At 62.8% G+C, this 111396-nt stretch carries 113 protein-coding genes, 2 tRNA genes and 2 pseudogenes (1 of these 117 running past the window's edge); 69 read left to right on the top strand and 48 right to left on the bottom strand.

What is annotated here, in order from left to right; translation table 11 throughout:
- Positions 1-27: 27 nt before the first annotated feature.
- The 10 genes from LB557_RS03850 to LB557_RS03805 all read right to left on the bottom strand — a co-directional run bounded on the left by LB557_RS03850 (position 28) and on the right by LB557_RS03805 (position 10939).
- Positions 28-687: a CvpA family protein gene (locus LB557_RS03850; RefSeq protein WP_140717951.1), complete on the bottom strand. Its 660-nt coding sequence runs from the start codon at positions 685-687 to the stop codon at positions 28-30.
- 47 nt (positions 688-734) lie between these two features.
- Positions 735-2138, bottom strand: a complete 1404-nt coding sequence (gene radA, locus LB557_RS03845; protein WP_224643527.1) for a DNA repair protein RadA — start codon at positions 2136-2138, stop codon at positions 735-737.
- A gap of 139 nt (positions 2139-2277) precedes the next feature.
- A complete protein-coding gene (locus LB557_RS03840) occupies positions 2278-3768 on the bottom strand; it encodes a replicative DNA helicase (protein ID WP_015318513.1) in 1491 nt (496 codons plus the stop codon).
- 245 nt (positions 3769-4013) lie between these two features.
- Positions 4014-4979, bottom strand: a complete 966-nt coding sequence (locus LB557_RS03835; RefSeq protein ID WP_224643526.1) for a small ribosomal subunit Rsm22 family protein — start codon at positions 4977-4979, stop codon at positions 4014-4016.
- Between the two features lie 3 nt (positions 4980-4982).
- Positions 4983-5306, bottom strand: a complete 324-nt coding sequence (locus tag LB557_RS03830; protein ID WP_015318511.1) for a YnfA family protein — start codon at positions 5304-5306, stop codon at positions 4983-4985.
- Positions 5307-5395: 89 nt separating this feature from the next.
- Positions 5396-6688, bottom strand: a complete 1293-nt coding sequence (locus LB557_RS03825; protein WP_224643525.1) for an SAM-dependent methyltransferase — start codon at positions 6686-6688, stop codon at positions 5396-5398.
- Positions 6689-6865: 177 nt separating this feature from the next.
- Positions 6866-7450, bottom strand: coding sequence for a 50S ribosomal protein L9 (rplI, locus tag LB557_RS03820; RefSeq protein WP_015318509.1), 585 nt, complete (start codon positions 7448-7450; stop codon positions 6866-6868).
- A gap of 212 nt (positions 7451-7662) precedes the next feature.
- Positions 7663-7911: a 30S ribosomal protein S18 gene (rpsR, locus tag LB557_RS03815; protein ID WP_006203718.1), complete on the bottom strand. Its 249-nt coding sequence runs from the start codon at positions 7909-7911 to the stop codon at positions 7663-7665.
- Positions 7911-8399 carry a 30S ribosomal protein S6 gene (rpsF, locus tag LB557_RS03810; RefSeq protein ID WP_015318508.1) on the bottom strand — a complete coding sequence of 163 codons (489 nt, stop codon included), beginning with the start codon at positions 8397-8399 and terminating at the stop codon, positions 7911-7913. Before rpsF ends, rpsR begins: the two co-directional genes overlap by 1 nt.
- Before the next feature lie 578 nt (positions 8400-8977).
- Positions 8978-10939 (bottom strand): LTA synthase family protein, encoded by a 1962-nt coding sequence (locus tag LB557_RS03805; protein ID WP_224525639.1) that lies wholly within the window; start codon positions 10937-10939, stop codon positions 8978-8980.
- Positions 10940-11182: 243 nt separating this feature from the next.
- Between LB557_RS03805 and fabD the strand changes: the two genes are divergently transcribed.
- The 8 genes and pseudogenes from fabD to gmk all read left to right on the top strand — a co-directional run bounded on the left by fabD (position 11183) and on the right by gmk (position 17906).
- The gene (gene fabD, locus LB557_RS03800; RefSeq protein WP_224643524.1) at positions 11183-12133 is read left to right on the top strand and encodes an ACP S-malonyltransferase; all 951 of its coding nucleotides are present in this window, start codon (positions 11183-11185) and stop codon (positions 12131-12133) included.
- 22 nt (positions 12134-12155) lie between these two features.
- A pseudogene (locus LB557_RS03795) lies at positions 12156-12278 on the top strand (type II toxin-antitoxin system RelE family toxin); the annotation flags it as partial.
- 31 nt (positions 12279-12309) lie between these two features.
- Positions 12310-13047 carry a 3-oxoacyl-[acyl-carrier-protein] reductase gene (fabG, locus tag LB557_RS03790; RefSeq protein ID WP_224643523.1) on the top strand — a complete coding sequence of 246 codons (738 nt, stop codon included), beginning with the start codon at positions 12310-12312 and terminating at the stop codon, positions 13045-13047.
- A gap of 212 nt (positions 13048-13259) precedes the next feature.
- A complete protein-coding gene (locus LB557_RS03785) occupies positions 13260-13496 on the top strand; it encodes an acyl carrier protein (RefSeq protein WP_006203723.1) in 237 nt (78 codons plus the stop codon).
- 34 nt (positions 13497-13530) lie between these two features.
- Positions 13531-14793, top strand: a complete 1263-nt coding sequence (gene fabF, locus LB557_RS03780; RefSeq protein WP_224643522.1) for a beta-ketoacyl-ACP synthase II — start codon at positions 13531-13533, stop codon at positions 14791-14793.
- Positions 14794-14895: 102 nt separating this feature from the next.
- Positions 14896-16182: an endolytic transglycosylase MltG gene (gene mltG / locus LB557_RS03775; RefSeq protein ID WP_224643521.1), complete on the top strand. Its 1287-nt coding sequence runs from the start codon at positions 14896-14898 to the stop codon at positions 16180-16182.
- Positions 16183-16337: 155 nt separating this feature from the next.
- Positions 16338-17228, top strand: a complete 891-nt coding sequence (locus LB557_RS03770; RefSeq protein ID WP_140664639.1) for a YicC/YloC family endoribonuclease — start codon at positions 16338-16340, stop codon at positions 17226-17228.
- Positions 17229-17249: 21 nt separating this feature from the next.
- Positions 17250-17906: a guanylate kinase gene (gene gmk / locus LB557_RS03765; protein WP_023773399.1), complete on the top strand. Its 657-nt coding sequence runs from the start codon at positions 17250-17252 to the stop codon at positions 17904-17906.
- 49 nt (positions 17907-17955) lie between these two features.
- On the opposite strand, the gene rsmA is transcribed toward gmk, so the two are convergent.
- From rsmA to lptF, 6 genes are all read right to left on the bottom strand, one after another.
- A complete protein-coding gene (rsmA, locus tag LB557_RS03760) occupies positions 17956-18792 on the bottom strand; it encodes a 16S rRNA (adenine(1518)-N(6)/adenine(1519)-N(6))-dimethyltransferase RsmA (RefSeq protein ID WP_224643520.1) in 837 nt (278 codons plus the stop codon).
- Positions 18789-19805 carry a 4-hydroxythreonine-4-phosphate dehydrogenase PdxA gene (gene pdxA, locus LB557_RS03755; protein ID WP_224643519.1) on the bottom strand — a complete coding sequence of 339 codons (1017 nt, stop codon included), beginning with the start codon at positions 19803-19805 and terminating at the stop codon, positions 18789-18791. The genes rsmA and pdxA overlap by 4 nt, the downstream gene beginning before the upstream one ends.
- Before the next feature lie 13 nt (positions 19806-19818).
- A complete protein-coding gene (locus LB557_RS03750) occupies positions 19819-20751 on the bottom strand; it encodes a peptidylprolyl isomerase (RefSeq protein WP_224643518.1) in 933 nt (310 codons plus the stop codon).
- A gap of 88 nt (positions 20752-20839) precedes the next feature.
- The gene (locus tag LB557_RS03745; protein ID WP_181174644.1) at positions 20840-23278 is read right to left on the bottom strand and encodes an LPS-assembly protein LptD; all 2439 of its coding nucleotides are present in this window, start codon (positions 23276-23278) and stop codon (positions 20840-20842) included.
- Entirely contained in the window at positions 23278-24363 is a 1086-nt protein-coding gene (gene lptG, locus LB557_RS03740) for an LPS export ABC transporter permease LptG (RefSeq protein ID WP_023795292.1), read from the bottom strand. Before lptG ends, LB557_RS03745 begins: the two co-directional genes overlap by 1 nt.
- Positions 24360-25562 carry an LPS export ABC transporter permease LptF gene (gene lptF, locus LB557_RS03735; RefSeq protein WP_015318495.1) on the bottom strand — a complete coding sequence of 401 codons (1203 nt, stop codon included), beginning with the start codon at positions 25560-25562 and terminating at the stop codon, positions 24360-24362. Before lptF ends, lptG begins: the two co-directional genes overlap by 4 nt.
- A gap of 363 nt (positions 25563-25925) precedes the next feature.
- Here lptF and LB557_RS03730 point away from each other — a divergent pair, with 363 nt between their 5' ends.
- A complete protein-coding gene (locus LB557_RS03730) occupies positions 25926-27473 on the top strand; it encodes a leucyl aminopeptidase (RefSeq protein WP_224713007.1) in 1548 nt (515 codons plus the stop codon).
- 9 nt (positions 27474-27482) lie between these two features.
- Positions 27483-27932, top strand: a complete 450-nt coding sequence (locus tag LB557_RS03725; protein ID WP_140791933.1) for a DNA polymerase III subunit chi — start codon at positions 27483-27485, stop codon at positions 27930-27932.
- Positions 27933-28075: 143 nt separating this feature from the next.
- On the opposite strand, the gene LB557_RS03720 is transcribed toward LB557_RS03725, so the two are convergent.
- Both LB557_RS03720 and LB557_RS03715 read right to left on the bottom strand, forming a co-directional pair.
- Complete coding sequence (locus LB557_RS03720) at positions 28076-28594, bottom strand: DUF995 domain-containing protein (protein WP_224644066.1); 519 nt, start codon at positions 28592-28594, stop codon at positions 28076-28078.
- A 132-nt stretch (positions 28595-28726) separates the two neighbouring features.
- Positions 28727-29650, bottom strand: a complete 924-nt coding sequence (locus tag LB557_RS03715; RefSeq protein ID WP_140617212.1) for a glycoside hydrolase family 26 protein — start codon at positions 29648-29650, stop codon at positions 28727-28729.
- A gap of 613 nt (positions 29651-30263) precedes the next feature.
- On the opposite strand from LB557_RS03715, the gene LB557_RS03710 reads away from it, so the two are divergent.
- Positions 30264-32144 carry a glycosyltransferase family 2 protein gene (locus tag LB557_RS03710; protein WP_224644065.1) on the top strand — a complete coding sequence of 627 codons (1881 nt, stop codon included), beginning with the start codon at positions 30264-30266 and terminating at the stop codon, positions 32142-32144.
- 325 nt (positions 32145-32469) lie between these two features.
- The gene (locus LB557_RS03705) at positions 32470-32886 is read left to right on the top strand and encodes a hypothetical protein (protein ID WP_140664658.1); all 417 of its coding nucleotides are present in this window, start codon (positions 32470-32472) and stop codon (positions 32884-32886) included.
- A gap of 319 nt (positions 32887-33205) precedes the next feature.
- On the opposite strand, the gene LB557_RS03700 is transcribed toward LB557_RS03705, so the two are convergent.
- The 3 genes from LB557_RS03700 to LB557_RS03690 all read right to left on the bottom strand — a co-directional run bounded on the left by LB557_RS03700 (position 33206) and on the right by LB557_RS03690 (position 36985).
- Positions 33206-34207, bottom strand: coding sequence for a glycosyltransferase family 2 protein (locus LB557_RS03700; protein WP_224644067.1), 1002 nt, complete (start codon positions 34205-34207; stop codon positions 33206-33208).
- 44 nt (positions 34208-34251) lie between these two features.
- Complete coding sequence (locus LB557_RS03695) at positions 34252-35178, bottom strand: lysylphosphatidylglycerol synthase domain-containing protein (RefSeq protein ID WP_041163480.1); 927 nt, start codon at positions 35176-35178, stop codon at positions 34252-34254.
- Between the two features lie 181 nt (positions 35179-35359).
- Entirely contained in the window at positions 35360-36985 is a 1626-nt protein-coding gene (locus LB557_RS03690; protein ID WP_041163479.1) for an ArnT family glycosyltransferase, read from the bottom strand.
- 192 nt (positions 36986-37177) lie between these two features.
- Between LB557_RS03690 and LB557_RS03685 the strand changes: the two genes are divergently transcribed.
- Positions 37178-37804 carry a DUF995 domain-containing protein gene (locus tag LB557_RS03685; RefSeq protein ID WP_167331129.1) on the top strand — a complete coding sequence of 209 codons (627 nt, stop codon included), beginning with the start codon at positions 37178-37180 and terminating at the stop codon, positions 37802-37804.
- 870 nt (positions 37805-38674) lie between these two features.
- Here LB557_RS03685 and galE read toward each other — a convergent pair.
- The 3 genes from galE to LB557_RS03670 all read right to left on the bottom strand — a co-directional run bounded on the left by galE (position 38675) and on the right by LB557_RS03670 (position 42394).
- On the bottom strand, positions 38675-39706 hold the full coding sequence (galE, locus tag LB557_RS03680; protein WP_224594602.1) for a UDP-glucose 4-epimerase GalE: 1032 nt from the start codon (positions 39704-39706) through the stop codon (positions 38675-38677).
- The gene (locus LB557_RS03675; RefSeq protein WP_015318482.1) at positions 39703-40749 is read right to left on the bottom strand and encodes a UDP-glucuronic acid decarboxylase family protein; all 1047 of its coding nucleotides are present in this window, start codon (positions 40747-40749) and stop codon (positions 39703-39705) included. Before LB557_RS03675 ends, galE begins: the two co-directional genes overlap by 4 nt.
- A gap of 1174 nt (positions 40750-41923) precedes the next feature.
- Complete coding sequence (locus LB557_RS03670) at positions 41924-42394, bottom strand: carboxymuconolactone decarboxylase family protein (RefSeq protein ID WP_140878599.1); 471 nt, start codon at positions 42392-42394, stop codon at positions 41924-41926.
- 85 nt (positions 42395-42479) lie between these two features.
- On the opposite strand from LB557_RS03670, the gene LB557_RS03665 reads away from it, so the two are divergent.
- The 4 genes from LB557_RS03665 (at position 42480) to LB557_RS03650 (ending at position 45264) form a co-directional block, all read left to right on the top strand.
- The gene (locus LB557_RS03665) at positions 42480-43157 is read left to right on the top strand and encodes a TetR/AcrR family transcriptional regulator (RefSeq protein ID WP_140878597.1); all 678 of its coding nucleotides are present in this window, start codon (positions 42480-42482) and stop codon (positions 43155-43157) included.
- 19 nt (positions 43158-43176) lie between these two features.
- Positions 43177-43788: a hypothetical protein gene (locus LB557_RS03660; RefSeq protein WP_140878595.1), complete on the top strand. Its 612-nt coding sequence runs from the start codon at positions 43177-43179 to the stop codon at positions 43786-43788.
- Positions 43785-44651 (top strand): 23S rRNA (adenine(2030)-N(6))-methyltransferase RlmJ, encoded by an 867-nt coding sequence (locus tag LB557_RS03655; RefSeq protein ID WP_140790600.1) that lies wholly within the window; start codon positions 43785-43787, stop codon positions 44649-44651. The genes LB557_RS03660 and LB557_RS03655 overlap by 4 nt, the downstream gene beginning before the upstream one ends.
- Before the next feature lie 160 nt (positions 44652-44811).
- Positions 44812-45264: a hypothetical protein gene (locus LB557_RS03650; RefSeq protein WP_015318477.1), complete on the top strand. Its 453-nt coding sequence runs from the start codon at positions 44812-44814 to the stop codon at positions 45262-45264.
- 241 nt (positions 45265-45505) lie between these two features.
- Here the strand turns inward: LB557_RS03650 and LB557_RS03645 are convergent, their stop codons facing one another.
- Entirely contained in the window at positions 45506-45817 is a 312-nt protein-coding gene (locus LB557_RS03645) for a transcriptional regulator (RefSeq protein WP_140726323.1), read from the bottom strand.
- A gap of 634 nt (positions 45818-46451) precedes the next feature.
- Here LB557_RS03645 and LB557_RS03640 point away from each other — a divergent pair.
- A complete protein-coding gene (locus LB557_RS03640; RefSeq protein WP_181166385.1) occupies positions 46452-46841 on the top strand; it encodes a hypothetical protein in 390 nt (129 codons plus the stop codon).
- Positions 46842-47275: 434 nt separating this feature from the next.
- A complete protein-coding gene (locus LB557_RS03635; protein ID WP_140823718.1) occupies positions 47276-47872 on the top strand; it encodes a glutathione S-transferase family protein in 597 nt (198 codons plus the stop codon).
- 61 nt (positions 47873-47933) lie between these two features.
- Here LB557_RS03635 and LB557_RS03630 read toward each other — a convergent pair whose 3' ends face one another.
- The gene (locus LB557_RS03630; RefSeq protein WP_140717897.1) at positions 47934-48590 is read right to left on the bottom strand and encodes an outer membrane protein; all 657 of its coding nucleotides are present in this window, start codon (positions 48588-48590) and stop codon (positions 47934-47936) included.
- Positions 48591-49002: 412 nt separating this feature from the next.
- Here LB557_RS03630 and LB557_RS03625 point away from each other — a divergent pair, with 412 nt between their 5' ends.
- The 6 genes from LB557_RS03625 to LB557_RS03600 all read left to right on the top strand — a co-directional run bounded on the left by LB557_RS03625 (position 49003) and on the right by LB557_RS03600 (position 53480).
- Entirely contained in the window at positions 49003-49767 is a 765-nt protein-coding gene (locus LB557_RS03625) for an SDR family oxidoreductase (RefSeq protein ID WP_224644352.1), read from the top strand.
- Complete coding sequence (gene uvrC / locus LB557_RS03620; protein ID WP_224713006.1) at positions 49764-51848, top strand: excinuclease ABC subunit UvrC; 2085 nt, start codon at positions 49764-49766, stop codon at positions 51846-51848. Before LB557_RS03625 ends, uvrC begins: the two co-directional genes overlap by 4 nt.
- A gap of 98 nt (positions 51849-51946) precedes the next feature.
- A complete protein-coding gene (pgsA, locus tag LB557_RS03615) occupies positions 51947-52543 on the top strand; it encodes a CDP-diacylglycerol--glycerol-3-phosphate 3-phosphatidyltransferase (RefSeq protein ID WP_015318470.1) in 597 nt (198 codons plus the stop codon).
- A 1-nt stretch (position 52544) separates the two neighbouring features.
- Positions 52545-52802: a molybdopterin converting factor subunit 1 gene (gene moaD, locus LB557_RS03610; RefSeq protein ID WP_224644319.1), complete on the top strand. Its 258-nt coding sequence runs from the start codon at positions 52545-52547 to the stop codon at positions 52800-52802.
- A 5-nt stretch (positions 52803-52807) separates the two neighbouring features.
- Positions 52808-53290, top strand: a complete 483-nt coding sequence (locus LB557_RS03605; protein WP_224644318.1) for a molybdenum cofactor biosynthesis protein MoaE — start codon at positions 52808-52810, stop codon at positions 53288-53290.
- A 4-nt stretch (positions 53291-53294) separates the two neighbouring features.
- Positions 53295-53480 (top strand): alpha/beta fold hydrolase, encoded by a 186-nt coding sequence (locus LB557_RS03600; RefSeq protein ID WP_140790588.1) that lies wholly within the window; start codon positions 53295-53297, stop codon positions 53478-53480.
- A 63-nt stretch (positions 53481-53543) separates the two neighbouring features.
- On the opposite strand, the gene ndk is transcribed toward LB557_RS03600, so the two are convergent.
- Positions 53544-53966 (bottom strand): nucleoside-diphosphate kinase, encoded by a 423-nt coding sequence (gene ndk / locus LB557_RS03595; RefSeq protein WP_015318467.1) that lies wholly within the window; start codon positions 53964-53966, stop codon positions 53544-53546.
- A 259-nt stretch (positions 53967-54225) separates the two neighbouring features.
- Here ndk and LB557_RS03590 point away from each other — a divergent pair, with 259 nt between their 5' ends.
- Complete coding sequence (locus tag LB557_RS03590) at positions 54226-54498, top strand: DUF2934 domain-containing protein (protein ID WP_224644317.1); 273 nt, start codon at positions 54226-54228, stop codon at positions 54496-54498.
- A 90-nt stretch (positions 54499-54588) separates the two neighbouring features.
- On the opposite strand, the gene LB557_RS03585 is transcribed toward LB557_RS03590, so the two are convergent.
- The gene (locus tag LB557_RS03585; protein WP_224644316.1) at positions 54589-55281 is read right to left on the bottom strand and encodes a glutathione S-transferase family protein; all 693 of its coding nucleotides are present in this window, start codon (positions 55279-55281) and stop codon (positions 54589-54591) included.
- A 64-nt stretch (positions 55282-55345) separates the two neighbouring features.
- Here LB557_RS03585 and LB557_RS03580 point away from each other — a divergent pair, with 64 nt between their 5' ends.
- Positions 55346-55858 (top strand): DinB family protein, encoded by a 513-nt coding sequence (locus tag LB557_RS03580; RefSeq protein WP_140617195.1) that lies wholly within the window; start codon positions 55346-55348, stop codon positions 55856-55858.
- Positions 55859-55918: 60 nt separating this feature from the next.
- Here LB557_RS03580 and LB557_RS03575 read toward each other — a convergent pair whose 3' ends face one another.
- On the bottom strand, positions 55919-56878 hold the full coding sequence (locus LB557_RS03575) for a LysR substrate-binding domain-containing protein (RefSeq protein ID WP_015318463.1): 960 nt from the start codon (positions 56876-56878) through the stop codon (positions 55919-55921).
- Positions 56879-56988: 110 nt separating this feature from the next.
- Between LB557_RS03575 and LB557_RS03570 the strand changes: the two genes are divergently transcribed.
- The 7 genes from LB557_RS03570 to speB all read left to right on the top strand — a co-directional run bounded on the left by LB557_RS03570 (position 56989) and on the right by speB (position 64814).
- Positions 56989-57822: a hypothetical protein gene (locus tag LB557_RS03570; RefSeq protein ID WP_181174108.1), complete on the top strand. Its 834-nt coding sequence runs from the start codon at positions 56989-56991 to the stop codon at positions 57820-57822.
- 45 nt (positions 57823-57867) lie between these two features.
- Positions 57868-58794 (top strand): DMT family transporter, encoded by a 927-nt coding sequence (locus LB557_RS03565; protein WP_140878577.1) that lies wholly within the window; start codon positions 57868-57870, stop codon positions 58792-58794.
- On the top strand, positions 58787-58990 hold the full coding sequence (locus LB557_RS03560; RefSeq protein ID WP_015318460.1) for a hypothetical protein: 204 nt from the start codon (positions 58787-58789) through the stop codon (positions 58988-58990). Before LB557_RS03565 ends, LB557_RS03560 begins: the two co-directional genes overlap by 8 nt.
- A gap of 161 nt (positions 58991-59151) precedes the next feature.
- Complete coding sequence (locus tag LB557_RS03555) at positions 59152-59604, top strand: MucR family transcriptional regulator (protein ID WP_140664810.1); 453 nt, start codon at positions 59152-59154, stop codon at positions 59602-59604.
- A 133-nt stretch (positions 59605-59737) separates the two neighbouring features.
- Positions 59738-61615, top strand: a complete 1878-nt coding sequence (locus LB557_RS03550) for an ABC-F family ATP-binding cassette domain-containing protein (protein WP_140617193.1) — start codon at positions 59738-59740, stop codon at positions 61613-61615.
- 209 nt (positions 61616-61824) lie between these two features.
- A complete protein-coding gene (locus LB557_RS03545; RefSeq protein ID WP_140823710.1) occupies positions 61825-63945 on the top strand; it encodes a molybdopterin-dependent oxidoreductase in 2121 nt (706 codons plus the stop codon).
- A gap of 59 nt (positions 63946-64004) precedes the next feature.
- On the top strand, positions 64005-64814 hold the full coding sequence (gene speB / locus LB557_RS03540; RefSeq protein ID WP_140717882.1) for an agmatinase: 810 nt from the start codon (positions 64005-64007) through the stop codon (positions 64812-64814).
- 14 nt (positions 64815-64828) lie between these two features.
- Here the strand turns inward: speB and LB557_RS03535 are convergent, their stop codons facing one another.
- Positions 64829-65971 (bottom strand): flavin-containing monooxygenase, encoded by a 1143-nt coding sequence (locus tag LB557_RS03535; protein ID WP_224644174.1) that lies wholly within the window; start codon positions 65969-65971, stop codon positions 64829-64831.
- 61 nt (positions 65972-66032) lie between these two features.
- On the bottom strand, positions 66033-66512 hold the full coding sequence (locus tag LB557_RS03530) for an Lrp/AsnC family transcriptional regulator (protein ID WP_015318455.1): 480 nt from the start codon (positions 66510-66512) through the stop codon (positions 66033-66035).
- A gap of 104 nt (positions 66513-66616) precedes the next feature.
- On the opposite strand from LB557_RS03530, the gene LB557_RS03525 reads away from it, so the two are divergent.
- The 4 genes and pseudogenes from LB557_RS03525 (at position 66617) to LB557_RS03510 (ending at position 70718) form a co-directional block, all read left to right on the top strand.
- The gene (locus LB557_RS03525; protein WP_224644173.1) at positions 66617-67825 is read left to right on the top strand and encodes a diaminopropionate ammonia-lyase; all 1209 of its coding nucleotides are present in this window, start codon (positions 66617-66619) and stop codon (positions 67823-67825) included.
- A gap of 14 nt (positions 67826-67839) precedes the next feature.
- A complete protein-coding gene (locus tag LB557_RS03520; protein ID WP_224644175.1) occupies positions 67840-69087 on the top strand; it encodes a Zn-dependent hydrolase in 1248 nt (415 codons plus the stop codon).
- Positions 69080-70238: pseudogene (locus LB557_RS03515) on the top strand (M20 aminoacylase family protein). The gene LB557_RS03520 and the pseudogene LB557_RS03515 overlap by 8 nt, the downstream one beginning before the upstream one ends.
- 309 nt (positions 70239-70547) lie before the next feature.
- A complete protein-coding gene (locus LB557_RS03510) occupies positions 70548-70718 on the top strand; it encodes a hypothetical protein (protein WP_224525574.1) in 171 nt (56 codons plus the stop codon).
- Between the two features lie 33 nt (positions 70719-70751).
- On the opposite strand, the gene LB557_RS03505 is transcribed toward LB557_RS03510, so the two are convergent.
- A complete protein-coding gene (locus tag LB557_RS03505; RefSeq protein WP_015318450.1) occupies positions 70752-70892 on the bottom strand; it encodes a hypothetical protein in 141 nt (46 codons plus the stop codon).
- 109 nt (positions 70893-71001) lie between these two features.
- Between LB557_RS03505 and LB557_RS03500 the strand changes: the two genes are divergently transcribed.
- From LB557_RS03500 to LB557_RS03475, 6 genes are all read left to right on the top strand, one after another.
- The gene (locus LB557_RS03500) at positions 71002-71175 is read left to right on the top strand and encodes a hypothetical protein (RefSeq protein WP_015318449.1); all 174 of its coding nucleotides are present in this window, start codon (positions 71002-71004) and stop codon (positions 71173-71175) included.
- A 68-nt stretch (positions 71176-71243) separates the two neighbouring features.
- Positions 71244-73337 (top strand): ATP-dependent helicase, encoded by a 2094-nt coding sequence (locus tag LB557_RS03495; protein ID WP_224643778.1) that lies wholly within the window; start codon positions 71244-71246, stop codon positions 73335-73337.
- A gap of 10 nt (positions 73338-73347) precedes the next feature.
- Positions 73348-74127, top strand: coding sequence for a 4-hydroxy-tetrahydrodipicolinate reductase (dapB, locus tag LB557_RS03490; RefSeq protein ID WP_140717872.1), 780 nt, complete (start codon positions 73348-73350; stop codon positions 74125-74127).
- Positions 74128-74302: 175 nt separating this feature from the next.
- Entirely contained in the window at positions 74303-75316 is a 1014-nt protein-coding gene (locus LB557_RS03485) for an ABC transporter substrate-binding protein (RefSeq protein ID WP_140617183.1), read from the top strand.
- A 160-nt stretch (positions 75317-75476) separates the two neighbouring features.
- Entirely contained in the window at positions 75477-76331 is an 855-nt protein-coding gene (locus LB557_RS03480; RefSeq protein ID WP_224643779.1) for an ABC transporter ATP-binding protein, read from the top strand.
- A gap of 14 nt (positions 76332-76345) precedes the next feature.
- Positions 76346-77224 (top strand): ABC transporter permease, encoded by an 879-nt coding sequence (locus LB557_RS03475; RefSeq protein ID WP_015318444.1) that lies wholly within the window; start codon positions 76346-76348, stop codon positions 77222-77224.
- Positions 77225-77269: 45 nt separating this feature from the next.
- Here LB557_RS03475 and LB557_RS03470 read toward each other — a convergent pair whose 3' ends face one another.
- Positions 77270-78622 (bottom strand): sensor histidine kinase, encoded by a 1353-nt coding sequence (locus LB557_RS03470; protein ID WP_140664749.1) that lies wholly within the window; start codon positions 78620-78622, stop codon positions 77270-77272.
- Positions 78623-78634: 12 nt separating this feature from the next.
- Entirely contained in the window at positions 78635-79312 is a 678-nt protein-coding gene (locus tag LB557_RS03465) for a response regulator (protein WP_140617181.1), read from the bottom strand.
- A 481-nt stretch (positions 79313-79793) separates the two neighbouring features.
- Here LB557_RS03465 and LB557_RS03460 point away from each other — a divergent pair, with 481 nt between their 5' ends.
- The 4 genes from LB557_RS03460 to LB557_RS03445 all read left to right on the top strand — a co-directional run bounded on the left by LB557_RS03460 (position 79794) and on the right by LB557_RS03445 (position 81381).
- On the top strand, positions 79794-79994 hold the full coding sequence (locus LB557_RS03460) for a DUF680 domain-containing protein (RefSeq protein ID WP_015318441.1): 201 nt from the start codon (positions 79794-79796) through the stop codon (positions 79992-79994).
- Between the two features lie 32 nt (positions 79995-80026).
- Positions 80027-80254 (top strand): DUF680 domain-containing protein, encoded by a 228-nt coding sequence (locus tag LB557_RS03455; protein WP_015318440.1) that lies wholly within the window; start codon positions 80027-80029, stop codon positions 80252-80254.
- A 443-nt stretch (positions 80255-80697) separates the two neighbouring features.
- Positions 80698-80931, top strand: a complete 234-nt coding sequence (locus LB557_RS03450) for a DUF680 domain-containing protein (RefSeq protein ID WP_015318439.1) — start codon at positions 80698-80700, stop codon at positions 80929-80931.
- A gap of 210 nt (positions 80932-81141) precedes the next feature.
- Complete coding sequence (locus LB557_RS03445; protein ID WP_015318438.1) at positions 81142-81381, top strand: DUF680 domain-containing protein; 240 nt, start codon at positions 81142-81144, stop codon at positions 81379-81381.
- 50 nt (positions 81382-81431) lie between these two features.
- Here the strand turns inward: LB557_RS03445 and LB557_RS03440 are convergent, their stop codons facing one another.
- Genes LB557_RS03440 through purM form a run of 3 tightly spaced genes read right to left on the bottom strand, consistent with a single transcriptional unit; the run spans position 81432 to position 83772 of the window.
- Positions 81432-81938 (bottom strand): SixA phosphatase family protein, encoded by a 507-nt coding sequence (locus LB557_RS03440; protein ID WP_224643780.1) that lies wholly within the window; start codon positions 81936-81938, stop codon positions 81432-81434.
- A gap of 14 nt (positions 81939-81952) precedes the next feature.
- Positions 81953-82666, bottom strand: coding sequence for a phosphoribosylglycinamide formyltransferase (gene purN, locus LB557_RS03435; protein ID WP_015318436.1), 714 nt, complete (start codon positions 82664-82666; stop codon positions 81953-81955).
- Complete coding sequence (gene purM, locus LB557_RS03430; protein WP_140617178.1) at positions 82663-83772, bottom strand: phosphoribosylformylglycinamidine cyclo-ligase; 1110 nt, start codon at positions 83770-83772, stop codon at positions 82663-82665. The genes purN and purM overlap by 4 nt, the downstream gene beginning before the upstream one ends.
- 209 nt (positions 83773-83981) lie before the next feature.
- Between purM and LB557_RS03425 the strand changes: the two genes are divergently transcribed.
- The 5 genes from LB557_RS03425 (at position 83982) to LB557_RS03405 (ending at position 87470) form a co-directional block, all read left to right on the top strand.
- The gene (locus LB557_RS03425; protein WP_015318434.1) at positions 83982-84536 is read left to right on the top strand and encodes a CDP-alcohol phosphatidyltransferase family protein; all 555 of its coding nucleotides are present in this window, start codon (positions 83982-83984) and stop codon (positions 84534-84536) included.
- Positions 84511-85791 carry an AI-2E family transporter gene (locus LB557_RS03420; RefSeq protein WP_411970513.1) on the top strand — a complete coding sequence of 427 codons (1281 nt, stop codon included), beginning with the start codon at positions 84511-84513 and terminating at the stop codon, positions 85789-85791. Before LB557_RS03425 ends, LB557_RS03420 begins: the two co-directional genes overlap by 26 nt.
- A gap of 1 nt (position 85792) precedes the next feature.
- Positions 85793-86497, top strand: a complete 705-nt coding sequence (gene hdaA / locus LB557_RS03415; protein WP_140790610.1) for a DnaA regulatory inactivator HdaA — start codon at positions 85793-85795, stop codon at positions 86495-86497.
- A 329-nt stretch (positions 86498-86826) separates the two neighbouring features.
- Positions 86827-87084 carry a type II toxin-antitoxin system Phd/YefM family antitoxin gene (locus LB557_RS03410; protein ID WP_015318431.1) on the top strand — a complete coding sequence of 86 codons (258 nt, stop codon included), beginning with the start codon at positions 86827-86829 and terminating at the stop codon, positions 87082-87084.
- Complete coding sequence (locus LB557_RS03405; RefSeq protein ID WP_140726273.1) at positions 87081-87470, top strand: type II toxin-antitoxin system VapC family toxin; 390 nt, start codon at positions 87081-87083, stop codon at positions 87468-87470. The genes LB557_RS03410 and LB557_RS03405 overlap by 4 nt, the downstream gene beginning before the upstream one ends.
- Before the next feature lie 28 nt (positions 87471-87498).
- Here the strand turns inward: LB557_RS03405 and LB557_RS03400 are convergent, their stop codons facing one another.
- Together LB557_RS03400 and LB557_RS03395 are read right to left on the bottom strand one after the other, a co-directional pair.
- Positions 87499-87879: a hypothetical protein gene (locus tag LB557_RS03400; protein WP_224525536.1), complete on the bottom strand. Its 381-nt coding sequence runs from the start codon at positions 87877-87879 to the stop codon at positions 87499-87501.
- A gap of 24 nt (positions 87880-87903) precedes the next feature.
- Positions 87904-87980 (bottom strand) — tRNA-Pro (locus LB557_RS03395).
- 124 nt (positions 87981-88104) lie between these two features.
- Here LB557_RS03395 and LB557_RS03390 point away from each other — a divergent pair.
- The 6 genes from LB557_RS03390 to LB557_RS03365 all read left to right on the top strand — a co-directional run bounded on the left by LB557_RS03390 (position 88105) and on the right by LB557_RS03365 (position 92557).
- On the top strand, positions 88105-88410 hold the full coding sequence (locus LB557_RS03390; protein WP_015318428.1) for an ETC complex I subunit: 306 nt from the start codon (positions 88105-88107) through the stop codon (positions 88408-88410).
- A 44-nt stretch (positions 88411-88454) separates the two neighbouring features.
- Positions 88455-88531: transfer RNA gene (locus LB557_RS03385), tRNA-Arg, on the top strand.
- Between the two features lie 268 nt (positions 88532-88799).
- Complete coding sequence (locus tag LB557_RS03380) at positions 88800-89021, top strand: hypothetical protein (protein ID WP_015318427.1); 222 nt, start codon at positions 88800-88802, stop codon at positions 89019-89021.
- Positions 89022-89221: 200 nt separating this feature from the next.
- The gene (locus LB557_RS03375) at positions 89222-90010 is read left to right on the top strand and encodes a GGDEF domain-containing protein (protein WP_140824678.1); all 789 of its coding nucleotides are present in this window, start codon (positions 89222-89224) and stop codon (positions 90008-90010) included.
- A 168-nt stretch (positions 90011-90178) separates the two neighbouring features.
- Complete coding sequence (locus LB557_RS03370) at positions 90179-91177, top strand: glycosyltransferase family 4 protein (RefSeq protein ID WP_224525529.1); 999 nt, start codon at positions 90179-90181, stop codon at positions 91175-91177.
- Positions 91178-91330: 153 nt separating this feature from the next.
- Positions 91331-92557, top strand: coding sequence for an anion transporter (locus LB557_RS03365; RefSeq protein ID WP_224643781.1), 1227 nt, complete (start codon positions 91331-91333; stop codon positions 92555-92557).
- Positions 92558-92559: 2 nt separating this feature from the next.
- Here LB557_RS03365 and LB557_RS03360 read toward each other — a convergent pair whose 3' ends face one another.
- A complete protein-coding gene (locus LB557_RS03360) occupies positions 92560-93147 on the bottom strand; it encodes a TetR/AcrR family transcriptional regulator (protein WP_015318423.1) in 588 nt (195 codons plus the stop codon).
- Between the two features lie 84 nt (positions 93148-93231).
- Here LB557_RS03360 and LB557_RS03355 point away from each other — a divergent pair, with 84 nt between their 5' ends.
- Positions 93232-94128 carry a crotonase/enoyl-CoA hydratase family protein gene (locus LB557_RS03355; RefSeq protein WP_015318422.1) on the top strand — a complete coding sequence of 299 codons (897 nt, stop codon included), beginning with the start codon at positions 93232-93234 and terminating at the stop codon, positions 94126-94128.
- Here the strand turns inward: LB557_RS03355 and LB557_RS03350 are convergent.
- The 5 genes from LB557_RS03350 to LB557_RS03330 all read right to left on the bottom strand — a co-directional run bounded on the left by LB557_RS03350 (position 94074) and on the right by LB557_RS03330 (position 98272).
- Entirely contained in the window at positions 94074-94394 is a 321-nt protein-coding gene (locus tag LB557_RS03350; RefSeq protein WP_015318421.1) for a cupredoxin family copper-binding protein, read from the bottom strand. The two genes, LB557_RS03355 and LB557_RS03350, sit on opposite strands and share 55 nt — an antisense overlap.
- Positions 94391-94915: a DUF4142 domain-containing protein gene (locus LB557_RS03345; protein WP_015318420.1), complete on the bottom strand. Its 525-nt coding sequence runs from the start codon at positions 94913-94915 to the stop codon at positions 94391-94393. Before LB557_RS03345 ends, LB557_RS03350 begins: the two co-directional genes overlap by 4 nt.
- A gap of 106 nt (positions 94916-95021) precedes the next feature.
- Positions 95022-95708 (bottom strand): RNA polymerase sigma factor, encoded by a 687-nt coding sequence (locus LB557_RS03340; protein WP_015318419.1) that lies wholly within the window; start codon positions 95706-95708, stop codon positions 95022-95024.
- A gap of 89 nt (positions 95709-95797) precedes the next feature.
- Positions 95798-96877 (bottom strand): HPP family protein, encoded by a 1080-nt coding sequence (locus tag LB557_RS03335; RefSeq protein ID WP_224643782.1) that lies wholly within the window; start codon positions 96875-96877, stop codon positions 95798-95800.
- 207 nt (positions 96878-97084) lie between these two features.
- Entirely contained in the window at positions 97085-98272 is a 1188-nt protein-coding gene (locus tag LB557_RS03330) for a cystathionine beta-lyase (protein ID WP_224643783.1), read from the bottom strand.
- 342 nt (positions 98273-98614) lie between these two features.
- Here LB557_RS03330 and LB557_RS03325 point away from each other — a divergent pair, with 342 nt between their 5' ends.
- From LB557_RS03325 to LB557_RS03295, 7 genes are all read left to right on the top strand, one after another.
- The gene (locus tag LB557_RS03325) at positions 98615-99250 is read left to right on the top strand and encodes a DUF1326 domain-containing protein (RefSeq protein WP_023773469.1); all 636 of its coding nucleotides are present in this window, start codon (positions 98615-98617) and stop codon (positions 99248-99250) included.
- A 9-nt stretch (positions 99251-99259) separates the two neighbouring features.
- Complete coding sequence (locus LB557_RS03320) at positions 99260-100111, top strand: DUF2182 domain-containing protein (RefSeq protein WP_224643784.1); 852 nt, start codon at positions 99260-99262, stop codon at positions 100109-100111.
- Between the two features lie 435 nt (positions 100112-100546).
- Complete coding sequence (locus LB557_RS03315; protein WP_015318414.1) at positions 100547-101575, top strand: amino acid ABC transporter substrate-binding protein; 1029 nt, start codon at positions 100547-100549, stop codon at positions 101573-101575.
- Positions 101576-101637: 62 nt separating this feature from the next.
- Positions 101638-102825, top strand: a complete 1188-nt coding sequence (locus LB557_RS03310) for an amino acid ABC transporter permease (RefSeq protein WP_224644195.1) — start codon at positions 101638-101640, stop codon at positions 102823-102825.
- A gap of 4 nt (positions 102826-102829) precedes the next feature.
- Entirely contained in the window at positions 102830-103987 is a 1158-nt protein-coding gene (locus LB557_RS03305) for an amino acid ABC transporter permease (RefSeq protein WP_140790534.1), read from the top strand.
- A 78-nt stretch (positions 103988-104065) separates the two neighbouring features.
- A complete protein-coding gene (locus LB557_RS03300) occupies positions 104066-104815 on the top strand; it encodes an amino acid ABC transporter ATP-binding protein (RefSeq protein ID WP_031240865.1) in 750 nt (249 codons plus the stop codon).
- A gap of 118 nt (positions 104816-104933) precedes the next feature.
- Positions 104934-105599, top strand: coding sequence for a TIGR02117 family protein (locus tag LB557_RS03295; protein WP_224644196.1), 666 nt, complete (start codon positions 104934-104936; stop codon positions 105597-105599).
- 18 nt (positions 105600-105617) lie between these two features.
- Here the strand turns inward: LB557_RS03295 and LB557_RS03290 are convergent, their stop codons facing one another.
- Together LB557_RS03290 and LB557_RS03285 are read right to left on the bottom strand one after the other, a co-directional pair.
- On the bottom strand, positions 105618-106856 hold the full coding sequence (locus LB557_RS03290; RefSeq protein WP_224644198.1) for an FAD-dependent monooxygenase: 1239 nt from the start codon (positions 106854-106856) through the stop codon (positions 105618-105620).
- Positions 106857-106866: 10 nt separating this feature from the next.
- Positions 106867-107112, bottom strand: coding sequence for a zinc-finger domain-containing protein (locus LB557_RS03285; RefSeq protein ID WP_015318409.1), 246 nt, complete (start codon positions 107110-107112; stop codon positions 106867-106869).
- A 167-nt stretch (positions 107113-107279) separates the two neighbouring features.
- Between LB557_RS03285 and LB557_RS03280 the strand changes: the two genes are divergently transcribed.
- Positions 107280-109472 carry an RNA degradosome polyphosphate kinase gene (locus tag LB557_RS03280; protein WP_015318408.1) on the top strand — a complete coding sequence of 731 codons (2193 nt, stop codon included), beginning with the start codon at positions 107280-107282 and terminating at the stop codon, positions 109470-109472.
- Positions 109472-111007 carry an exopolyphosphatase gene (gene ppx, locus LB557_RS03275; protein ID WP_224644200.1) on the top strand — a complete coding sequence of 512 codons (1536 nt, stop codon included), beginning with the start codon at positions 109472-109474 and terminating at the stop codon, positions 111005-111007. Before LB557_RS03280 ends, ppx begins: the two co-directional genes overlap by 1 nt.
- On the opposite strand, the gene LB557_RS03270 is transcribed toward ppx, so the two are convergent.
- Positions 111008-111396, bottom strand: the 3' portion of a protein-coding gene (locus LB557_RS03270) for a DoxX family protein (protein WP_140617165.1). Its footprint extends 34 nt past the window's final position; only the last 389 of its 423 coding nucleotides appear in the window; its start codon lies beyond the right edge, outside the window; it ends in the stop codon at positions 111008-111010.

Here is a 111396-nt window from a genome sequence, read left to right as displayed (position 1 = left end):
TCGATCGCCAGACGCCCCGTTCGGACCTCAGTTCGCCGGCGCTGGCGCCGGCTTGGCGGTGTTGTCGGCAGGACCGGCGTCGTTGTCGTCAGGCGCCGGCGCATTGGCGTCGTCGCCACCGGCTGGTGCATCCGCCGCCGGTGCGTCGGGCGCGACGGGCGTCTCGGTGGCCGGCTGATTCGGATTGAGCTTCTTGAGGATGGCGTTTTCCGGGTCCTCTGGAAGCAGGCTCTCGAGCTTGGCGCCGATCTGTTCAAGCAGCGGCCGCGACTTGGCTTCCGTGACCCAGGCCGGGGCCTTGGCGCCGGCCAGCCAGTTGAAGAACAGCAGCGCGACAGCGACGACCAGGACGCCGCGCGCGGCGCCGTAAAGGAAGCCGAGCGTGCGGTCGAGGGCGCCGATGCGCGAATCGATGATCCAGTCGGCAAGCTTCATGGTGATGACCGAGACGACGATCAGCGCGATGATGAAGACCACGCCTGCGGCCGCCGCCATGGCGATCTTCTCATTGTCGATATAGGGCTTCAGGTAGGGCAGGACCGGTTTGTAGAAGAAGAAGGCCGCCGCCGCCGCCGCCGCCCAGGAGACGACCGAAAGCACCTCGCGCGAAAAGCCGCGAACCATGGCGAGCATCGCCGAGACCAGGGTGAAGCCGACGAGAATTCCGTCAAGCAGCGTAATCGGCATGTCTTTGGCCCCACTCCGATCTCTTGTTCACGACTCGACGAGCCGCGTCATTCTTCATCGTCGGCACGGCTGCGCCGTGAGCCGGCTATGCGCGCCACGAGGTCGGCAAGCTCGGTGGGCTGGAAAGCGCCGGCCCCAATCCCCCCAGCAAGTTCCTCGCTGCCCAAGGGCAGAACCGCGCTACCAAAACCCAGTTTTTCGGCTTCCTTGAGACGCTGCTGCGCATGCGCAACCGGCCTCACCGCGCCCGAAAGGCTGATTTCGCCGAAATAGACGCAATCGGCGGGGAGGGCAAGACCAGTGAGCGAGGAAACCAGTGCGGCTGCGACCGCGAGATCGGCCGCCGGCTCGCTGATGCGGTAGCCGCCGGCGACGTTGAGGTAGACGTCATGCTGCCCGAAACGCACACCGCAATGCGCCTCCAGCACTGCCAAGATCATCGACAGCCGCGCGCCGTCCCAGCCGACCACCGCCCGGCGCGGCGTGCCGAGCGAGGAGGCCGCGACCAGCGCCTGGATTTCGACCAGAACCGGCCTGGTGCCTTCCATGCCGGCGAAAACCGCTGCTCCCGGTGATTTCGCGTGCCGTTCGCCAAGGAAAAGCTCGGATGGATTGGAGACCTCGCGCAGACCTTTGTCCGACATTTCGAAGACCCCGATCTCGTCGGTCGGTCCGAAGCGGTTCTTCACCGTGCGCAGGATACGGAAGTGGTGGCCGCCTTCGCCCTCGAAATAGAGCACGCCGTCGACCATGTGCTCGACCACGCGCGGACCGGCGATCTGGCCTTCCTTGGTGACATGGCCGACCAGCACGATCGCGGCACCCGTGGATTTCGCGTAGCGGATCATCGCCTGCGCCGCGCCGCGCACTTGTGTGACGGTGCCTGGCGCCGAATCGGCCAAGTCGGTCCACAGTGTCTGGATCGAATCGAGGATGACCAGATCGGGCCGCTTGCCGTCGGCGATCGTGGCGAGGATATCCTCGACATTGGTCTCGGCCGCGAGTTCCACCGGCGCCGATGCGACGCCGAGCCTCTGCGCACGCAGCCTGATCTGGGCAACTGCCTCTTCGCCCGAGACATAGACGATGCGATGGCCCTTGGAGGCAAGTGCGGCCGCGGCCTGGGTGAGCAGCGTCGATTTGCCGATACCGGGATCGCCGCCGACCAGAAGTGCAGAGCCCCGAACAAAACCGCCACCGGTGGCGCGGTCGAGTTCGCCGATACCTGAGATGATGCGCGGCGCGTCCTCGATATCGCCTGAAAGTGTGGTCAGCACCACCGCGCGGCCCTTGCGGGCGTTGCGCGTGTTGGCAGGACCCGAGCCGATGCCGCCAGATGTGCCTTCCTCGACCAGCGTGTTCCACTCGCCGCAGGCATCGCATTTGCCAGCCCAGCGCTGATGCACCGAACCGCAATTCTGGCAGATGAACTGGACGCGGGATTTGACCACGCTTTACCTTCCCGCCCGCTGGCGGGCGCCACGCGCGACAGCCAATCTCCCCCCGTGCGGGGGAGATGTCCGGCAGGACAGAGGGGGGCGCCGTAGGGCGCCGAGACCCGTTGCTATTGGTGAGATCGCTGGCAAGAGGCTACTCAAACCTTTCCGCGATGTGGTGCTCTTCCGCGAGATCGGAGAAGCGGGTGAATTCGCCGTGGAAGGCAAGCGTGACAGAGCCCGTCGGCCCATGGCGCTGCTTGGCCACGATCACCTCGGCCTTGCCGCGCATCTCGTTCATCTCGTTTTCCCACTTGACGTATTCCTCGGTGCCGAGCTTCGGCTCGCGGTTCTTGAGGTAATATTCCTCGCGATAGACGAAGATGACGACGTCGGCGTCCTGCTCGATCGAACCGGATTCGCGCAGGTCGGAGAGCTGCGGACGCTTGTCGTCGCGGCTTTCGACCTGACGCGACAGCTGCGACAGCGCGATGATCGGCACGGCCAGCTCCTTGGCCAGCGCCTTCAGGCCCGTGGTGATCTCGGTGATTTCCTGCACGCGGTTCTGCGAAGACTTGGCGGATGAGCCCTGCATCAGCTGAATATAGTCGATGACGATCAGGTCCAGGCCGCGCTGGCGCTTCAGACGACGCGCGCGGGCAGACAACTGGGCAATGGAAATACCGCCGGTCTGGTCGATGAACAGCGGGATCTTCTGCATGGTCTGCGAACAGGCGACCAGCTTTTCGAAGTCCATTTCGCTGATTTCGCCGCGGCGGATCTTGGAGGACGAAATTTCCGTCTGTTCGGAAATGATGCGGGTTGCGAGCTGTTCGGACGACATTTCGAGCGAGAAAAAACCGACCACGCCGCCATTGGCCGCCTTGAATGAGCCATCGGCCTGCTGCGCCGGCTCATACATCTCGGCAATGTTGAAGGCGATGTTGGTGGCGAGTGATGTCTTGCCCATGCCTGGACGGCCGGCGATGATGATCAGATCGGACGACTGCAGGCCGCCCATACGGCGGTCGAGATCGCGCATGCCGGTGGCGAGGCCCGACAGACCGCCGTCACGCATATAGGCGGCGTTGGCCATGTCGACCGCGGTCTTGACCGCGTCGGTGAAGCTCTCGAAGCCGCCGTCATAGCGCCCGGTCTCGGCCAGCTCGAACAGGCGGCGCTCCGCGTCCTCGATCTGTTCGGAAGGCGACATGTCGACAGGGGCGTCATAAGCGATGTTGACCATGTCCTCGCCGACGGTGATCAACGCCCGGCGCGTCGCCAGATCATAAATGGCGCGGCCGTAGTCGGTGGCGTTTACGACGGTGACGGCTTCCACCGCCAGCCGCACCACATACTGCGCCACCGTCATGTCGCCGACCTTTTCGTCGGCGGGCAGGAAGGTCTTCAGCGTGATCGGCGTCGCCGCCTTACCCATGCGGATCAGCTCGGCCGCGACATCGAAGATCTTGCGGTGCAGGGGTTCGTAGAAATGGCCGGACTTCAGGAAGTCGGACACCCGGTAGAAGGCATCGTTGTTGACAAGTATAGCGCCAAGCAGCGCCTGCTCGGCCTCGATGTTGTTGGGCGATTCCCGATAGAGCGGTTGCTCTGCCACGCCGAATTTTCGTGCTGCCTCTGCCATGATGTCCCCGATTTCGATCCCCGTCTGTCGATATCAGAACTGGACAAGTCAGTGCTGACTTATCTGCAACAGCCCGTGAAGAAGCGGCTTTGGTACTCGCGATTCACAGCCAAAATTTTTCCGTGGAAAGAATCGCAATTGACTCGAATCGAGAGTTGGCAACTTAGCGTTTTTCGCAGGAGAACAAAACAGGAAAGTGAGCGCTGGCGACACCGGATTGCGAGGCTGTCGTGTCTCTTTCATCCTCATGCCAGTGCATCGCCCCAATCCGCCCGCCGCGCCACCTTGAACGCGTCACCGTCGCGCTTGGTGAAGAGCCTTTCGCCGGCGCTGCCATTTGCCTCGCAAAGCTTGAGCACGACCTTGCCGGAACCGGATTTCGGCGGCGCGACGACCCGCGCGGCGCGGAAGGCAGCCGGCTGGCGCGAAGCGGCTACATAGATGAATTTCTCATCTTCCCACGGTACTTCCGCCTCTTTGGCCAGGCGGTGCAGGCGCGAGCGGGCGACGCGGCGGGAAAAGTGGCACCAGTCCGGCGGGTTGAGCGGGCAGGGCGCCTCGTGCGGACAGGGCGCCAGCACATGCGCGCCGGCCGCGATCAATTGTGCGCGTACAGCTAGAATGCGCAGCCAGCCCGCCGGCGTGCCCGGCTCGACGATCAACAGCGTGCCCTTGGTGAGTTGCCATAGCCGGTCGACCATTTTGGGCAGGGACGTCGGCGCGATCTCGTCCAGCACATAGGCACATGTGACGAGGTCGGCGGACTGGAGGTCGGCAATGTCGGTCGTGACATCGCCGGCCCGCCAGACGGTCTGGGCCGTGATCGCATCGGCGGCAAGCGTCTCACCGACCTTGCGCACCGCGGCACTCGCCTCAAGCAGCGTGGCCAGTTCCAGTTCAGGCCAGAGATCGCTGGTGGCCCAAAGCACGGTGCCGGGACCGGCGCCGACGTCGAGCAACGTCGCGGGTGCGAAATCCGGCCGGGCTTCGGCGAGCGCATCGAGGCTGGCGCGGACCGCGGCGTAGGTCGCCGGCATGCGCGTCGTCAGATAGGCCTTGACCGCCATGTCCTGCGCCATATGCAGGCGACCGTCGCGCAATTCGGCGCGGTAGCGGTCGGACAGGGTTTTCGCCGCCTGCTTCAGGTCCGGCAGCGGCACCTTTTCCAAAAGGCGATCGACAGCCTGTCGAAGAGCGGCCGGCAGCTCCACGGCCTATGCCCCCCTGGGTGCAAGCAGGATAATCGAGGCGCCGGCCATGCAGAGCGCCGCGCCGGCAAGGTCCCAGCGATCGGGCCGCACGCCATCGGCCAGCCACAACCAGGCGAGCGAGGCAGCGATGTAGATACCGCCATAAGCGGCATAGGCGCGGCCGGCTGCATTGGTGTCGACCAACGCCAGAAGCCAGGCGAACACAATCAGAGAGGCAAAGCCAGGCAGCAGCCAGAGCGGCGACTTCTCCAGCCGCCACCACGCCCACACCGAAAAGCAGCCGGCGATCTCGGCAAGCGCCGCGGCTGTGTAGAGGAGATAGGTCATAAAAAAGGCCTCGCGACGATCACGAGGCCTTTTTCGGGGCAGGAGCCTATAATGGCAAGCGCCAATAATGCGTCCTGTCAGCGCTGTTCCTATTCCGCCACCTTGCGTCGGCGGGCGGGCTTGGCGGACTTCTCGACAGGAGCCGCCTCGCGGCGGCCCATGTCGCGCAACTCCAGCGCCTTCTCGCATTTGGCCATATAGTCGCGCGTCATCGGCAGCGTGTCGTTCTTCTTGGTGATCTGGAACTGGAAAATCACCAAGTCCTGCCAACGGAAGGCAGCTTCCGAGGCAGCCAGATAGAACTCCCACATGCGGCAGAAGCGTTCGTCATAGATCGCCTTTGCCTTGTCGCGGTTGGCGGCGAAGCGCTGGCCCCAATGCTTCAGCGTGTCGGCATAATGGAGCCGCAGGATTTCGACGTCGGTGACCACGAGGCCGGACTTCTCGATCGCCGGCAGCACCTCGGACATTGCCGGGATGTAGCCGCCCGGGAAAATATACTTGCGGATGAAGGCGCTGGTCGCCCACGGCACGCCGGAGCGGCCGATCGTGTGCAAAAGCATGACGCCATCAGGCTTCAGCAATGTTGCCGCCTTGTCGAAGAAGGTGCGGTAATGGTTGACCCCGACATGCTCGAACATGCCGACCGAGACAATGCGGTCGAAGCGTTCGTTGAGCTCGCGATAGTCCTTCAGTTCGAAATGGACGTGGTTTTCCAGCCCTTGCGCATGAGCCCGGTCGGTGGCGACGCCATGCTGTTCCGTCGACAGCGTCACGCCTTGCACGTCGACATCGAAGGCCTTGGCCAGATAGAGGCCGAGCCCGCCCCAGCCGGAGCCGATGTCGAGCACTGTCTGGCCGGCCTTCAGCCTGAGCTTGGCGGCGATGTGACGTTTCTTGGCGGCCTGCGCCTCGTCGAGCGTCATGTCCGGCTGCTCGAAATAGGCACAGGAATACTGCATGTCCTCATCGAGGAAGAGCCGGTAAAGCTCGCCCGACAGATCGTAGTGGCGCTGCACGTTGCGGCGCGAGCGCGAGGTGGTGTTGATCTGCTGCAGGCGGCGGAAGGCGTGGCGCAGGCCCTCTATGGCTTTCGACCATGTCGCGTCGATGCCGCCGCTGCCCATGTTCTGGAAGGCAATGCGCATCAGTCCGAGCACGCCGCCTTCGAGAATGTCCAGCTCGCCGTCCATGTAGGATTCAGGCACCGCCAGCATCGGATCGAAGGTGATGGCGCGCTCGGCATGCCTGGTCTTGATGTGCATGTGCACCGGCTCGCCGCTGCCGTCGCCGAAGATGAACGTCGTGCCTTTCGGCCCGGTTACCTTGAGGCTGCCCGTGCGCACCAGGCGGTCGAGAACGCGCTTCAACAGAATATTCATGGTCCGGTGTCCCCTCACGGTCAGACAGGCTGTCCTACTCTGCATCAATATATAGGGTTTCGAAAAGTTCCTTTTGGCACAAAAATGCCCGGGCGAGAGGCCCGGGCATTGGTCCAGAAATGACTGGAAATCGACAGCACGATCGGAGCGCCGGTCCGGCGCTCGGATCGTATGTGATCAGGCGTTTTCTTCGCCGCCTTCGAACTCGGCATTCGGATCGAAGAAGTTTTCCGGCCGCGCATTGTCGTTGATGTCGTCGCCATAAATGGCTTCGGCGGTGGTCAGCGTCTCGCCCTTGGCCTGGCGCTCGGCTTCGTCAGCCGTGCGGGCGATGTTGAGCGTGATGGTGACTTCGACTTCCGGATGCAGCGCGATTGCCACATTGGTGACGCCGATGGTCTTGATTGGCTGGTTGAGCTGGATCTGGTTGCGGTTGACCGTGAAGCCTTCCGCGGTCAGCAGGTCGGCGATATCGCGCGTCGACACCGAACCGTAGAGCTGACCGGTCTCACCGGCCGAGCGAACGGCGATGAAGCTCTTGCCGTCCAGCTTTTCGGCAACCTCTGCGGCTTCCGACTTGCGCTCGAGGTTGCGGGCTTCGAGCTGGGCGCGCTGGCCTTCGAACTTCTTCTTATTGGCTTCGTTGGCGCGCAACGCCTTGCCCTGCGGCAGCAGGAAGTTGCGGGCAAAACCGTCCTTGACCTTGACGGTATCGCCCATCTGGCCGAGGCGGGAGACGCGTTCGAGAAGGATGACGTCCATGATTATGTTCCTTTTGGTTGGGCGTCCGTCCACAAGGCCGACGCCGAATTCTTTGGAACAGTCAGGAAGCAAAAGGGCGTTGCCGCCGGTGTCGCTGTCCTGCCTGTCGCGGCAGTTAGAGGTTTTGACCTCAACTCGGGATTTGACGCTAACCGGTCATGCCCGTCATGGCCGGTGACAGGAACGGGCGGCGAACCGCCCGTTCGGAAGAATTAGCGAACCACGTAGGGCAGCAGGCCGAGGAAACGGGCGCGCTTGATCGCCTTGGCGAGCTCGCGCTGCTTCTTCTGGCTGACGGCGGTGATGCGCGACGGCACGATCTTGCCGCGCTCGGAAATGTAGCGCTGCAAGAGACGCACGTCCTTGTAGTCGATCTTCGGGGCGTTGGCGCCGGAGAACGGGCAGGTCTTGCGGCGGCGATGGAAAGGGCGCCGGGTCGGGATCTGGTTGATGTCGACCATTATTCTGCACCCCCTTCAAAACCTTCGCGCGGACGGCGCGGACCACGGTCGCCGCCTTCGCGATCGCCGAACGAACGCGGGCCACGATCGCCGCGGTCGCCGAAGCTGCGGGCCGGCCGATCGCCACGGTCGCGATCGCCAAAGCCACCGCGCTCGGAGCGCTCTTCGCGCTTCTGCATCATGGCCGAAGGGCCTTCCTCATGCGCCTCGACCTTGATGGTCAGGAAGCGCAGCACGTCCTCGGACAGACCCATCTGGCGCTCCATCTCGTTGAGCGCTGCCGGCGGGCAGGTGAGGTCCATCAGCGTGTAGTATGCCTTCCGGTTCTTGTTGACCCGGTAGGTGAGGGACTTCAGTCCCCAGTTCTCGACCCGGCCGACAGACCCGCCATTCGCTGAGATGACGCCCTTGTACTGTTCGACAAGCGCATCGACCTGCTGCTGCGAGAGGTCCTGCCGGGCAAGAAACACATGTTCGTAAAGAGCCATTATGTCTTGGTGCCTTTCTTCGTTTCTCTCCCGGTTCCCGGCGGCAAAAGCCTCTGCAACTTCTCTGACCCGCATGTGCCTCGAAAGGCGCGGGGAAGAAAGGAGCATGACGAGACGGTCGAGAGCGGAGACACGGGAGGCGGAAACGCTTCTGGCTTCACACGAAGGTTCTCGAAAAAACCTCCGGCCCTCCGTTCAGCCCCCAGCTGGGACCGGCAGATTGGCGGCGTCTATAAAGCAATCCGCTGATAAAGCAAGGCCAAGCGGCATCCCTGATGTCGCAGGCCGCAGGAACCCACGTGGCAGCGCCCGGCAAGGCCGGCGATTTTCCCGGCAACCGGCCCTTAACCGCAATGTCAGGTCGCACAGGGTTGAGCCATGCCGTCAACGGTCGCCAACCGCACCCATTACAGCGCCTCCGCCTCGAATCCCAGCGAACTATTATGCCATCGGTGATCCGGCCAAGCTGCCGAACGTGTTTCTGCAGATCGCCAACAAATTTTCGAAGCTGCAATTGACGAACTGAGCGGCTGCTCCGAAGGCGGGCGGCAGGGGAAATTAAGCGCCCGCCGATCGGCTCAACTCGTATGGGCGACGATCTTGTCGACCGTTTCGGGGAAGAAGTCGGGCGCGGCATGGCGCTTGCCGAACATCATGTCGTACTGGATCAGCCGGAAGTCGCGGATCGCCGGGTCAATCTCTTTCTGACGCGACCAGTCTGGCGTGGCCGCCCCGGCCGGCGTGAGCAGCAGGTTGCGGTCGACGACGCGATAGCGCTCCCGCATCTCGCCCAGGAAACCGGTGTAGTAAGGGTGGGTGATGCCGGCGGCGGTGAGGATATGATAGGGCAGGAACGCGGGGCTGACCGTGCCCAGATTCTCGACCGGGCCGGAGCGGTTCGACCAGATGATCAGCGGTGTCGCGTGATGTTCGAGGGCGGCTTCCGGCGTCGGTTCCTTGCGCGGCGCGACGTTGTCCTTCAGGAAGCCGGTCTCGACATAGACCGGTCCGAGCGGCGGCAGGTGGTCACCGAAAAAGGCGACAATCGTGGGCCGCTCGCGCCTCTTGGCCCATTCGATCAGCCGTTCAAGGCCGCGGTCCGCGTCGGCTGAACCTTCGGCGTAGGAGAGCAGCGAGTCGCGCGCCCACTGGCTGATCGGCGCTTGCACCGAATGGGTCGGATTCGAATAACGGTTCGGTTCATAGGGGCCGTGGTTCTGCAGACTGACGGCGAAGAAGAACACCGGGTCCTCGCTGGCGTCCGCTTCGCGAATAATCTCGTCGGTCATCGCCGCGTCGGATGCCAGCGGTCCGCGCTTTTCCATGGGCGGCAGCGTCTCTTCCGATTTGAAGTCGTTGAAACCGAAATCGGCATAGACCGCGCCGCGGTTCCAGAACCAGTTCGTTCCTGGATGGATGGCGCGTGCCCTATAGCCTTCGCTCTTCAGGAAGGTCGCCATCGACGGCGTCGGGGTGCGGACATATTGCTGGTAGGGGATGCTGCCGGCCGGCAGGAAAGCATTGGAAAAGCCGGTCAGCGCTTCGAATTCGATGTTGGCCGTCATGCCGCCGAATTCGGGCGAGAACATCGAGCCCGAGCGGAGCGCCCGCACATTGGGCATCGGATCGGGGGTGATGGTGACTCCGGGCAGCTTGGTTGGATCCCAGAAGGATTCGCTCATGACGATGATGATGTCCGGCTTCTGGGCCGGCACCGAGGCGGTCACCTCGGGCCGCTCGATCGCCGCGATCGCCTTGTCGGAATAGCCCGGCGGTGCCGAGACATGCGCCATCGGCACGTTGAGCGCGAAGGCGAGCGCGAAGCCGTTGGAGGCGTAGTTTTCCTTCTGGTCCCACATGATCGGGATGATCTGCAGCCGGTCCCTGGTCCACGAGAAGGTGGCGTAATCCATGATCGAGACGAAGAAGGCGAGCAGCGGCACCGCCAGCGTCAGCCGGGCAAGGCGGCCTTTGCGGCTGAGGGCCGGAACCTTGCGGCGCCATAGCCGCCAGCCGTAGACGAGCAGGGACAGGCCGGCGACGATGCCCGCGACCATGGCCAGCGCTGTCATTGGCCGCTCGCGCACCAAGAGCGGCAGCAGGGCGAAGATCTGGCGGGCGTAGAGGAAATCCGTCGGGTAGAGCGGATCGCCGAGATAATGCGACTTCTGGTGGCCGACAAAGGCCAGCGACAAGGTCAGCGGCGCGACGATCATCAGGCTCTGATGGCTGCGGCCGAGCACCGCGTCGAGACCGATCAGGACCAGCGCGAAGACGACGATGGTTGTCCAGCCCGGCTTGAACGGCTGCAGGAAGAAGGAAACGGTGCCGGCGACATCACCGCGCACGATCAGTTCGATGGCGAACACCAGGACGGCCGAGATCGCCAGGCTGATCAGCCCGTAGCGGACAACAGGCCATCTACGGCCCGGCAGATAGCCGGTGGACGGATCGTCTTCCAGGAACTGCGGCGCCGCGTTGCCGGCACGTTTGAAACTCTTTGCCACTTCAACTTCCCGCCCAAAGACAACCCACGTCATTCGATTGTCATATAATTGTCACGCAAAGCTAGCGCCTGTGGCGGAAATAAGAAGAGCCAGCGAACGATTCGTGAGCGGTTTTCATCAGGTGTGATCGCCAAAAAGCCTTTCGGAACAGGCACTCGGGCGGGGATGGGCCCATTGGCATGGGCTGAAGTGGCTTGACTTGGCGGCCTGCCTTGCGTCACAGGCAGGGAAAATTCGTAGTATCAGGCAAGCAAAACCAGTCAGGGGAGCCCTCGCATGGCCGTTGCATTCACCTTTCCGGGACAGGGTAGCCAGGCTGTCGGCATGGGCAAGGATCTTGCCGATGCCTTTCCCGAGGCACGCAGGATTTTCCAGGAAGTCGATGACGCGCTCGGCGAAAACCTGTCGAAGCTGATCTGGGAAGGTCCCGAAGAGACGCTGACGCTGACGGCCAACGCGCAGCCGGCGCTGATGGCGGTGTCGCTTGCCGCCATCAGGGCGCTGGAATCGCGCGGCTTCTCGCTGAAGGACAAGGTCGCTTATGTCGCCGGCCATTCGCTGGGCGAATATTCGGCACTCGCCGCCGCCGGCTTCGTTTCCGTTGCCGATGCCGCCCGCCTGCTGCGCATCCGCGGCAACGCCATGCAGGCAGCGGTGCCGGCCGGCGAGGGCGCCATGGCGGCGATCATCGGGTTGGAGCAGGCCGATGTCGAAGCCGCCTGTGCTGAGGCCGCCCTTGGGGCCGGCAAGGGGGCCGTCTGCCAGGTGGCGAACGACAATGGCGGCGGCCAACTGGTCATATCAGGGGCGAAGGCGGCGGTTGAACTGGCAGCGAAACTGTGCACCGAAAAAGGCGCCAAACGGGCGCTGATGCTGCAGGTTTCGGCGCCCTTCCATTCCGCGCTGATGACGCCGGCCGCCAATGTCATGCGCGAGGCACTTGCCGGCGTGACAAAGACCGCGCCAATCGTTCCCGTGGTGTCCAACGTATCGGTGCAGCCGTCGACCGATCCCGACGGGATCGCCGGGCGGCTGGTCGAGCAGGTGACCGGTCGCGTCCGCTGGCGCGAAACGGTGGAGTGGTTCGGCGCCAACGGCGTCACCACGCTTTACGAGATCGGTGCCGGCAAGGTGCTTTCAGGACTGGCTCGTCGCATCAACCGCGACATCGCCACCGCCTCCGTGGGTTCCGCAGCCGAGGTCGAGGCGGCTGTGGCTGCGCTGTGACTTGAATTCTTCGCCGCCGACATCTTCTTTGACGAGTTTTTGGAGATATCGGATTGGGGATTACCGCGTAATCTGCGATGTAAAGGACAAGCGTCTGGCCATTCTGGTGGTAACGATTGGCCATCGGGGTGATGTTTATCGGTAACCGTCCGTACGATTTGAGAAGAGGACAAGAGATGTTCGAACTGACCGGCCGCAAGGCGCTTGTCACCGGCGCATCGGGGGGCATCGGCGAGGCGATCGCCAGGGTGTTGCATGCGCAAGGCGCGACCGTCGGCCTGCACGGCACGCGCGTCGAGAAACTGGAGACGCTGGCCTCCGAATTGGGCGACCGGGTCAAGCTGTTTCCGGCCAACCTGTCGAACCGTGACGAGGTCAAGGCACTCGGCCAGAAGGCGGAGGCCGATCTCGAGGGCGTCGACATCCTGGTCAACAATGCCGGCATCACCAAGGACGGCCTGTTCGTGCGCATGTCGGACGCCGACTGGGATACGGTGATGGAGGTCAATCTCACCGCCGTTTTCCGGCTGACCCGTGAACTCACTCACCCGATGATGCGCCGCCGCCATGGCCGCATCATCAACATCACTTCGGTGGTCGGGGTGATCGGCAATCCCGGCCAGGCGAATTACTGCGCCTCCAAGGCCGGCATGATCGGCTTGTCCAAATCGCTGGCGCAGGAGATCGCCACCCGCAACATCACCGTCAACTGCGTCGCGCCGGGCTTCATCGAATCGGCGATGACCGACAAGCTCAATGACAAGCAGAAAGAGGCGATCATGGCGGCGATCCCCACCAAGCGCATGGGCACCAGTGCCGAAGTGGCGTCCGCCGTTGCTTATCTGGCTTCGAACGAGGCCGCCTACGTAACCGGGCAGACCATACATGTGAATGGCGGTATGGCGATGATCTGAGCGAGGCCCGACAGCAACGCCGACGGGCTGTGAAAACCCACCATTTCGGCTTGGACCTCGGCTATTTTTCGTGTAATGCGGCCCGCAACCCGGCGGTTCGGGCAAAAACCGGTCCGTGGCCGTTGCGTTTCCGGCAGGACCATCTTTCAGCTTGATTAGCGGCATTCCGCCCGCTAACGAAGACAGACAAACAATAGACGAGGATGCCCCAAATGAGTGACACCGCAGAGCGCGTCAAGAAGATCGTCATCGAGCACCTTGGCGTCGATGCCGACAAAGTGACGGAGCAGGCGAGCTTCATCGATGATCTGGGCGCTGACAGCCTCGACACGGTTGAACTCGTCATGGCGTTTGAAGAAGAATTCGGCGTCGAGATCCCCGATGACGCGGCCGAGACCATCCTGACGGTCGGCGATGCGGTGAAGTACATCGACAAGGCTTCGGCCTGACGCTTTTCGCAGTCGTCACCGGGGAGGACCTGCGATGAGGCGTGTCGTCGTCACGGGCCTTGGCCTGGTTTCGCCGTTCGGTATGGGCTTCGAGCACGGCTGGAAGGAACTGCTGACCGGCCGCAGCGCTGCCAAGCGCGTCACCGAGTTCGACGTGGACGATCTTGCCTGCAAGATCGCCCACGTCATTCCGCGCGGCGACGGCTCCAACGGCACGCTCAATCCCGAAGCCATTCTTGAGCCGAAGGAACTCCGCAAGATCGGCGACTTCATCCTGTACGGGATCGCGGCCGCCGATGAAGCGCTGAAGGATTCCGGCTGGCAGCCTTCAACCGAGGAGGAGCGTTGCGCCACCGGTGTGCTGATCGGCTCCGGTATCGGCGGTCTTGAGGGCATCGCCGAGAACGCGATCATCCTCAAGGAACGCGGCCCGCGTCGCATCAGCCCGTTCTTCATTCCCGGAAACATCATCAATCTCGTGTCGGGCCAGGTTTCGATCCGGCACGGGTTGAAAGGCCCCAACCACGCTGTCGTCACCGCTTGCTCGACCGGCGCGCACGCCATTGGCGACGCCGCCCGGCTGATCATCTTCGGCGATGCCGACATCATGCTGGCTGGCGGCGCCGAATCGCCGGTGACCCGGCTGTCGCTCGCCGGCTTCGCCGCATGCCGGGCGCTGTCGACCGAGCGCAACGATACCCCGCAAACGGCCTCGCGGCCCTATGACCGCGACCGTGACGGCTTTGTCATGGGCGAGGGCGCCGGCGTCCTCGTGCTGGAGGAGCTTGAGCATGCCAAGGCGCGCGGCGCCAAGATCTATGCCGAGGTGACCGGCTACGGCCTGACCGGCGACGCCTATCACATCACCGCACCGGCTGAAGATGGCGATGGCGCTTTCCGTTGCATGACGGCGGCGTTGAACCGGGCAAAGCTTACGCCGGCCGATGTCGACTACATCAATGCGCACGGCACCTCGACCATGGCCGATACGATCGAACTCGGCGCCGTCGAGCGGCTGGTCGGCGATGCGGCGTCGAAGATTTCGATGTCGTCGACCAAGTCGTCGATCGGCCATTTGCTGGGAGCGGCAGGCGCGGCCGAAGCGATCTTTTCGATCCTCGCCATCCGCGACAATATCGCACCGGCGACCATCAACCTCGACAATCCAGAACGCGAAACCGCTATCGACCTGGTGCCGAACAAGCCACGCGCCCGCCAGATCGACGTGGCACTGTCCAATTCCTTCGGCTTCGGTGGCACCAATGCCTCGCTCGTCTTCCAGCGGTATAATGGCTGACGGTCCGGTTACCGGGCAATGCTTTGGCGTGTCGTCAATTTTGCCATATTCGCCCCTACTCTGCCGCAGGGGATTCGTTGAGAGATCGAACGGTAGGGCGACATGAACACTAATCCGTCGGGCAACGGAGAATTCGGGCAAAGGCCGGCGAACACCGGGCCGATCGTGCCGAAGACGGCCAGCGAAGCCTTGCGGCCGGAAGCCGGAACACCGCCGCCGAAACGCTCGCGTGCTTCGCGCAGCCAGGTCGTCGTGTTCATGAACTTCGTCATCTCGGCGGTGATGCTGATCGTTCTGGCGGCGGGCGTCGCCCTCTATTTCGGCAAGCAGGAGTTTACCGAACCCGGCCCATCCGCCAATGGCGACACTTTCCTCGTCAAGCCCAGCACCGGCGTCCAGGACATTGCCGACCAGCTCGAGCGCCGCGGATTGATCAGCGACGCCCGCGTATTCCGCCTCGGGGTGCGTGCCTTCGGCAACGATTCCGCGCTCAAGGCCGGTGAGTACGAGATCAAGCCCAGGGCATCCATGCGCGACATCATGGAACTGCTGAAGAGCGGCAAGTCGGTGATGTATTCGCTGACTATTCCCGAGGGGCTGACGGTCGAGCAGGCCTTGCAGCGCATCGCCGACGAACCGGCTTTGAGCGGCGATATGCCGGCGAAGACACCCCCTGAAGGCAGCCTTGCCACCGACACGCTGCGCTTCACGCGTGGCGCAACGCGTCAGCAGATGGTCGACAAGCTGCTCGCGGATCAGAAGAAACTGGTCGATGAGGTGTGGCAGCGGCGCGCGCCGGATCTGCCCCTGGCCAGCGTCGAGGACTTTGTCACCCTGGCCTCGATCGTCGAGAAGGAAACCGGCAAGGGCGACGAACGCTCCCGCGTGGCCGCCGTCTTCCTGAACCGGTTGGCCAAGGGCATGCGCCTGCAGTCCGATCCGACCATCATCTACGGTCTGTTTGGCGGCAAGGGCAAGCCGGCGGATCGCCCGATCTATCAGTCCGACATCCAGAAGCAGACGCCTTACAACACCTATGTGATCAGCGGCTTGCCGCCGACGCCCATCGCCAATCCAGGCCGCGCGGCCCTCGAGGCCGTGGCCAACCCGTCGAAGACCGACGATCTCTATTTCGTCGCCGACGGCACGGGCGGTCACGTCTTTGCCTCGACGCTGAACGAGCATAATGAAAACGTCGCCCGCTATCGCGCGCTGCAGAAGAAGCAGGCCGATGAGGCAGCCAAGGCCGCTGCTGCCGCCGGTGCCAGCGGCAGTGCCGACAAGCCTGCTGACGACAAGCCAGCTGACGAGAAGCCAGCTGACGAGAAGCCTGCCATTGACAGCGGCATCGATGGCGATGCTGGCGGTGATGCGGGCGCGGCCCAGTAAGGCGAAGAAAAGCGTTGCCTGGAAGGCGGCGGCCTGACATTTGAAGGAACGCCAGGCGTCCAATTTCGACGTATTCGCGGAATGGTCATTTTAAGCCGCACTCGTCCCTCCGGAAAACCGGTTTCGGGGTGAGGCGCCAGGGATGTGCAGGCGACATGAATTTGCAGAGCATGACCGGTTTTGCGCGCGCCGTCGCCGAGCATGACGGCACCTCCATTGCCTGGGAAGTCAAATCCGTCAACGGCAAGAGCGTCGAGGTGCGGTTGCGGCTGCCTCAGGGGTTCGAGCGGTTGGAGCCTGTGCTTCGGCAAACGCTGCAGAAGCGTTTCGCGCGCGGCAACTTCCAGGCGACGCTGACCATCGGCCGTGCCGCCGGCGCGCAGGCGCAACCTGTGGTCAACGAGGTGTTTTTGAAAGATCTCGCCGGCCTGGCCAAGCGATTGCAGGAACAGTTCGGCGTTGCGCCCGCAACGGCTGACGGTTTGCTGTCGCTGCGTGGTGTGCTCGACGTTCCCGAAACCATCGAAACCGACGAGGCGCGGGCCGCGCTCGACACCGCCATCATGGCCGCGCTCGACGTGGCGCTGAACGGCCTGGAACAGGCCCGGCAGGGCGAAGGTGCCGCATTGGCCCTGCTTTTGTCCGGTCATATCGACGTCATCGAGACACTGACCCTGCGCGCGGAAGCGGATCCGTCGCGCGATACGGCGGCGATCCGCGAACACATCGCCGAGCAGGTCAGGCTGTTGATGGATGCATCCGCCAATCTGGATGCAAGCCGATTGCACATGGAGGCGGCGTTTCTTGCCACCAAGGCCGATATTCGCGAGGAGATCGACCGGCTGAAAACGCATGTCGCGTCTGGCCGGGCCTTACTCGAGGGCGGCGGCGCCGTTGGCCGCAAGCTCGATTTTCTGGCACAGGAATTTAACCGCGAATCGAATACGCTGTGTTCGAAGTCGAATGCCGCCGCCGTCACCGCGATCGGACTGGAACTGAAGGCGGTCGTCGACCAGTTTCGCGAACAGGTCCAGAATCTGGAGTAGCCGATGGTTGCCAAGGAACCGATGGTTGCCAGGGATTTGGGGTCCCGCATCCGCCGCCGGGGGTTGATGCTCGTCCTGTCGTCACCATCGGGTGCCGGCAAGTCGACGATCGCTCGCAACCTTCTGGAGAGCGATTCCAGCCTCGAACTGTCAGTCTCGGTCACCACAAGGCCTCGCCGCGGCTCGGAAATCGAGGGGGTTCACTACCATTTCCGCACGATGCGCGAATTCGAGCGGCTGCGTGATTCCGACGCGCTGCTCGAATGGGCCGAGGTGCATGGCAATTGCTATGCGACGCCGCGCGAACCTGCCGAATTGGCGCTGGCGCAGGGACGCGACATGCTGTTCGACATCGACTGGCAGGGCGCCCAGCAGCTCAAGGAGAAGATGCGCGCCGACATCGTCTCGATCTTCATTCTGCCTCCGTCGATGAAGGAATTGAAGGCGCGGCTGAAGCGCCGCGCTGAGGATCAGGAAGCGGTGATCGAGACGCGGCTGAAGAACGCCCGCAACGAGATCGAGCACTGGAAGGAATATGACTTCGTCATCGTCAACGACGATCTAGACCGTGCTTTCGCCGAAGTGCGCGGCATCGTCGTGGCAGAGCGGCTGCGCCGCGACCGCCGGCCAGGTCTTTTCGATTTCGTGTCGGGCTTGCTGGACGAGAAGACGGATTGACCGCTTTTTCCTTCTCCCGGATAGCCCTGCGTGAGCGGCGAGAAGAGAGCTACACCGCATTGGTCAGCCGCAAGAACTCCTCGACGCTAAGCGTTTCGGCGCGTCGTGTCGGGTCGATCCCCACTCGTTCGAGCAAGGCCTCGCCGCCGAGGCTTTTCACGCTCTGCCGTAGCATTTTTCGGCGTTGGCCGAAGGCGGCTTCCGTGACCCGAGCGAGTTTCTTCACATCGGCGGGCAGGGGTGTCGCGCGGGGCTCGAGATGCACCACCGAAGAGGTGACCTTGGGCGGTGGCGTGAAGGCCTGAGGCGGCACGTCGAAGGCGATCCTGGCCTGCGTGCGCCAGCCAGCGAGCACACCCAGCCTGCCATAGGCGTCGCTGCCGGGCGCTGCGACGATACGCTGGGCGACCTCGCGCTGGAACATCAATGTCATCGAGGCGTAAAAGGGCGGCCAGTCCGTGACCGTCAGCCATCGGACCAGCAGTTCCGTGCCGATGTTGTAGGGCAGATTGGCCACGATCCGCACCTGCCTACTATCTCCAGCCGCCGCGGCGAGGGCGGCGAAGTCGGTCTTCAGCGCGTCGCCCGAAATCACCTCCAGCCGGCCGGGGTAATGAGCCGAGACTTCGGCAAGCGCTGCCAGGCAGCGTTCGTCGCGCTCTATGGCGACGACCCGGCGGGCGCCGTTGGAAAGCAGCGCTCGCGTCAGCCCTCCGGGCCCGGGCCCGACCTCGATCACCGTGGCATTTGTCAGGTCGCCGGCGCTGCGCGCGATCTTGCCTGTCAAATTGAGGTCGAGCAGGAAGTTCTGCCCAAGCGCCTTTTTCGCCTGCAGTCCATGACGCTCGATGACGTCGCGCAGCGGCGGCAGCCCATCGATGCTCATGCGGCCGCCGCCCTTGCGTCGGTGTCGGCGAGTTTTCTGGCGAGCTTCAGCGCCGCGATCAGGCTGTCGGGCCGCGCAATGCCCTTGCCGGCGATGTCGAAGGCGGTGCCATGGTCGGGCGAGGTGCGGATGAAGGGCAGGCCCAGCGTGACGTTGACCGCCTCGTCGAAGGCCAGCGCCTTGGCCGGGATCAAGGCCTGATCGTGATACATGCAAAGCGCCACGTCGTAGCCCGCCCGCGCCCGGGCATGGAACAGCGTGTCGGCGGGCAGGGGGCCGAAAGCATCGATGCCTTCGGCGCGCAGGATGTCGACCGCCGGGCGCACGATGTGCTCGTCTTCCGTGCCCATGGAGCCGCCTTCGCCGGCATGCGGATTGAGGCCGGCAATGGCGAGCCGCGGCCTGGCGATGCCGAAGCGGCTGGCAAGGTCGGCCGCGGTGATGCGCGCGGTCGCGACGATCAATTCGGTGCTCAGGACTTTCGGCACCTCGGCCAGGGCGATGTGGATGGTGATGGGAACCGTGCGCAGGTCGGGGCCTGCCAGCATCATTACCGGCATCGCCTCGACGCCGCTGTGCCGAGCCGCGAGATGCGCCAAATATTCGGTGTGGCCGGGAAAAAGGAAGCCCGCATCATAGAGCGGCTTCTTGGCAATCGGGCAGGTCACGACCGCGGCGGCTTCACCAGCAAGGCAGGCGGCGACCGCACGGTCGATCGCTTCGACGGTGCCGGCCGCATTGGCCGGGTCCGGCCGGCCGGGGCTGTCGATGAAGCGCGCCGTCAACGGAACGATCGGCAAGGCGTGGCCAAAGACCTCGATCGCCTGCACCGGCGTCACCTCCTGGACGGGCAGCAAAACGCCAAGGCGGCGCGCCCGCGCGGCGACCACAGCCGGGTCGGCCAGCAGATAGAACGCAGGCAAGCCGACAGCGTCACGCGCAAGGAAGGCGGCGATGGCTATTTCAAGGCCGATGCCGGATGGGTCGCCGACACTCAACGCCAGCGCGGTCATCGCGCTACCCACGTCAGCGCTTGACGATGCGGGCTTTGGCCTTCAGCTCGTCGACATATTTCTTGCTGAGATCGTCGGCGGCCTTGTCGTTGGAGCCTTCGCTCTGGAACACCATCTGGGCGGTCTTGTCGTCGGACACTTCGCGCGACGAACAGATGCCGATGAATTCGACGCCGCGCTCGGTCTCGCGCGTAACGGTGGCGCCGCCGACCTTGGTCGCTTTGATCTGCTCGGCCCAGTCTGGCGGCAGTTGCGGCGCCAGAACCCGGCCGAGATCACGAACCGTGACGTCAATCAGGCCCTTGGCGAACTCGCGCGTCGTGTTGCAGCCGTTGAAGCGAGCGCGCATGGCGTCGGCCTCGCGCTTGCGCTTGGCCAGCGTCGCGCTGCGTTCGGCCGCCGGCACGACGAAGATGACCTGCTGCAGCATGTATTCCATGGCGCTCGGCTTAGCGCCGCCCTTGTCGAGCATGCGTCGCACCGCGTCCTGTTCGGTCACGCTGCCGCCTTCGCCGGAACGGTAGCGCGCGCTCAAGGCCTGGTTCCAGGCCATCTGGGCGCGGATGAACTCCTTGAAATGGTCCTTGCCGACGCCGGATTTTTCCATGACGCCGTCGAGCTGGCCGCGCTGCATCTTATTGTTGGCGGCAAAGCGCTGATAGGCGGCCTCGACCTGTGCATCGCTGATGCGGATACCAAGCCGCCTGGCCTCGGCGAGCCGCAGCGTCTGGTCGATCATTTCCTGGCCAGCATCCCCCTTTTTGCGCTGCAGCTTCAAGAAGGCGGCACGATGGGCGATATCACCGGTGGTGATCGGCATGTCGTTGACGACGTATTTGATCTCGCTGGCGAAAGCCGGCGGCGTCATGACGGTCATTGATACGGACGTCGCCGCCACAAGCAACGCGAACCCTGCTGAAAAGAGGTATTTCCTCATCCTTGGCATCCCAATTCTATTCCCGGCTCCGCCAGTTCCGTCCCCTTCCGGATGCGCGAATCCGTGCCAGCCCTATGCGGCGAAACGATGTCGCCGCCTATTGGATGGTGTCGACTCCGTTGCTCGACGAGCCGAAGTCGCCGAGGGTGCGGAACGAGAGGTTGAATCCGATGCTTTGCGTCACTTCCCTGGTGTTCAGGTCACGCGACTGTGCGTACGTCATCAGATAGGTGAAGCAGGAATCGTTGTAGGCGAAGCCCACCCCGTCCTTGACCAGCAGGCCCTCCTGCAAATCGTAGGTTCCTGTCCCGAACACGCGCCAGTTCTCGGCAAGATGCGTGGATGCGCCGAGCGTGACCTCGTGACGGTCGGTGGTGAAACCGTAGAGCGGCTGCGCCTGGATGAAGGCATACTTGGCGCTCAACGATACCGGCAGGCCGGAGTAGGCAGCTTTCAGCTCGGCGCGGCGGATCTCGAAGCTCTGTTCGTCGAACCGGCCGCTGACCGAAGCCGCGAATCCATTGGGGCTGGTTATGCCAAACAGGCCGACATAGTCGGACTTGGTGGTCTCAAGGCCTGAATTTGCGCCGACATTGACCAGATCGGGTGCCGCGAAGGAGTTCTCGCCGCCAATTTGATAGGATTGGCCGAAGATGGCATTGGTGCCCCAGCCATTGATGTAGGAGCCGGAATAGCGCAGCCCGACATTGGCACGCGAGCCGCCCTCGATACGGTCATAACCGGAGAACTTGTCGCGCTCGAACAGCGTGGTCGCATCGAAAACCATGCTCTGCGCGTCTTCGTTCGGAATGGAGAGGCCGCCGACATACTGTTCGTTCGGACGCAGGAACACCTGTGCCATCGGCTCGACAACGTGGCTCGAGCCGCTGGCCAGCGAGAACAACAGCGGCCAGCTCATCTCGAGCCCGGCAGTCGCCATGTAGCGGGCAAAGGACGAGCGCATGTCGTCCTGCTGGCCCAAATTCGTCGCCATCTGGTTGATCGCGGTGAGCGAGGCCGACGACGCTCTGACATAGTCGACGTCGCCTTGCAGCGCCAGCAACGGTGTCAGCACCAGCCCGTCGTCGGTGACAAAGCTCCGTTTCCACTCGGCCTCGGCGGTGAGGCGGCTGGACTCGCCTTCGATGCCGCGCACGCGTTGCGTACCCGAGCCGGGCACGTACGGGGTAAAGTAGGTCTCGTCGAGATCTTCGCGGCGGATGACGCGCGTGTTGACGTTGAGCGACAACTGGCCGCCGGCGACCGATGTGTCGGGGATATAGGCATAGTCGAGCGAGGGCAGCACCCAGGGCTGCTGGCCACTTCTCGCGGCGGCATTGTCGTTGGGCGTATCTTCCTGGACCTCGAAATGCATGGCGCGCACGTCGAAATAATTACGGTCGTTGAGACCAGTCAGGTAGACCGAGGACTGATGGACATACGAATTGTACTTGGCGATGTTGTAGGTGTTCGAGAAATTCTTGTCGGTCTGCAGCAACACGTCCCAGCCGAAATTCCAGCGTTCGTTGATGGCGAACTGCCCTTGCGTGCCCATCATGCCGCGGAACTTGTTCGGATCGCCCACCGCGCCGGAATCGATATTGTGGCCAGCGGTCGAGGGGAACGCGGCGCTGTCGAGGAAGTCGTCCGGATTCTGCTGCTGGATCCCGGCAACCTTGAATGTGTATTCGCCATTGTTGAAGCGCTGGCGCCATTCGGCTTCGCCGAGGAAGCCCTGCTTGGTGTAACCGCTTCCGGTCACCGTCAGATCATATGTCGGCGAAAGGGCGAAATAATAGGGAACCTTGACGCTATACCCCAGATGGCTGTTGTAGCCGATGCTGGGGATCAGGAATCCGCTCTTGCGCTTCACCGTGGGATCGGCGATCTCGAACGCCGGCAGGTAGGCCAGCGGAAAGCCGAAGAACTCGAAATTCGCGTTCTCGAAGCGAACCGTCTTCTTCTCACCGTTCCAGATGATCTTCCTGGCTTTGACGCGCCATGTCGGCGCCTTGTCGGGCTTGTCCTCGCACGGTTCGCAGGCGGTGTAGACGCCATTGTGGAAGGTGGTCAGAACGCCGCCCATGCGTTCGGCGCTTTCGGCGGCGAAATAGGCCTTGTCGACCGTTTCAACGCGCAGCGCGTTGACGAAACCGTCGGCGAAATCGTCGGTGATGTCGATGTGCTGCGAATTGATCTTGGTGCCGTCGCTGTTGACGATCTCGACATTGCCGCTGGCAACCATCCGCTTGGTGTTGCGGTTGTAGACGACCTTCTGGGCGACGAGGCGGTTGCCGCCGTAGTCGATCTGCACGCCGCCGACGGCGGTCACGGTCTGGTTGTCGTTGTTGTATTCCAGCGTGTCGGCGGCCAGCAGCATCTGCGAACCGGATGGAACGGAGGTTGCCAAGTTGCCGACCTCCTGCGCGAAAGCCGGCAGCGGGACGCCGCAGGCAAGCAGGCACGCCAAGGCGCTCGCCGCATAAAGGCGCGCCAAATGGGCCTGCCTGTCGCTGGGCAAAAACGCCTCCCTCACTAGCCGTCTTCCTTGTATAGCAGGAAAGTCACCCCGAAGAACATAGCTACCACGACCGGCACCCAGGCGGCTATGGCAGTCGGCACGAACCCCGCCACGCCGAACGCCTTCACCAGCACCGAAACGACATAAAGCAGAAACCCGGCAACGACGCCACCCAGAATCATCGTTGCCGATTGTCCCATCCTCGCAAATCGCATTGAAACTGTTGCAGCAATCAGCGTCATGGCGACGAGCAGGAACGGCAACGCCACCAGCGAATCAAACTGCATGGCAAAGGCATTTGCCTTGAGGCCGAAGGAACGGGCAACCTCGATTTTTCCGGGCAGGTCATAGAAGGGAATTGTCTCCGGGCGCGCCAGCCGCTCCTGCACGAATTCCGGCTTCAGATTGGTCGGCACACGATCGCTCGCGACGGGCTGGATGGTGCCGTTCCTGAAGGTCTTCACATCCTGCAATTCCCAATAGCCGTCGCGCAGGTAGGCCCGTGCCGCGTCCTTGCGCTCGACGATGTTGCCTTGCTGGTCGAGGATGAAAAACACGGCGTCGGCCATCTCCAGGCCCTGGTCGAGGATAGCCCGCGCGCCGATGATCGTGTCGCCGGAACTGGTTTTCTGGCGAATCCAGGGCGCGGCATCTGCTGAAACGGTATTGGACTTGCCGGAGCGCAGCTCGGTCTCGATCTGTTCGGACAAGGAGAAAGCGTGGGCGGCAAGCGGGTTGATGATCCCGACCGACACGACGCCGAACAGCAATGCGCCGATGCAGCACGGCAAAAGGAACTGCCAGGCGGAGACACCCGCGGACCGCGCGATGACGAGTTCGTAACGCCGGTTGAGCGAAACCAGCGTCGCCATCGCCGAGAACAAGCCGACAAACGGCACCGTCTGCAGCATGATCATGGGCATTCGAAGGCCTGAAATGGCCATCGCCGTCCCATAGGTGAAGCCCGGCAGGCCAGTGGTGCGGCCCGACAATTCCGTGAAATCGATCAGGAACACCAGCGCCAGAAGGCCGATGAAGAACCAGATCGTGATCGCCACGTAACGGAAGAAGAAGTAACGGCCCAGCGTCCAGCCCATCAGCCGACTCCCTGGCCCGAGGTGTCGCGCCTGGACAAACGAGACTTGAGGGCATTCCACCCGTCACCGATGCGGCTGGCCAGGTTTGTCATCCAGTCCGCCCAGGCAACCGGCAGTTCCATGGTCCGGTTCGACACGATGAACCAGATCGCCACCGCGGAAGCCGCGATCGGTATGCCATACACCACATAGGAATATTGCGGGACCTCGTCGGCCTTGCTTGCGGCGAAGAACCCCAGCCAGCGTACGAACAGCGATATCGCGATGGCGGTGATCAGCGGATTGACGCGCGCCTCGCGATGCGAACGCGCGTCTCCCGCGACCGCGAGCGCGATCAGTGCGAAAACCATGGAGTATGTCCATTCCGAAAACCGCTGGTCGATCTCCGCCCGGTACTCCTGCGGACTTTGCTGGTAGTTCTTGTCGTTGGGGCTTGGATTGAGCAGGTACTGGGTGGTCTGGTCTTTTGGCAGGAGCGTCACCTGGTTGGCCGCCGACATGAAGGCCGACATGTCGAAGGCATAGGACGTGAACCGGATAACACTGAGGTCGCCTGTCAGCGTCTTGCGATGGATGACGCCGTCATTCATCATCAGCACCTTTTCGCCGCCCCGCTCGATGATGCTGCCGGTCTTGGCATAATAGACGAGATTGACGCCTTCCTCACGGGAATCGGCGACGAAGATGCCACCCAGCCGGTTGTCGGGAAGCCGCTCGCCAATCTGCAGGAACAGTCCTTCCTCGATCTTGCGGAAGGTGCCTTCCTGAATGATCAGCGACAAAAGGTCGGCGCGCGACTCCGCCACCAGGGCGCGGTTCTTCTGTCGTGCATAGGGGTCGATGCCGTTGTCCACGGCGAATGAAAAGACGCTGGCGGCCAGCGCCAGCAGCATGATCGGCCGCACGATGGTCCAGCGCGAGGCACCCGATGCATTGACCACCGCGAGTTCCGAATCCGAATTCATCACGCTGAGTGTCTGCGCGACCGCCACCACGAGCGCGAAAGGCACGACGATCGGAACGATGGAAGGGAGAATGAGAGACGCGACCTCGAAGAAGGTCAAGGCCGACTGGCCGCTGTCCGTGACCAGATTGATCTTGGCCAGCACCTGCGTCGTCCACACGATGGCCAGCGTCCAGACCAGCGCTGCGATGAAGACAACGAAAGTGCGCCGCATGATGTAGCGTTCAATGACCTTCATGAAGGCTTTACTCGATTTTCTCGAACGGCATCATGCCACCACGCTAAGGGTAGCTGTCCGGCGACGCCCGCACAACTGGCTCCGTTGGGCTGCATCAGGCAGGCGATCCGGTTCCCGTCCCACGTCGCGTGCCGCAGCGGGTCGGAGTGTCGGCGGCAATGGATAAGAAAGGACGAACATCGATGGTTAACAACAGGTTGCGGCATGAAGCGGGGCCGTGCCGCGACGAATCGCCTTCGATTCCACGTCTCATATGGGTAGCCATTTTGGCAAAGTCTTGCCAAATGCCGGAAAACGACCAAATGTCGCGGATCACTTCAACCGCTTCGCGCAAAGTCGCCCAATCCCCGAAAGCAGGACATGATGAACCCGAGACCGTCGATCGCCTTTGCGAAATTCGCCGCGCCCCAGGCGGCGGCGAGCAGGAAGGGCACGGTCTTCGTGCTGTCGGCGGATAGTGGCGGCCTGAGCGATGCGGCCAGGGCTTACGATCCGGGCAAGACGCTGGATCGGGCTTTCCCGATCGCCGAGTTTACCGGCAAGCTCGCCGGCATCGTCGAAATCCTGGCGCCGGAAACGACGTCACTCGACAGGTTGGTCGCGATCGGCGCCGGCAAGGTCGCGGGGCTCGACGAATATGCCTGGCTGAAGCTCGGCGGCACCATTGCGGCATCGCTGCGCAAGGCAACCGACGTGGCCGTGGTGCTCGACCTGGCCGGCGCTTCGCCCGATGGCAAGGACGCCGCGAACCTCGCGGCGGGCATTCTTTTGCGCAGCTATTCCTTCGACAAGTACAAGACCAGGAAGGATAAGGACGACGGCCAAGGGGGCGGCCAGGGGGGCGGCCAAGGGAACGGTAAGCCCGATCCGAAAAAGCCGGTCAAGGTGACCATCCATACCGCCGACCCCGCAGGCGCCAAGAAAGCATTCAGCGATGCCGAGGCGGTGATCGACGGTGTGCTTCTGGCACGCGATCTCGTCAACGAACCGGCAAACGTGCTGGGACCTGTCGAGTTCGCCGCCCGCGCCAAGGAACTCGAGGCACTCGGCGTCAACGTCGAGATCCTGACCGAGAAGGAGATGAAGAAGCTCGGCATGGGCTCGCTGCTCGGCGTCGCGCAAGGCTCGCCCCGGGGCGCCCGCATGGCGGTCATGCAGTGGAACGGCGGCAAGCCGAAGGACAGGCCCGTCGCCTTCGTCGGCAAGGGTGTCACATTCGACACCGGCGGCAATTCGATCAAGCCGGCCTCGGGCATGGAGGACATGAAGGGCGACATGGGCGGGGCCGCCGCCGTGACCGGGTTGATGCATGCGCTTGCCGCGCGCAAAGCCAAGGCCAATGTCGTCGGCATCATCGGTCTTGTCGAAAACGCGGTCGACGGTCATGCCCAGCGCCCCGGCGACATCGTCACCTCCATGTCCGGACAGACCATCGAGGTGCTCAACACCGACGCGGAGGGGCGCCTCGTTCTGGCCGACGCGCTGTGGTACTGCAACGACCGCTTCCAGCCGAAATTCATGGTCAACCTGGCAACGCTGACCGGCGCCATCATGGTTGCGCTCGGCCTGCATTATGCCGGCCTGTTCTCCAACGACGACGAACTGGCGCAAAGGCTTACCGCGGCCGGACAGTCAACGCAGGAACGGCTGTGGCGCATGCCGCTCGGCGCCGAATACGACAAGCTGATCGATTCCAAGAACGCCGACATGAAGAACATCGGCGGCCGCTACGGCGGCGCGATCATTGCCGCGCAGTTCCTGCAGCGCTTCGTCAAGGACACGCCCTGGGCGCATCTCGATATTGCCGGGACCGCGATGGGCTCGCCGTTGAACGAGATCAACCAGTCCTGGGGTTCGGGTTTCGGCGTTCGGCTGCTGGACCGGCTGGTGCGTGATCACTACGAGAGCTGACGTTCGTCCATGGCCGATGTGCTGTTCTACCATCTGACCGAATCGACGCTGGAGGATGCGCTGCCGGGCCTGCTCGAGCGCAGCGTCGATCGCGGCTGGCGCGCCGTGGTGCAGACCGGCACCGAGGAGCGGCGCGACGCGCTCGACCAGCATCTGTGGACTTTCCGTGACGATTCTTTCCTGGCGCACGCGACCGATCGCGAAGCTTATCCCGGTGAACAGCCAATCCTGTTGACCACCGGCGAGGGCAATCCCAACCAAGCCAAGATCAGGTTCCTCGTAGACGGCGCGGCTCCACCCGACCTTGCCGGCTATGAGCGTGCGGTGTTCCTGTTCGACGGCCATGACGCGGCCCAGGTCGAGATGGCCCGGGCGCATTGGAAGACGATGAAGGACGCCGGCCACGCCGTGACCTACTGGCAGCAAGCCGCGGACCGCCGCTGGGAGCGCAAGGCGTAGAGCAATTCCACGGAAAGTGTGGACCTATCCCGGGAAAAGCGCGCAGCGCCTTGCCTGGCGAATTGCGCTAGAACGAAGAGCAGTTCGACGTTCGCCTGGAACGATGAACAACTCCAGCCCGGCGGCTTTCGCGGATGACGGTTCTAAAGCCTTGCCTTGATCCGTGTCTGTTTCCTGGTGACGTAGTCGCCGTATTTCAATTTCGCGGACTCGTCCGACCGGTTCCGATGCGAACTCCTGAAAACGTACCACTCGCCATCAGGCGACTTGCGCTTGTAGATCGCCTTGCCGGTCTGGCGATGCTCGAAGCAGGTCATTGAGCCCTTCACGCCCCAGGAGCCGTGCCATTGCGCGCGGTAGCACAACTTGCCGCCGCCGGGGATGAACCATATCCCGTCGCCATAGCCCGGCTGGCCCTTTTCCGTCGACCAGGCGTTAAATTGCCGCTGCCTGACGGCAAAGAACGCGGCCCCGTGATTGCCCCACATCCACGAACGGTTATGATAGATCTGGTAGACGCCTTCGTCGGGCACCACGGCGCCCTTTTGCGCCTGCTCGGCGATTTTGGCCGCTGTCTTGGCTGTCGCGGGGACCTGTAAGGCAAGAACAAGAACGGAGCAGGCGAATGCCGCTCCAAGACAATTACCCAGCACTCGTTTCACGGAACTACTCCACGGACTGATTCACGCCACGCCTCATCCATCATGCCGAAACGCTGGTTCGGCATGGATGGCAAACAAACAGAAAGATGGAGATCCATCCCGATCGTGTCGGGACGCATCGGGACGACGCGTCTACGGCAGGACGTGCTGGGTCACCCTCCAGTCGGGCAGACCATAGCCCCCCAGCCACGGCCACACTTCCTTCTGGTTGAAGTAGACAACTGAAGTCAGCGCCGGGAACTCCGCATAGGACTTGCGGGAATCGGCCTGCCACTTCGAAACATAGTCCTGCTTGCCGACATAGCCGAGTTCCGCCACCACGATCGGCTTGTTGAACCCCGCAACGCGATCATAGCCTGGCTTCAGCAACTCGGCGAACGTACGGTCGTGACCGGCCTCGTCATTGTCCTTTTTCTGCAGGCCGAACACCGACAGGCCGATCACGTCGACATAGTCGTCACCAGGGTAGTATTTTTCCAAGCCTTCATCGCCTTTGGGCGACCACATATATTTGGCCGTGGGGGCGGCCTTGCGGCAGACATCGACTTCGCGCTTGTAAGCGGAAATCCAGTCCTTCGGTGCCCAGTTGGCCCAAGTGAAGCGGCCGTTCTTGTCTTCCATTTCCTGCGCCCAGCGAATGGTCACCGGGCTTTTCATCTGTCCCACCAGGCCGCAGATCGCCTGCATATTGGCATCATATCTGCCGCCCAATATGCCGTCTCGCAGCTCGGGCGGGGTGATGCGCCAGTCCTTCGACCAGGTCCACGGCTCGATCGTGATCAACAGCGAGCGCCCGCGCTGCTGGGCATAAGCATCGGCCAGAGGCAGCGTCGATAAATCAACGTCTTCCCAAGGCAGGAACAGTTCCTCGATGCTGGCGGTCTTGTCATTGGTGAAATCGCCATACGGATCGTACGAGCCGAATGCCGACGCGGCGCTGCTCGTCTGAACGGGGTCCGTCACGGGGACGGAGCCGGCGCCTCCCGCCGTGGGGAACGCGGCGCTTCCGCCCAAAACCAGCGTGACTACAAGCGCATTTGCTGCGGAGCGTTTCATTGTTTGCCTCCCAAGGCCCGACTTCCTACGGAAGCCAAGGCTTCGCCCGGCGCGTCGATGCCTGATCGACACGCCTATCCAACACCCATCGGCTCTATTGGCGTAATCTGCGGGATTTCGGAGCGACCATTGGCGAGTGTGCGAACTTGGCACGGACCCACCCAAAATTATCCCTCAAGGCTCCGATACTGAAGAGCTTCAGAGAGAAAGTTCGCCGCGATACTCACAAATTCGCGTCAACATCCCGATATATCATCCCTAGCTAATTTAAGAGCCGGTCGGGGCCAAGAGTCAAGCACAATTAACGGTTGCTTAACCTTGGCGCTCGCAACGTGGTTAACGCTGCTTGTCCTCATCCAGACATGGGGACCAGCCCCTCTCGGTGAATTCCTCAACGCAAAACGTCCGGCTTGCCCGTCCAGCGCTGGTCGGGGGCGCGCGACCGCCGGATCGGCCCGGCGATTCAAAGGCGTTAGGTTAACCAGTTCCCAAGAAGTATAGTTAAGAAGCTCTTAATTTAGTTGACTCTAATAAATTTGCGATGGATTCTGGCGCCGGGGTTGAAGGTTGTCGGCCGTCTTCGGCTGACGCTTAGAGTGGCGGCGGTACGTGTATGAGTGTTTCCGCGGACGTAGCGACCATCAGCGGTAAGAACAGGCCGAAACGCCGGTCTCGGGCGGCTCTGGCCAAGGCGGCGCAGAAGGGCCCTTTTCTGGTTCCCGTCCTGTCTGCCACTCAGCAATGGATCCTGAGGCTGGCGCTGGCATTCTGGTTCGTCACGCTCGGTTTTTTCTGGATCTGGTGGCTAAGGCCCGAGCATGTCGAGTACATCGGGCCATACGCCTTCGCGACGACGGTGCTGGCCTGGCTGACGCTGATGCCGATGTATTTCCTGTTATTCGTGCTTGTGTCGAAAAGGCCGTCCAAATTTTACACGGTCGCTGCGAGTTCGAGTGTGGCGATGGTGGTGACGAAAGCGCCATCCGAACCGTTTTTCGTGGTTGCGCGCACGCTCGAGGCGATGCTTGCGCAGGATTATCCTCACGACACCTGGCTTGCCGACGAGGACCCTTCCGAGGAGACGATCGCATGGTGCGAGGCGCGAAACATCCAGATTTCGACGCGGCGAGGCCGGGAAGACTATCATCGCAAGACCTGGCCGCGCCGAACCCGTTGCAAGGAAGGCAATCTCGCCTTCTTCTATGATCACTACGGCTATGAACGCTACGACTTCGTCGCGCAGATGGACGCCGATCACGTGCCGACGCAGACCTATCTGCGCGAGATGCTGGCGGCCTTCGCCGACCCCGCTGTCGGCTATGTCTCGGCGCCGAGCATTTGCGACAACAATGCCGCCGAGAGTTGGTCGGCCCGCGGCCGACTGTTCGTGGAGGGAATGCTGCACGGCCTGCTGCAGTCCGGCTACACGAGCGTCGGAGCGCCACTGTGCATAGGCTCGCACTATGCAGTGCGCACCGCCGCATTGAAGCAGGCGGGCGGGCTTGGCCCAGAACTGGCCGAAGACCACTCGACCTCCATGCTGATCAACGCGGGGGGCTGGCGCGGCGTGCATGCAATCGACGCCATTGCGCACGGTGATGGCCCGCAGACTTTCGCCGACCTCGTCACTCAGGAATTCCAGTGGTCGAGGAGCCTGACCACCATCCTGCTCGAATACTCGCCCATGTATCTCTCCAAGCTGAGGTTGCGATTGAGGTTGCAGTTCGTTTTCTGCCAGCTTTGGTACCCGCTGTTCGCACTGCTCGCGCTCTCCACGTATCTCATGCCGATCTACGCGCTGTTTTCTGGCCGGAACTTCGCCAATGTGACGTATCTGGATTTCATTCTCCACTATGCGCCGAGTTCGGTTACGCCGATCGTCTTGGTGATGATGTTGAAGGCGTTCGCGCTCTCACGACCGGTAACGGCCAAGGCACTCAGCTGGGAAGGTATGCTGTTTCATTTCTTCGCGCGCTGGCCGTGGGTGCTGGCGGGCACGCTGTCGGCCGTCCGCGACTATCTGACCAAATCGTTTGTCGATTTTCGCGTCACACCGAAGGGCCGCGGCCCGAAGGATCTCCTGCCGGTTCGTGTCGTCATCCCCTATGTGGCGCTTGCCGTCGGTGCGTCGTTGCCCGTGCTCCTTGTACAAAATCCGCAGAGCGCCACGGGTTTTTACTGGTTCGCCGCGTTCAATGCAGCTTTATATAGCCTGCTGACCATCGTGATCATTGCCAAGCACGTCACCGAGAACAAGATTTCCCTGCGGCCGAGTATCGGCAAATTTGTCTTGCAGGCTTCGCTCGCCGGCGTGGCTTTAACGGCTCCGCTCGCGGGTTTTTACGGCCGCGGCCTGGAGGGCATTTACGGACTGCAGCAGGGTGCCGGCGCCGTTCATCTCGTCAAGATGGCTTTCCCAGTTTCGGGCGCCGGCATGGGCGAAATCGGCGCCCGCAATTTCTACTTCGATCCAGGTTGGGAAACGCAGCGCTGAGCGTCCCCTAACACCTGCAACAGCCCTTCGACTCTGCCAGCCTGAGCGCCGATCGCCGTCGTTGCCACCAGTGCGGAGGCTTCGTTTGCCGAAGCACCCCACGCGCCCTGCTAGGCTCCGATCCAATCAATCGAATTTTCATCATATTCGAACGAACACCGAAAGACTGTGTTCATTATGCTGTTTGCACGAATTTTAATAAGTTCGTTCTAATATACGTATGCAGATTGAGTGGCGATGATCACTTGAAAGTGCGGAAAGAAGCCGACTATAAAGTATATCACCCGCACATAACCGAATTATGTTTAAGGGTAGGGAGCCGTAGATGAACAGGGTTATGGAAAGTTTGGCCAACAACGGCAGAAAATATACCTGTGCTGTTGCTGCTTTTGTGCTCGTCTCGATGGTGTCCGGCTGCCAGACCATGGATACAACCAAGACCGGCTCGATCAACGGGCGAACCATCGACTACGGGTTCGGCAAAATGGCCCATCACGCCGGGAAGGTCCATCACGTCAAGACAAAGCTTCTCTACCGCAAACCGCTTACACAGATGAGTGTCGTGACGCGTACCAGGGAGGAGGCCTACGCGGCCTTCGTGCGGCCGCAACGGATTGCCAGGCCGGCACCGGTGAAGGTTTCCTACAGCCCGGGCAATGGCGGTCAGTTCCTCGGTCATTCGCCCTGGATTTGCGGCCCGAGCGGTTTCGGCCAGCGCGCCAGCTGCCGTTCGCGTTACTAGAGCATTGGACCTAAATGCACGTCGCCCGGAAGTGTCCTCGGTTCCGGGGCAACGACATGCATAAAATCAGAATGCATGTCGCCCGGAAGTGTGCTCGGTTCCGGGACAACGACATGCAGATCAGAAGCTTAAAGCAGGTCGGGCGAATCCTATTCGCCGCGACATGTGTAAGTGGCGGTGCCTGACCGAGGGCTGCCGCCGAGGTTTTCGCTGGGGGCGCGAGTCGAGGGCGAGAGGTGGGCGCAGGGTTGCGCCTTATCTCTTGCCCTTCGACCGCCACGGGCTCGTGGCCATGAATATCCCTGGCGTTCCGATCTCCTCATGAAGGCCGGCTCGGGCGGAGCCAGCCGTCATCGTCGCCGGGCGCCGGCGGTGGCCGCGCGACATAGGCCGATGATCCGTTTGCCTCGTGATAGACGCGGGCCAGCATTTCCGCCAGCACGCCCGACGTCACCATCTGCACTCCGGCGATCAGCAGAAAGAAGCCAGTGAATAGCATCGGCCGTGTTCCGATGTCTTGCGCGAAAAACAGCTTCAGGCAAAGCAGATAGGCAAGTATCAGCGAACCCAGCGCGCCAAGCGCGATGCCGATGCCACCGAAGAAATGTCCGGGCCGTGTGCGATAGCGCATGAAGAAATACATGAACACCAGATCGAGCACGACCCTGAAGGTGCGCGAAATGCCGTATTTGGACTGGCCGTGGATGCGGGCATGATGCGTCACAACCTCCTGCGCGATGCGTCTGGGGGTCGTCACGGTAGCCAGCCATGCCGGGATGAAGCGGTGCATCTCACCATAGAGCTTGACGCTGCGGATGACGCTGCCGCGATAGACCTTGAGGCTGCAGCCATAGTCCTTGAGGCGCACGCCGGTGACGCGTGCAATCAGCGCATTGGCGATACGCGAAGGGAGCCTGCGCATCAAAAGCCCCTCCTGACGGTCCTTGCGCCAGCCGACCACCAAGTCGAGATCCTCGCTCAGCAGGCGGTAGACCATGCGCGGGATGTCGAAGGGATCATTTTGCAGGTCGCCGTCGATCGTGGCGATGACATCGCCGCGCGCCGCGTCGATGCCGGCCTGCATCGCGGCGGTCTGCTTGTAATTGCGCACGAGTTCGACCGCATGCACATGCGGGCCATAATGCGCAGCCAGGCGCCTGATCTCGCTCACCGTCGCGTCGGTGCTGCCGTCATCGACCAGCACGACCTCCCACGGCTGCTCGTAGCGCTCCATCGCCTGGTGAATCCGCGTCAGCAGCGGCTCGACGTTTTCGGCTTCGTTGTACATGGGCACGACGATGGACAGCGTATGGTCCGGCATCACCGCGCCATCAGGCAGCCCCGAAGCAGGGATGGGCAATATGTTCATTGGGATGGCTTCCTTGCAGGTCCGACGGCCGGAGTCCCTGGCAGCGTCGATTTCGAGGGAAACAGCCAGGCTATCGCGCCGGTGGCGATAGCCGAGCAGAAGATGAACAGGTGCAGCGCCAGTGCCGCCTGCAGACCGCTCTTCATCGCAATTCCGGATGTGAGCAGCGCCGCCGCCGCTCCCGCTTCATAAGTGCCGAAGCCGGCGACGCCTTGCACCGGCAATATTGCGGCGCCTTCGGCCCCGACGACGCCTGGAAAGGCCGTCGTGAAGGATGTTCCCAGTATCAGGGCCAGCAGCCATCCCTGCACGGCGAGCTTCAGCGACCAGTTGGCGATCGTCCACCACCAGCCGTAACGCGAGCGCCCGGTCGCCTCGGTGAAGGTGTCGCGCAGCAGGCCGAGCTTCGCCACGATCCTGCCGCGCCCGGCCCAGTCATGCGGCGCGCGCGCCCAGCGCGGCAGGTACCAGGCGGCAGCGATCAAGGCGGCGATCCCAGCGATCCTTATCGCCGCATGCAGGCCCGGCCACACCGCCAGCGCCAGCACGCCGACGACGAAAGCGTCCTGCAGCCTGAACCACAGCAGCGAGGCGCTGGCGCGCATGATCGGCACGCCGAAGACCTGGCGCAGGAGCAAGGGAAAGGCCGTCTCGCCGCCCCGGAAGGGTACGACGTTGATCATCGCATTGTGGATCAGAATGACGCGCAGGCAGGCTCCGAAACGGCCATTCACCTCGTCGCGGAACTCGTCGCAGACGCGTAGCGCACGCAAGACATAGGTGACGAAAAAGGCGATCGTCGCCACCGCGAACGTAGCTGGCGTGATGCGGTCGAAGGCATCGCCGACCATCCGCCAGCGCGAGTCGCTTGCCAGCCAAGCCAGCAGGGCCAGCGTCACCATTATCGAGATTGCTCTTTTCAACCAATTCTCCGCCGGTTTTCACCGCCGAGTTCCAGCGGCGGCATCGTGGCGACTGAACGTCCAAGGCGTCATCCTGGGGCGGTTCGCCTGGCCCACCGCCTTGCCGGCCTTCCGCGGGGCGGATGCGTGGCCGCTGAGCCGTCGGGCCATATCCTGTCAAGGCCCACAGCTGTCGCAGCTCTCATGGACGGGTGATCCTATAGACCAGCAAAGCATCCGAATCCACAAGCTTGGTTGCGGTCTTGTCCAGATAGTCGACGACCCCCCCATGATGCTCGATGAACAACTGGTCCTGATTGTCGGCAGCGTTCTTGGCCGTGCCGAACAGATCCGCGCCTTGACCGCGCAACTCCTCGAGCTGAGCGATCGCGGTGGCGTCGTCCGCGACGAATTTCGACCATTCGACATCGCCTCCGCCAGGCGGGAACACCCAGCCGCGTGCCCTGCTGTAGTAGACGGCGACGGGATCGCCGACCTCCGGCGCGATGGCCACGACGAGGTCGCCCGGTTGCGCCAACCGCGCCAACTCCTCGCCGAGCAGCTTGCCGTTCATCGCGACCGGCGCCTTCATTGTCCTCACGAGAGGAAAGGTCGACCACACGAGGGTCACGACAACGATACAGATCGAACGCAGCACGACCGGCGACAGAACGGTTCCCGATGCAAACGTTGCCAGAAGAAGCGCGCCGCGGCCGCAGAACATCGCGAACGGCACATGGAAAATGTGGTAATTCCAGGGGTTGCTGGTGATTTCGCGCGCCGCCGCCAGGTAGACGATCATGGCCGCACCCAGCCAAATATAGGGAATGGCCGAAAGGGTGCGCTGCGTCGGGTCTTCGGCGGGTCCGGGCGGTATCCAGAAACCGACCGCGATCAGCGCCATGAACGGATAGCCGTAGAACCACCAGACAGAGGTGTTCCACACGGATTTGAAGTAGAAGCCATCATTGACGAACGTCCACAATCCGGAGTTCCAGATGTAGCCGCTGCCCGCGACGTGATAGGGTGGATAGCTGCGGCCGAGATAGATGGCCCAGCTGAAATAGGCGCCGATGATGGCCAGGCTCAAAAATCCCCACAGGAAGACCTCGGTCGCCTGCCGTCGTTTCTTCTGCAGAATCCAGCGCACCATCAGGTAGAAGATGACGGCGCCCGCCGCCACGCCCGGCGGCTTTGCCAGCGCACCGAGCGTGAAGCTGACGGCGGCGAGCGGCAAAAGCCATCGGCTGCCGCCAGCCCAGTATTTGGCGAACAGCCAAACGCCTGTTGTCACCAGTGCCAGCATCGACGGATCGGGCAGGAACGAGCTGTCGATCATGATCGCCGCCGGCATCAGCGCGTAGGCGAGCGCCGCCGCATGGGCATGCGTTTGGCCCCAGCATAGCGCCGTCAACCTGTGCAGCGAAAACACCGTCACCAGACCGAAGAAGGCCGCAACCACGCGGCCAAACCAGTCGTGCCAGCCGAAGAGTTGGTAGAGCAGGGCGGTCAGATAGCTGACGATCTGGAACTCGCGGCCCTGATAACTCGGGCCGGGTCCGGTCCAACTCACCTCCGGGAAGAAGATGTTCCAGCTGCGCTGTTGAAAATTGTCGGCCATCATTGCCGTGCTTGTCTCGCGCCAGCTGAAAGCGTCGACCAGCGGCAAGGTTATGTTGTGGAACCTGAACACGACCGCGATGAACAGGATCCCCAGCAAGATCGCCGTGTCGAGGTTCAGGTAATTGCGAGCAGCCGGGTCCCGAGCGATCGGCTGCTGCAGGTATTGCTGAACCTCGGCCTGATTCAATTCCGGATCGTCGCCCATTTGGAACCGCGTCCTCTCTGACGTCTGCGGATGTTGCTTTTGCGCGCGATTGTCAAAGGCGAGGGAGTATACGACGCAATCCTTAATTTTGGCGACAGCGGGCGCCGCGAAAGTTGACATCGCAGCTCCCGCGGCTGTTAAATAATTCGCAAAGGCTGTCGCGCCGATAGCGCTGCCCTGGGCCGCACAGACATGCCAACGCTGATTGTACCGATAGCTCCGACCAGGTCGCCGCCGCATGGCGTAGATCGTCTGCGGCGCAGGGAACGTCGTCGGTCCGCACGTTTCACGCTGCTCCTGTTTGTCCTGGCCCTCTGCGGCCAGGTGGCCCTCCCGGGAACGTCCCACGCGGCTGCCGCCAAGGACAGCGCACCTGCAAAAGCGGATAGCGCTATTGCTCCAATTGCCGCCACTGTTCCAACTGCCTATGAGCTGCAGCTTCTGTATGCCGATCGCACATGGATATGGGAAAATGGAGCGGCCTATTTCGCGAAGGGCAATCGGCGCCTTGAGGCCTGGACGTCGGGGCAGGATTCAGCGTCTGTCGCAGAGGGCAGGTGGCTGGTGACCAAAGACGGCAAGATGTGCATGGATGTCGCTTGGCGGTCCAACAGCTACAAGGGCAAACAGCGCCGCACCTGCTACAGCCACCGAATCAAGGATGGAACGATCGAGCAACGCAAGGATCCGGACGGAGAATGGTACAGTTTCAAACGAACTCCCGAAGGTCCTTCCGACGAATACCGAAAATTCGAATCTGGTGATACCAAGGCCGCGCGGTTCGAAGAGGCCCGCAAGTTGATCGACTCCAAGAACTGATGCATATCGCTCGGAAGTGTCCTCGGTTCCGGGACAACGACATGCACGAAATCAGAAGCTTACAGCAGGTCGGGCGAATCCTATTCGCCGCGGCAGGCGCCGTTCCTGGCTCCGTTGGCCCCTCCCGATACCACATCGGTGACGGCGTGTCCGGAGGGGCGGATTCAGGCAGGCCGCTTTTGCCAGGCCTGTGAAGAAGCTTGCGAATCGCTTATAAAACGCTGAGCAGTCCGGCTGGAATTGTCGGCGCACCGACCGCCGATTGGTGCAATCACTTGTCTCTGACAGAACGACGAGACGATGGATCCAACACCATATGGTTTTCATGAAATTTAATAATTAGTGATATCTAATATTTATGTGTGATGTGCGAGTGGTCACTGAAACGGCGTGAAGCGGCGCAGGTGTCGCAACGCGCCCCAGCTTATACTCAAGGCAAGGGACACATGGGGAACAATTCCGCAATGGGCGCTTCTCGCCTAAGCAAGAAAGCTCTCTCTATTGTTGTGGTGGCGATGACCTCTCTGGTTGCAGGATGTCAGGGGATGGATACGACCAGAACCGGTTCCGTCCTCATTGCACCGGTCGCGCATCCGCTCCGGAGCCAGCCTTCAGTCCGACCGGTCCAGGCTGGATACATCGTGCGTTCGCTCAGGATCGAGCCTGAGGTGCTGATGACAAGGACTATCCGCACCACTGAAAGAACTTACGCTTTTGCTCCGCCACCGCCGATCGCGATCCGCACAACGGGACCCGTGAAGGTCGCTTTCAGTCCTGTCGATGAAGGTGCGTTGTTAGGAGGCTCGCCTTACATCTGCAGCCCCAGCGGATTTGGCCAACGCGCAAGCTGCCACCCGCGCTATCTCTGATCTATCGAGCAGCGACCGCTACCGCGCCGTCGCTTGGTGGCAGTATCACCGGTTTCGTCCGCAGCCCGAAGAATGGGGCGGCGGTCCTGACGATCGTGTCGATGTCGGAAAGCTGCGGCACAAAGCCAAGGCGCGCGCGCGCCTTGCTCGGATCGGCATAGAGTTCGGCCGGATCTCCCGGGCGCCGGGCCCTGAAGACGGCCGGAACCGGTCTTGAAGTCATCCGGCTGACCGCCTGGACAATCTCCTTGATGGACACGCCTCGCCCGGTGCCGAGGTTGACCGCCAGGCTTTGTCCCCCGCCCTCCAAATGTTGAAGAGCTTTCAAATGAGCGCGGGCCAGGTCGCTGACGTGGATATAGTCGCGCACGCAAGTCCCGTCCGATGTCTCATAATCCGTGCCGAAGACCTCGATCTCGTCGATGATGCCTGACGCCGCCATCAGCACCCTGGGAACCAGATGCGTTTCCGGCGAATGCCACTCGCCGAGCTCCCCGTCGGGATCGGCCCCGCAGGCATTGAAGTAGCGCAGGATGGCGAACTTCATTCCGTATGCGCTGGCATAGTCGCTGATGATCTGTTCGCCTATCAGCTTGGTGCGCCCGTACGGGCTGATCGGATTTTGCGAAGAGGTCTCACGAATAGGCAGCGCTTCCGGAACGCCGTAGGTTGCGCAACTGCTGGAAAAGATGATGTTCTCGATCGAATGCGCGCGTGCGGCGTCGAGTACGGCGATGGTGCCCGTGACATTGGTGGAATAGTATTCGGCCGGCTGACCGACGGACTCTCCAACATAAGCAAGCGCCGCGAAGTGGATGATGGATGCGGGCCGATAGGCTTCGATCGCCGCCTGCAATGCATCCCGGTCGCGGATGTCGCCGACGACAAGCGGACCCCAGGCGACGGATTTCCGATTGCCGCGGGACATGTTGTCGAATGCCACCGGCAGATAACCGGCCGCGGCAAGCAGCTTGCACGTATGGCTGCCGATAAAGCCGGCTCCCCCTGTCACCAGGACTGCCGGCTGGCTCATGAAGCCGCGGCCCCTTTGGTAATCCGGCTCCCGTAGAGCAGGGCGTCGAAATAGTCGACGGTATGCGCGAGCCCTTGGGCCAGGCTGATCTTCGGCTCCCAACCGAGATTGCTTCTGGCGAAGGAAATATCCGGCTTGCGTTGTCTGGGATCGTCGATCGGCAATGGCCGATGCACGATTTTCGATCTGGAGTTGGTATAGCTGACAACCAGTGTCGCGAGTTCCATGATGGTGAATTCGCCGGGATTGCCGAGGTTGACCGGATGGGCAGGCGCACTCGGCGCATTCATCAGCCGCATGAAACCCTCGATCAGGTCGTCGGCGTAGCAGAAGGAGCGGGTCTGCAGGCCGCTGCCATAGACGGTCAGGTCTTCGCCACGCAACGCCTGGACGATGAAGTTCGAGACGACGCGCCCGTCATCGGGTTGCATGCGACGACCGTAGGTGTTGAAGATACGGGCTACGCGAATATCGAGGCCATACGTCCTCGAATAGTCGAAAAAAAGGGTTTCGGCCGAACGCTTGCCTTCATCATAGCAGGAGCGCGGTCCGTGCGTATTCACATTGCCGAAATAGCTTTCGGGCTGCGGGTGCACGAACGGATCGCCGTAGACCTCGGAAGTCGAGGCCTGGAATATCTTGGCATTGTTCCGACGCGCGAGTTCCAACAGGTTCAGCGCGCCAAGCACACTGGTCTTGAAGGTATGGATCGGATCTGCCTGATAATGTGGCGGAGAAGCAGGGCAGGCTAGATTGTAGATCTCGTCGAACCGAAGGTCCAAAGGCAATGCATCGACGATGTCGTGCTCCATGCAGCTGAATCTCGGATCGCGCAGCAGCGTATTGAGATTGTATCTTTTGCCGGTATGGAAATTGTCCAGTGCGACGACGTCGTATCCGTCCTGCAAAAGTCGTTCGCACAAATGCGATCCCAGGAAGCCCGCGCCTCCAGCGACCAGCGCACGGCCTCGGTTATGGCCGTTGCCGTTGCCCCTTTGATCGTTTCTGGAACCAAGTTTCAGAACCTTGATGACCTTACTCATGCTTTCCTCCACGCACCGCACACGCTACCGCCGGGCAGGGCAAAGCACTGCCCGGCCACGTCCTTAAACGCGGCAATCTCCGCATCCGCGGATCGCCATCACTGATGTGCGCTTGTCACTAGCTGAGTTACGAGGCCGCTGCCGCCCGGCTTGTATCTGCCGTTCAGCAGTCCATGCGCCCCAAGATCGCGATCACGCGCCCCATGCCATCATCGCCGATTGCTCGCCCAAATTGCACATCCCAACGCCCTGAAAATATACCTGTGAAAATTCAAGTCAACTAAATTAGAGATTCCTTAACCAATTGTGTTTGCCATTGGTTAATCATGGCCGACGCGTTCCCGGCGCGGGCGCGGATGGCCACGGCCGGGGTTCTTCATTTTGAATCAGCATATTGGCTCGATCCAAGCAAATTTCACAGGCTGCCGCGATCTCTTCTCGGGTGCCATCAAAAGCCTGATGTCGAGGAATAGGGCGGAGTGTCCTTGTGAGATCATTGGGGTGGGTCGCCCCTGGGCACTGTCTGAAATGAAGAGCGATTCAGAAGGCGTCAAATCTTCAGGTTGCAATGAGATTGCTGCCCAAATCCGCTGGGACTGCAGACATAAACGCCTGGCCGTGAATACTTTGCCAGTATCTCTCTGCGGACGGAATCCACGTCGCAACTGGCAGCGGCGCAGAGCAGACCAAGAGTCAAAGTTAGAAGGCAGAATCGGCCGCAGGAATGACTTTTAACGCCGATTTCTCTCTGTCGGGCCGCCCGTGTCCTCTGTGCATCGAGGTTCCTCATCCGCCAAGGTATGAGTCGACATCCCCTTCTCGCCTGCAGGCGCATCGAAGTCATAGTGGAATGCCGGCCATCTCGGCAATGGCATTTGAGGGCATAGGCTAGCTGCTGTCCATGGCGCGACCACGCATCCAGGTTGACCGCCGCACTGGCGCGCGGGCCGCAAAAATGGTCGAGATGGTCCGTTTCTCAGCGGGCCATCTCGTTCAGGCAACCACAAAACAGGGACGCCTGTTGTCGTGTGGCAGACCGCTCCTGACGCGGCGCGGTGCTCCAGCTTGGCTATGTTACTCCCGGCGGGACTGCCCGCCCGGCGGACTTACTGCCCGCCCATTTCCTTCTTGCCGGCGGGCTTACTGCCCGCCCATTTCCTTCTTGCCGGCGGGCTTACTGCCCGCCCATTTCCTTCTTGAATGTGTCGAAATCGACCTGCATGCCGTTGAATATAGTGCTCCAGTGGCGCGTCAGCGCCGCCATCGCCACGGCTTCCTCGATCTCCTCGTTCGTGGCGCCGGCGCGCTTGGCGTCCTGCGTGTCCGACCAGATGCAGTAGGTGCAAGGAATCTGCGCCGCCACGGCCAAGGAGATCAACGACTTGACCTTGGGCGGCAGCGCCGTCTTGTCGCTGAGATCGATGGCCTTGACCTCGGCCCAGGCACCGGGCAGACCGGTTTTGGGAAACTGTTTTACAAAGCTTGGTACGCCGCCCATGGTCGACTGTATGTCCTTGAGGGTTGCATCATAGTCGTCGGCATGGGCAGGCGCGGAGCCAAGCGACAGGATACAGGCCGCGGCGGCGGACAAGAACACATGCTGAGACGAAGACTGCACGGATTTGACGATGCGATGGTACGACATGGTTTTCTCCTCTGGTCTTTGTTAGCCTTACGATGTAAGGTGACGGCGAAAATGAACCTTACACTGTAAGTTGTCAAGCGGCGCCATGGATCAATCAATCACGAAACAGAGAGCGCGCGGGCGTCTGTCGCGCGAAATGATCGAGGACGCGGCTTTCGAGGTGATCGAGAGGGAGGGCCTTTCCGGCTTTTCGATGCGCAAGCTCGCCGCCGCGCTCGGCTGCGAGGCCATGAGCATCTATCATCACTTCCCCTCGGTGGCGCATCTGCACGAGGCGCTGATCGACCGGCTGATCGGCGCCCTTGAAGTGCCTGACACCAGCCTTCCCTGGCGGCAAAGAATGCGTGTTGCCGTCGACGATTTCCGCCGCATCGGCCGCGAGCATCCCGCCTATTCCACTTTCATTGTTACCTACCGGATGAATTCGCCGACTTGCCTTGCCTGGTTGAACGGCATTATCGGCTTGTTCAAGGATGGCGGCTTCGACGCGGAACTCAGTGCGCGGCTCTTCCGCGCCGTGGGCTATTATCTGATGGGCGCGGTGCTGGACGAGAACGCGGGCTATTCCAGAGGCCCGTCCGCGGTGAACACCGTCAGCGACGAGCAACTGACCAGGGACTATCCAAACGTCGTGGAGGCCGGGCGCTTTTTTGGCGCCGCCGAATTCGACAAGACCTTCGAACTCGGCCTCGACATGCTGCTGGACGAAATGGAACGCCTGCGCGACGGCGCCGATATAAGCCGACCGTCCGGCAAGGTTTGATTGCAAGGTGACCGCCTGAATGCGCTTTCTCTTCGTCCTGATCCTGTTGGCCGGCACCGGCATCGGTCTCATCTACCCCTGGGCGACGGCCAATTTTTCCGGCCGCGAAATCGGCACCTGGCGGGTCTACGAGCAGGGCCGATTCAAGCCGTTGACCGTATCGCTCAGGGATCGCGATGCGCCGGTGCGGGTGCTGGTGGACCTGACCGCGAGGGCCGAACGCATCGTTTCGAAGCAGCGCACTGTGTTGACGCTGACCGCGGCCACCAATGGCCACACGGTGCTTGCCTCGACGCTGCAGTTCAACCATGTGGACAATCCGCGCCAGGCCAGCCCACAGCTGCCCGACAAGATCTTTCGCGACGAGGCTGGCCTGATCGCCACCGTCAGCCCTGGCGCTTACGTCTTCACGGTCGGCCCGGGCGATGCCGAGGACATACCGATGCGAGCGGTCGACCTTGTCTTGCGCTCCGGTGTCGGGGAAATCGACGGCCGCGCGCGGCCGATAGGCTTCTCGCTGATGGCGGTCGGCCTGATCGGTTTCTTGCTGTCCTTGCGTTCTGCTGGCGGGCGACCGGAAAATCCGAATTCGCAGCCGCCGCCGCCACGTTGGGGCAGGGGTCCCACATGAACTATCGCCACGCCTACCACGCCGGCAATTTTGCCGATGTCGTCAAGCATGTCGTGCTGACGCGCCTGCTCGACTACCTGAAGCAGAAGGACAAGGCGTTTCGCGTCATCGACACCCATGCCGGCATTGGCCGCTACGATCTGTCGTCACTCGAAGCGCACAAGACAGGCGAGTGGCAGGGCGGCATCGGCAGGCTGATAGATGCCGCGTTCGATGCGAAGGCGGCGGCGCTGCTGGCGCCTTATCTGGCGGCGGTGCGCTCGCTCAATCCGGAGGGCGGCGTAAAGAAATATCCGGGCTCGCCGCTGCTCGCGCGCAATCTCCTGCGCAAGCAGGACCGGTTGTCGGCGATCGAGCTGCACCCGAAAGACGCCGCCAGGCTGAAGATCGAGTTCGCCGGCGATTTTCAGACAAAGGTGATGGAACTGGACGGCTGGCTTGCGCTCGGAGCGCACCTGCCGCCGAAGGAAAAGCGCGGCCTGGTGCTCATCGATCCGCCCTTCGAGGAAGAGGGTGAGTTCGGCCGCCTCGTCGACGGGCTGGTGAAGGCGCACAGGCGCTGGCCCAGTGGCATCTACGCGCTGTGGTATCCGATCAAGGACCGCAAGGCGGTGATCGCCTTCAGGAAAGCGCTGAAGCAATCCGGCATCTCGAAAATCCTCGACATAGAATTCGAGATCAGGCCAGCCTCTTCCGATCCCAGCCTCGATGGCACCGGCATGGTGGTGGTCAATCCGCCCTTCACGCTGGAAGGCGAACTGCGAACCATGCTGCCGGCACTGCACAAATTGCTCGCCGTGGGCAAGCCGGCCCACTGGTCGCTGGAATGGCTGGCCGGCGAGCAGGTCCCGCCGCCGGGATAGCCTTTTTCGATCGCCGCGTTCCTTACGACCGCACGATCAGTCCTTGGGGAACTTAGCCGTTACCCGCGGCGCCGGTTTCTGGAAACCATTGTTTCGGCAACCGCTTGACCGCCGCCGAGCGAATCCGCACAGTGCGCGCAATCGACCTTGAGAGGCTGCCATGACTCGCTTCGCCAAATCCGCACTTGCTGCCCTGATTTCGCTCTGCACGCCCCTTGCCGCGCCTCTCGGTGTCACCCGGGCGGTCCAGGCGGCCGACCTCGGCGTCTATACTGAGGACGATGGCAGCATCTGTGGCGAGACATGGGTGCTGAGCAAGATCACGCATCGGTTCTCCTACCAGGTGCATCACGTGCCTCATCTGCCCGACGTCGCCATCACCGATTTTCGCGACATTCGCCAGCACCGTTATCAGCAGGCGAGCGAGGAATGGCCGATCGGTCGTCACTATTGCCGGGCAACCGTCAGCCTGTCGGATGGCCGGGACCGGTCGATCTTCTATCTGATCGAGGAAGGCCAGGGCTTTGCCTCCATCGGCGACAATGTCGAGTTCTGCGTCTCGGGCTTCGATCGCTGGATGGTCTATAACGGCCGTTGCCGCGTCCTGCGCTGAACGCACCTCGTTCTCCTTCCGATCTTTTTCGCGCCTGCGGCCTGAAGGGGGCGCAGGCGAGACGCTGACGCCCCGGCGGGTCGGCGCCTGCGCCGTCGTCGCGCTCGGCGCCATCTGTCTCGGCTATCAGCCGTGATGACAACGCGCTCCTTGTCGAAACACGCGGCAATTCCGCCGCCGTCGAACTGTCGACGGGCGGCTCGCCGTATCGTGAGGCGGTGAACCAAGGCTCGTCGCTTTGCTATTTTCTGCGACGCGTTGCCTCTGCCTGATCGATGATCTTGCGAAGAAAGGCAATGTGACCGCGAAACGCCCGCCGCCCGGCCGTCGTGACCCTGATCCGTGTCTGCGGCCGGCGTCCGACGAAAAGCTTTTCAATATCGACATAGCCAGCTCTGGCCAGCGTATCGAGATGTGCTCCGAGATTGCCGTCGGTGACTTCGATCATGGCTTTCAACTGGACGAACTCCAGGGTCTCGCGCCTTTCCAGCGTGTTCAGGACGGCCATGATCCTGAGCCGTGTACTCTGGTGGATGATGTCATCGGCGCTCATCAACAGGCTCCAATGCGGCAAAGCCTTGGGTTGTCGCCATATGGCTTGGCGATTTTGCGGTGCCATTTGCTTCTGTATGGCCGAAACCGACGGCGCAATCGCATCTCATGCAGAATACTCTGTTCTACAGAGTATTCTGTCAATCGGGAAGCCGGTGCTCAAGCCATGCTTGACAAGGTGATCTTCAGATCGACCGTCGCATCGCGCTCGTGATCCGCGCGAACCGCGCGCCTGCAAAAGATGATCGCTTCGATGACGCGGCGGGTTATGATGTTCACGGCCAAGGATCACGCGTGAAGCCGCTCGCTAATCTTCGGATCTTGATGGCGAGATCGCATCGGGAACGCCGGTATCGATTTGCTGGCGACGTCAGAAGATCAGCAGCGGATTTTTGCGATGATGAGTGTGATTGTGTGTGGATCGCAACTAAAATTTAAGTTGAGAAAATCATACCATTGCTTCGCTGGCTAGCGAGACGCGAGTCAGATATGCATTGCGCGCCGGGGTCATTCACGGCCATCGGCATAACGTGAAGGGGCATGACATGGCTAAGCAGTCATCTAAAGCGCCGGCATCCAAGGCACCGGCAAAGAAAGCACCCGCAAAAGCAGTCGCGGCGAAGGCCGCAACAGCAGTGAAGAAAGCAGCGCCTGCCAAGGCGGCGGCAAAGCCGGCAGCGAAGGCGCCGGCCAAGAAACCGGCGGCGGCCAAGGCTGTCGCGAAGCCGGCAGTGAAGAAGGCGGCGCCCGCGAAAGCGGCGGCGAAGCCGGCGGCGAAAGCGGCGCCGGCCAAGAAGCCTGCTGCCAAGGCGACGGCCAAACCCACAGCCAAACCCGCTGCCAAGAAGGCGGCTCCCGCGAAAGCCGCGGCGAGGCCGGCAGCAAAAGCGGCACCGGCCAAGAAGCCGGCGGCCAAGCCAGCTGCCAAAGCAGCCGCCGCCGCGACCAAGCCGGCGGTGAAGAAAGCCCCAGCGCCGAAGGCAAAGGCAGCGCCTGCGAAGGCGAAGACTCCGGTCAAGAAGTAGACGGATCGTTGGGGCGTCGCGTGTCCTTCGGGATCCGGCAAGGACGCTCTGACGCTCTGGATCGGAGCATGTTCGGCAACGGGTTCAGCCCTCTGGGCTGAGCGTCGGGAAGGGGCCGAGGGGCAAGCAAAGCGAGGCGCCGGTTGGCTGCCTCGCTCGCCCAACTTTTTTGCTCCTCGCGGTGGTTGGCGAATGTATCGGCGTGACGCTTAGCGCCTGCGAAGCATGGGTGCCGGAAAAGTGTGGGCGCACGTTCGAATCGGGCGGCTTTTTGTGGTGGCCTGCTGATACTTTCCAGAGTACCGGTATCAGGCTTGTCGTGATGCCAGGGCGGAAACCGCAGCCGGTTTCTGGCCGCTGTTTTTTTGCACTCTGGCAATTGATCGCGACAGTCCTGCGGTCAACACTGGATGTTTGCAAACAGGAAACCGATCATGCCGAAGCTGCTCTACGCGTCCGCCTCTCCCTACAGCTCCAAGGTAAGGATGGCAGCGGCCTATGCCGGGATCGCCCTCGATGAGGTGCCGGTCAAGACCGAGGACAGGCCGGCCGAACTGATCGGCGCCAATCCGCTCGGCAAGATCCCGGTGCTGGTGCTCGACGATGGCCGTTCGGTTCACGACAGCCGCGCCATTACCCAGCACCTCAACCGGATTTCGAAGAACGCCTTGTTTCCACGCAATCCCGACAAGCGTCTGGAAGCGGAAGTGCTGGAGGCGCTGGCGGACGGTATCTGCGATTGCGCGCTGTCGATGGTCTACGAACGCCGCACCCGGCCTGAAGAGATGGTCTATCAGCCCTGGCTCGACCGGCAGTGGGCGAAGATCATGGCGGCACTCGATCTGCTCAACGCCAATCCGCCAAAGCTGCCGAAGAAGATCACGGCCGGTCAGTTGGCATTGCGTGCCTGCCTCGGCTATCTCTCGCTCCGCTTTGGCGGTCGATGGGAGAAGGGGCGCGGCCGGTTGACCCGCTGGGCGGCGCGTTTCGACGAAAAATTCCCAGAGCTGAAGTCCGCGGTTCCGGCCTGAGCGACCGGCACAAAAAAAGCCGGGCGCGAGGCCCGGCTTTTCGTGTCGTGGCTTGAACGACTTAGAACTTCATACCGAGGCCGAAGGTGACGCGGTTGTCCGTCGCCTTGACCTTGCCGATACCGTCGAAGCTCTTGCTGCCGAAGTCGGTGTAGCGATACTCGACGCGGCCGAAGACATTGTCGGTCAGCTTGATGTCGGTGCCGACGCCAGCGGTCCAGCCGAGCATGGTTGCGGTGTCGCTGGCAGGAATGACCGAGTCTTCCACCTTCAGGCTTCTGCCGGCGAGACCGCCGGTGCCATAGAGCAGGATTTCCGGGGTCACGGCGTAGCCGAGACGGGCACGCAGCGAGCCTTCGATGCCGCCCTTGGAGTGGATGCCGTTATCGTCGCCCTTGACGCCGTTGTAGCCGAGTTCGGCTTCACCGCCGTACACGAAGTTCTCCTGCTGCCACTGATAGCCGCCGAAGACACTGCCGACAAAACCCTTGGTATCGGTCGAAACGCCGAAATCCTTTTCCTTGGTCTTGCCGCCGAAGCCGTAGCCAAGGTTGATACCGGCATAGGGACCGGCCCACGAGGCGACCGGAAGTTCGGCAACCGGAGCGGGTGCCGGCGGCTCTTCCGAAACTACGTCCGCGGCATAAGCGGTACCACCGAGGGCGAAGAGCCCGAGCGCAACAGCCAGCGGCCGTGCGAATTTGAGATTGGCTTGCATTGTTCTTTACTCCTTAAGCCACAGGACACAGGCTTGTTTCTCACGATCGCCATCGACCCGTCCGGGGGGTGAAACGGATCTGGCGTTCGTCGGTTCCAAATGTCGTGTCAAAATGCGGCTGAACCGAACCTGAACTTGGGTCATTCCCCGGCGCGAATGAGGCAGAACCTTGACGTTGCATCTTCGCAACAGCGAAATGTCAGCAGCAAGTTCGTGCTGCGCTGCACGCGGCTTGGTGCAAGGACTCCAGCGACCTATATTGCGGTCCGGCGGTTGCGAGTCCAAGAGGGCCCGGCACGTCGAACTGGGCACTTCGCCACAATGTTGCCCCAGGTGCGAACGCCGTTTAACGCATGCCGGGCCATATTTCGTCGGCGTCGCGTTTTCGGGCCGAAATTGAGGATTGACACCTATGAGCAAAGCCACTGCCGTGGCGCTGGTGACCGGTGGGGCGAAACGGATCGGCAAGGCGATTGTCGAGGACCTTGCCAGCCATGGCTTTGCGGTCGCCATCCATTCCAATCGCTCGCACGATGCGGCGGATGCGCTGGCCGCGGGGATCAACCGGTCGGGCGGGCGTGCCGCCGTGGTTGCGGCCGACCTGACCGACATGGATGCCGTCGGCGACCTTGTCGGCCAGGCGGAGGCCGCGCTGGGCCCAATCTCGCTGCTGGTCAACAATGCTTCGCTCTTCGTCGATGATTCCGTCGAGGATTTCGACTGGCGCGCCTGGGACCGCCATTTTGCCATTCACCTGAAAACCCCGGCGCTGTTGGCGCAGAACTTCGCCCGTTCTTTGCCGGAAGGGCAGGACGGGCTGATCGTCAACATCATCGACCAGCGCGTCTGGCGGCCGACGCCGCGCTATTTTTCCTATGCGCTATCGAAATCGGCATTGTGGACGCAGACGCAGATATTGGCCCAGGCGCTCGGGCCGCGCATCCGCGTCAATGCGATCGGGCCAGGCCCGACGCTGAAGAACGTGCGCCAGAACGATTCGGATTTTGACGCGCAGGTCGCTGGCCTCATTCTGAGGCGCGGCCCGGAATTGCCGGAATTCGGCGCCACCATCCGCTATCTCTGGCACGCGCGCTCGGTCACCGGTCAGATGATCGCGCTCGACGGCGGCCAGCATCTTGCATGGCAGACGCCCGATGTGACAGGCATGGCGGAATGAGTCCTTTGGATCACAAGAACAAGGCGCGCGGCGGCGCTGATGATCTTCCTCCCGAAATCGACCTCGAGGACGAGGCACTGGAGGAGATCGTCGAACCGGTTGGCCCGGATGTCGCCTTCACGGCCATCGACTGGACGCCGCATGCAGGCGACGCCGAAGGCATGGTCGGCGCCGAGGTGATTCAGACACTGGTCAAGCGGCTGCCCAATGCGCCCGGCGTCTACCGGATGATGAACGCCGCCGGCGACGTGCTCTACGTCGGCAAGGCGCGCAGCCTGAAGAAGCGTGTCACCAACTACGCGCAAGGCAGATTCCACACCAACCGCATCGGCCGCATGGTGCGCGAGACGTCGACGATGGAATTCGTCGTCACCCGCACCGAGATCGAGGCGCTGCTGCTCGAAGCCAATCTCATCAAGCGTTTGCGGCCGCGATTCAATGTGCTGATGCGGGACGACAAGTCGTTCCCGTATATCCTTTTGACCGGCGACCATGTCTCGCCCGGCATTTACAAGCATCGCGGCGCGCGGTCGCGCAAGGGCGACTATTTCGGCCCCTTTGCCTCGGCCGGTGCCGTCGGCCGCACCATCAATTCCCTGCAGCGCGCCTTCCTGCTCAGAAGCTGCACCAATTCCTTCTACGAGAACCGCACGCGGCCATGCCTGCTCTACCAGATCAAGCGCTGCGCGGGTCCGTGCACCGGCGAAATTTCGCATGAGGGTTATGCCGGGTTGGTCGCCGAAGCGAAGGACTTTTTGTCCGGCCGCAGCCAGAAGGTGAAGACCGAGATTTCGGCCGCCATGCAGCAGGCTTCGCAAGACCTCGATTTCGAGCGCGCCGCCATCTATCGCGACCGACTGGCGGCCCTGTCGCACGTGCAAAGCCATCAGGGCATCAACCCGGCGACCGTCGACGAGGCCGATGTGTTCGCCATCCACCAGGAAGGCGGCCAGGTCTGCATCCAGGTGTTTTTCTTCCGCACCGGCCAGAACTGGGGCAACCGTGCCTATTTCCCGAAGGCCGATCCGGCGCTGGAGGGATCGGAAGTGCTGGGCTCGTTCCTGGCGCAGTTCTATGACGACAAGCCGACACCGCGTGCCATTCTCTTGTCGCAGACCGTCGAGGACCAGGAACTGCTGGCCGAGGCGCTCTCGACCCGCGCCGGCCGCAAGGTGGCGATTTCCGTGCCGCAGCGCGGCGAGAAGAAGGACCTGACCGACAACGCCCTGCAGAATGCGCGTGAGGCACTCGGCCGTCGGCTGGCCGAAACCTCGACGCAAGCGCGGTTGCTTGCCGGTTTCGCCGAGACCTTTGGCCTCGCCAAGCCGCCGGTGCGCATCGAGGTTTACGACAATTCGCACATCATGGGCACCAACGCGGTCGGCGCCATGGTCGTCGCCGGGCCGGAAGGCTTTGTGAAAAACCAGTACAGAAAATTCAACATCCGCTCGACCGAGATCACGCCGGGCGACGATTTCGGCATGATGCGCGAAGTGATGGAGCGGCGTTTTTCGCGGCTGCTCAAGGAGCATGGCGATCTCGCCGTGGCTGAGGATGCGGCAGCGGGCGAGGCGATGGCGGCCGAGGCGGGCGATGATATCGAGGACGACATCTCCGGCAGCTTCCCGGCATGGCCGGACGTCATCCTGATCGATGGCGGCCAGGGCCAAATGACGGCGGTGCGCAAGATCCTGTCGGATCTCGGCATCGAGGACCGGGTCGTCGCCATCGGCATCGCCAAGGGGCAGGACCGCGATGCCGGCCGCGAGCGTTTCTTCGTCAGGGGCAGGGACTCGTTTTCATTGCCGGTTCGCGACCCCGTGCTCTATTTCGTCCAGCGGCTGCGCGACGAGGTCCACCGCTTCGCCATCGGCTCGCACCGGGCCCGCCGCAAGAAGGAGTTGGTCAAGAGCCCGCTCGATGAAATCGCCGGCATCGGCCCCGGCCGCAAGCGCGCCCTGCTGCTGGCATTCGGAACCGCCAAGGCGGTCAGCCGCGCCGCGATCGAGGATCTGAGAAAAGTCGATGGCATTTCCGAGCAGGTCGCCAAATTGGTCTACAATCATTTCCACGAAAGTTGAAAAAATTCGCCACTTTCAGCTGGCCAGTCGAATCTGGCCTGTTGACCCCCTACAACAGCTTCTGATTTGAGTACGCAGGCAGAAAGAGTCCACCAGACATGGCCCAGCGCGCGTTCAACCTGCCTAATATGCTGACCTACGCCCGTATCGTCGCGGTGCCGCTGGTCGTGTTGTGTTTTTTTCTCGAAGGCCATCTGAAATCGAGCGACTTCGCTCGCTGGTCGGCGCTGGTCATTTTCCTGCTGGCGTCCGTTACCGATTATTTCGATGGCTATTTTGCGCGTGCCTGGCAGCAGACCTCCAACATCGGCAAGATGCTCGATCCGATCGCCGACAAGCTGCTGGTCGCCACGTGCCTCTTGCTGCTTGCTGCCGACACCGACCGCCATGCCGGCATCGCCGGCTGGTCGCTGTGGGCGGCCATCATCATCCTGTGCCGCGAAATCCTGGTTTCTGGCCTGCGCGAATATCTGGCGGCACTCAAGGTCTCAGTGCCGGTGACGCAGCTCGCCAAGTGGAAGACCACCATCCAGATGGTCGCCATCGCTTTCCTGCTGGCGGGGCCGGCCGGCGACAAGGTCTTCCCGCTGACAACGCAGACCGGTCTCGTGCTGCTGTGGATCGCGGCCCTCGTGACGCTCTACACCGGCTACGACTATTTCCGCGCCGGCCTCAAGCACATCATGGACGAGTGAGATGACGACCCGTCTCATCTACTTTGCCTGGATTCGCGAACGGATCGGCATGCCGGAAGAAGATCTCGAACTGCCGGCCGGCATAGAGACGGTCACCGACCTCTTGCGCTGGCTGCGGTCGCGCGGCGAAGGCTACGAACACGCGTTGCAGTATCCCGACGTGATCCGGGTTGCCATCGACCAGGAACATGTCGACCACCGCGAGAAGATATCGGGCGCGCGCGAAATCGCGCTGTTCCCGCCGATGACCGGGGGCTGACAGTCATGTCGGCCGTCCTGATAGCGACCGTGCGCATTCAGCGCCAGGATTTCGACGTCGCCGCCGAGATCGCCGCACTGACGCAAGGCCGCGTCGACATTGGCGCGGTGGTCACCTTCTCAGGCCTGTGCCGCGACGAGCAGGGCGCGCTCTCGGCACTCGAACTCGAGCACTATCCGGGCATGGCTGAAGCCGAGATCGGCCGCATCGCAACCGAAGCCAGCGAGCGCTGGCCGCTGCAAGGCCTCACCGTCATCCATCGCCATGGCAAGATCGCGCCGGGGGAGAACATCGTGCTGGTGGTAGCCGCTTCGGCGCACCGCCAGGCGGCGTTCGAGGCGGCGGACTTCCTCATGGACTACCTCAAGTCGCGTGCACCCTTCTGGAAGAAGGAACATCGCACCGACGGCTCCGAGGGCGGCTGGGTCGAGGCCAGGGAAACCGATGCCCAGGCAGCCCGGCGCTGGAAGCGGCCGCCATCCGAATAATACCGTGCCGACCTTGCTCGTCCATGGCAACCGCGACCGCTCGGCGCCCATCGAGCTGACGGGCATTCCGTCCGCCAGGCTCATTCCGGACTGCCGTTTCCTCGTTTACGAGGGCGCGCCGCATGGCCTCATGTACACCCATATGGATCGGCTGCATGCCGATGTGCTGCGATTCGTGCGCGAGAGTTGAGCGCCAGCAAAGAAAAAGGCCGGCGAAACACCGGCCTTCTCGCCTGGAACGTGCAGTGTCGGCTCAGCCGACGATCTCGGTATCCGAGAACCAGTACTTGATCTCCTGCGCGGCCGTTTCCGGCGCATCCGAGCCGTGCACCGAATTCTCACCGATCGAGAGCGCATGCACCTTGCGGATGGTGTCTTCGGCGGCGTTGGCCGGATTGGTGGCGCCCATCACTTCGCGGTTCCTGGCGATGGCGTTCTCACCTTCCAGCACCTGCACGATGGTCGGGCCCGAGGACATGGAGTCCACCAGCTCGCCAAAGAACGGGCGCTCCTTGTGGACGGCGTAGAAGCCCTCCGCCTCGCGGCGGCTCATCCACACCCGGCGCGAGGCGATAACGCGCAGGCCGGCCTCTTCCAGCATCCTGGTGATGGCGCCGGTGAGATTGCGCCGCGTCGCGTCCGGCTTGATCATGGAAAAAGTGCGTTCGAGCGCCATGGGTCGTCCTTGTCTGAATTCGAATTGAGAGTGGCGGGCTCTATACAAGCCGCCCGGCTGATTGCCAAGAGGGCTGAGGAGAGGGGGTGAGGCGTGGTCCGCCAAGCGAACGCCCGGAGCGACAGCGCAGGGCCGGAATGGTCGGTATTTCCGTGGCTGATCCTGTCGGCCGGCGGCATCAGACGGCTGCACAGCAACGGTTTGCTTGCTATAGTCGCCCTGTCGGCGCCGCGCTGAAGTCGGCCCGAATGGAGACAACATGACCATGACAGACGATCGTCAGGAGCGCATTCGCAACCGTGCACATCAGATCTGGCAGGAAGAAGGGCACCCGGCCGGCCAGCACGAACGTCATTGGCACCAGGCGGCGGCCGACGTCGACCGGGAGGACGCGGTCAAGCCGACGGTGGGCAAGAAGCCGGCCAAGAAGGCACCTGGCGCCAGCAAGGCAAAAGCCGCGCCCAAGCAAGAAAAGCTCGTCGCCAAAGCCGGCAAGCCGAAAGCCAGCAAGCCAAAGAAGGCGGCGAAGTAAGGCGGCGAAGTAAGGTCAGCTGTTCGGCCCCTGATTTCGCAACAGGCTGACGGGCTCGAGCTGCCCTGCGGATAGAAGGCCTTTGCGGCGTCACGCCGCCGCCGCAACCTTTCGTCCAAGCCCGCCATGCAGGTCGAGGCAGCGGGTGAACCACTGCGCCACCACGTCGCTGTCTTCGAGCACCTTGTAGGGCGATGCGATGCGCGCCCATTGCAGTGCGCCAAAGACGATATAGTCGGCAAACAGCGGCGAGGCACCGCCGATGAATGGCTGGTAGCTCAACATGGAGCGCAGCGGCTCCAGTGCCGCCCGGAAGGTTGCCAGGCCGGCGTCGCGTGCGGCGACGACGTCCTCCAGCCGCTTGCCGAAGCGCTGCTCCCGGCTCTGGCGGAAATACGAGCCATTCTGTTCGTCTTGCATGGCATGAAGGTCGACGAGCGCCGCCGTGGTGACGTAAGGGTGGATGGTCGATTGCGACCAGCGCTCGATGAAGCGCGCCATCGTCTTGCCGCCTTCGCCGCCAAACAGGCTAGGCCGATCCGGATAGGCCTCTTCGAGATAGAGCGCGATGGCAAAGGAATCGGTGACGACCTTGTCGCCGTCGCGGATCACCGGAACGGTTTTCGAAACGCCGCCCTCAACGGCGGGCACTTCGAGAAAACGCGTCGGCGCGGTCGACATTTCGAGCCCCTTGTGGGCCAGCGCCATTGTTGCCTTCCAGCAATGTGGACTGAACGGGCGGCCCTCGTCACGCCCGACGAGTTCGTAAAGCAGAATGGTCATTGGCGCGGGTTCCTTTGCGGTCTAGGTATCGCTCCCGACACCCGAAACGGACCGGCGGGAAAAAATGAAACAGCACTTCATGATGTTTGCGGCATACAATCAATGGGCCAATGGCCGCATCTACGATGCCGCCGACGATCTCAACGACGAGGAATTCAATCGCGACGTCGGCGTCTTTTTCGGCTCGCTGATGGGCACGCTCAACCACCTGCTCGCCGCCGATCGCATCTGGATGAAGCGCTTCACCGGCGAAGGCGCCGCGCCAACGACATTGGACGCTATATTGTACCGGGCCTTGCCTGTCCTGAGGACAGCGCGCGAGGCCGAGGACCGGCGGATTATCGACTGGCTCAGCGGCTTGAGCGACAAGGCGCTGTCGGGTCGTTTCACCTATATGACCGTATCGGACATGCGCACCGTCTCGCAACGCCTGGCGCCCGCGCTGGCTCATGTCTTCAACCACCAGACCCATCACCGCGGCCAGGCGCATATGATCCTGACGGTCCTGGGTCGCCCGTCAGTGCCGCTGGATCTGGCACATTTCCAGCGCACCGAGGAGGGCAGGGCTTTCGCCTGATCCAGATGGTTTCGTTCTAAATTCGACGGCGAACGGTTGGCGCGGACTATCGCCGCATTTTTACACAGCCGCCGAAGCCAGGCCGGTGACTTCGCCATCCAATTGGCTCTGTGTCAGAGCCGCTTCCGCCATCACCCATTGCTTGAACCGCAGCACCTTGCGCGCGGCAAGGCTCTTGTGGGGCGAGACGAAATACCAGCCGGCCGTGTTCGGATGGTGGACGGCAAAGGGAGCGACCAGCCTCTCGGCGCGGATGTCGCTGGCCATATAGGCACGGTTGGCGACGGCAAAACCCATTCCGGCATTGGCCGCCTCGTAGGACATCATGCACGAGTCGAAATAGATGCTTTTGGTCTCGCTGAGCACAAAACTGGCCCCGGCGAAACCAAGCCAGGATTGCCAGTTCTGGGTGCAGGTGTCGGAATGCAGCAGCGTGAAGTGCTTGAGGTCGTCCGGCGTCACCTTTGACACCGGCTTGTCGCCGAGAACCTCATGGAACAGTTTGCGGTTGCACACCGGGGTCAGGTCTTCCCGGAACAGCAGGTCGGACGGCAGTCCGTTGAAATGGCCGTCGCCATAGCGGATTTCCAGATCGAATTCGGAAGTCGTGAACTCATGCGTCGCGTACGAGGTCGAAACCCGCATCACGATATCGGGATGTTGCTGCTGGAACAGCGGCAGGCGCGGAAACAGCCAGCGCGCGGCAAATGTCGGCAGCACGGATATTTTCAGCACATGTTCCTGTGATTGCCCGGTCGCTTCCATGCTGGCGGCGACGATACGCTCCAGCGCCTCGCGAACGCGCGAGACATAGGTCTCGCCCTCCGGTGTCAGCGATACCGCATTGCCGCCGCGTTGGAAAATCTTGAAACGCAGCTGGTCCTCCAGGCTCTTGACGCGCTGGCTGACCGCCGATGCGGTGATGAACTGTTCTTCTCCGGCACGCGTGAAATTGCCGTGCCTCGCAGCACTCTCCACGATTTTCAGCGAATTGAGGTTGACCTGACTGAGCAGACGCACGGTTTCGACCTTAAGCTTGGCTTACGGTAGCACTAGCATTCCTAATTTTACAGGGGGAGCTAATTTAATCGACTGTTAGCCAAGTGTTTGCCCCCACTTGGAGAAGTACAATGAACGCACATACGATACCCGAATTGCGCTATGCGATGAGCCGCGAGGCCATTATCGGCCACGAAACCGCCTGGAAGGTGTCGAGCTTCGGCGTTGCGCAGTATCTGCATGGCTATGATCCGGAACTGCTTGCCGCGATCGAGGAGGCCGCCCTGAAGCTCAAGGCCAGCCATGCCGTGCACAAGCATCTCGATCTGACCTTCATCACCGGCGCCGACCGTTTCATACCTGAAATCAAGGAGTTGCTGAACGACAAGTTGCGCCTGGAGCGCCTGTCCGACATGATGGGCACGAAGCTGGAACCCTATCCGCTGTCGATCGTCGGTTCGACCGTTACCTTCATGAATCCCAGGGATGGCGCCGTCGAATGGCATTGCGACGGCGTTCCGGTCACCGAACTCATTCCGCTGTCGATCAGCGATCCGCTGGTCGGCGGCCATCTCGAAATCTATTGCGATGATTCCGAGACCGGCCGCGCCATTCTCGAATCCGGCCGCGAGATTCCGCGCAACCGTATCATGCGCATCGATCACAAGATGAGATATGCGACGCTCGGGCAGTTCCTCGGCGTCCTGCACCGCACGGCGCCGATCCAGTTCGGCGAACGCGTCACCCTGGTGCTCAACCAGCGCTCCGTGGCCAAGCCCTATGTCGACGACAACAGGATGTTTTACCTTGCCGCCGACAATGATCACGACCGCGAATGGGTCAATGAACTGGCCGAGGACGTGTGGACCAATCAGCTGCCGGCCTATCGCCGGTTCGAGGCGGAACATCCGACGCCGGCCCCGGCCGAAGCACCGGTTCCGGGTGGGGCCAGGGAATCATGGTAACGATCCATGATCCGGAAAAAAGGGAGCCGGTTTTCGGACAGGATCATGGTCGAACGCAGAGATAGAGCCCCATGGCGCTTCTTTCGGCATGGATCAGGCTCGATGTCCGCGCTGGTCTTCGCCACCGGCGCGGTGGCGTTGTGGTCGACAAATGCGCTGGTCGGCAAATCCCTGCTGGCCAGTCACCCGGTGTCGCAGGTGCAGTTCCTGCAATTTGTAGGGGCCACGCTGGTCTTCGCGGCCATCCGGTTGATGAGCCGGGAGAAAGCCACGGCAATCACGGCGAGCACCGCGCTGGTGCCGCTCGCGGTCGGCTTCATCGGTCTGGTCGGCACCATGGTGCTGCAATATATCGCCTTCGCCTCGATGCCGGTGATCGAAGCCAATCTCGTGGCCTACACCTGGCCCTTGATGGTTGCCGCGGCCGTGATCGCCTTCGAAAATCCCCGGCGTCCGGCTTTGCTGGGTCTTGCAGCGGCCCTTGGGTTCGTGGGCGTCGCGCTGGTGATTTCGGGAGGCCGCGACCGCACCTGGTTTCAGGGTGATCTCGCCGGCTATCTGTGCGCATTCGGGTCCGCGCTGTGCATGGCTTTCTATTCGGTGATGGTGGGACGGCTCGCCCCTTCGCCGGACCGCCTGTTGCTGCCATCGTCGCTGGTTGGCGTCGCCTTGACGCTTATATGGTCCGTTCGCGAAGGCGTAGCCTGGCCCACCGGCGTGGATCTGGCCCTCGGGCTCTATCTCGGTGCCGGCCCCATGGGGCTTGGTTATTACTTCTGGTCGCGGGCCCTGAAACTGGGAGGCAGCGGGAAGGTGGCTGTCATTGCCTATCTCACGCCGATCGCTTCGACATTGCTGCTGACCTTGTCCGGCGAACGGTTGACGACGACAGCCATTGCCGGAGCCGTCCTTGTCATAGGCAGTTGCATCGCGGTCGGACTGGAACGTTCGGAGGCGGAAAATTATGTTTGACGACAATGAACGTCTCGCCAGGCAGGAAGCGCATTGGCTGATCAAGGAATTTGGCGCCGAGGCACCACTTTACGCCGCGATGAAGGCCGAAAAGGCGATCGAGCAGAAGGATTTCGGGCGTTGTGCCCGCTGGAAGCGTATTCTTGAGATATTGGCTGACAGCCGTTCAACCAAGTCTGCCGTATCCAAGTATTAGATTTTCTAATTTGCACGAGGTCGATTTCCCATAAAAGTAGTTGGCGCCAAGTCTTGATTCGTTTTGGGACTTGGCGGGTCCGTTGGGGGCACGGTTAAAGAGATACATCGACAAAAGTCTTCACTGGGGTAGACGACTTTGTCGCAAATAGGGTGAAAGAATTGTCAAATATCGAGGATAAGATCGTTATCGAGCTAACCGCCGATATTGTCTCGGCTTATGTAGGCAACAATCCGCTCCCGGCTTCGGGCCTGCCTGACTTGATTGCCAGCGTCAGCGCCTCGGTCCGAAAGCTGGCTGGTGCGGCTGTCGTGGAAAGCCCGAGCCTTGTTCCGGCCGTAAATCCGAAAAGGTCGGTGTTTCCCGACTACATCATCTGCCTGGAGGACGGAAAGAAGTTCAAGTCGCTCAAGCGACATCTCAGGACGGACTACGGCTTGAGCCCTGACGACTATCGCGCCAAATGGGGCTTGCCGCCGGACTACCCGATGGTCGCGCCGAATTACTCCGCGACCCGGTCGGCGTTGGCGAAGTCGACGGGACTTGGCCGCAAGCCGGCCGCTGCGCCGGCAGTCGTGGCCAAGACGACAAAGCGCGGCAGGGCGGCTGCCTGAGGCCTTGCCGACTGCACGGCGGGCGCTGTCGCGGCTCTGACGGCGCGGTTGTGGGCGCCGTTTCCAGGCCTTGTGCGGCCAACTGGCCCGCAAGGTCTTGCGAAGCGTTGATGTCCGGTGCAAAAGCGCGGCCATGCTTATCATCAACGACCTCTCGCTCCGCATGGCGGGGCGCCTGCTTCTCGACCACGCCTCGCTCACCCTGCCGGCCGGCACCAAGGCCGGCCTTGTCGGCCGCAACGGGACCGGCAAGACGACGCTGTTCAAGGCCATAACAGGCGATTTCCCCTCCGAGACGGGTTCGATCAGCCTGCCGAAGAATACGCGGATCGGTCAGGTGGCGCAGGAAGCGCCCGGCACCGAGGACCCGCTGATCGAGATCGTGCTCAAGGCCGACCTCGAACGTTCCGCGCTCCTCGAAGAGGAAAAGACCGCCACCGATCCGCACCGCATCGCCGACATCCACATGCGGCTGGCCGATATCGACGCCCATTCGGCCGAGTCTCGCGCGGCCACCATCCTGGCCGGCCTAGGCTTCGACGACGCCGCGCAGCGCCGTCCGGCCTCGTCCTTCTCCGGCGGCTGGCGCATGCGCGTTGCGTTGGCCGCCGTGCTGTTTTCAGAGCCCGACCTTCTGCTGCTCGACGAGCCGACCAACTATCTCGACCTTGAAGGGACGTTGTGGCTTGAGAACTATGTTTCAAAGTATCCGCACACGGTGCTTCTGATTTCGCACGACCGAGATCTGCTCAACCGTGCCGTCAATTCGATCGTTCATCTCGACCAGAAGAAGCTGACGTTCTGGCGCGGCGGCTACGACCAGTTCGAGCGCCAGTATACCGAGCAGAAGGAATTGCAGGAAAAGGGCAGGGTCAAGCAGGAAGCCGCCCGCAAGCATATGGAATCCTTCGTCGAGCGTTTTCGCGCAAAGGCCTCCAAGGCAAGGCAGGCACAGTCGCGCATCAAGGCGCTGGAAAAGATGAAGCCGATCTCGGCCATCGTCAACGACACGGTACGGCCGTTCTCTTTCCCCGAGCCTGTGAAGACCGTGGCCTCGCCGATCGTGGCGCTGAACAACGTCAATGTCGGCTACACCGAGGGTCAGCCGATCCTGAAGAAGATGACGCTGCGTATCGATGCCGACGACCGCATCGCGCTGCTCGGTGCCAATGGCAACGGCAAGTCGACCTTCGCCAAACTTCTGTCGGGTCGCCTGAAGCAGGAAACCGGCACCATGACGGTGGCGCCGGGTTTGAAGGTGGCGATCTTCGCCCAGCACCAGCTCGACGATCTGCGTCCTGAGGAGAATGCCTATGAGCACGTCCGCCGGCTGATGCCGGAGGCGCCGGAATCGAAAGTGCGCGGCCGCGTTGCCCAGTTCGGCCTCACGACCGAGAAAATGAATACGCCCGCCAAGGACCTGTCCGGTGGCGAGAAGGCGCGCCTTCTGATGGGCCTGTCTGCCTTCGAGGGCCCGAACCTGTTCATCCTCGACGAACCGACCAACCATCTCGACATCGACAGCCGCGAATCGCTGATCCATGCGCTGAACGAATTTCCCGGCGCCGTTATCCTGATTTCGCACGACCGCCATCTGCTGGAAGCGACCGCCGACCGGCTGTGGCTGGTCAAGGACGGTGCGGTCAATCCCTATGACGGCGACCTGGAGGACTACAAGACGCTGGTCACCGGCGTCTCCAGCGACCGCCGTGGCAAGCGCGAAGCGGACAAGGCGTCAAAAGCCGACCGTCGCCGCGACGCGGCCGCACGCCGCGCCGCCTTCGAACCGCTGGCCAAGGAAATCCGCGCCACCGAGGCGCTGATGGATCGCATCCGCAAACGCATCGACGGCATTGAGGACGAGCTGTCCAATCCGGCGGTCTATGAAAAGGATCCCTCGACCGCGACGCGGCTCGCCAAGGAGCGCTCGCAGCTTGCGCAGACGCTGGCAGGCCACGAGGAAAAATGGCTGACCATGTCGGCCGAATATGAGGAAGGCACGGCGGAGTAGGGTGAGCGCTTCACCTTCTCCCAGGGAGAAGGTGGCCTCGCGAAGCGAGGTCGGATGAAGGGTATGCCTGGAAACGCCAGCGTCTCACTCCGCTGGAACACCCCTCGACGTCTCGGCGCTATTGCGCCGATCCACCTTCTCAGCAAGGGGAGAAGGGAAGGTGCCATCTGGCCCTACACCTGACCGTTATAAACGGGTAGCTTGCTCCCATGAACCAGCACGCCAACCTCCGCATCGGCCATTCGGCCTGTCCGCATGATTGCCCGTCGACCTGTGCTCTCGAGGTCGAACTGCTCGACGGCAACCGCATCGGCCGGGTCCATGGCGCCAAGGCCAACAGCTACACATCGGGCGTCGTCTGCGCCAAGGTCGCCCGCTATGCCGACCGCGTCCATCATCCCGATCGTCTGCTGAAGCCGCTGGTGCGCAAGGGCGCCAAGGGCGAGGGCGTCTGGCAGGAATCTAGCTGGGAGGCAGCTCTCGACCTCGTCGCCGAGAAATTCGACGCGGCCGAAGCGAAGTACGGCTCCGAGACGGTCTGGCCCTATTACTATGCCGGCACGATGGGGCTGGTGCAGCGCGACGGCATCGAGAGGTTGCGCCACGCGAAAAAGTACTCGGGCTTCTTCGGCTCGATCTGCACCAATCTCGCCTGGACCGGCTGGATGATGGGGGCAGGCGCGCTGCGCGGACCGGACCCGCGGGAGATGGCGAAATCCGACTGCGTGGTGATCTGGGGCACCAACGCCGTGGTCACGCAGGTCAATGTGATGACCCACGCCATCAAGGCGCGCAAGGAACGCGGCGCGAAGATCGTGGTCATCGACGTCTATGAGAATGCGACGATGAAGCAGGCCGACATTGGTCTGGTCCTGAAGCCCGGCACCGACGGCGCGCTCGCTTGTGCGGTCATGCATGTCCTGTTTCGCGAAGGCCTGGCCGACCGCGCCTATCTGCAGAAATACACGGACGATCCGAAAGGCCTGGAGGCGCATCTCGTTACCCGCACGCCGGAATGGGCGGCCGATATTACTGGTTTGACGGTCGCCGAGATCGAGACCTTCGCGCGCCTCGTCGGCACGACGAAAAAGACCTATTTTCGCCTCGGCTACGGCTTTGCCCGCCAGCGCAACGGCGCCGTCAACATGCATGCCGCGTCCTGCATCGCCGCCGTCACCGGCGCCTGGCAGTATGAGGGCGGCGGCGCCTTCCATTCCAATTCCGGCATCTTCAAACTCAACCAGGAGGTGCTCGAGGGCACGCGCATGCGCGATCCCTCGATCCGCTATCTCGACCATTCGCGCATCGGCCCGGTGCTGACCGGCGCCAGTGACGCGCTTTATGGCGGGCCGCCGGTGACGGCGATGCTGATCCAGAACACCAATCCGGTGAATGTCGCGCCCGAGCAGCGGCTGGTGAAGCAGGGATTTTTGCGAGACGATTTGTTCACCTGCGTGCACGAGCAGTTCATGACCGACACGGCCAAGCTGGCCGACGTCGTGCTGCCGGCGACGATGTTCGTCGAGCATGACGATATCTACAAGGGCGGCGGCAACCAGCACATCACGCTCGGCCCCAAGCTGATCGAACCGCCGGAAGGGCCGCGCACCAACCATTTCGTCATCGAGCAGCTGGCCGAGCGCCTTGGTGTCGCCGACAGGCCGGGCTTCGGGCTGACCGAGCAGCAGCATATCGACATCATCCTCGGCAAGCGCGGGTTGGGCAGCTTCGCCAGCTTGGAAGAGCAGAAGTGGATTGATCTGCAGCCGGATTTCGACACGGCGCATTTCATCCGGGGCTTTGGCCATGCGGATGGGAAATTCCGTTTTCGCGCCGACTGGACCGGCCAGGCGGCTCCCAACCGGCCGCCGAAGAGCATGGGCCTGTTCGGCCCGGTGGCGCGATTGCCCGAATTTCCTGATCATGTCGACCTGATCGAGGTGGCTGACGAAGCCCATCCGTTCCGGCTGACGACCTCGCCGGCGCGCAACTTCCTCAACTCGACCTTTTCCGAAACACCGGTGTCGAAGGCCAAGGAGGTCCGCCCGGAACTCCTGCTGCATCCCGAGGACGCGGCGGCTCTGGGGCTGGCCGAGGGCGACCGTGTCGAGATCGGCAACATGCGCGGCGAGGTGGTGCTGCACGCCAGACTGTTCGGCGGCATCAAGCGCGGCGTCGTGATCGCCGAAGGTATCTGGCCGAACAGCGCGCATGAGCGCGGCGAGGGCATCAATGTACTGACCGGCGCCGACGCCCCCGCACCCTATGGCGGCGCTGCCTTTCACGACAACAAGGTCTGGCTGCGCCGGGCGCAAGAGCTGAGTGCATAGCGGCCGCGATTATCGATTGCGCCTGATGTCAATTCGTCCGTCGCAATGGGAGAGTGTCGATGGCTGGCGCGATTTCGCTTCTGGGAATACCGCATGACGAGAATTCATCCTATCTCCAGGGTGCGGCCAAGGCGCCGCCGCTCATCAGGCGCGAACTCACCAGCGATGCTTACTCCTCATGGAGCGAGACCGGCTTCGACCTGACCGGCCGCTTCATCGATCATGGCGACATCGACTTCGACAAACCGGGCGATCCCTGGCAGCGCATCGAAAGCGAAGTCGGTCGCGCCCTGGAGGCAGGCCACCCGCTGATCAGCCTGGGCGGCGACCACGCGATCACCTGGCCGGTGCTGCGCGCGGTGCGCCGTCGCCACCCGAGCCTGACGATCGTGCATATCGATGCCCACCCCGACATCTATCATGCCTACGGTGACAATCCGCGTTCGCACACCTCGCCCTTCGCGCGCATCATGGAGGAACGGCTAGCCGACCGGCTGATCCAGATCGGCCTGCGCGCCGTGAACGACCATCACCGCGATCAGTTCAAGCGCTTTGGCGTCGAGGTCGTGGAGGCCGCGCATTTCGGCGCAAGCCTGACGCTTGATCTCAAGACTCCGGTTTATATCTCGATGGATCTCGACGGGCTCGATCCAGCCTTTGCGCCCGGTGTCTCTCACCGCGAGCCCGGCGGCCTGTCGACGCGGCAGGTCATCAACCTGATTCAAGGCATCAACCAGCCGATCGTTGCCGCTGATATCGTTGAATACAATCCGAGCCAGGACCTCTCCAACATGACGGCGCTTGTCGCCGCCAAACTGACGAAGGAGATCGCCGGCATGATGCTCAGGACATCGCCCGCGGTGGATTGAGGGCGCGCCTAGGATCACACCGGCAGGGTTTCGGCCACCTTTTTCCTGTTTTGCCGTTGGCGGATGTCATCGGCGACCGCCTGGGCCTCGATGCCGATTTCGCGCAACAGCCCGGTGACCGCGTTGTGAAAGCCGACCAGATAAAGGCCGAGATCCGAAGCTCGGGCATTGACGCCGCTGGGGCCGGGCTCCACGCCGGGTTCGAGGAACCTGGCATAGCCTGGCCGGTAGCCGGTGGCGAAGAGGATGGCGTCGAATTCGCCGTGCTTGCCGTCCGCAAAACGGGCGCCCCGTTCCGAGATTTCGGCGATGTCGGGCGCCACCTTGATCGCACCTTCCCGGATCTTGCCGATGGTGCCGACATCGATCACCGGAATGCGCGACGCAAGGGCGATCTGCTGCAGCAGTCCCTGCTTCGGCCGTCTGAGCCCAAACTTCTCCAGCCTCCCCAGCACCAGATCGAGGATGACGGGGAACAGCGCGTCGTTGATGCGCTGCGGCCCGAGCCGCGTCGCCATGCCGACCATCTGGATCGGCACGCCGAACAGTTCGCGCGGGACGATGTGAACGCCGCCGCGCACCGAGATCGTCGGTCGGGCGCCGCCTTCCACCAGATCGAGCGCAATCTCCGCGCCGGTATTGCCCATGCCGACGACCAGCACCGATTGGCCGGCAAAAGGCGCGGCGTTGCGATAGTCGGCGCTGTGCAGCGTCTTGCCCTTGAAGGCGTCGATGCCGGCAAATCTGGGCAGCAAGGGTTCGGCATTGTAGCCGGACGCGATCACCACATGCGAAGCGCGTAAGGCGCCGGAGGTCGATTCCACTCGCCAACCGCGGCCCTCCCTGGCGACCGCCCGCACCGTTTCGCCGAAGCGGGGCTCCAGGGCGAAGCGTTTTGCATAGGCGTCGAGATACTCGACCACGAGGTGGCGCGGCACATAGCGCGGATAATCCCTTGGGAAGGGAACGAAGGGCAGCGAGGAGTAACGCTTGGTCGTATGCAGATGCACACGGTCATAGTGACGCCGCCAGGCTGGCGCGGCCTGCTGCTCCTTTTCAAGCATGACGAAATCCTGCCCGGCCTGGCGAAGACATGCGGCAACCGCCAGGCCCGCCGGCCCGGCACCGATGATCGCGACTTTCGTGGTTTCGTCCATGCGCGCCTCCCCCTCCAATTGGCGATCCAGAATGTCAGAAACGTGGCAAGGGTGCACCGGCTCATCCAGGCAGGGGCACCGTCAACCCGACCTTGACGCGGTCCATGGCGACGAAGGTGCGGAACTTCCGCACATTGTTGCTGCCGAAGAACAGTTTTCGCGTCAGCGCCTCGTAGGCGCCCATGTCGGCCACGGCGATGACGAGGATGAAGTCGGCCTCGCCGGTGACATAATAGCATTGCTGTACTTGCGGCTCCGCCGAGAATTGCCGCTTGGCCTCGTCGATCAGTTCGGTGCGTTCGCTCTCGAGCTCCACCTCGACGAAGATAGTGATCGGCTGGCCGACGGCCGCCGGCTCGACAATGGCGACATTGCCGGTGATGACGCCGGTCTGCTCCATGCGCTTGATGCGGCGCTGCACGGCTGGCGCCGACAGGTTCACCGCCTCGCCGATCAGCCGTTGCGGCGTCGTGTTGTCCCGCTGCAGGATGGCAAGGATGGCGAGATCGAAGCTGTCGAGTGAGGCTGGCGACTGAGACATTGCTATCCTGACGAAACAAACTTGCATTTCAAGAGCTAAATTGCGGCGCTTTTTGCGCAGGGTTTGCAATATATCTTCTCTTGGACGCCAAGGAGAGACCGCCAATGTTCCTGCCCAATCGCCATGCCTTGCACCGCCAGCCGCTGGACGAGGCCGATGCCGAAACCCTCGGCATCGCCGGGGCGGACACTGTCGAGCGTTTCCTTGCCCGCCGTGACAATCACTTGGCGACGCCGCTGCACGCCCTGCCGGCGTTGGCTGGCGAACTCGGTCTCGGCACCTTGCATGTCAAGGATGAGGGCTTTCGCCTCGGTCTAGGCAGCTTCAAGGCGCTGGGCGGCGCCTATGCGGTCTTCCGTCTGGTCCTGGAGGAGGCAAGCAAGCGGCTCGGCCGCTCCGTCGGTGTCGCGGATCTCGATCGGCCCGAAGTCCGGTCGGTCGCGGCGACCATGACGGTTGCTTGCGCTACCGACGGCAACCATGGCCGCTCCGTCGCGCAAGGCGCCGAGCTTGTTGGCGCAAAGGCGACGATCTTTGTCCATGCCGGCGTCAGCGACGGGCGCGTCGCGGCCATCGCCCGCTATGGGGCGGAGATGATCCATGTCGACGGCAATTACGACGATTCGGTCAGGCAGGCAGCGCGCGTCGCCGCGGAGAAAGGCTGGACGGTGGTTTCCGATACCTCATGGCCGGGCTACGAACGCATTCCGGGCCTCGTCATGCAGGGCTACACGGCGATCGTGCGCGAGGCGCTGGGCCAGATCTCCGAACCGCCGACCCATGTCTTCGTGCAGGCCGGCGTCGGCGGCATCGCGGCGGCGGTCGCCGGCCATCTCGCCATCGTGCTTGGCGAAGCCAGGCCGGTTTTCACGGTGGTGGAACCCGCCCGTGCCGCCTGCGTTTTCGGCGCCGCCAAGGCCGGGCATCCGGTCAAGATCGCGCATGGCGAGGCGACAGTCATGGCGATGCTCGAATGCTACGAGGCCTCGCCTGTCGCCTGGCGCGTGCTGGCACGCGTCGCCGATGCCTTCATGACCGTCGACGAGGACGAAGCCATCGCCGTGATGCGGCGGCTGGCCCGCCCGGCCGGCAACGATCCGGCCATCGTCGCCGGTGAAAGCGGCGGGGTCGGCCTTGCCGGGCTGATCCGGGCGATGACCGATCACAAGACCGAGCTTGGCCTCGACGCCAGTTCGCGCGTCCTAGTCGTCAACACCGAAGGCGCGACAGATCCCCGCCGCTATGCCGAACTCGTCGGCATGAATCCGGCGGATGTGCTTGCCGGCAAGGTGCCTTCTGGAGCGACGCCATGACCTTGATCGATGCCATGACCTCGATCGACGCACAAAGGCTGCTTGGCCGCATCCGCGAGCTCGGCGGCATCGGTCGTGATGGCGAGGGCAGATTGGTGCGGCTGGCCGCCTCCGACGCCGACAGGCTGGGTCGCGACCGCTTCGTCGGCTGGCTGCGCGAGGCCGGTCTCGAAATCGCCATCGATCGCATGGGAAATATCTTCGGCGTCTGGCAGGCGCCGGCGAATGCCGGCCATGCGCCGATCCTCGTCGGCTCGCATATCGACACCGTCATCGATGCCGGCGTCTATGACGGCTGCTACGGCGTGCTCGCCGGGCTGGAGGTGATCGAGACGTTGAAGGCGTCGGCTCTTGTCCCGTCGCGACCGCTCGCGGTCGCCGCCTTCACCAACGAGGAAGGGGTTCGCTATTCCCCCGACATGATGGGTTCACTGGTCCATGCCGGCGGCGTCGGTATCGACGAGGCGCTGGCGGCCGTCGGCACCGACGGAAGCGTGCTGGGAGAGGAACTGGCCCGCATCGGCTATGCCGGCGACGAGGAGCCAGGCTTCCTCAAGCCGCACGTCTATCTCGAATTGCATATCGAGCAGGGCCCGGTTCTGGAACGCGAAGGCGTGCCGATCGGTGCTGTGGAAAACCTGCAAGGCATCTCCTGGCAGCGCATCACCATAGACGGCGTCGCCAACCACGCCGGCACCACGCCGATGTCGATGCGCAATGACGCCGGGCATGCGGCCGCGCGTGTCGTCACGTTCCTGCACGACCGCGCCAAAGCCTCGAACACGCCGACCGTTGCAACGGTCGGAACGATGCGTTTCGAGCCAAACGCCATCAATGTCATTCCCTCGCGCGCCGTCTTCACCGTCGACCTGCGCGACCCTTTCGAGCATCGCCTGCAAGCCGAGGAAGCCGCACTCGCCGCGTTTCTTGAGAACCTGGCCGCCGATGGTGGCGTCGCGATCTCGGTCGAGCGGCTGGCCCGCTTCGAGCCGGTGATCTTCGATATAAGCATTGTCGAATTGATCGAAGCTGCCGCGAAGAAGCGCGGGTACGCGTCCAAGCGCATGACCTCGGGCGCCGGCCACGATGCGCAGATGATGGCGCGCCTCGCGCCCGCGGTGATGATTTTCGTGCCGAGCGCCGGTGGCATCAGCCACAATCCGCGCGAACATACCGCCGATGCCGAGCTTGTCGCCGGCGCCAACATCCTGCTTGATATCGTTGCCCAGCTTGCGGATCAGGAGGTATCAGGCGATGGCTGAAATCGATCGTGATGTGCTGAAGCTGGAGATGCGAATGGCGGCATGATCTGCACGCGCACCCTGAATTCGGCTTCGAGGAGGAGCGCACCGCGGCCTTCGTCGCCGCCAAGCTGCGCGAATTCGGACTGGACGATGTCGCCGAGGGTGTCGGCGGCACCGGCGTCGTCGGGACTTTGAAGCGCGGCAGCGGCAACCGCGCGATCGCGCTGCGGGCCGACATGGATGCTCTGCGCATATCAGAGCAATCAACCGCGCCATACCGCTCCGGCAATCCCGGAATCATGCATGCCTGCGGCCATGACGGCCACACGGCGATGCTGCTCGGTGCGGCCAAGCTCATGGCCGGGGAGGGCGGTTTCGACGGCACCGTGCGCTTCATCTTCCAGCCGGCGGAGGAATGGGGAAAAGGCGCGTTGGCGATGCTCGACGATGGCCTGATGCAGCGCTTTCCCTTCGACGAGATCTTTGGCCTGCACAACATGCCGGGCTTGCCGGTCGGACATTTCGAGACCCGCGCCGGCCCGGTCATGTCGGCCGAAGACGTCTTCGAGATCGTGCTCAGGGGATTGGGCGGTCACGCTGCGCGGCCGCATTCGGGTCAGGAAACGCTGGTCGCCGCCTGTGCGCTGGTTACCAACCTGCAGACCATCGTCTCGCGCCGGCTGAGCCCGGCCGACATCTCCGTGGTTTCGGTGACCGAACTGATCACCGATGGCACCCGCAACGCACTGCCGGGCATCGCCCGCATCCTTGGCGACGCGCGCAGCTTCCGCCCCGAGGTGAGCGCCAAGATCGAATGCCAGATGCGCATCATCGCCGAAGGCATCGCTACCGCTTACAACGTTGCCGCCGAGGTCAACTACACCAGGGAATTCGTGCCTTTGCGCAACGATGCCGAACTGGTCGACGCGGCCTTTGCCGCCGCCGGGACTGTTTTCGAACGCGGCAATATCGCGGTCGCCCGCGAGCCGATGACGGCGTCGGAGGATTTCGCCCGCTTCCTCGACCACGTGCCGGGCTGCTTCGTCTTCCTCGGCAACGGCGAGGCCTCGGCACCGCTTCACAATTCCAGTTACGACTTCAACGACGACGGGCTGTTGTTCGGCGCCAGTTTCCATGCCGCCATCGCCAGGCAGCGGCTTGGGACTTGAACCCCCGGGGGGATTTTCGCGGCATTTAGCGGGGGAAAACGCCGGGGAAAGGCCGAAATCCTTGATCTGGCATGACGCTACGGCAAGACTCAGCTAGCCTCGCTCACGCGGCGGACCTGATATCCGCCTGGCCGGCGCTATCAGATTACCTCCCAAGCGGCGCCGGCCTTCTCTCCTGCATGCTAAATTAGATTTCGTTAAAGTTAGAACGCTCGCGCTCGGCGGAAGTTAGGGTTTTACTGTCATGGCTGTGGCACGCTTTTGGATGCTGCGGGTTCATAGATGCGCGGGCGGAGCTGGATAAAGGCGGTGCGTCAGGACGAAGCGCGGCGGGTGCGCGCCCGCATCGCTCAACTCGAACGAGACTTGACCGCCGCCTCGGCGCAGACACGACAGCTGCGCCAGGACGCAGGCCACGAGCTGCGCAATGCCAAGTTCCGCCTCGAGCGTCTCGAGGAATGCATCGCGGCAATGCGGTGAAGATCCCGCAATCGTTTTTGCGCAATGCTCCATTCACTGGCTGGCAATGCCATTGTTCACGACAGGAATGGCGAGATCTTGATCGGCCCCAGTCGCCTTTGTCGGCGGCAATTTGTTGTCGCAGGCCGAGAAAGCCAAAGTCACCAGCGCGAGGATCAGTCCCAGCTTTTTCATGGCTACTTCCTCCACCCGCAGAACGAGGCGGTGTCGGTTTGGTTGCACGATTGCGCCGAGGGAACAAAATCCCCTGCCTCAGGTTGACCCAGCGAAGGAGGACCGCCGCATGATCCGTTTGCTTCTGGTTGGCACGCTGGCCTTTGTCACTTACCGTCTCGCCCGCAAGATGATCGACGAGGTTCCCGACAGTGTCGATCCGCTCTTGCTGCCAGCGCCCGCAAACGACCGCGAGGCGCTGCGCCGGCAGTCGGCGTCGATGGGCGTTGACCCGAAACGCTGATTGCTCCCGCTGTATTGGCGGAGCTGCTTCTCTGTTGCGAACAAAGCGGAAACGATGCTTGATGGGCGATGAACCTCGCCGCCCATGATTCGACGTTTTTGGAACAGACCGGCCAGCCGGCTTATCTCGCCCGGCTGAACGACGCCCAACGCCAGGCCGTCGAACATGGCGACGGCAAGATTGCAGGCCCGCTGCTGGTTATCGCCGGCGCCGGCTCCGGCAAGACCAACACGCTGGCGCACCGCGTCGCCCACTTGATCGTCAAGGGAGCCGACCCGCGCCGCATCCTGCTGATGACGTTTTCGCGGCGCGCCGCATCCGAAATGGCGAGACGTGTCGAGCGCATCGCCGGCGAAGTGCTCGGCCGCGACGCCGCGGTAATCACGGACGCACTGACCTGGGCCGGCACTTTTCATGGCATCGGCGCGCGGCTGCTGCGGGACTATGCGCTGGAGATCGGCCTCGATCCGGCCTTCACCATCCATGATCGGGAGGATTCCGCCGATCTGATGAATCTCGTGCGCCACGAACTCGGTTTCTCCAGGACGGAAGCGCGCTTTCCGACCAAAGGCACCTGCCTTGCCATCTATTCGCGCGCCGTCAACGCGCAGGCGCCGCTGGGTGAGGTCCTGGGGTCCGCCTTCCCCTGGTGCGCCGGCTGGGCCGAGCAGCTCAAGCAATTGTTTGCCGGTTACGTCGAGGCCAAGCAGGCGCAGAATGTGCTCGATTACGACGATTTGCTGCTCTACTGGGCGCAGATGACAGCCGAGCCTGAAATCGCCACGCATCTGGGCGGACGGTTCGACCATGTGCTGGTCGACGAATATCAGGACACCAACCGGCTGCAGGCCTCGATCCTGATGGCACTCAAGCCCGACGGCGCCGGGCTGACGGTCGTCGGTGACGACGCGCAGTCGATCTATTCGTTCCGGGCCGCCGAGGTGCGCAACATCCTCGACTTCCCCGGACAGTTTGCGCAGACCGCCGATGTGGTGATGCTGGAGCGCAATTATCGCTCGACCGAGACCATTCTGGCGGCCGCCAACGCTGTCATCGGCGAAGCCTCGGAGCGCTTCACCAAGAACCTGTGGTCGGAACGCAAATCCGCCGACAAACCGAGACTTGTGACCGTGCGCGACGAGGTCGAACAAGCGAACTTCGTCTGCGACACCATCCTTGCCGAGCGCGAGGCCGGTACCGCGCTGAAGTCGCAGGCGGTGCTGTTTCGCGCCTCGCACCACAGCGGGCCGCTGGAGATCGAGCTGACGCGGCGCAACATCCCTTTCGTCAAGTTCGGTGGCCTGAAATTCCTCGATGCCGCGCATGTCAAGGACGTGCTGGCGGTGCTGCGCTTTGCCGAAAATCCGCGCGATCGTGTCGCCGGCTTTCGCGTGCTGCAGCTTCTTCCCGGCATCGGCCCTTCCGCCGCCGCGCAGATCGTCGAGACCATGACGTCGGCACTGGACGAGGCGATGGGCCTGGCCGGCTGGCGTCCGCCACAGCGCGCCGCCGACGACTGGCCCGGCTTCGTCTCGCTCTATTCCGGTTTGCGCGCCGGCGCCAAATGGCCGGCCGATCTCGAACAGGTCAGGCTGTGGTACGAACCGCATCTGGAGCGCATCCACGAGGATGCGATCACGCGCCGCGCCGACCTGCTGCAACTCGAGCAAATCGGCTCGGGCTATGCTTCGCGCGAACGCTTCCTGACCGAGCTGACGCTCGATCCGCCGGACGCAACCAGCGACCAGGCCGGCCCGCCGCACCGCGACGAGGATTATTTGATCCTGTCGACCATCCATTCGGCCAAGGGCCAGGAGTGGAAGAACGTCTTCGTGCTGAACACGGTCGATGGCTGCATTCCGGCCGATCTCGGTGTCGGCACCAAGGAAGATATCGAGGAGGAGCGACGGTTGCTCTACGTGGCGATGACACGGGCCAAGGACAATCTCAACCTCGTCATGCCCCAGCGCTTCTTTCCGCATGGCCAGGCGGCACGCGGCGACCGCCATGTCTACGCCTCGCGCACCCGTTTCATTCCGGCCTCCATCCTCGCCGCGTTCCAGCAGCTTTCGTGGCCGGCCGCGCAAGCGGCGCAGGGCAGGGCGCCCCGGCCGGAGGTGCGCGTCGACATCGGCGCGCGCATGCGCGGCATGTGGAAATAGCAGGAAGCCGATGCCGCAGCCGCCGATCAGGATCGCCATATCAGGCGCTCTCGGCCGCATGGGTCGCCGGATGGTGGATGCGGTACGGGCCGATGCGCGTCTTGCGCTCGCCGGCTGCTTTCACCGTCCGGGCAGTGTCGGCAATGGGCTGGTGAGCCGCGACGAGGCAATTGCCATGGCCGACGTGGTCGTCGACTTCACCACGCCGGCCGCCTCTGCGGAACTGGCCAGATTGTGTGCCGGAAGGGGCGGGCCAGCCCTGGTGATTGGCTCGACGGGCTTCGAGGCCGCCGAGATGGCCACCATCGCCGATGCCGCGAAAACCATTGCCATCGTGCGCTCCGGCAGCTTCTCGCTCGGGCTCAACATGCTGGTCGGATTGGTCGAACAGGCAGCGCGGGCGCTCGACCCCGATGACTGGGATGCGGAGATTTTCGAGGCTCATCATCGCCACAAGATCGACGCGCCTTCGGGCACGGCGCTGATGCTGGGGCAGGCTGTTGCCGGCGGACGCGAAATCGGGCTGGCCACGGTTGCGAGGCGCGTCCGCGATGGCGTCACCGGCGCGCGGCCGGCGGGCGAGATAGGCTTCGCGGTGGCGCGGGGTGGCGCCATCATTGGTGAGCACAGCGTCAGCTTCTGCACGGAAGGCGAGACCGTCACCTTGGCGCATTCGGCTGGCGACCGCATCATGTTTGCACGCGGCGCCATCGCCGCGGCATTGTGGGTGGCGGGCCGCGCTCCCGGCGAATACGACATGCGCGACGTATTGGGTTTTGGCGCATCGTAACCAGCAAATCCTGGCTGTTTTCATTCCCCGGTTGCTAAAGTGGCTGAAAGCCAGCTGAAAGCTTGGGCATGCAATTGATTCATTGCGGCGTTCGCCGCGTGACCGGTGCGGGAGTGGCCGGCAGGAGGAATGCGGCGCAGCCTGGATGGCGCGCCGCCCAGGTGGAGGAAGTTACATGACCGGTTTGATCTCGAAGTGCATCTTGCGTTCGGCGGCGCTGACGCTCGCCATTGTCGGCACGGGCGCGACCGCGGCGTCCGCCGCGGACAAGATCACCATCATTGTCGGCGGCATGGAAAAGCAGATTTACCTGCCGGCCGTGCTCACCCAGCAGCTCGGCTACTTCAAGGATGAGGGGCTCGACGTCGAACTGATCAACTCGCGAGCCGGCGTCGAGGCCGAGAATGAATTGCTGGCCGGCGCCGTGCAGGGCGTTGTCGGCTTTTATGACCACACTGTCGACCTACAGTCAAAGGGCAAATACATCGAGTCGATCGTCCAGTTCAGCCAGGCCCCTGGCGAGGTCGAACTGGTCTCCGCCAAGCACCCGGAGATCAAGTCGCCGGCCGACTTCAAGGGCGCCACGCTGGGCGTCACCGGGCTTGGGTCGTCGACCGATTTCCTGACCCAATATCTTGCCGTCCGCAGCGGCCTGAAGCCGGGTGATTACACGCTGCTGCCGGTCGGCGCCGGCAACACCTTCATCGCCGCCGTCAAGCAGGACCAAATTCAGGCCGGCATGACCACGGAGCCGACCATCGCGAAATTGCTCAAGACCGGCGAGGCCAGTGTCCTGGTCGACATGCGCACGCCCGAAAAGACCAAGGAAGCGCTGGGCGGCGACTATCCTGCGGCATCCTTCTACGTCCAGTCTTCCTGGGTCGAAGGCCACAAGGACGAAGCACAGAAGCTCGCCAATGCCTTCGTCAAGACGATGAAGTTCATCGCCGGCCATTCGGCCGAGGAGATCGCCGACAAGATGCCGAAGGACTATTACGCCGGCAACAAGGATCTCTATATCCAGGGGCTCGCCGGCGGCAAGGCGATGTTCACGCCCGACGGACGCATGCCGGCCGATGGCCCCGAGACGGTGCTGAAAGTTCTGTCGACCTTCTCCAAGAGCCTGCAGGGCAAGCAGATCGACCTGTCGAAAACCTTCACGACGGAATTCGTCGACGCCGCCAAGTAGGCAGGCAGGCGAGGCGGGTTACCCGGTTCGCTCTTGAGGAACAACAAGTTGCGCCGCTGGCCTGAATCGATTTGGCAGCGGCGCGCCTACCGATGTCGAGAGATGGCGACCACAAGTTTTGGCCGCAGGCATTCTCGCATCATCGCCACAGGAGTATGCCATGCAAGTGCAAACGATGGCGGCTGAGAAGTTGTCTCAGGCCGCGCCGCCGGCCGATGCCGCGATCGCCATCGATGATGTGACGCTACGCTTCGTCACGCCCGACGGCCATATGATGACGGCGATCCGCGACTTCACCATGACGGTGGCGCGTGGCGAATTCGCCTGCGTCGTCGGGCCGACCGGCTGCGGCAAGTCGACGACACTCAACCTCGTCATCGGCCTGCTGCGGCCGACCACAGGTCATGTCCGCGTCATGGGCAAACCGGTCACCGATATCAGCCGCGACATCGGTTTCGTCTTCCAAGCCGATGCGCTTTTTCCCTGGCGAAGCGTCATCGACAATGTCGCCGCCGGTCCGCTTTATCGCGGGATCCCCAAGGCGCAGGCCTATGATCGGGCCCGCGACTGGATCGCCCGCGTCGGCCTCGGCCGCTTCGAAAAGCATTATCCGCACCAGCTTTCGGGCGGCATGCGCAAGCGCGTCGCCCTTGCCCAGACCTTCATCAACCAGCCGAAGATTCTGCTTATGGACGAGCCGTTCAGTGCGCTCGACATGCAGACGCGCACGGCCATGCAGGACGAATTGCTCGGCCTGTGGTCGGAACAGAAATCCTCCGTCGTCTTCGTCACCCACGATCTGGAGGAGGCGGTGGCGCTGGCCGACAAGGTCTATGTGCTCACCGCCGGGCCGGGAACGGTCAAGAGTGTCTACCGCATCGACCTGCCGCGTCCGCGTGTCATGGCCGACATCCGTTACGACCCGAAATTCGTCGAGATCGCCAAGGTGATCTGGAACGACCTGCGCGAAGAAGTGCAGCTCGGCCAGAGCCGCACCTTGCAGAGCGGGCATTGAGAGGAGACACCAACATGACCGCTATCTCTCCCACCGCTTCCCATGCCGCCGTCCGCGATGCCTCCATTGCCGTTGCCGAGGCCCGGGCGAGGGCCCGGCTGCGCCGCCGCCATGCTTTGGTCATCGGCCTGCGCCTTGCTATCCTCGTTGCGTTCCTTGGCCTGTGGGAACTCGGCGCCGACTATAACATCATCGACCCGTTCTTCTTCGCCAGCCCCTCGGGCATCTGGGAACAGATCTGGTCCTGGATCACCGAGGGCACCTCGCAGGGACCGCTCTGGCTGCAGATCTATGTGACGCTGGAGGAAACCTTCCTCGGCTTCGCCATCGGCGCACTGGGCGGCATCGCCGCCGGCATCATTCTCGGCCGCAACCGGCTGCTGGCCGATGTCTTTTCGATCTACATCAAGATCGCCAATTCCGTGCCGCGCGTCGTGCTCGGCTCTGTCTTCATCATCGCGCTCGGCCTCGGCATGGCCTCGAAAGTGGCGCTCGCCGTGGTGATGGTGTTCTTCGTCGTTTTCGCCAACGCCTTCCAGGGGGTTCGCGAGGCCGACAGGGCGATGATCGCCAACGCCCAGATCCTCGGTGCCTCGCCGTTCCAGATCACCCGCACCGTCATTATCCCGTCGGCGATGAGCTGGATCCTGGCCAGCCTGCATGTCAGCTTCGGCTTTGCCTTGGTCGGCGCCGTGGTCGGCGAATTCCTCGGCGCCAAGCAAGGCATGGGCCTGCTGATCTCGACCGCGCAGGGCGCCTTCAACGCCAATGGCGTCTTCGCCGCCATGATCATCCTGGCGGTTATGGCGCTGGTGGTGGAATTCATCATCACCCGCTTCGAGAACTATGTCGTCAAGTGGCGGCCGGCGCCGTTCAACGAGCAGGGCACCTGATTTTGTTCCGAGGACAGTACGAGCCCGCGCTTGGTGCGGGTCGGTTCAGGCCAGGGGCAACCTGACCTCGACCACCAGACCGCCGGCCGCGCCATCCCCGAGGGTGACGCGGCCGCCGGCATTCTCGACAACCTCGCGCACGATGGCGAGGCCCAGGCCGCTGCCTTCCTCGGTCGAACCGGCGATGCGATAAAAGCGCTCGAACACGTGATCCCGCTCTTCGGCCGGGATGCCGGGTCCGTCATCGGCTACCGTCAACACGGCTTCGCTATCGATGGCGGCCAGCTTCACCGTCACGCTGGCGCCTGCCGTCGAGTAACGCAGCGCGTTGTCGACAAGATTGACGATCATCTCGCGCAGCATGGTGCCGTCGCCAATGACTGCAACCGGCCCTGTTTCCTCCAGCCCGAGATCGATCTTGCGGGCGATCGCCGCGGGCGCCTGCGTTTCCAGTACATGGCGGGCGGCTTCTGTCAGGTCGATGCGATCGGCGCGTGGCCGCCGGCTGCCAGGCTCGGCACGCGACAGGGTGAGCAATTGTTCGGCCAGCCGCGCCAGCTTGCCGGAGCTGGCCTGCAGCGCCACCAGCGCTTCCTGGCGCGCATCGATGGCGGTTTCGCGTAGCGCATAGCTTGCCTGCGTCGATAGCAGCGCCAGCGGCGTGCGCAATTGATGTGCGGCATTGGCGATGAAACGGCGCTGCGCTCCCATCTGCGCGCGCACCCGTTCCATGTAGGCGTTGAGCGCCTCTATCAGAGGCCGGATTTCGCTCTGCGCGCCCGGCACGTCAACCGGATCGAGGTCGCTTCGGCTTGGCGAACGCACCGCGTCGCGCAGGCTCATCAATGGTGCCAGGCCGCGGCGCAGGCCAAGCAGCACGAACACGCCGGCGATCGCCACCAGCGCCAGTTGCTGGACGAAGGCGCTGAACCACAGCCGCTTCACCATCGCATCATGCCCGGAGAGCGTTATGCCCACGGTGACCGTTATGGGGGAATCGCCGCCGGCGCCGATCACCGCGTGGCTGAGCGTCAAGAGCCGCAACATATGGTCGCGATAGCTCGCCTCGACGCTGGCATGCCGCGGCGCTTGCGGCAAATCGGGGTAACCGGTCAACAACCGTCCTCCGGCGGTCTCGACGCGATAGTAGACGCTGTCGCGATCGCCGGTATCGAACATCTCGATCGCCGCCGGCGGGATGGTGGCATCGAGTACGCCATCGGCCATGGCGACCTGCTCGGCGATGGCGCGGGCCGAGCCGACCAGCATGCGGTCGGTGACCAGATCGGCGGTCGCCAGAGCGTTGCGCTGGCTGGTCCACAGATTGATGGTCGCAAGCCCGGCCAGGGGGAGCACGACCCAGGCCAGCAATTGCAGACGCAGGCTGTTAGTCTTCATAGCGCCAAATCATCATGGCGCCAGATCCTCATGGCGCAAGAGATAGCCGAGGCCACGCAAAGTGGTGATCTGGACCCGCGACCCCTCGAGCTTCTTGCGCACACGGTGCACATAGATCTCGATGGCGCTTGGATCGGCGTCGGTCTCGAAATCGTAGATCGCCGCCGACAGGGCGGCCTTGCTTACCGTGCGTCCCGCCTTGATCATCAATTGTTCAAGCACGGCATGTTCGCGTGGTGTCAGGGCCAGTGTTTCACCGCCGAGCGAAAACAGCCTGGTGTTGGTGTCGAAGATGAGGTCGCCGCAGGCAACGACCGGTGCCGTCCGGTCATTGGCGCGGCGCAGTTGGACGCGGATGCGCGCTTCGAGCTCCTCTACCTGGAAGGGCTTCGCCAGATAGTCGTCGGCGCCTTCGTTGAGGCCTTTGACCCGGCCATCGAGGCTGGCATTGGCGGTCAGTACGATCACCGGCACCCGGTTGCCGCGGGCTCGCAGCATGCGCAGCACTTCCAGTCCGCCCATGCGGGGCAACGCAAGGTCGAGAATGACAAGCGCGTGGTCGCCGGCGGCAAGCGCGTGCTCGACATCCTCGCCGTCATGGACGATGTCGACGACATAATTCGCCTGGCGCAAGGTCTTGCCCAGCCAGTCCGCCAGTTCGCGATTGTCCTCCACAAGCAGCAATCGCATGTCTATTGCCGTTCCAGCATCCACTTCGGTCTCAACGGCCACCAAGGCTCGAGCGACGATCCCATTCGGCAATCGGAACCCGGATGATCGATAGTATCGATCGCAACGCAAGGCAAATGCGGCTTGGCTGCGGCCGGCGATGGGTTTTCGCGGGCTAGATGCCTCGTTTGAAATATAAAATCGAACCGAACGGTTCGGTTCTAGTTGACGGATTGTATCGCAAACAGTGAACAACAGGCGCGAATCGGTCGGGGTTTGCGTCTGCGGGAGAAACGCTAATCTACTGAAAACGTTTGAGAATTCAGGCTAAAAATGCTGCAATGCAATATGCATTGTCCATAATGCGATGAAATACTGCAAAGCCGACGCGACTGGTAATTCCAAAGGGCCTTCCCCATCTGGAGGTGGTCCGAGCGACGCGAAATCCTCCCAAGGGCACGCCACTAGACGGACAGAACAAAGAAATTCTGGAGTAAATAAAATGACCAAGATCGCTCTTACCGCCGCCGCCATCCTCGTTGCCACGGGCACTGCTTTTGCCGGCAGCGACAATTATGGCTCGGCCAACGCCAACCAGCCTGCCGCCACTGTCGACCATTCGGTCACTGCTTCGACCTCGAAGTCGACGGCCGCGTCGGTCCAGGCTCCGCAGGGCGCTGACCGCAACCTCTTCGGCCGCTAATCGCGACTGCCAATCCATCAGGAGTACTTGAAATGACCAAGATCGCACTCACCGCCGCTGCCATCCTCGTTGCCACTGGCACCGCTTTTGCCGGCAGCGACAACTACGGTTCCGACAACGCCAACCAGCCGGTTGCCAGCCAGTCGACCTCCAACGTCGACACCTTCCACACCGGTTCGATCCTGAAGGCGGACAAGGCGCAGGCCGATGCCAATGCCAACGTTCCGGCTCAGTCGGGCCAGGGCATCTGGGGCCGCTAATCCCTTCTAGCATCGCGTGACTACAAAGAGCGGTGGGCCTGGCCCGCCGCTCTTGTTTTTTGTGACAAAGGAACCAGGCGAGCCAGTCGGGTTCAGTCGTGCCGGATAGCCGTCGAACAAGTGCCGGCCAGCGCGCCGATCACGGATCGAACCAATCGGTTCAATTAATGTTGACGCTCCGTGAACGCCCGGCGAACGCCCCCTCGGCGAAACAAAGCGTGATACTCCGTGAGTTGCGCAACAAGAGACTGATAGCGTTGATAAAAAACACTTCTGCCGAATCCGTGCCCCAGCCTCGATGTCCGAAATCGGGCCGTGAAGGAACATCTTCGTGATTGGAAGCCGACGAACGAAAAACCCACTTTCAGCTGGTCCGAGCGACGCGAAATTCCTCCCAAAGGCACGCCACTTGACGGACAGACCAGACCTATCGGAGTAAAGAAATGAACAGGATCGCACTTACCGCCGCCGCCATTCTCGTTGCCACGGGCGGCGCCTTCGCCGGCAGCGACAATTATGGCTCTGACAATGTCAATCAGCCGGCGGTCACCGCGCCCGCGGGTAAAATCGACCACAGCTATACGGCTTCGATCCGCAAACCGGTCGAACACCGCGGTTTCAAGCTGACGCCCGATTCCAATCAGCCTGATCCCGGCCAGGGCAACTGGGGCAACTGATCCACGCCGGCCTCGCCTGGCTTGACGACAAAGAGCGGTGGGCCTGGCCCGCCGCTCTTGTTTTGAATGAGGTTCAGACCGAAGGCCGCCGATCTTACCAGTCGGCAGAAACATCTCACGTCCCGGAATAAAACCAGGCTGCATCTGGTCTTCTCCTCAGCGGAACCGTCCTCCCAAGACGCCGCCCAACGGATGAACTAGGAGATTGAAATGAACAGACTTGCTCTCGCTACCGCCGCTATCCTTGTCGCAGCCGGAGGTGCATTCGCCGGCAGCGACCACTATGGCTCCGACAATGCCAACCAGCCGGTCGCCCCGGTCGCCGGCGTGGATCACGCCGCCACGGGCGCCGTCAACGACACGGATATGATCAAACACAAGACCGCCGACACCAAGATGAAGCCAGCCACCGACTGGCCCGAGCCTGGCCAGGGCATCTGGGGTAACTGATGTCGCGGCTGCGGCGGGTCTGATCTGCCGCACCCGCGGACATTAGACTTCTAGCTCAGATCCTTCGGCCGCAGGCAATGTGTCAGCCTGGCGGTCGACACCCCGGACCAATCGTCTTCAAGGACGAAGCGCGCGAGGGCTGCTGTCGGAAACTTTTCCTCGAGCCTCTTGCGCGCCTTCGCCTCCGATCCCGGTCCGGCAAGCTGTTTTGCCAGCTCCTCAAGGCCCGGATTGTGGCCGAGAACCAGCAGGCAGCTGGTCGAAGGGTCCGCTTTGCGTAGCTGACCCAGAATATCCGCCGCTGCGGCATCGTAGAGCGCCTCGGCAAACGCGACCCGGGGATGCACTGGCAGTTCCGCCGCCACCAGCCGCCAGGTATCGCGGGTGCGCAGCGCCGGCGACACCAGCGCCTGATCCGGCAGCCAGTTGCGCGCTCCAAGCTCGCGGCCGATCAGCCGGGCCGCCTTCAACCCACGTTCCGCCAGCGGTCGGAAATCGTCGAGGTCAGGGTCGTCCCAACTCGATTTGGCGTGACGCAGCAGGAGCAGCTGTTTCATCGCTGCGCTCTCGCTCAGGGCGTGATCCGCGCCAGGTGCTCGAGGTCGGCTTCCTCGCGCAGCGGATCGGGCGCCATCACCACCGAGGTGCCGTTGTCGGCATCGTCGGCGAAGTGGGCAAGAACCGTATGCCCGGCCTCCATGCGTGCCTTGCCTTCGGCGACCAGTCCAAGCGCCAGCGGGTAGAGCCGGTGCTCTGCCTTGAGCACGCGCGCGGCCAGCGTATCGGCATTGTCGCCGACCATCACCGGCACGGCCGCTTGCGCGATGATCGGGCCATCATCCATCTCGGACGTGACGAAATGCACCGTGCAGCCATGGATGCGGATGCCGGCGGCCAACGCGCGCGCATGGGTGTCGAGCCCCTTGAAGGCCGGCAGCAGGGCAGGGTGGATGTTGATCATGCGGCCCTGCCATTTCTGGACAAAGCCGGGGGTCAGGATGCGCATATAGCCGGCCAGCGCCACGATGTCGGCGTTGAAGGCCGCAAGTGCCGCGTCGATCGCCGCGTCATGCGCCTGCTTGCTGCCATGGTCGGCGCGGGAAATGACCTGGGTGGCGATGCCGCGTGCCCTGGCGATGCCGAGGCCGGCGGCGTCCGCCTTGTCGGAAATGACGCCGGCAATCTCGGCCGGGAAGGCCGGATCGCTGGCCGCCGCGATCAGCGCGGTCATGTTGGAGCCGCGCCCCGAAATCAGGACAACGGTGCGTTTTCTCTGCGTGCTCATAGGCCGATCGAGCCCCGATAGATGACGCCGGCGTCGCGGCGCGGCACGATGCGGCCGATCGGCGTCACCGTCTCGCCGGCTTCCTGCAGCACGGCAGCGACCTGCGCCGCCTGACCGGAAGCGACAGCCAAAATCATGCCGATGCCGCAATTGAAGGTGCGCATCATCTCCTCCGGCGCCACGCCGCCTGTCTTGGCCAGCCAGGAAAACACCGGCGGCACGTCGATGGCATTGAGGTCAAGTTCGGCGGAAAAGTCCTTGGGCAGCACGCGCGGAATGTTTTCCGGAAAGCCGCCGCCGGTGATGTGCGCCAGCGCCTTGATGCCATGCGTGTTGCGGATCGCCTTGAGGATCGACTTGACGTAGATGCGGGTGGGTTCGAGCAGTGCCTCGGCAAGCGTCGCCTCGTCGTTGAACGGGGCTGGATCGTTCCACGCCAGACCGCTGGCGGCGACGATGCGGCGCACCAGCGAGAAACCATTCGAATGCAGGCCAGAAGAGGCCAGCCCGAGCAGCACGTCGCCCTCGACGATGTCGTCGGTGGGCAGGAGCTGGCCGCGTTCGGCCGCACCCACGGCAAAGCCAGCAAGGTCATAGTCCTTGCCGTGATACATGCCCGGCATTTCCGCCGTCTCGCCGCCGATCAGCGCGCAGCCGGCCTGACGGCAGCCCTGTGCGATGCCGCCGACAATCGCGGCACCCTGATCGGGATCGAGTTTGCCGGTGGCGAAATAGTCGAGGAAGAACAGCGGTTCGGCGCCCTGCACGACGATGTCGTTGACGCACATGGCGACAAGGTCGATGCCGATCGTGTCGTGTTTTCCCGCCTCGATGGCGATCTTGAGCTTGGTGCCGACGCCGTCATTGGCTGCTACCAGCACCGGATCGGTGAAACCGGCCGCTTTCAGATCGAACAGGCCGCCGAAGCCGCCGATCTCGCCATCGGCGCCCGGCCTGCGCGTCGCGCGCACCAGCGGCTTGATCTTCTCGACCATGAGGTTGCCGGCATCGATATCGACGCCCGCCTGCGCATAGGTGAGCCCGTTTCCGCGCTTGGCCGTTTTGTTCTGGCCCGTTTTATGCTGGCCGGTTTCGCGCTTGCTCATCGCAATGTTCCTGCTCGTTTGCGGGCTCTTCGCATGAACGGTTTCGGTCCGCAAGGATAACGGCCGAACCGGGCTTCGTTTGGCCGACAAAAGCGTGGATAGCCGGGGGCATCGCACTCAGTGCTTGCGGCTGGCCCAGCCGGCTCTCCCTTGCCTCGGCCCTCCATCTCCCTCATCTATCTCAACGCATAATACGGCGGGACAATGCGTTGACCATCCCCAACCTGATCACCATGCTGCGCGTTGTCCTGGTGCCTGCCGTGGTGTTGGCCATGCTGCAGGCGCGTTGGGACTGGGCCTTTGCCGGCTTCGTCGTTGCCGGCATTTCCGACGGCGTCGACGGCTTCATCGCCCGCCGCTTCAACCAGCAGTCCAGGTTCGGCGCCTATCTCGATCCGATCGCCGACAAGCTGCTGCTGGTTTCGGTGTTCGTCGTCATGGGCATCATCGGTCAGTTGCCGCTGTGGCTGGTCGTCACCATGGTGTCGCGTGACGCCTTGATCGTCTGCGCGGTCCTGTTGTCCACGGCGATGGCCCATCCGGTCGAGATCAAACCGTTCCTGGTCTCGAAGGCGAATACCGCCGTCCAGATCGTGCTGGCGGCGGTTGTGCTGGGCGAACTCGCCTTTGCCGTGCACCTCGACCCTCTGCGGCCAGGCCTCATATTGCTGTCCGGGGTCTTGACCGTGGCTTCGGCCGCGGCCTATCTCGTGGCTTGGCTGAGGCATATGAGCGGCTATGGCGAAGGCGGTAAATCAGGCTGACAAGCCCATCGACGGCAAGCCTGCCCGCAAGCCGGCCGCCCGCAAGGCGGCGGCGCTGGGCAAGACCGACGACGGCCAGATGGGTGTCGTCGTGCCGGAAGGCGAGACGGCGGCAGAGGCCGAGGCGTCGGCCACGTTCCGGCGCCAGATATTCTTCTGGCTGGCGGGTGCCGCGATCCTGGCGCTCTTCCTTTATGTCTTCAGCGACATCCTGCTGCCCTTCGTCGCCGGCATGGTGCTTGCCTATTTCCTCGATCCGGTCGCCGACCGTCTGCAGCGGCTCGGCCTCAGCCGCTTCATGGCGACGGTGGTCATCCTCATCACATTCCTGATCGTGCTGGTGCTGGCCTTGGTCATCCTCATTCCGGTGCTGGCGACACAGATGGCCGATTTCGCCGGCAAGCTGCCGGAGTACCTGACCCGGCTGCAGAGCCTGATCACCTCCTTTGATCCGAAGTGGCTGGAACAGAAATTCGGCGTCAACGCCAATGGCTTGCGCGATGGGTTGAACTCACTGCTGACCTCCGGTTTCGGCCTGCTCACGACGGTTTTCACTTCGATCTGGAGTTCGGGCGTGGCGCTGGTCTCGGTGGTCAGCCTGTTCGTGGTGACGCCGGTCGTGGCCTTCTACATGCTGCTCGACTGGGACCGCATGGTGGCGGTCATCGACAGCTGGGTGCCGCGCGACAACGTCGCCACGGTCCGCGCCATCGCGCGCGACGTCAACACCGCCACTGCCGGCTTCGTGCGCGGCCAGGGTACGCTCTGCCTGGTGCTGGGCGCCATGTACGCCACCGGCCTTACGCTGACCGGGCTGAACTTCGCCATCCTCATCGGCCTGTTCGCCGGGCTGATCTCCTTCATCCCCTATGTCGGCTCATTGACCGGGCTGGTGCTGGCCGTCGGCGTCGCCTTCGTTCAGTTCTGGCCGGACTGGACGATGATCGTCGCGGTTGCGGTGGTCTTCTTCATCGGCCAGTTCATCGAAGGCAACATCCTGCAGCCCAGGCTGGTCGGCAAAAGCGTCGGCCTGCATCCTGTATGGCTGATGTTCGCGCTGTTCGCCTTCGGCGCGCTGTTCGGCTTCGTCGGCCTTTTGATTGCCGTGCCGGCTTCGGCGGCGGTTGCGGTGCTGGTGCGATTTGCCATCGCCCGTTATCTCGAATCGCCGCTCTACAAAGGCCATGCGACAGAACCCGCACCGCCACTGCCAGCTGATCGCGGCGGCGGCCACCGCTCGCAACCGCGTCGCTGAAGTGACCGCGCAGCGAACCGACCCGCCACGCCAGTTGCCGCTCGATCTCGGCCATGGCACCGGTTACTCGCGTGATGAGCTGGTCGTCTCCGGCACCAACAACCAGGCGGCCGCACTGGTCGACCGCTGGCCGGATTGGCCAGCACCGGTGGTCGTGCTGGCGGGCCCAGCCGGCTCCGGCAAGACGCATCTGGCCTCGATCTGGGGCGCGCGCGCCAAGGCGGTGACTGTCGACGCCAGGCGCATTGGCGACAGCATCGCAAATCTTGGTGCCCGCCCGGCCCTGATCGATGATGTCGACGCACGCGCGGTCGACGAACTGGGCCTGTTCCATCTCATCAATGCGGTGCGTGGCGCCGGCTCGACGCTGCTTTTGACCGCACGCCGCTTTCCCTCGGCCTGGGGTGTGTCGCTGCCCGATCTTGCATCGCGGCTCAAGGCTGCGGCGACCGTCGAGATCCATGAGCCCGATGATCTCCTGCTCGCCGGTGTCATCACCAAGCTGTTCGCCGACCGCCAGGTCGAGGTCGAGCCGCATGTCGTGCAGTATTTGGTGCGGCGCATCGAGCGTTCTCTGGCAACCGCGATGCGTGTGGTGGAGCGCCTGGATCGTACCGCCCTGGAGCGCAAGATGCCGATTACAAGGACGCTGGCCGCCGAAACCGTCAATGCCATGGACGAAGGGCAGGGCGAGTTCGAGATTTGATGACTTCAGGCTTCCACCTGTCCTCGTCTCGACTGAGTCCCATTTTGGGAAACAAGACTGGCACTTATCTTGCTGCGTGAGCTTGCCGGCTAACCCCGGTCCTGATTGCGTTCCAAATCAGGTTGTAGGCTCGCCGGGACTGAGGCGGTTGGGGTTCTCGCCCGGCGAGCTTGCGTTCAAAATGCATCGAGCGGGTGCCGCCGCAGCGGACATCCACCCCAACGACACGGACCACCCCCGCATTGTCGAAACTCTTGAAATAGACCACTCGATGGTCTATTTCTCGATTAAAAGATTTGGACCGGAGAATGGTCCATGCGGAGTATTCGATGCAGGTATCCGTTACCGACGCCAAGGGACAGCTGACCGAGCTGGTGCGCCGCGCTGAGGCGGGCGACGAGGTCATTCTGACCCGTCACGGCCATGCGGCCGTGCGGCTGGTTCCCATCAAGGCAATGCCCGGCAAGGAAGGTCGCCGGACGCTCATGGAAGCGGCGCGTGCGGCAGGGGCGGCCAAGATGAAGGCCGGACCATCCGCTGCCCGCAGCCAGGACTTCCTTTATGGCGATGACGGCATGCCAGAATGATCGCGGTCGATACGTCGGCGCTTATGGCGATCGTCCTGAATGAACTTCAGGCCGACGCCTGCATGGCCGCGCTCGCAGCCGAGAACGACCTCCTGATCTCCGCCGGCACCGTTGCCGAGGCGCTGATCGTCGCGGCCCATCGTGGCGTCGCCGCCGAGCTGTCCAGCCTGATTGACGGGCTTGGTTTCGAGGTGGTGGTGGTAACGCTGGCCTCGGCCCGGCGTATCGCCGAAGCCTATGCGCGATGGGGCAAGGGCAGCCATCCGGCCGCGCTCAATTTCGGCGATTGTTTCTCCTACGAGGTGGCGAAGGAGCACGCTTGCCGGCTGTTATATGTCGGAGCCGATTTTTCGAAAACCGATATAGAGGGTGTGCTCTCAACGTAGCACTGCCGGCCGGTGAACTTGCGACCAATCACAGCCACATTCTGACGAAATGCCGGACCAACAGATAGACGGCCGAGTGCGCGGCGATATAGCAGGCCGCGACCAGCACAAAAATCCCGATGCTGGCTGCCCACGAACGGGAGGCGACGATGCCAGGTGCGAGCCTGCCGTGCCTGCGGCTCTCGCGATTGTTCCACGTCGCCAAGGCGGCACAGGCGATCGCCCATGCCACCATGAACGGAACCGTCACGCCCGCATAGGCGAAATAGGCCGGCCCGAACAGCGACATCCAAGTATCGATCCCAAGCACCGCCAACCCCCGTTTGCCGCAGCTTAAGCCAGCAATGCCGATGGAAGCGAGCATGAAATAATGACACGCGGATAAGGGCCAAAACCCCTTCGGTGCCATCGGTGTCGCATTTTAAATGAGAAATGGTCGGAGTGGAGAGATTCGAACTCCCGACCCTCTGGTCCCAAACCAGATGCGCTACCAGCCTGCGCTACACTCCGAACGCTCTGTTGCCTATTCATTTCGGTGGTACATGGCAAGTGCAAAAACCTTGCCGCCGCTGCCAATGCGCAGTAATGACGGGCGAAGAGGCGGCGATGCCGCCTTGCCAACAAAGAGGTGGCCATGTCCGCGCGCATTTTCAGCCCAGCCAAAACCGCGATGCAGTCCGGCAAGGCCAAGACCGGCCATTGGGTGCTGGAATTCGACCCCGAGATGCGCAAGAAGATCGATCCCTTGATGGGCTACACCACGTCGGGTGACATGAGAAGCCAGATCCGGCTCACCTTCGACACGCGCGAAGAAGCGGTGGCCTACGCGGAAAAGGAAGGGCTTGCCTTCCGTGTCGAGGAACCGAAAGAGACCAAGCGCCGCCAGATTTCCTATGCGGAGAATTTCCGCTATGACCGCAGAACGCCCTGGACGCACTGAAAGGCGGCAGGCCCAAGCATCCAGCCGGCCGTTGGCCGGCCGACGGTCCCGTAGCTCAGCTGGATAGAGCACCGGCCTTCTAAGCCGATGGTCACAGGTTCGAATCCTGTCGGGATCGCCAATAATTTCAATGGCTTATGTTGTATGACCTCACGCGGTCGCGCGATCCTACCCCTGCCTGCCAGTGCTGCCACGCCGCTTACCGGAAGCCGGAACAGAGTTCGGCCCGCACAGGGCTCTGGAATTATTTCGTGATCCGGCCCTGTTGGAACCTTGGCCAAGACTACGCGTTCGGGGCCTTGTATTCGTGGAACCTCATAAAAGGCACTATGCGGGCAAGCGAACGGGTGGGCAAAACAAGCGCGGGTTGGGGGAGGAGAAACAAGGCTATGTCGAAACGTGAAATTGGAACGTCCCCTGCCTTGGGGCGGCGTATCGCCGATCTCAGGGCCCGAATGCAAGACGCCGAAATTTCCGGCCATGAAATGAAAACCTTTCACAAGGTGGCCGCCATCATGGGATCTGGCGACGGTTCCTTGCAACTGGATGCCGACGACCTGATCGCGGCATCCTTCGTCGCCGAAGCGGTTGGGCCGGCGCCCAGCCGCTGACTTCGGAATTTCCCTTGTCCGAAATCCGGTGAGCAAATCGCGTCCGCCATTGGGGCACGGCCGTCTATTGGGCGATCGTGCTCCAGCGCCCGGCCCCTGATCTCGTCTCGTCGCCACCTGATCTCGAATTGAAAGGAAAGTCTTATCATTTTGTTTGCGTTGGCACGTCATAGTAGGGACGGCTAACGGAGTGAAAAGGGATGAAGCTGGACCTGTCGCCCACCAGCTGGGGCAGGGTGATGGCCGTCACCGCCGCCGGCACGGCATTCTTCATTGCCGTGGCGTTTTTCGTCGATTCGTTCAATTTCCCGTATCTTTCGCCCGAGTCTGTCTGGCGCGCTAAGCTGACCGACCTTCTGCTGCCCTTGGTGCTCGGCGGCTCGTTTCTGTTTTTCCTGATGTGGAAGATCCGCCAACTGGCGATAGCCCAGCGCGACCTCAGCGTCATTGCCGCGACGGACAGCCTGACGGCGGTGCTGAACCGCGGCGCCTTCTCGATGCTGGTCGAGGCCTATCTCGAACAGACCCGCAAGCAGGAAGAGACCCGTACCGGCGCGCTGCTGATCATCGATGCCGACCACTTCAAGTCGATCAACGACCGCCTCGGCCATGATTGCGGCGACCAGGCGCTCAAACTGATCGCGCAGGCGATCAAAGGCCAGCTGCGTGGCACCGATATCGTCGGCCGGATCGGCGGTGAGGAGTTCGGTGTATTCCTTCCCGGCGTCGACCCCTCGCAATCCTGGCTGGTTGCCGAAGGCATCCGCCGACGGATACGCGAAATGGACTTTTCGCCGGATGGCCGGTCCTGTCCGCTTTCCGTCAGCATCGGCGGCACCAGCTTCAGCGGGCCGACCACCTACGAGGCAATATTCTCCGCCGCCGACAGACGGCTTTATACCGCCAAGTCGAATGGACGCGATCAGGTCAGCTTCGATCCGGCGGAAGCCGCTCTAGTGTCTCCGCTCAGCGCCGCCACCGTCCACTGAGGGCAGCCTCGCAGCCGGCTGGCACGACCGCTTCCTTGACGCATACCTGTCTGTGTGCTTCCTCCGCGCAAGTGATGTATGGAGCATCGCCAGAAACACTCCTGCTTCTTGAGTCCCTCGATCGTGCGGTTCGCGGGCACGGCACGGCCCGCGGATGCAGGGAATTGAATGGCCAAACGCCCCGGGCCGGTAAGCACCGCGATCATGATCCACTTATTCAACGGCTTTCAGAACCCGTTTGGCGGCAGTGAGCGCGAAACCCTGGAGTTGTATCGGCTGTTGAGCGCCGAACCCCAGGTGCGCCTCTGGGCGACCTCGTCGCGCGTATCCGAAGACCTGATGCAGGAATTTCCGATACGCCGCGTCTCGCCGGCAACACGCAATGTGCCGGCTGGCGGCACCTATGTCTTTCTCGGTGCGCATTGGCGCAACAAGATGTGGCCTTATCTGATCCCGCGACCGCGCCGGCTGATCTATGTCTTCAACACCTTTCATCCCAAGATCATCGCCCTGACGACCCACAGGCCGCGCCTGCTGGGTTGGCCCGGTGCCGAACTGGTGCTGATCTCCGACTTTCAGAAGCGCATGCTGCGGGTCGAGGGCGTCGTGCATCCGTCACCCATCGACATCGAGCGCTTCTCGCCACGGCAGGTAAGGCCAAACGGTCCGTTCACGGTGGGGCGACTGAGCCGCGATACGGCGGACAAGCATCATGCTGACGATGTGGCGCTCTATGAGGCATTGCTGGCCGATGGCGATGCGGTGCGGATTCAGGGCGGCATGCCGCTCAAGGACAGGCTCGCGCCGCATTCGCAACTCGAGCTCCTGCCGCAGGGTGAATTTGCCGCCGAACAGTTTTTGCCGACGCTCGACGTCTTCTATTATCGCACCGGCTCGCATGTGGAGACGTTCGGCCGTGTGGTGTTCGAGGCGATGGCCTGCGGCCTGCCGGTCGTTTGCCATTCGCATGGCGGCTACGCCGATCATATCAGGCATGGCGAAAACGGTTTCCTGTTCGAAACGACGCAACAGGCAGCACGGATCCTGGCCGAGCTTAAAGCCGACCCGGCACTGCGGTTGGCCGTGGGTCAGAAGGCGCGGCGAACCGTCGAGCAGCTGTTTTCGCCGCGGGCGGTGCAACAGCGGTTGGACTTCTATCGGCGTTAGCGGCGCCACGCCGTCCGGCTTTCCAGACACCCTCTGCCAGCAATCCACGTACCCCGTTTGGCATCGATCCCGACATCGCGCTAAAGCTGGCATCACGTGAATCGCGGGGCGGCCGGCATCGGCGCGCAGACAGATCGAGCAGGGCTTCTACCGATGACATTGACGGGCGCCGCGGCACTGCTGATCCTGATCTTGACCTATGCCGGCGTCGCAATCGGCCGGATACCTGGCTTGCGGCTCGACCGGGCAGGCATCGCGCTGCTTGGCGGCGCGGCCATGATCACCATCGGCGCGCTCAGCATGGAGGATGCCTACCGGGCCATAAATTTCGACACCATCACCCTTCTGCTCGGCATGATGATCGTCGTGGCTCATCTGAAGGTGTCGGGTGCCTTTCGCGGTCTTGGCGCCATCGCCATCGAGCACGCGCATGCACCGTTCATGCTGCTGGTGATGGTGACGCTCCTCACCGGCGTGCTGTCGGCCTTCCTGGTCAATGATGCCATCTGCCTGGTCATGGCGCCGATCGTCGTCCACGTTACCCGCGTTATCAACCGCAATCCGATCCCCTATCTGATCGCCACCGCCACCGCTTCGAACTGCGGCAGCGTCGCCACCATCACGGGCAATCCGCAGAACATGGTCATCGGCGCGCTGTCGGGCATTTCCTATCCGGCCTTTTCGGCGGCACTCGCCCCGGTCGCCTTGTTCGGCCTTGTCGCGGTCATCGTCATCGTGCGCATCGTCTACCGCGCCGAATTCACCCGCAACGGCGAACTGACGCCACACATCTCGCGTGGCCGCATGCATCGCGGCCAGGTGCTGAAGGCGGTGGTCGTCTGCGTCGGGCTGGCGATCGCCTTCTTCGCTGGTGTTCCCGTAGCCAAGGCGGCGCTCATCGGCGGCGCCATTCTGCTGCTGACCCGCGCCATCAAGCCATCGCGCATCTACCGCGAGATCGACGGACCGCTGCTGTTCATGTTCGCGGGACTGTTCGTGGTGGTTGCCGGCGCGGAAAAGACGCTGCTGACACCTGAGATGATCGCCTCGGCCAAGAACATCGGGCTCGACGATGTCTGGAGGCTTTCGGGTTTCACCGCGGTGTTGTCCAACGTCATGAGCAATGTTCCGGCCGTGCTGGCGCTCAGGCCTTTCATACCCGGCCTGGAAAACCCCGAGCGCGCCTGGCTGGTCGTGGCCATGAGCTCGACGCTCGCCGGTAACTTCACGTTGCTCGGCTCGGTCGCCAATCTGATCGTCGCCGAGCAGTCCAAGGCCGCAGGCACGCCGTTGTCTTTCGGCGCCTTCTTCAAGGTCGGCCTGCCGCTGACGTTGATTACGCTCTTGGCCGGTACGGGATGGCTGGCGTTCGGGGGGTAGCCCTAGGCCTGGCTGCCCGACATTCGCGCCCTGACAAGCGTGGCCGCGGCTCGTCCGGCTGCTTCGACGTAGTCGGGGTTGCGATGGATGAGCATGATCGAAAAGCAGCCGTCGATCAGCAGCACGATCTCGCGCGCCAGCGCCCGCGGCCCCTCGATATGGTGGCCGGACAGTTCTGCCGCCAGCCATGTCTCGAAATTGCTTTTGTGCCGCGCCCCGACCTTGACCGCCGGGTGCCCTGGCATGGAGGCAAGCTCCGCGGCGGTGCGCAGGAAGCCGCATCCCTTCCATTTCGGATGGCGCGTGGCCCGGGCCAGGTTGGCGAAGATGGCTTGGACCTTGCTGTCCACACCACCTTGTTCAGCCTCGAACCAGCCGGCCATCCGTTTCAGATTGGGCTGATCGCGGCCGTCGAGATAGGCTGCGATGAGGTCGTCCTTGCTCTTGAAGTGGTAGTAGAGCGTCCGCTTCGTGAGACCCGCTTCCTCGGCGACGGCATCGACGCTGACACGGCCGATCCCCTCCGCGTAAAACAACCTGGTTGCTGCGTCGACAATGCGCTTGCGGGTAGGACTTTGTGCTTCGGGCATGGGTTTAAGTATACCGACTAGTGAATATACACAAGGCGCGAATGGCGTAACCTTCCATCTCATCACCATGCTGGAGGAAGCCAGATGACCGATCTTGTCCTGAACGAAAACAGGGAAGGCGTTGCCGTCCTTTCCCTCAACCGCCCGGAAAAGCTGAACGCGTTGAACTATGCGCTGATCGATCGCCTGCTCGCGACACTCGATGACATTGAAGTCGACGACCGCATCCGCGCGGTCATTCTGACGGGCGCCGGCGAGCGGGCCTTCTCGGCGGGCGCCGACATAGAGGAGTTCTCGGCCAGCGTGGCGCTGGGCGCCGAGACGGCGCTGCGAGACTTCGTCATGCGGGGACAGCGGCTGACGGCAAGGCTGGAAGCCTTTCGCAAGCCTGTCATCGCAGCCGTCAACGGCCTCGCCTTCGGCGGCGGCTGCGAAATCACGGAAGCCGTGCCGCTTGCAATTGCCAGCGACCGCGCGCTGTTCGCCAAGCCGGAGATCACTCTGGCAATGCCGCCGACTTTCGGCGGAACGCAGCGCCTGCCCAGGCTCGCCGGGCGCAAGCGCGCGCTCGAACTGCTTTTGACCGGCGACTGGTTCCCGCCACAGCGGGCTCTTGACCTTGGCCTCGTCAATCAGGTGGTTCCGCATGACGATCTGATGCCGGCTGCGTTCAATCTGGCCAGGCGTATCCTTCGGCACTCCGGACTGGCAGCCGCGGGCATCCTCACGGCGGTGACGCGAGGGCTCAATCTGAGCATCGCCGAAGGCTTGCTGGTCGAGGCCGAGCAGTTCGCCCGTATGGCCCCGACAGCCGATTTGCGCGAGGCGCTAGATGCCTGGATCAGCAGGCACAGGCCTGGACACGGCGGATCCTGGACGCATGTCGCGCGGCCCGAGGAGGCAAGGCGGGCCTCCTCGGCCCTGGATCACGGCGCCACCAGCAAGCGTCCCTTCATGTTGGGGTGGAAGCGGCAGAAATAGTCGACCGTTTGCGCCGTCTTCAGCGTCATGCTTGCCGACTTCTTCGGCGGAATTATCACCTCCCAGCCGCCCTTCACGGTAGCCGTGTGGGCGATCACGTCCTTGTTCACCCACTCGATCGTGTCGCCGACCTTGGCATCGACGCTGGCCGGCGAAAAGACGAGCTTGTCGACGGTGACCTGGATGGTTGCCGCCGCTGCCGGCGCTGTGGATGCCAACGCCAGCACGACCAGCCGCGCCAGAAGACCCAAGGCGCCCGCTTTCATTTCAGCATGCCGGCGACGTGTTCGGCATGCTGCTCATGGCCCTGGAAGATCTTGAGGCCGGTCTCGAGCAGGCTCTTCAGCTCGGCATTGCTGGCCGAGGGAATGAGCAGGGTTTCGAGCGCGCCATTGACCTGCTTGTGATAGGCGACCTCGTTTTCGATATAAGCCTTGTCGAAGGCCGCCCCTTTCAGCTTGGCGAGCTTGGCACGTTCCTCCTTCGCCGCCTTCGTCAGCGCCTGGCTGGTAGCGTTGTCCTCGGGCTTCACCTTGAGCTTCTTGACGAGATCGAGCGCCTGCTTGTTCACCGCTTCGTGGTCGCGCTCCATGTCCTTGGCGAAATCGACGACCTCCTTGCTCTTTGACTTCTTGATCGCCTGCTTGGCCGCCTCGATGTCGAGGACGCCTGCTGTATAGGCGATATGGGCGATCTGCGGGTCGGTCGGCTTGTCGGCGGCTTGCGAGACCGGGGCAGCGCCGACGAGAAGCAGGGCGGCAAGGGCGACGGTATATCGGGTGAACATGGCATCCTCCTTGGCCCGGCCGCGCGGAGGCGCCGGGCTCGAATTTGCAGTTGACGCTCATTGGATGCGGGGCGGGGAGAAACGTTCCCGGAAAATCAGGACGGCATCATTCGAAACCCAGCCGTCCCATCACCGCCTGGGTCAGTCGCTCGCAGCGCCGACCGGCGAAGGGGAAGGCATCGAGCAGCACAGGGCCGATTTCATCGTCCAGCGCCTTGCGCAACAGGGCGCGCGCCCGGTGCAGCCTCGTCTTGACGGTCTCCGGCCGCACGCCAAGCAAATCGGCGGTTTCCTCCATGCTCAGGCCCTCGATGACGCGGGCGACGAAGACCATGCGGTAGATGTCGGGCAGGCTGTCGGTCGCCCGTTCGACAAGTGCGAGAATCTGCCGCTGCGCCATCGTCCGCTCCGGATCGTCGTTGGATTTGAGGGGAAACCTGATTATCCGCGCTTCCGGATCGGCAGGCATCTCCACCGTGCGACGTCTCTTGCGCAGGCGGCCGAGCGCTTCGTTGATGACGATGCGCGACAGCCAGGTGGCGAGCGTGGATTGGCCGCGAAACGCCGCCAGGCTGGCGAAGGCGCTGACATAGGCCTCCTGGACGACGTCCTCGGCTTCGGCGTCGTTGCGCAGAATGCCGCGCGCGATGCGGTAGAGCCGCTGGTTGTATACCTTCATGATGGCGCGAAATGCATCCGGGTCACGGGTCAGCGCGCGGTGGACGAGCTGCATGTCGCCGGAAAGGCTTTCGGCAACCGCGGGCACCGTGGCGGGCATTGGCTGCTTGCTCATCGCGACCGGATCTCCTCGTGCAAATGCTGCACATTGGATGCGCCTGCCGGCAAAAGGTTCCCGGGCCAGAGGGATCCGGGTTCCCTATTCTAGGCTGCCGCCAATCCCTTGTCTGCCCGCTGCATGCGTGCGGCCACCGCCAAGAGGTCGGTCTGCGTGATCAGGCCGAGAATATGCCGCTCGCCGTCGACGATGACCACGGCATGGCTGCGGCCGTCGGTCAGCACTGGGAGCAGGCTCATCGCCGGTGTCTCGGGCGAGGCGGTGCCGGCTTTTGCCATGACGCTCTTCACCGTGTCGGTAGCTTTCGTCAGCTCGCGCAGGCCAACGGCGCCAACCAGCCGGGCATCCGCGTCGACCACCGGCAAGGTACGGATATTGTGATCGATCAGTTGCTGGCGCGCCTCGTCGGCGGTGGCTTGCTCGGACACCGAAACCACGTCGCGCGACATGATGTCCTCGCACAGCAGCGTGCGGTGCGAGCGCACCATGGCCTGCAGTTCGACTTGTCTCAGCAACCGTTCGAGGTCGTCGCGGTCGATGTCGAAGGTCTCGTCAAGTGTGGTCAGCGCCGCGTCGATATCCTCGGGCCGGAAACCGACGCGCTGCTGAGCCGGCGGATCGGCGGTGCCGTGGCTGTTGGCGGTTGGTGCCGCGACATGCGGGTAGTTGCGCCGCGCCAGCTTGTGGAAAAGGAAGCCCAGCGCCACCAGTATGGTCGAATTCAAGGCCACCGGCACGAACGGGAACAGGAAGCCCGCGCTGATGACGGCCGGGCCGCCGAGCACCGCCGTCAGCGCGGCGGCGCCGCCTGGCGGATGAAGACAGCGCGTGAACGACATCGCGGCGATGGCGAGCGCCACCGCGAGCCCTGAGGCAATCACCGGATCATGGATGAAATGCGCCACGGTCACGCCGACCAGCGCCGATATGGAATTTCCGCCGATGATCGACCAGGGTTGCGCCAACGGGCTGGCCGGTACGGCGAACAGAAGCACGGCGGATGCGCCCATCGGCGCGACCAGCAGGGCCACATGCGGGCCGCCGCCCATCGCCAGCCCGCTGATCACGCCCGTCAGCGCGATGCCGATCGTGGCGCCGATACACGCCAGGACGCGTTCGCGCAGCGTGGCGCCGGCGAGGATGGGGACAAAAAGACGAAAGGCCATTGGAAAACTTTGCGAGGACTGAATCTGTCGAGGATGCGTGCGGCACGCAATGCAGCCGAATTCGCCGATTTGAAAGTCAAACAAATCCGTAAAGTCATGACGTAGGAGAATAATATTGCGCACCGATCTTCGCCGGAGTGCTGGCAGCGCCTCGCGCTTTGTCATCAGCGTCAAGGGCTTGCGGCCCTTTGCTGACTCTGTTTGAGGTCAGCCTGCGCGCGCCGCTGCCGCAAGCCCGCCCCGGATGTCGGTTTTCAAGTCGTCGACATCCTCGAGGCCGATCTGCAGTCGTATCAGCGGACCTTCATAAGTGCCTTTCGCAACGACGCGGTCGCCAAGCCAGACCGGCACCGCGAGGCTCTCATAGCCTCCCCAGGAGTAGCCGAGACCGAAGATCCGCAGTGCGTCGAGGAAAGCGTGCTGCTCCTGCTGGCCACCACCGGCCAGCACGATCGAAAAGATGCCGCTCGAACCGCGGAAGTCGCGCTTCCAAAGGTCGTGGTCCGGATGGCTGGGAAGGGCAGGGTGGAGCACGCGCGCCACGCCTTTTTCGCCTTCGAGCCACGAGGCGATGGCAAGTGCGCTGCGCTGGTGACGGTCCAGCCGCACACCCATCGTGCGCAGGCCGCGCAGCACCTGGTAGACGTCGTCGGGTCCAGCACAGCAGCCAAGCGTGCAAAAGCTCTCGTAGAGTTGCGTCCAGCAGGCCTCATTGGCTGAGACAGTGCCGAGCAGCACGTCGGAATGGCCCGCCGGATATTTCGTCGCCGCATGGATCGAGATGTCGACGCCATGGTCGAGTGGCCGGAAATAGAGCGGCGTCGCCCATGTGTTGTCCATCATCACGATGGCGCCGGCCGCGTGCGCCGCCTTGGCGATCGCCGGGATGTCCTGCACCTCGAACGTGTTGGAGGCCGGCGATTCGGTGAGCACCACTCTGGTGTTCGGCTTGATCAACGCCGCGATGCCCGCGCCGATATTGGGAGCATAATATTCGACCTCGACGCCGAGCCGCTTCAGCATCGTGTCGGCGAAGTTTCTCGTGGGATGATAGACGGAATCGACGATCAGCAGATGGTCGCCCGCCGATACGAAGGCGAGCAGCGGCACGGTCACCGCCGCCAGGCCCGACGGCACCGCGATCGTGCCGGCCGAGCCTTCCAGCGCGTCAATGGCATGCGCAAGAGCGTCCGTCGTCGGTGTGCCGCGCGTGCCGTAAGTGTACTTCTGGCTGCGCGCGGCCATCGCGGCGGCATTTGGGAACAGCACGGTCGAGGCATGCACGACCGGCGGGTTGACGAAGCCGAAATAGTCATGCGGTTTGTTGCCCGAATGGGCGAGCCGCGTGTTGATGCCCATCGTGCCGGAACCCTGCTCGCTGCCGTCTTTCGCCATTCTTGGTCGCCTTGTTTGACAAGGCGCTAGCCATAATGCGGCGTGGTGGACCGTGCAACAGCCCACCGTTCGCCAGGAATGGACTTCGAATATGCCAATTCCTGGTCCGGAAGACCGCCCGCGATTTGATCCTGAATCGGACCAACCACGCGCGGCAGTGTCCTGTCGGAAGCTCGGTCGTCAGCTGGTGAACCTATTGTAGCCGGCTGCGAAAGGTATATGATAAATTTCTAATGTTAATCGCCGGATGCTTCGATCAGATGCTGCCGGATGGTTCTTGCCGGCTATCTCCTGATCCCGATCCGGGTATCCCGCTTAGCGAGCGGAAAGGGGAGGAATGTCATGCCTGACGTCAAATGGACGATGAAGGCGCGCGAATTCATCAACTGCAATTGCGCCTATGGCTGCCCGTGCCAGTTCAATGCCATGCCGACATACGGATTCTGCCAAGCCGTCGCCGGCATGGAGATTGAGACCGGGCACCACGGCGACACCAAGCTCGACGGGCTGCGCTTCGTCGGCATCTTCAGCTGGCCCGGCGCGATACACCAGGGCAGGGGCGAGGCCGCGGTGGTTATCGACGAGAGAGCCAGCGAAGCCCAGCGCGAAGCCCTGCTCCGCATACTGGGCGGTCAGGACACCGAACCAGGCGCGACAATATTCCAGGTCTTTTCGACCACCTTGGAGAAGTTCCACGATCCGATTTTCGCCGCGATCGATTTCGAGGTCGACGTCGATGGGCGAACCGGCCGGCTGCACGTCAAGGGCGTAACCGACGGCCGTGGTGAGCCGATCAAGAACCCGGTCACCGGCGCCGAGCACCGGGCGCGCATCGACCTGCCGCACGGCTTCGAATACGCCATCGCCGAGGTCGGGCGCGGCTGGACCAAGACGACGAGCCCGATCAAGTTCGAGGTGGCGGACACGCATAGCCATTTCGCCAACCTGCATCTCACGCAGAGCGGCATCGTGCATTGATCTGATCCAATGGGCGACACGGCTCTCGAGGCGGTGCTGCGGCGCGACCGCGCGGTCGTGACGGCCGCGCTCGCCGTCATTGCCGTGTTCGCCTGGGCCTATGTTCTTTGGCTAGCCGCCGACATGGGTAGCCCGGTGTCGGGCGGCGAGGCAGGCGACATGGCCGGGATGGACATGGCGAGCATGAATATGGGCGGCATGGATATGGGCGCCGCCGTGGTGCCGGGTTTCCGGGCCTGGGCATCGGCCGATTTCGTTTTCACCTTCACGATGTGGGCCGTGATGATGGTCGGCATGATGACGCCGTCGGTCGCGCCGATGTTGCTGCTCTATGCCGGCGTTGGCCGCAAGGCGCTGGCGGACAGCCGGCCTATCGCTTCGACGGCATGGTTTTTTACCGGCTATCTCGTCGTCTGGGTCGTCTTCAGCATCGTGGCGACGGGTGCGCAATGGCTGCTCACTCGTTTCGCCTTGCTTGATCCCGCGATGGCGGCGCACACCGCGGTGCTCGGCGGTGTCATTCTGATCGCCGCCGGCCTATACCAATGGACACCGATCAAGGGCGTCTGCCTGCGCCAATGCCAGGCGCCGATCGCGTTCCTGGCCAGCCATGGCGGGTTCCGCACCACCGCGCTCGGCGCATTTCGGCTTGGCATGGATCACGGCGCCTATTGTCTCGGCTGCTGCTGGGCACTGATGGCCCTGCTGTTCGTCGGTGGTGTCATGAACGTGCTGTGGATCGCCGGCATCGCCATCCTTGTTCTCCTGGAGAAGGTGGTCCCGGCCGGGCAATTGATCCCGCGCATCTCCGGTGCATTGATGGTCGCGGTCGGCCTCTGGCTGGGCCTTTCCGCGCTTTGAGACCGCGCGCCGATTTTGTCCACAAGCAATATCGACCGCTAATCATGGGTAATCGTCGGCCGAAGGTGTTCCGTAACGTCAATGCATTTCGTGCCCGGGGGCAGTAACGCCGAGCTATTGCCCGGAACGGATTTTACAGCGCCGGCTCACATCTGCGTCAAATGAGCTTTGCCGATTCAAGTCGCGCTTCTGACGAGATCGCGTGCACGTTTGTCTGCAATTCAGGCATTTCAGGCAATCGATTTTCAAACCCGGTCGGATTCGGTCATTTTCCTTGACCTCACGGGAATTATCGCCTTCGATGCTGTTCGTGAATGGGAGGCGGCGCGTCGGTTTGGGATGCGGGGTTTCGGGAATGGGCCGGGATGGGAGCTGCGTTCACAAGGGAAAAAAGATCAGGGTTTGCCTGAAAAAACAGAAAAGGGTCTGTGGGTTATGAAACACATTGCTATCGGCATTCTTGGCGCCGCCACGCTCGGACTGATGGCGTCGGCCGCGTCGGCCGGCACGCTCGACACCGTCAAGGCGAAGGGCTTCATCCAGTGCGGCGTCTCGACCGGTCTGGCCGGCTTCTCCGCGCCGGACGACAAGGGCGACTGGCAAGGCATCGACGCTGATTTCTGTCGTGCGGTTGCCGCCGCCGTCTTCGGTGATGGCACCAAGGTCAAGTTCACGCCGCTCAGCGCCAAGGAACGCTTCACCGCGCTGCAGTCCGGCGAGGTCGACATCCTCTCGCGCAACACCACCTGGACGATCAACCGCGATACCGCGCTCGGCCTGAATTTCATCGGCACGACCTACTATGACGGCCAGGGCTTCATGATCAACGCCAAGAAGCTGCCGGGCGTCAATTCGGCGCTGCAGCTTTCGGGCGCCGCCGTCTGCGTGCAGAGCGGCACGACCACCGAGCTCAACCTCGCCGACTACTTCAAGGCGAACAAGATGGAGTACAATCCGGTCGTCTTCGAGAAGCTCGAAGAGGTCAATGCCGCTTATGATGCCGGCCGCTGCGACGTCTACACAACCGACCAGTCGGGCCTTTACGGCATTCGCTTGACGCTCGGCTCGCCGGCCGATCACGTCGTGCTGCCCGAGATCATCTCGAAAGAGCCGCTAGGACCAGCCGTTCGCCAAGGCGACGACCAGTGGTACCACATCGTCAAGTGGACCTATTTCGCTCTGCTCGACGCCGAGGAGCTCGGCATCACCAAGGCCAATGTCGACGAGATGAAAAACTCCGCCAGCCCGGAGATCAAGCGTGTGCTCGGCCAGGAAGCAGACACCAAGATCGGCACCGACCTCGGCGTCTCCAACGACTGGGTCGTCAACATCGTCAAGGCCACCGGCAATTACGGCGAAATGTTCGACCGCAATGTCGGCTCCGGCAGCCCGCTCAAGATTGCGCGTGGCATCAATGCGCTATGGACCAAGGGCGGCCTGCAATACGCGCCGCCGATCCGCTGATCGAAATGTGATCCGGAAGGCAGGCTCCTGCCTTCCGGTTTCTCTTTCACAGGGGACGTGACATGGCATCGCAGGAAATCCTACGCGAGGAGCCGAGCCGCGGCTCCTTCGTCAATGACCCGAGAATTCGCAGTCTCTTCTTTCAGACGCTGGTCGTCATCGTTCTGTTCGGGTCCGTCTGGTGGATCGTGCAGAACGTCATCGACAATCTGCAGCGCCTGCACATCGCCTCCGGCTTCGGCTTCCTCAAGGGGCGCGCCGGCTTCGATATCTCGGACACGCCGATCGCCTATACGTCGGACTCGACCTATGGCCGCGCCATCGTCGTCGGCCTGATCAACACCATCATCGTTGCCGTCGCCGGCATCATCACCGCCACCATCATCGGCTTCGTCATCGGCATCGGCCGCCTGTCGCAGAACTGGCTGATCCAGAAGATCTGCACGGTCTATGTCGAGATCTTCCGCAACATCCCACCGCTGCTGGTCATCTTCTTCTGGTATTCCGGCGTGCTCGCCGTGCTGCCGGCGCCGCGCGATTCCTATCATCTGCCCTTCGGCTCGTTCCTCAACCAGCGCGGCTTCTATTTTCCGCGCCCGGTCTGGGGCGACGGCTCCTGGCTGATCCTGGTCGCCCTTGTCGTGGGCATCGCAATGTCATGGTTCGTTGCCCGCAGGGCGCGTCAGCGGCAGATGGCGACGGGCCAGCAATTTCCGGTGTTCTGGACCTCCGCCGCGCTGATCGTCGGCCTGCCGCTGCTGGCTTACGTGCTGAGCGGCTTTCCCCTGAGCTTTGACTTGCCCAAACAATCGACCTTCAACCTGACCGGCGGCTTCCAGGTCAAACCGGAGTTCCTTTCGCTCTATCTGGCGCTGTCCTGCTACACGGCGGCCTTCATCGCCGAAATCGTGCGCGCCGGCATCAGGGGCGTCAGCAAGGGCCAGACCGAGGCGGCGGCCGCACTTGGGCTGCGATCCGGTTCGATCCTGCGGCTGGTCGTGGTGCCGCAGGCCATGCGCATCGTCATCCCGCCGCTGACCAGCCAGTATCTCAACCTGACCAAGAACTCCTCGCTGGCGATCGCCATCGGTTATCCCGATTTGACGGCAACGGCCGGCACGGTTCTGAACCAGACCGGACAAGCGGTCGAGGGCGTGCTGATCATGATGATCGCCTATCTCATACTCAGCCTGGTGACCTCGGCCGTCATGAACGTGGTCAACGCCAGGATGGCGCTGGTGGAGAGGTAGGACCATGCAGGAACACGATTTGTCCTGGGTGCGCACCGAAATGGCGCTGGCGCAGCCCGCGCCAGCGAGCGTCAGCGGCCCCGTCGCCTGGGTGCGCAAGAACCTGATCGGCTCGGTCGGCGACACCATCCTCACCATCCTCGGCATCGTCATCGTCGCTTGGATTCTGCCGCAGGTCATCAACTGGGCGTTCATTAACGCACAGTGGACCGGACCGGACCGCACGGTCTGCGCGACCGTCGCGCAAGGCGGCATTCAGCCCGATGGCTGGAGCGGAGCCTGCTGGGCTTTCGTCAACGCCAAGTTCGGCCAGTTCATGTTCGGCACCTATCCGGTCGAGGAGCGCTGGCGGCCGATCCTGGTCGCCATCCTGTTCGTGGCGCTGCTGGTGCCGATGCTGATGCCGCGTGTGCCGCGCAAGGGGTTGAACGCGATCCTGCTTTTCCTGGTGCTGCCGATCGTTTCCTTCTTCCTGCTGGTCGGCGGCGTATTCGGCCTGCCGCATGTCGAAACCTCGCGCTGGGGCGGGCTGCTGATCACGCTGAGCCTGTCCTTCGTCGGCATCGCCGTATCGCTGCCGCTGGGCACCGTGCTTGCGCTCGGGCGGCGCTCGAAGATGCCGATAATCAAGATGCTGTGCATTATCTTCATCGAAGCCGTGCGCGGCATACCGCTGATCACCGTCCTGTTTTTCGTCAGCGTCATGCTGCCGCTGTTCCTGCCGGCCGGCGTCACTTTCGACAAGTATCTGAGGGCGCTGATCGGCGTGTCGCTGTTTGCGGCGGCCTATATGGCCGAAGTGGTGCGCGGCGGCCTGCAGGCGATCCCCAAGGGCCAGTATGAAGGCGCCGATTCGCTCGGCCTCGGCTACTGGCAGAAGATGAGCTTGATCGTGTTGCCGCAGGCGCTGAAGCTGGTCATACCCGGTATCGTCAACACCTTCATCGGCATGTTCAAGGACACCAGCCTGGTCCTCATCATTTCGATGTTCGACCTGCTCGGCATCGTCAAGCAGAACTTCTCCGACGCCAACTGGGCCACGGCGCAGACCGCGAAATCCGGTCTTGTGTTCGCCGCCTTCGTCTTCTGGCTGTTCTGCTTCGGCATGTCGCGCTATTCAATGTACACGGAACGCCGGCTCGACACCGGCTACAAACGCTAACAAAAGAACAAGGGGACCCCAGCCATGGCCACCGAAAATGCCGTCAGCGCGGAAGAGATCAAGGTCAACGCCGCCAAGATGCATATCTCGACCACCGATGTCGCCATCGACATCATCGCCATGCATAAATGGTACGGCGAGTTCCATGTGCTGAAGGACATCAACCTCAAGGTGATGCGCGGCGAGCGCATCGTCATTTGCGGACCGTCCGGGTCGGGCAAGTCGACCATGATCCGCTGCATCAACCGGCTGGAAGAGCACCAGAAGGGCAAGATCATCGTCGACGGCAAGGAACTCACCAACGATCTGAAAAAGATCGACGAGGTGCGCCGCGAGGTCGGCATGGTGTTCCAGCACTTCAACCTGTTCCCGCATCTGACCATCCTCGAGAATTGCACGCTGGCGCCGATCTGGGTGCGCAAGACGCCGAAGAAGCAGGCCGAGGAAATCGCCATGCATTTCCTCAAGCGCGTGAAGATCCCCGAGCAGGCCAACAAATATCCGGGCCAGCTTTCCGGCGGCCAGCAGCAGCGCGTGGCGATCGCCCGCTCGCTGTGCATGAACCCGCGCATCATGCTGTTCGACGAGCCGACCTCAGCGCTCGACCCGGAAATGATCAAGGAAGTGCTGGAAACCATGGTGGGGCTGGCCGAGGAAGGCATGACCATGCTGTGCGTCACCCACGAGATGGGCTTTGCGCGGAAAGTCGCCAACCGGGTGATCTTCATGGATCAGGGCCAGATCGTCGAGCAGAACACGCCGGCCGAGTTCTTCGACCATCCGCGCCACGAACGCACGAAGCTGTTTCTGTCGCAGATCCTGCACTGAGCGGACTACGCCAACTCGAGAAAGCCCGGTCGCGCCACGGCCGGGCGTTTTTGCCTCTGGCCGATCCGATAAATGATCTTCTCCATAGAGCCGCGAATGGAATCGCGAAGCCGCACCTATGAGAAAACTCCTGCGTTTCCTGGCCATTCTGGTTGCAGCACTGGTGCTCGCCGTGTCGCTCGGCACGCTGGTGCCGCGGCCGCTCTGGCCGGCAGCCGCAGCGGGCGAGGGCGTCAGGCACATATTGGTGCTGAAAAATCCGATCCACACCGACATCGCCATTCCCGTGGACGACGAGGTGCGCCGGCGCTTTCGTTTCCTTGCCGATGCCGGCCTGCCATCGGACGCGCCCGAAGTGCGCTACCTCGTCTTCGGCTGGGGTGGGCGCGCCTTCTACCTGGAAACGCCGACATGGTCGCAATTGAAGGCGCTGCCCGCGTTCAAGGCTTTGACGCTCGATGCGTCGGTGATGCATGTCGCCGTCGCCGGCAATATTCCCGAGCCGCACCCCGATGTCGCCGGCTTCGACGTGGGCGAAGACCGTTTTGCCGCATTGCTCAATTTCATCGAAGCGAGCTTTCAAGAGGGGCCGAACGGTCCGATCGTCATCGACAATGCCGCCTACTCCAATTTCGATCGCTTTTATGAGGCGAATGGCCGTTTCAACGCGCTGATCGGTTGCAACACCTGGACGGCGGCGGCACTGCGCACCGCCGGCCTGCGGACCGGCTGGTGGAACCCGCTGCCGGTTTCGCTTGGGCTGTCGATGCAGCTGTACAATTAGCTTTGCCGCTGGCTCCTTTCAGCGACGGATGATCCGCTGCTGCTCCCACCCGTAAAGCCAGTCCAGATCGGCTGCGAGCTTCTCTCCCGGTCGCGCCGCCAGAAACAGATTGCGAGCCAGTGCCACCGGGCCACGGGCATGCCACGCAAGCCGATTGAGCGCGCCGCGACGGATGACCTTGGCGATGCGCGACCGCCGCAGCTCCTCCCAGATGGCGAGGCTTTGCGTCAGGTCGCCGGGGATGTCGGCGACCAGGCTGGCCAGCGTCGCGGCATCCTCGATCGCCATGGCAGCACCTTGCGCCGCGAACGGCGTCATCGCGTGCGCGGCGTCGCCGATCAGCGCGACGCCTTGTGACATAGTCCAGCGTCGCTGCTCGACCGTGTGGATGGGGAAGGCGGTCCACGGGCCAGCGAGTTCCACCAACCGCGCCAGCGCCGGCGCGGAGCGGCGCATGGCGCCTGAAAGGATGGCGGGATCGGCGTGGCGTGACCACCCGTCGGCGATGCGCTCGCCCCGGGTGAAGGCGGCAAGGTTGAAGGCGCTACCCCTGCTCACGGGGTAGGCGACCAAATGAAAGCCGGGATGCAGGAAGGTGGTGACGCAGTCAGGGGAGCCGATCGCGGTGAAGGCTCGCCCCGCCTCGTTGTCTGCGCTCACCGTCGCCCGCCAAGCCAGTTCGCCGGAGAAATGGCTGTTCGCCAAGCCGGCTCCGCTGCCTGGACTGGCAAACCTCCGCACCGCTGACCAGACGCCATCGGCGCCGACCAGCAGAGATCCTTGGGTATCGATGACCTTGCGGCCGACCCCGTCTGTTGTGGTGATAACGAATGAACCGGAGGCCACGCTGCTGATCTGCGCGCCGGTGGTGAGATGGATGTCGGGCAGTTGCGCAACGCGCGCCATCAGGGCGTCTTGCAGATCCGCCCGGTGCGCCACGAGATAGGGCGCCCCCCAGCGTTCCTCGCCGGCTCCGCCAAGCGGCACGCGTGCCAGTTGGCGCAGGCTCGCGGCGTCCTTCAGCACCACGGCTTCCGGCTGGACGGCATTGGCAAGAAGCGTGTCGAGCACGCCAAGCTGGCGAAGGATGCGGGTCGCGTTAGGAGAGAGCTGGATGCCGGCGCCCGCCGCTTCGAGACGCTGCGCCTGTTCGAACACCCTCACGGAATAGCCGCGTTCGGCAAAGGCAATCGCCGCTGTCAGCCCGGCGATGCCAGCCCCGGCGATCATGACCTGCCGGGACCGCGTCGAGCTCATGATCGGAAGGTCAGGCGGCCTGGTCGATGTAGAGGCAGCCCGCCGGCAGCGTTTCGGTCGCCTTCAGCTTCGGCGAATAGCGATAGAGGGTCGAGCAGTAGGGGCAGACTTTCTCATTGTCGTCGCCCATGTCGAGAAAAACATGCGGATGGTCGAAAGGCGGGTTGGCGCCCGTGCACATGAATTCCTTGACTCCGATGTCGATCGCCGGGTGGCCCGCATCGTTCTGGAAATGGGGAATGGAACCGCCTGCCATCGTCGTCTCCTTAACGCAGTCTCTCTGCATCTGGATCATATCAAGTCTGTTTGCAAGTTCGATGAAATCAAACTGTCGCAAAAGCCTGTCAGAGAACTGTCGCAAAAGCCTGCCACAGGATAAGTTAAGCCGGTTAACCGGCTGAGGCGCGCGGAAGAGCAGGAATCATGAACGAACTGAAGCCGGTACAGAGCGAATTCAACAATGTCGCGGCAGCGAGCCCGGAAGGCAATCCGGACCGCTTCGTCAATCGCGAATTCTCCTGGCTGCAGTTCAATCGCCGCGTTCTCGAGGAATCGCTGAACACCCATCACCCGCTTCTGGAGCGCGTCCGCTTCCTGTCGATCTCGGCCGCCAATCTCGACGAGTTCTTCATGGTGCGCGTCGCCGGCCTTGCCGGCCAGGTGCGCGAGGGGATCGTGCTGAAGAGCCCGGACGGACGCACTCCCGAACAGCAGCTCGAACAATTGCTGCGTGAGGTCGAGCGGCTGCAGGAGGACCAGCAGAAGAGCCTGTCGGCACTCACGGTGCTGCTCAACAAGGAAGGCATCGAAAGCATCACCCGCGACGCGCTGACCAAGGACGAGAAGGTCTGGCTGGAAGACCATTTCCAGGAGCAGGTGTTTCCCGTGCTCACCCCGCTGTCGATCGACCCCGCGCATCCGTTCCCGTTCATTCCCAATCTCGGCTTCTCGATGGCGCTGCAGCTTCGCCATCGCAAGAATGGCGAGGAGATGAGCGCGCTCTTGCGCCTGCCGGTGGCGCTGAAGCGCTTCATCCGCCTGCCGGACCGCAAGCACCATGTCCGCTTCATCCCGCTGGAGGAGGCGGTCGGCCTCTACATCGGCAAGCTCTTCCCCGGCTACGAGGTCAAGGGCTCCGGCACGTTCCGCATCATTCGTGACAGCGACATCGAGGTCGAAGAGGAATCGGAAGATCTCGTGCGCCTGTTCGAAACGGCGCTGAAGCGCCGCCGCCGCGGCTCCGTCATCCGCATCGAATTCGACAAGCTGATGCCTGGGGAATTGCGCGATTTCGTCGCCGGCGAGCTTGGCGTCTCGTCGAGCCGCATCAGCGTGCTCACCGGGCCGCTGGCGCTCAGCCAGATCTCCGAGATCGTCTCCGTTCCCCGCGACGACCTGAAATTCATCCCCTACAACCCACGCTTTCCCGAGCGCATCCGCGAGCATGGCGGCGACTGTTTCGCCGCCATTCGCGAGAAGGACATCGTCGTCCATCACCCCTATGAGTCGTTCGACGTGGTGGTGCAGTTCCTGCGCCAGGCGATGGCCGACCCCGAAGTGGTGGCGATCAAGCAGACGCTTTATCGCACCTCCAACGACAGCCCGATCGTGCGTGCTCTGGTCGATGCGGCCGAAGCCGGCAAGTCGGTGACGGCACTGGTCGAGCTCAAGGCGCGTTTCGACGAGGAGGCCAATATCCGCTGGGCGCGCGATCTCGAACGCGCCGGCGTGCAGGTCGTGTTCGGGTTCCTGGAACTCAAGACCCACGCCAAGATGTCGCTGGTGGTGCGGCGCGAGGACGGCAAGCTGCGCAATTACGTCCATCTCGGCACCGGCAACTACCACCCGGTCACCGCGCGCATCTACACCGACCTGTCCTTCTTCACCACCGATCCGACGATCGCCCGCGACGTCGCCCAATTGTTCAATTTCATCACCGGCTATGCCGAGCCGACCGCGGAGATGCGGCTGGCGATCTCGCCGTTCACGCTGAGGAACCGCATCCTCCAGCACATTTCGGACGAGGTCACCCATGCGTTGGAGGGACGGCCGGCGCGTATCTGGATGAAGATGAACGCGCTCGTCGATCCCATCATCATCGACGCGCTCTACGATGCCAGCCGCGCCGGAGTGGAGATCGACCTCGTCGTGCGCGGCATCTGCTGCCTGCGGCCGCAGGTGCCGGGCCTGTCGGAGAACATCAGGGTCAAGTCGATCGTCGGCCGTTTCCTGGAGCACAGCCGCATCTATTGCTTCGGCAACGGTCATGGCCTTCCGTCGGACGAGGCGATCGTCTACATCTCCTCGGCCGACCTCATGCCGCGCAATCTCGACCGCCGCGTCGAGACCATGGTGCCGATCACCAATCCAACTGTGCATGAACAGATTCTGGGCCAGATCATGCTGGGCAACATCATGGACAATCAGCAAAGTTTCGACGTATTGGCAGATGGAACCTCCCGGCGCGTGGTGCTGGAGGAGGGTGAGGAACCGTTCAACGCGCAGGAATATTTCATGACCAATCCGAGCCTGTCGGGACGGGGTGACGCGCTGAAATCGCATGCGCCCAAGCGAATCGCGCAGTTCAAGCGCCGCAAGAAGAACGCTGCCACCTGATGCTGTCCAATTCCCAGGGCCGGCTGCAGGACCGCCGACCGCTGTCCATCATAGACATCGGCTCCAATTCGATCCGCCTCGTCGTCTATGAGGGGCTGGCGCGCTCGCCGACCATGCTGTTCAACGAAAAGATGCTGGCCGGCCTCGGCCGCGGCATCGTGTCGACGGGGAAGCTGGACCCCGAGGGTGTGGCGCGCTCGATGGAGGAGTTTCGCCGTTTCCGAGCGCTCTCCGACCAGGCAGGCGCCGAACACATGTACGTGCTGGCAACCGCCGCCGCCCGCGAGGCGATCAACGGTCCCGATTTCATCCATCGTGCCGAGGATGTGCTCAAGACCGAAATCCGTGTGCTCTCCGGCCGCCAGGAAGCGCATTATTCCGCGTTCGGCGTCATCTCAGGCTTCCACCCGGCCAACGGGATTGCCGGCGACCTTGGCGGCGGCAGCCTGGAGCTTATAGACATTGATGGCGAGGCGATCGGCGACGGCATCACGCTGCCGCTCGGCGGCCTGCGCCTGCAGGACATGGCGAAGAACTCGCTCGTCCAGGCGCAGAAGATCGCGCGCCAGGAACTGGCCCGGGCCAAGCTCTTGAAGGGCGGACAAGGCAGGACTTTCTACGCTGTTGGCGGCACCTGGCGAAACCTCGCCAGGCTGCATATGGAGATGAACAACTACCCGCTCGGCGTCATGCACCACTACGAAATATCGGCCGAAAGCGCTCAGAACTTCCTCAAGCAGGTGGCCAGGGGCGAAGTCGAAAAGGTGAGGGGTATCGAGGGCGTCTCCAAGAACCGCCGCTCGCTGCTGCCCTATGGCGCTCTCGTGCTGCAGGAGATTATGACGGCGATGCAGCCGTCCAGGATCGTCGTTTCGGCGCAAGGCGTGCGTGAGGGTTTCCTCTATTCGCTGCTCGACGCGGCCGAGCAGAAGGCCGATCCGCTGATCTCGGCCGCCGAGGAGCTTGCGCTTCTGCGCTCGCGTTCGGTCCATCACGCGCATGACCTGGTCGAATGGACCGGCAAGGCCTTCAAGGCGTTCGGCATCGACGAGACGGAAGACGAAGCGCGCTATCGCCACGCCGCCTGCCTGCTCGCCGATATCGGCTGGCGCGCTCATCCGGAATATCGCGGCAAGCAGTCGCTCAACATCATTGCGCATGCCTCGTTCATCGGTGTCGATCATCCCGGCCGCGCCTACCTGGCGCTGACCAACGCCTACCGTCATGATGGCGTCTTCAATGAATTGGTGGCGCCCGAAATCAGGGCGCTGGCGCCGCCGCGCCTGCTGGAGCGCGCCCGCGTACTGGCAGCGATGATGCGCGTCGTCTATCTGCTGACGGCCGCGATGCCCGGCATCATGCCGAGGCTGAAATGGGAAAGCCGCCCCAACGGCGCGCTGGCGCTGGTGCTGCCGGCCTCGCTCTCCGACCTATACGGCGAGCGCCCGGCCGGCCGGCTGGCGCAACTGGCGCGCATCACCAACCGCCGCCTGGTGCTGGCGGTCGAGGGCGGGCAGAGCGTGTCGGCGAAGTAGTCAAGTCGCGTCGGCGCCTATGCCGAAGCCGCGCCCATCGGCCGACCATGCGCCGGGGCCGGCCATGGCAAGCGCCAGGAAACCACCCGATATCGCGATGTCCTTCATCAGCATCTGCTGGTGCAGGAAGACGAGCGTCGCGTCACCGGCGCCTTGGCCATAATGGCCGATATAGCCGGCCGCGATGCAGAAGCCGGCCAGCAACAGTGCGACGATCCGCGTCCGCAAACCAACGAGGATCAGCAGCCCCGCGATCAACTCGAAAAGGCCGGTGCCCCAGGCGGCGAGCGCCGGCAGCGGCAGGCCGAGGCCGGCGAAATAGCTGGTGGTGCCGGCGATGTTGGCGAGCGCCTGGAAGCCGGACGGCACGAACAGCACGGCAAACAGCA

Origin of the sequence: Mesorhizobium sp. BR115XR7A (assembly GCF_020165315.1) — a bacterium.
GTDB classification, from domain to species: Bacteria; Pseudomonadota; Alphaproteobacteria; order Rhizobiales; family Rhizobiaceae; genus Mesorhizobium; species Mesorhizobium australicum.
This window is presented reverse-complemented; position numbering and strand designations above follow the sequence as displayed.

Coding starts and splice junctions, on each gene's coding strand:
- LB557_RS03715 (WP_140617212.1), bottom strand. CDS start 29,650: ATGAAACGCTCCGCAGCAAATGCGCTTGTAGTCACGCTGGTTTTGGGC.
- LB557_RS03455 (WP_015318440.1), top strand. CDS start 80,027: ATGACCAAGATCGCACTCACCGCCGCTGCCATCCTCGTTGCCACTGGC.
- LB557_RS03535 (WP_224644174.1), bottom strand. CDS start 65,971: ATGGACGAAACCACGAAAGTCGCGATCATCGGTGCCGGGCCGGCGGGC.
- LB557_RS03380 (WP_015318427.1), top strand. CDS start 88,800: ATGTCGAAACGTGAAATTGGAACGTCCCCTGCCTTGGGGCGGCGTATC.
- LB557_RS03500 (WP_015318449.1), top strand. CDS start 71,002: ATGATCCGTTTGCTTCTGGTTGGCACGCTGGCCTTTGTCACTTACCGT.
- LB557_RS03475 (WP_015318444.1), top strand. CDS start 76,346: ATGACCGCTATCTCTCCCACCGCTTCCCATGCCGCCGTCCGCGATGCC.
- LB557_RS03785 (WP_006203723.1), top strand. CDS start 13,260: ATGAGTGACACCGCAGAGCGCGTCAAGAAGATCGTCATCGAGCACCTT.
- LB557_RS03710 (WP_224644065.1), top strand. CDS start 30,264: ATGAGTGTTTCCGCGGACGTAGCGACCATCAGCGGTAAGAACAGGCCG.
- LB557_RS03660 (WP_140878595.1), top strand. CDS start 43,177: ATGCGCTTTCTCTTCGTCCTGATCCTGTTGGCCGGCACCGGCATCGGT.
- LB557_RS03545 (WP_140823710.1), top strand. CDS start 61,825: ATGAACCAGCACGCCAACCTCCGCATCGGCCATTCGGCCTGTCCGCAT.
- LB557_RS03635 (WP_140823718.1), top strand. CDS start 47,276: ATGCCGAAGCTGCTCTACGCGTCCGCCTCTCCCTACAGCTCCAAGGTA.
- LB557_RS03330 (WP_224643783.1), bottom strand. CDS start 98,272: ATGGCGAAAGACGGCAGCGAGCAGGGTTCCGGCACGATGGGCATCAAC.
- LB557_RS03300 (WP_031240865.1), top strand. CDS start 104,066: ATGCATATCTCGACCACCGATGTCGCCATCGACATCATCGCCATGCAT.
- LB557_RS03570 (WP_181174108.1), top strand. CDS start 56,989: ATGAACGCACATACGATACCCGAATTGCGCTATGCGATGAGCCGCGAG.
- LB557_RS03450 (WP_015318439.1), top strand. CDS start 80,698: ATGAACAGGATCGCACTTACCGCCGCCGCCATTCTCGTTGCCACGGGC.
- LB557_RS03505 (WP_015318450.1), bottom strand. CDS start 70,892: ATGAAAAAGCTGGGACTGATCCTCGCGCTGGTGACTTTGGCTTTCTCG.
- purN (WP_015318436.1), bottom strand. CDS start 82,666: ATGAGCACGCAGAGAAAACGCACCGTTGTCCTGATTTCGGGGCGCGGC.
- LB557_RS03370 (WP_224525529.1), top strand. CDS start 90,179: ATGGCCAAACGCCCCGGGCCGGTAAGCACCGCGATCATGATCCACTTA.
- LB557_RS03520 (WP_224644175.1), top strand. CDS start 67,840: ATGACCTCGATCGACGCACAAAGGCTGCTTGGCCGCATCCGCGAGCTC.
- LB557_RS03770 (WP_140664639.1), top strand. CDS start 16,338: ATGAATTTGCAGAGCATGACCGGTTTTGCGCGCGCCGTCGCCGAGCAT.
- LB557_RS03285 (WP_015318409.1), bottom strand. CDS start 107,112: ATGGCAGGCGGTTCCATTCCCCATTTCCAGAACGATGCGGGCCACCCG.
- lptF (WP_015318495.1), bottom strand. CDS start 25,562: ATGAAGGTCATTGAACGCTACATCATGCGGCGCACTTTCGTTGTCTTC.
- LB557_RS03440 (WP_224643780.1), bottom strand. CDS start 81,938: ATGAAACAGCTGCTCCTGCTGCGTCACGCCAAATCGAGTTGGGACGAC.
- LB557_RS03365 (WP_224643781.1), top strand. CDS start 91,331: ATGACATTGACGGGCGCCGCGGCACTGCTGATCCTGATCTTGACCTAT.
- LB557_RS03310 (WP_224644195.1), top strand. CDS start 101,638: ATGGCATCGCAGGAAATCCTACGCGAGGAGCCGAGCCGCGGCTCCTTC.
- LB557_RS03305 (WP_140790534.1), top strand. CDS start 102,830: ATGCAGGAACACGATTTGTCCTGGGTGCGCACCGAAATGGCGCTGGCG.
- mltG (WP_224643521.1), top strand. CDS start 14,896: ATGAACACTAATCCGTCGGGCAACGGAGAATTCGGGCAAAGGCCGGCG.
- LB557_RS03650 (WP_015318477.1), top strand. CDS start 44,812: ATGACTCGCTTCGCCAAATCCGCACTTGCTGCCCTGATTTCGCTCTGC.
- LB557_RS03645 (WP_140726323.1), bottom strand. CDS start 45,817: ATGAGCGCCGATGACATCATCCACCAGAGTACACGGCTCAGGATCATG.
- LB557_RS03375 (WP_140824678.1), top strand. CDS start 89,222: ATGAAGCTGGACCTGTCGCCCACCAGCTGGGGCAGGGTGATGGCCGTC.
- LB557_RS03625 (WP_224644352.1), top strand. CDS start 49,003: ATGAGCAAAGCCACTGCCGTGGCGCTGGTGACCGGTGGGGCGAAACGG.
- LB557_RS03420 (WP_411970513.1), top strand. CDS start 84,511: ATGGCGAAGGCGGTAAATCAGGCTGACAAGCCCATCGACGGCAAGCCT.
- LB557_RS03630 (WP_140717897.1), bottom strand. CDS start 48,590: ATGCAAGCCAATCTCAAATTCGCACGGCCGCTGGCTGTTGCGCTCGGG.
- LB557_RS03530 (WP_015318455.1), bottom strand. CDS start 66,512: ATGTCTCAGTCGCCAGCCTCACTCGACAGCTTCGATCTCGCCATCCTT.
- LB557_RS03580 (WP_140617195.1), top strand. CDS start 55,346: ATGAAACAGCACTTCATGATGTTTGCGGCATACAATCAATGGGCCAAT.
- LB557_RS03725 (WP_140791933.1), top strand. CDS start 27,483: ATGGCCGATGTGCTGTTCTACCATCTGACCGAATCGACGCTGGAGGAT.
- LB557_RS03840 (WP_015318513.1), bottom strand. CDS start 3,768: ATGGCAGAGGCAGCACGAAAATTCGGCGTGGCAGAGCAACCGCTCTAT.
- LB557_RS03585 (WP_224644316.1), bottom strand. CDS start 55,281: ATGACCATTCTGCTTTACGAACTCGTCGGGCGTGACGAGGGCCGCCCG.
- LB557_RS03590 (WP_224644317.1), top strand. CDS start 54,226: ATGACCATGACAGACGATCGTCAGGAGCGCATTCGCAACCGTGCACAT.
- rsmA (WP_224643520.1), bottom strand. CDS start 18,792: ATGAGCATCGATGGGCTGCCGCCGCTGCGCGACGTCATCGAGCGTCAT.
- fabG (WP_224643523.1), top strand. CDS start 12,310: ATGTTCGAACTGACCGGCCGCAAGGCGCTTGTCACCGGCGCATCGGGG.
- LB557_RS03700 (WP_224644067.1), bottom strand. CDS start 34,207: ATGCCGGACCATACGCTGTCCATCGTCGTGCCCATGTACAACGAAGCC.
- LB557_RS03830 (WP_015318511.1), bottom strand. CDS start 5,306: ATGACCTATCTCCTCTACACAGCCGCGGCGCTTGCCGAGATCGCCGGC.
- ndk (WP_015318467.1), bottom strand. CDS start 53,966: ATGGCGCTCGAACGCACTTTTTCCATGATCAAGCCGGACGCGACGCGG.
- LB557_RS03730 (WP_224713007.1), top strand. CDS start 25,926: ATGAACCCGAGACCGTCGATCGCCTTTGCGAAATTCGCCGCGCCCCAG.
- LB557_RS03705 (WP_140664658.1), top strand. CDS start 32,470: ATGAACAGGGTTATGGAAAGTTTGGCCAACAACGGCAGAAAATATACC.
- gmk (WP_023773399.1), top strand. CDS start 17,250: ATGGTTGCCAGGGATTTGGGGTCCCGCATCCGCCGCCGGGGGTTGATG.
- galE (WP_224594602.1), bottom strand. CDS start 39,706: ATGAGCCAGCCGGCAGTCCTGGTGACAGGGGGAGCCGGCTTTATCGGC.
- LB557_RS03400 (WP_224525536.1), bottom strand. CDS start 87,879: ATGGCACCGAAGGGGTTTTGGCCCTTATCCGCGTGTCATTATTTCATG.
- LB557_RS03670 (WP_140878599.1), bottom strand. CDS start 42,394: ATGTCGTACCATCGCATCGTCAAATCCGTGCAGTCTTCGTCTCAGCAT.
- LB557_RS03560 (WP_015318460.1), top strand. CDS start 58,787: ATGTTTGACGACAATGAACGTCTCGCCAGGCAGGAAGCGCATTGGCTG.
- LB557_RS03750 (WP_224643518.1), bottom strand. CDS start 20,751: ATGCCAAGGATGAGGAAATACCTCTTTTCAGCAGGGTTCGCGTTGCTT.
- rpsF (WP_015318508.1), bottom strand. CDS start 8,399: ATGGCTCTTTACGAACATGTGTTTCTTGCCCGGCAGGACCTCTCGCAG.
- LB557_RS03335 (WP_224643782.1), bottom strand. CDS start 96,877: ATGGCCTTTCGTCTTTTTGTCCCCATCCTCGCCGGCGCCACGCTGCGC.
- LB557_RS03465 (WP_140617181.1), bottom strand. CDS start 79,312: ATGCGATTGCTGCTTGTGGAGGACAATCGCGAACTGGCGGACTGGCTG.
- LB557_RS03605 (WP_224644318.1), top strand. CDS start 52,808: ATGTCGGCCGTCCTGATAGCGACCGTGCGCATTCAGCGCCAGGATTTC.
- LB557_RS03405 (WP_140726273.1), top strand. CDS start 87,081: ATGATCGCGGTCGATACGTCGGCGCTTATGGCGATCGTCCTGAATGAA.
- LB557_RS03825 (WP_224643525.1), bottom strand. CDS start 6,688: ATGAATATTCTGTTGAAGCGCGTTCTCGACCGCCTGGTGCGCACGGGC.
- pdxA (WP_224643519.1), bottom strand. CDS start 19,805: ATGACCGCGCTGGCGTTGAGTGTCGGCGACCCATCCGGCATCGGCCTT.
- dapB (WP_140717872.1), top strand. CDS start 73,348: ATGCCGCAGCCGCCGATCAGGATCGCCATATCAGGCGCTCTCGGCCGC.
- fabF (WP_224643522.1), top strand. CDS start 13,531: ATGAGGCGTGTCGTCGTCACGGGCCTTGGCCTGGTTTCGCCGTTCGGT.
- LB557_RS03280 (WP_015318408.1), top strand. CDS start 107,280: ATGAACGAACTGAAGCCGGTACAGAGCGAATTCAACAATGTCGCGGCA.
- LB557_RS03320 (WP_224643784.1), top strand. CDS start 99,260: ATGGGCGACACGGCTCTCGAGGCGGTGCTGCGGCGCGACCGCGCGGTC.
- LB557_RS03485 (WP_140617183.1), top strand. CDS start 74,303: ATGACCGGTTTGATCTCGAAGTGCATCTTGCGTTCGGCGGCGCTGACG.
- LB557_RS03460 (WP_015318441.1), top strand. CDS start 79,794: ATGACCAAGATCGCTCTTACCGCCGCCGCCATCCTCGTTGCCACGGGC.
- LB557_RS03350 (WP_015318421.1), bottom strand. CDS start 94,394: ATGAAAGCGGGCGCCTTGGGTCTTCTGGCGCGGCTGGTCGTGCTGGCG.
- LB557_RS03805 (WP_224525639.1), bottom strand. CDS start 10,939: ATGACGTGGGTTGTCTTTGGGCGGGAAGTTGAAGTGGCAAAGAGTTTC.
- LB557_RS03550 (WP_140617193.1), top strand. CDS start 59,738: ATGCTTATCATCAACGACCTCTCGCTCCGCATGGCGGGGCGCCTGCTT.
- rpsR (WP_006203718.1), bottom strand. CDS start 7,911: ATGGTCGACATCAACCAGATCCCGACCCGGCGCCCTTTCCATCGCCGC.
- LB557_RS03480 (WP_224643779.1), top strand. CDS start 75,477: ATGCAAGTGCAAACGATGGCGGCTGAGAAGTTGTCTCAGGCCGCGCCG.
- LB557_RS03445 (WP_015318438.1), top strand. CDS start 81,142: ATGAACAGACTTGCTCTCGCTACCGCCGCTATCCTTGTCGCAGCCGGA.
- LB557_RS03390 (WP_015318428.1), top strand. CDS start 88,105: ATGTCCGCGCGCATTTTCAGCCCAGCCAAAACCGCGATGCAGTCCGGC.
- LB557_RS03685 (WP_167331129.1), top strand. CDS start 37,178: ATGCCAACGCTGATTGTACCGATAGCTCCGACCAGGTCGCCGCCGCAT.
- rplI (WP_015318509.1), bottom strand. CDS start 7,450: ATGGACGTCATCCTTCTCGAACGCGTCTCCCGCCTCGGCCAGATGGGC.
- LB557_RS03345 (WP_015318420.1), bottom strand. CDS start 94,915: ATGTTCACCCGATATACCGTCGCCCTTGCCGCCCTGCTTCTCGTCGGC.
- LB557_RS03565 (WP_140878577.1), top strand. CDS start 57,868: ATGGTCGAACGCAGAGATAGAGCCCCATGGCGCTTCTTTCGGCATGGA.
- speB (WP_140717882.1), top strand. CDS start 64,005: ATGGCTGGCGCGATTTCGCTTCTGGGAATACCGCATGACGAGAATTCA.
- fabD (WP_224643524.1), top strand. CDS start 11,183: ATGGCCGTTGCATTCACCTTTCCGGGACAGGGTAGCCAGGCTGTCGGC.
- LB557_RS03495 (WP_224643778.1), top strand. CDS start 71,244: ATGAACCTCGCCGCCCATGATTCGACGTTTTTGGAACAGACCGGCCAG.
- LB557_RS03850 (WP_140717951.1), bottom strand. CDS start 687: ATGCCGATTACGCTGCTTGACGGAATTCTCGTCGGCTTCACCCTGGTC.
- ppx (WP_224644200.1), top strand. CDS start 109,472: ATGCTGTCCAATTCCCAGGGCCGGCTGCAGGACCGCCGACCGCTGTCC.
- LB557_RS03355 (WP_015318422.1), top strand. CDS start 93,232: ATGACCGATCTTGTCCTGAACGAAAACAGGGAAGGCGTTGCCGTCCTT.
- purM (WP_140617178.1), bottom strand. CDS start 83,772: ATGAGCAAGCGCGAAACCGGCCAGCATAAAACGGGCCAGAACAAAACG.
- LB557_RS03315 (WP_015318414.1), top strand. CDS start 100,547: ATGAAACACATTGCTATCGGCATTCTTGGCGCCGCCACGCTCGGACTG.
- LB557_RS03295 (WP_224644196.1), top strand. CDS start 104,934: ATGAGAAAACTCCTGCGTTTCCTGGCCATTCTGGTTGCAGCACTGGTG.
- LB557_RS03525 (WP_224644173.1), top strand. CDS start 66,617: ATGTTCCTGCCCAATCGCCATGCCTTGCACCGCCAGCCGCTGGACGAG.
- uvrC (WP_224713006.1), top strand. CDS start 49,764: ATGAGTCCTTTGGATCACAAGAACAAGGCGCGCGGCGGCGCTGATGAT.
- LB557_RS03290 (WP_224644198.1), bottom strand. CDS start 106,856: ATGAGCTCGACGCGGTCCCGGCAGGTCATGATCGCCGGGGCTGGCATC.
- LB557_RS03325 (WP_023773469.1), top strand. CDS start 98,615: ATGCCTGACGTCAAATGGACGATGAAGGCGCGCGAATTCATCAACTGC.
- LB557_RS03470 (WP_140664749.1), bottom strand. CDS start 78,622: ATGAAGACTAACAGCCTGCGTCTGCAATTGCTGGCCTGGGTCGTGCTC.
- LB557_RS03360 (WP_015318423.1), bottom strand. CDS start 93,147: ATGCCCGAAGCACAAAGTCCTACCCGCAAGCGCATTGTCGACGCAGCA.
- LB557_RS03655 (WP_140790600.1), top strand. CDS start 43,785: ATGAACTATCGCCACGCCTACCACGCCGGCAATTTTGCCGATGTCGTC.
- moaD (WP_224644319.1), top strand. CDS start 52,545: ATGACGACCCGTCTCATCTACTTTGCCTGGATTCGCGAACGGATCGGC.
- LB557_RS03690 (WP_041163479.1), bottom strand. CDS start 36,985: ATGGGCGACGATCCGGAATTGAATCAGGCCGAGGTTCAGCAATACCTG.
- LB557_RS03410 (WP_015318431.1), top strand. CDS start 86,827: ATGCAGGTATCCGTTACCGACGCCAAGGGACAGCTGACCGAGCTGGTG.
- LB557_RS03675 (WP_015318482.1), bottom strand. CDS start 40,749: ATGAGTAAGGTCATCAAGGTTCTGAAACTTGGTTCCAGAAACGATCAA.
- LB557_RS03340 (WP_015318419.1), bottom strand. CDS start 95,708: ATGAGCAAGCAGCCAATGCCCGCCACGGTGCCCGCGGTTGCCGAAAGC.
- LB557_RS03665 (WP_140878597.1), top strand. CDS start 42,480: ATGGATCAATCAATCACGAAACAGAGAGCGCGCGGGCGTCTGTCGCGC.
- pgsA (WP_015318470.1), top strand. CDS start 51,947: ATGGCCCAGCGCGCGTTCAACCTGCCTAATATGCTGACCTACGCCCGT.